110 protein-coding genes, 1 tRNA gene and 2 pseudogenes (1 of these 113 only partly in view) are annotated in these 110,523 nt (G+C 64.9%); 56 read left to right on the top strand and 57 right to left on the bottom strand.

Annotated features, from left to right (window positions below):
- Positions 1 to 309 precede the first annotated feature (309 nt).
- Together ACNSN7_RS01075 and ACNSN7_RS01070 are read right to left on the bottom strand one after the other, a co-directional pair.
- Complete coding sequence (locus ACNSN7_RS01075; protein WP_418280006.1) at positions 310 to 795, bottom strand: hypothetical protein; 486 nt, start codon at positions 793 to 795, stop codon at positions 310 to 312.
- Positions 788 to 1,561: a UPF0175 family protein gene (locus ACNSN7_RS01070; protein WP_418280005.1), complete on the bottom strand. Its 774-nt coding sequence runs from the start codon at positions 1,559 to 1,561 to the stop codon at positions 788 to 790. Before ACNSN7_RS01070 ends, ACNSN7_RS01075 begins: the two co-directional genes overlap by 8 nt.
- Before the next feature lie 277 nt (positions 1,562 to 1,838).
- Here ACNSN7_RS01070 and ACNSN7_RS01065 point away from each other — a divergent pair.
- Positions 1,839 to 6,103 (top strand): annotated as a pseudogene (locus ACNSN7_RS01065) (Eco57I restriction-modification methylase domain-containing protein).
- A 57-nt stretch (positions 6,104 to 6,160) separates the two neighbouring features.
- Here ACNSN7_RS01065 and ACNSN7_RS01060 read toward each other — a convergent pair.
- Entirely contained in the window at positions 6,161 to 6,709 is a 549-nt protein-coding gene (locus ACNSN7_RS01060) for a hypothetical protein (protein WP_418280004.1), read from the bottom strand.
- A 709-nt stretch (positions 6,710 to 7,418) separates the two neighbouring features.
- Here ACNSN7_RS01060 and ACNSN7_RS01055 point away from each other — a divergent pair.
- Together ACNSN7_RS01055 and ACNSN7_RS01050 are read left to right on the top strand one after the other, a co-directional pair.
- On the top strand, positions 7,419 to 9,062 hold the full coding sequence (locus ACNSN7_RS01055) for a reverse transcriptase domain-containing protein (RefSeq protein WP_418280003.1): 1,644 nt from the start codon (positions 7,419 to 7,421) through the stop codon (positions 9,060 to 9,062).
- 986 nt (positions 9,063 to 10,048) lie between these two features.
- A complete protein-coding gene (locus ACNSN7_RS01050; RefSeq protein ID WP_418280001.1) occupies positions 10,049 to 10,624 on the top strand; it encodes a hypothetical protein in 576 nt (191 codons plus the stop codon).
- Here ACNSN7_RS01050 and ACNSN7_RS01045 read toward each other — a convergent pair.
- From ACNSN7_RS01045 to ACNSN7_RS01020, 6 genes are all read right to left on the bottom strand, one after another.
- Positions 10,596 to 10,886 carry a hypothetical protein gene (locus tag ACNSN7_RS01045; RefSeq protein WP_418279999.1) on the bottom strand — a complete coding sequence of 97 codons (291 nt, stop codon included), beginning with the start codon at positions 10,884 to 10,886 and terminating at the stop codon, positions 10,596 to 10,598. The genes ACNSN7_RS01050 and ACNSN7_RS01045 overlap by 29 nt on opposite strands.
- A 923-nt stretch (positions 10,887 to 11,809) precedes the next feature.
- Positions 11,810 to 12,142 carry an AzlD domain-containing protein gene (locus ACNSN7_RS01040; protein WP_418280206.1) on the bottom strand — a complete coding sequence of 111 codons (333 nt, stop codon included), beginning with the start codon at positions 12,140 to 12,142 and terminating at the stop codon, positions 11,810 to 11,812.
- A gap of 38 nt (positions 12,143 to 12,180) precedes the next feature.
- The gene (locus ACNSN7_RS01035; protein ID WP_418279998.1) at positions 12,181 to 12,855 is read right to left on the bottom strand and encodes an AzlC family ABC transporter permease; all 675 of its coding nucleotides are present in this window, start codon (positions 12,853 to 12,855) and stop codon (positions 12,181 to 12,183) included.
- A 114-nt stretch (positions 12,856 to 12,969) separates the two neighbouring features.
- A complete protein-coding gene (locus ACNSN7_RS01030) occupies positions 12,970 to 13,794 on the bottom strand; it encodes an RNA methyltransferase (protein ID WP_418280203.1) in 825 nt (274 codons plus the stop codon).
- 38 nt (positions 13,795 to 13,832) lie between these two features.
- Positions 13,833 to 14,426 (bottom strand): DUF8114 family protein, encoded by a 594-nt coding sequence (locus ACNSN7_RS01025; protein WP_418279996.1) that lies wholly within the window; start codon positions 14,424 to 14,426, stop codon positions 13,833 to 13,835.
- Positions 14,427 to 14,491: 65 nt separating this feature from the next.
- Positions 14,492 to 15,265 carry an SDR family NAD(P)-dependent oxidoreductase gene (locus ACNSN7_RS01020; RefSeq protein WP_418279995.1) on the bottom strand — a complete coding sequence of 258 codons (774 nt, stop codon included), beginning with the start codon at positions 15,263 to 15,265 and terminating at the stop codon, positions 14,492 to 14,494.
- A gap of 123 nt (positions 15,266 to 15,388) precedes the next feature.
- Here ACNSN7_RS01020 and ACNSN7_RS01015 point away from each other — a divergent pair, with 123 nt between their 5' ends.
- The 4 genes from ACNSN7_RS01015 (at position 15,389) to ACNSN7_RS01000 (ending at position 20,355) form a co-directional block, all read left to right on the top strand.
- Positions 15,389 to 16,600: a dihydropteroate synthase gene (locus ACNSN7_RS01015; protein ID WP_418279993.1), complete on the top strand. Its 1,212-nt coding sequence runs from the start codon at positions 15,389 to 15,391 to the stop codon at positions 16,598 to 16,600.
- 183 nt (positions 16,601 to 16,783) lie between these two features.
- Positions 16,784 to 17,494 carry a 6-hydroxymethylpterin diphosphokinase MptE-like protein gene (locus tag ACNSN7_RS01010; RefSeq protein WP_418279991.1) on the top strand — a complete coding sequence of 237 codons (711 nt, stop codon included), beginning with the start codon at positions 16,784 to 16,786 and terminating at the stop codon, positions 17,492 to 17,494.
- Between the two features lie 151 nt (positions 17,495 to 17,645).
- The gene (locus ACNSN7_RS01005; RefSeq protein ID WP_418279989.1) at positions 17,646 to 18,965 is read left to right on the top strand and encodes an MFS transporter; all 1,320 of its coding nucleotides are present in this window, start codon (positions 17,646 to 17,648) and stop codon (positions 18,963 to 18,965) included.
- A 124-nt stretch (positions 18,966 to 19,089) separates the two neighbouring features.
- On the top strand, positions 19,090 to 20,355 hold the full coding sequence (locus ACNSN7_RS01000; RefSeq protein ID WP_418279988.1) for a geranylgeranylglyceryl/heptaprenylglyceryl phosphate synthase: 1,266 nt from the start codon (positions 19,090 to 19,092) through the stop codon (positions 20,353 to 20,355).
- A 53-nt stretch (positions 20,356 to 20,408) separates the two neighbouring features.
- On the opposite strand, the gene ACNSN7_RS00995 is transcribed toward ACNSN7_RS01000, so the two are convergent.
- Entirely contained in the window at positions 20,409 to 21,647 is a 1,239-nt protein-coding gene (locus ACNSN7_RS00995) for a hypothetical protein (RefSeq protein WP_418279987.1), read from the bottom strand.
- Between the two features lie 397 nt (positions 21,648 to 22,044).
- Between ACNSN7_RS00995 and ACNSN7_RS00990 the strand changes: the two genes are divergently transcribed.
- The gene (locus ACNSN7_RS00990) at positions 22,045 to 22,656 is read left to right on the top strand and encodes a helix-turn-helix domain-containing protein (protein WP_418279986.1); all 612 of its coding nucleotides are present in this window, start codon (positions 22,045 to 22,047) and stop codon (positions 22,654 to 22,656) included.
- 66 nt (positions 22,657 to 22,722) lie between these two features.
- Positions 22,723 to 22,995 (top strand): hypothetical protein, encoded by a 273-nt coding sequence (locus ACNSN7_RS00985; protein WP_418279985.1) that lies wholly within the window; start codon positions 22,723 to 22,725, stop codon positions 22,993 to 22,995.
- A gap of 48 nt (positions 22,996 to 23,043) precedes the next feature.
- Here the strand turns inward: ACNSN7_RS00985 and ACNSN7_RS00980 are convergent, their stop codons facing one another.
- The 3 genes from ACNSN7_RS00980 to ACNSN7_RS00970 form a co-directional block, all read right to left on the bottom strand.
- The gene (locus ACNSN7_RS00980; RefSeq protein ID WP_418279984.1) at positions 23,044 to 23,688 is read right to left on the bottom strand and encodes a helix-turn-helix domain-containing protein; all 645 of its coding nucleotides are present in this window, start codon (positions 23,686 to 23,688) and stop codon (positions 23,044 to 23,046) included.
- 120 nt (positions 23,689 to 23,808) lie between these two features.
- Positions 23,809 to 25,005, bottom strand: coding sequence for a TIGR04347 family pseudo-SAM/SPASM protein (locus ACNSN7_RS00975; RefSeq protein WP_418279983.1), 1,197 nt, complete (start codon positions 25,003 to 25,005; stop codon positions 23,809 to 23,811).
- Positions 25,002 to 25,418, bottom strand: coding sequence for an Htur_1727 family rSAM-partnered candidate RiPP (locus ACNSN7_RS00970; protein ID WP_418279982.1), 417 nt, complete (start codon positions 25,416 to 25,418; stop codon positions 25,002 to 25,004). The genes ACNSN7_RS00975 and ACNSN7_RS00970 overlap by 4 nt, the downstream gene beginning before the upstream one ends.
- A 114-nt stretch (positions 25,419 to 25,532) precedes the next feature.
- Between ACNSN7_RS00970 and ACNSN7_RS00965 the strand changes: the two genes are divergently transcribed.
- The 11 genes from ACNSN7_RS00965 to ACNSN7_RS00915 all read left to right on the top strand — a co-directional run bounded on the left by ACNSN7_RS00965 (position 25,533) and on the right by ACNSN7_RS00915 (position 36,706).
- Positions 25,533 to 26,597: a radical SAM protein gene (locus tag ACNSN7_RS00965; RefSeq protein ID WP_418279981.1), complete on the top strand. Its 1,065-nt coding sequence runs from the start codon at positions 25,533 to 25,535 to the stop codon at positions 26,595 to 26,597.
- Positions 26,598 to 26,921: 324 nt separating this feature from the next.
- Positions 26,922 to 28,106, top strand: a complete 1,185-nt coding sequence (locus ACNSN7_RS00960) for a LeuA family protein (protein WP_496923302.1) — start codon at positions 26,922 to 26,924, stop codon at positions 28,104 to 28,106.
- A gap of 430 nt (positions 28,107 to 28,536) precedes the next feature.
- Positions 28,537 to 30,357 carry a biosynthetic-type acetolactate synthase large subunit gene (ilvB, locus tag ACNSN7_RS00955; RefSeq protein WP_418279980.1) on the top strand — a complete coding sequence of 607 codons (1,821 nt, stop codon included), beginning with the start codon at positions 28,537 to 28,539 and terminating at the stop codon, positions 30,355 to 30,357.
- Positions 30,354 to 31,055: an acetolactate synthase small subunit gene (gene ilvN, locus ACNSN7_RS00950; protein ID WP_418279979.1), complete on the top strand. Its 702-nt coding sequence runs from the start codon at positions 30,354 to 30,356 to the stop codon at positions 31,053 to 31,055. The genes ilvB and ilvN overlap by 4 nt, the downstream gene beginning before the upstream one ends.
- 7 nt (positions 31,056 to 31,062) lie before the next feature.
- Positions 31,063 to 32,127, top strand: coding sequence for a ketol-acid reductoisomerase (gene ilvC / locus ACNSN7_RS00945; RefSeq protein WP_418279978.1), 1,065 nt, complete (start codon positions 31,063 to 31,065; stop codon positions 32,125 to 32,127).
- Positions 32,127 to 32,456, top strand: coding sequence for a DUF7989 family protein (locus ACNSN7_RS00940; RefSeq protein WP_418279977.1), 330 nt, complete (start codon positions 32,127 to 32,129; stop codon positions 32,454 to 32,456). Before ilvC ends, ACNSN7_RS00940 begins: the two co-directional genes overlap by 1 nt.
- Positions 32,453 to 33,874 carry a 3-isopropylmalate dehydratase large subunit gene (gene leuC / locus ACNSN7_RS00935; RefSeq protein ID WP_418279976.1) on the top strand — a complete coding sequence of 474 codons (1,422 nt, stop codon included), beginning with the start codon at positions 32,453 to 32,455 and terminating at the stop codon, positions 33,872 to 33,874. Before ACNSN7_RS00940 ends, leuC begins: the two co-directional genes overlap by 4 nt.
- Positions 33,871 to 34,590, top strand: a complete 720-nt coding sequence (gene leuD, locus ACNSN7_RS00930; protein ID WP_418279975.1) for a 3-isopropylmalate dehydratase small subunit — start codon at positions 33,871 to 33,873, stop codon at positions 34,588 to 34,590. Before leuC ends, leuD begins: the two co-directional genes overlap by 4 nt.
- A complete protein-coding gene (locus ACNSN7_RS00925) occupies positions 34,591 to 35,601 on the top strand; it encodes an isocitrate/isopropylmalate family dehydrogenase (protein ID WP_418279974.1) in 1,011 nt (336 codons plus the stop codon). It abuts the gene before it with no gap.
- Positions 35,602 to 35,684: 83 nt separating this feature from the next.
- Positions 35,685 to 36,050: a DUF555 domain-containing protein gene (locus tag ACNSN7_RS00920; RefSeq protein WP_418279973.1), complete on the top strand. Its 366-nt coding sequence runs from the start codon at positions 35,685 to 35,687 to the stop codon at positions 36,048 to 36,050.
- Between the two features lie 116 nt (positions 36,051 to 36,166).
- Positions 36,167 to 36,706, top strand: a complete 540-nt coding sequence (locus ACNSN7_RS00915) for a CBS domain-containing protein (RefSeq protein ID WP_418279972.1) — start codon at positions 36,167 to 36,169, stop codon at positions 36,704 to 36,706.
- A gap of 173 nt (positions 36,707 to 36,879) precedes the next feature.
- On the opposite strand, the gene purM is transcribed toward ACNSN7_RS00915, so the two are convergent.
- From purM to ACNSN7_RS00900, 3 genes are all read right to left on the bottom strand, one after another.
- A complete protein-coding gene (purM, locus tag ACNSN7_RS00910; RefSeq protein WP_418279971.1) occupies positions 36,880 to 37,857 on the bottom strand; it encodes a phosphoribosylformylglycinamidine cyclo-ligase in 978 nt (325 codons plus the stop codon).
- A 66-nt stretch (positions 37,858 to 37,923) separates the two neighbouring features.
- Positions 37,924 to 38,592, bottom strand: coding sequence for a zinc metalloprotease (locus ACNSN7_RS00905; protein ID WP_418279969.1), 669 nt, complete (start codon positions 38,590 to 38,592; stop codon positions 37,924 to 37,926).
- Positions 38,589 to 40,361 (bottom strand): TraB/GumN family protein, encoded by a 1,773-nt coding sequence (locus tag ACNSN7_RS00900; protein WP_418279968.1) that lies wholly within the window; start codon positions 40,359 to 40,361, stop codon positions 38,589 to 38,591. Before ACNSN7_RS00900 ends, ACNSN7_RS00905 begins: the two co-directional genes overlap by 4 nt.
- A gap of 105 nt (positions 40,362 to 40,466) precedes the next feature.
- Here ACNSN7_RS00900 and ACNSN7_RS00895 point away from each other — a divergent pair, with 105 nt between their 5' ends.
- The 3 genes from ACNSN7_RS00895 (at position 40,467) to ACNSN7_RS00885 (ending at position 42,317) form a co-directional block, all read left to right on the top strand.
- Positions 40,467 to 41,234 carry an ArsR/SmtB family transcription factor gene (locus ACNSN7_RS00895; protein WP_418279967.1) on the top strand — a complete coding sequence of 256 codons (768 nt, stop codon included), beginning with the start codon at positions 40,467 to 40,469 and terminating at the stop codon, positions 41,232 to 41,234.
- 73 nt (positions 41,235 to 41,307) lie between these two features.
- The gene (locus ACNSN7_RS00890; RefSeq protein WP_418279966.1) at positions 41,308 to 41,787 is read left to right on the top strand and encodes a bifunctional nuclease family protein; all 480 of its coding nucleotides are present in this window, start codon (positions 41,308 to 41,310) and stop codon (positions 41,785 to 41,787) included.
- A gap of 47 nt (positions 41,788 to 41,834) precedes the next feature.
- Positions 41,835 to 42,317: an acyl-CoA thioesterase gene (locus ACNSN7_RS00885; protein WP_418279965.1), complete on the top strand. Its 483-nt coding sequence runs from the start codon at positions 41,835 to 41,837 to the stop codon at positions 42,315 to 42,317.
- A gap of 69 nt (positions 42,318 to 42,386) precedes the next feature.
- Here the strand turns inward: ACNSN7_RS00885 and ACNSN7_RS00880 are convergent, their stop codons facing one another.
- The 7 genes from ACNSN7_RS00880 to ACNSN7_RS00850 all read right to left on the bottom strand — a co-directional run bounded on the left by ACNSN7_RS00880 (position 42,387) and on the right by ACNSN7_RS00850 (position 48,456).
- Entirely contained in the window at positions 42,387 to 42,833 is a 447-nt protein-coding gene (locus ACNSN7_RS00880; protein ID WP_418279964.1) for a GIY-YIG nuclease family protein, read from the bottom strand.
- Positions 42,830 to 43,264: a thiol-disulfide oxidoreductase DCC family protein gene (locus ACNSN7_RS00875; RefSeq protein ID WP_418279963.1), complete on the bottom strand. Its 435-nt coding sequence runs from the start codon at positions 43,262 to 43,264 to the stop codon at positions 42,830 to 42,832. The genes ACNSN7_RS00880 and ACNSN7_RS00875 overlap by 4 nt, the downstream gene beginning before the upstream one ends.
- An 89-nt stretch (positions 43,265 to 43,353) precedes the next feature.
- Entirely contained in the window at positions 43,354 to 43,638 is a 285-nt protein-coding gene (locus ACNSN7_RS00870) for a DUF7545 family protein (RefSeq protein WP_418279962.1), read from the bottom strand.
- Positions 43,639 to 43,701: 63 nt separating this feature from the next.
- Entirely contained in the window at positions 43,702 to 44,808 is a 1,107-nt protein-coding gene (locus ACNSN7_RS00865; RefSeq protein WP_418279961.1) for a metal ABC transporter permease, read from the bottom strand.
- On the bottom strand, positions 44,808 to 45,530 hold the full coding sequence (locus tag ACNSN7_RS00860; protein ID WP_418280198.1) for a metal ABC transporter ATP-binding protein: 723 nt from the start codon (positions 45,528 to 45,530) through the stop codon (positions 44,808 to 44,810). The genes ACNSN7_RS00865 and ACNSN7_RS00860 overlap by 1 nt, the downstream gene beginning before the upstream one ends.
- A gap of 94 nt (positions 45,531 to 45,624) precedes the next feature.
- Positions 45,625 to 47,130, bottom strand: coding sequence for a metal ABC transporter solute-binding protein, Zn/Mn family (locus ACNSN7_RS00855; protein ID WP_418279960.1), 1,506 nt, complete (start codon positions 47,128 to 47,130; stop codon positions 45,625 to 45,627).
- A 258-nt stretch (positions 47,131 to 47,388) separates the two neighbouring features.
- A complete protein-coding gene (locus ACNSN7_RS00850) occupies positions 47,389 to 48,456 on the bottom strand; it encodes a type II glyceraldehyde-3-phosphate dehydrogenase (protein ID WP_418279958.1) in 1,068 nt (355 codons plus the stop codon).
- Positions 48,457 to 48,648: 192 nt separating this feature from the next.
- On the opposite strand from ACNSN7_RS00850, the gene ACNSN7_RS00845 reads away from it, so the two are divergent.
- From ACNSN7_RS00845 to ACNSN7_RS00830, 4 genes are all read left to right on the top strand, one after another.
- Positions 48,649 to 49,599, top strand: a complete 951-nt coding sequence (locus tag ACNSN7_RS00845; protein ID WP_418279957.1) for an aminopeptidase — start codon at positions 48,649 to 48,651, stop codon at positions 49,597 to 49,599.
- Positions 49,600 to 49,952: 353 nt separating this feature from the next.
- Positions 49,953 to 50,825, top strand: a complete 873-nt coding sequence (locus ACNSN7_RS00840; protein ID WP_418279956.1) for a hypothetical protein — start codon at positions 49,953 to 49,955, stop codon at positions 50,823 to 50,825.
- Positions 50,826 to 51,005: 180 nt separating this feature from the next.
- On the top strand, positions 51,006 to 51,974 hold the full coding sequence (locus tag ACNSN7_RS00835) for an SHOCT domain-containing protein (RefSeq protein WP_418279955.1): 969 nt from the start codon (positions 51,006 to 51,008) through the stop codon (positions 51,972 to 51,974).
- Positions 51,975 to 52,204: 230 nt separating this feature from the next.
- On the top strand, positions 52,205 to 53,443 hold the full coding sequence (locus ACNSN7_RS00830; protein ID WP_418279954.1) for a helix-turn-helix transcriptional regulator: 1,239 nt from the start codon (positions 52,205 to 52,207) through the stop codon (positions 53,441 to 53,443).
- Positions 53,444 to 53,465: 22 nt separating this feature from the next.
- Here the strand turns inward: ACNSN7_RS00830 and ACNSN7_RS00825 are convergent, their stop codons facing one another.
- Complete coding sequence (locus tag ACNSN7_RS00825) at positions 53,466 to 54,587, bottom strand: pyridoxal phosphate-dependent aminotransferase (protein ID WP_418279953.1); 1,122 nt, start codon at positions 54,585 to 54,587, stop codon at positions 53,466 to 53,468.
- A gap of 102 nt (positions 54,588 to 54,689) precedes the next feature.
- On the opposite strand from ACNSN7_RS00825, the gene ACNSN7_RS00820 reads away from it, so the two are divergent.
- A complete protein-coding gene (locus ACNSN7_RS00820) occupies positions 54,690 to 54,959 on the top strand; it encodes a hypothetical protein (protein WP_418279952.1) in 270 nt (89 codons plus the stop codon).
- Here the strand turns inward: ACNSN7_RS00820 and ACNSN7_RS00815 are convergent.
- Genes ACNSN7_RS00815 through ACNSN7_RS00785 form a run of 7 tightly spaced genes read right to left on the bottom strand, consistent with a single transcriptional unit; the run spans position 54,956 to position 61,078 of the window.
- Positions 54,956 to 55,438 (bottom strand): arsenate-mycothiol transferase ArsC, encoded by a 483-nt coding sequence (locus tag ACNSN7_RS00815; RefSeq protein ID WP_418279951.1) that lies wholly within the window; start codon positions 55,436 to 55,438, stop codon positions 54,956 to 54,958. The genes ACNSN7_RS00820 and ACNSN7_RS00815 overlap by 4 nt on opposite strands.
- The gene (locus tag ACNSN7_RS00810; protein WP_418279950.1) at positions 55,435 to 56,559 is read right to left on the bottom strand and encodes a PhoU domain-containing protein; all 1,125 of its coding nucleotides are present in this window, start codon (positions 56,557 to 56,559) and stop codon (positions 55,435 to 55,437) included. Before ACNSN7_RS00810 ends, ACNSN7_RS00815 begins: the two co-directional genes overlap by 4 nt.
- Position 56,560: 1 nt before the next feature.
- A complete protein-coding gene (gene phoU, locus ACNSN7_RS00805) occupies positions 56,561 to 57,256 on the bottom strand; it encodes a phosphate signaling complex protein PhoU (RefSeq protein ID WP_418279949.1) in 696 nt (231 codons plus the stop codon).
- A complete protein-coding gene (gene pstB / locus ACNSN7_RS00800) occupies positions 57,256 to 58,083 on the bottom strand; it encodes a phosphate ABC transporter ATP-binding protein PstB (RefSeq protein ID WP_418279948.1) in 828 nt (275 codons plus the stop codon). Before pstB ends, phoU begins: the two co-directional genes overlap by 1 nt.
- Before the next feature lie 2 nt (positions 58,084 to 58,085).
- Positions 58,086 to 59,027, bottom strand: coding sequence for a phosphate ABC transporter permease PstA (gene pstA / locus ACNSN7_RS00795; RefSeq protein ID WP_418279947.1), 942 nt, complete (start codon positions 59,025 to 59,027; stop codon positions 58,086 to 58,088).
- Positions 59,024 to 60,037, bottom strand: a complete 1,014-nt coding sequence (gene pstC / locus ACNSN7_RS00790; protein WP_418279945.1) for a phosphate ABC transporter permease subunit PstC — start codon at positions 60,035 to 60,037, stop codon at positions 59,024 to 59,026. Before pstC ends, pstA begins: the two co-directional genes overlap by 4 nt.
- 15 nt (positions 60,038 to 60,052) lie before the next feature.
- Complete coding sequence (locus tag ACNSN7_RS00785) at positions 60,053 to 61,078, bottom strand: PstS family phosphate ABC transporter substrate-binding protein (RefSeq protein WP_418279944.1); 1,026 nt, start codon at positions 61,076 to 61,078, stop codon at positions 60,053 to 60,055.
- A gap of 488 nt (positions 61,079 to 61,566) precedes the next feature.
- Between ACNSN7_RS00785 and chrA the strand changes: the two genes are divergently transcribed.
- A complete protein-coding gene (gene chrA, locus ACNSN7_RS00780; RefSeq protein WP_418280196.1) occupies positions 61,567 to 62,952 on the top strand; it encodes a chromate efflux transporter in 1,386 nt (461 codons plus the stop codon).
- Between the two features lie 38 nt (positions 62,953 to 62,990).
- On the opposite strand, the gene ACNSN7_RS00775 is transcribed toward chrA, so the two are convergent.
- Positions 62,991 to 63,599 (bottom strand): TetR/AcrR family transcriptional regulator, encoded by a 609-nt coding sequence (locus ACNSN7_RS00775; RefSeq protein ID WP_418279943.1) that lies wholly within the window; start codon positions 63,597 to 63,599, stop codon positions 62,991 to 62,993.
- Positions 63,600 to 63,754: 155 nt separating this feature from the next.
- Here ACNSN7_RS00775 and ACNSN7_RS00770 point away from each other — a divergent pair, with 155 nt between their 5' ends.
- Together ACNSN7_RS00770 and ACNSN7_RS00765 are read left to right on the top strand one after the other, a co-directional pair.
- Positions 63,755 to 65,365: a COG1361 S-layer family protein gene (locus ACNSN7_RS00770; protein WP_418279942.1), complete on the top strand. Its 1,611-nt coding sequence runs from the start codon at positions 63,755 to 63,757 to the stop codon at positions 65,363 to 65,365.
- Positions 65,366 to 67,858, top strand: coding sequence for an efflux RND transporter permease subunit (locus tag ACNSN7_RS00765; protein WP_418279941.1), 2,493 nt, complete (start codon positions 65,366 to 65,368; stop codon positions 67,856 to 67,858).
- 12 nt (positions 67,859 to 67,870) lie between these two features.
- Here the strand turns inward: ACNSN7_RS00765 and ACNSN7_RS00760 are convergent, their stop codons facing one another.
- The 3 genes from ACNSN7_RS00760 to ACNSN7_RS00750 form a co-directional block, all read right to left on the bottom strand.
- Positions 67,871 to 68,758 (bottom strand): transcriptional regulator TbsP domain-containing protein, encoded by an 888-nt coding sequence (locus tag ACNSN7_RS00760; protein WP_418279940.1) that lies wholly within the window; start codon positions 68,756 to 68,758, stop codon positions 67,871 to 67,873.
- Positions 68,759 to 68,892: 134 nt separating this feature from the next.
- Positions 68,893 to 69,633 (bottom strand): tRNA (adenine-N1)-methyltransferase, encoded by a 741-nt coding sequence (locus ACNSN7_RS00755; protein ID WP_418279939.1) that lies wholly within the window; start codon positions 69,631 to 69,633, stop codon positions 68,893 to 68,895.
- Positions 69,630 to 70,013 (bottom strand): nascent polypeptide-associated complex protein, encoded by a 384-nt coding sequence (locus ACNSN7_RS00750; protein WP_418279937.1) that lies wholly within the window; start codon positions 70,011 to 70,013, stop codon positions 69,630 to 69,632. The genes ACNSN7_RS00755 and ACNSN7_RS00750 overlap by 4 nt, the downstream gene beginning before the upstream one ends.
- A gap of 281 nt (positions 70,014 to 70,294) precedes the next feature.
- Between ACNSN7_RS00750 and ACNSN7_RS00745 the strand changes: the two genes are divergently transcribed.
- Positions 70,295 to 70,420 carry a hypothetical protein gene (locus tag ACNSN7_RS00745; protein ID WP_418279936.1) on the top strand — a complete coding sequence of 42 codons (126 nt, stop codon included), beginning with the start codon at positions 70,295 to 70,297 and terminating at the stop codon, positions 70,418 to 70,420.
- A 54-nt stretch (positions 70,421 to 70,474) separates the two neighbouring features.
- Here the strand turns inward: ACNSN7_RS00745 and ACNSN7_RS00740 are convergent, their stop codons facing one another.
- A complete protein-coding gene (locus ACNSN7_RS00740) occupies positions 70,475 to 71,161 on the bottom strand; it encodes a hypothetical protein (RefSeq protein ID WP_418279935.1) in 687 nt (228 codons plus the stop codon).
- Positions 71,162 to 71,317: 156 nt separating this feature from the next.
- On the opposite strand from ACNSN7_RS00740, the gene ACNSN7_RS00735 reads away from it, so the two are divergent.
- The 3 genes from ACNSN7_RS00735 (at position 71,318) to ACNSN7_RS00725 (ending at position 72,918) form a co-directional block, all read left to right on the top strand.
- Positions 71,318 to 72,145 carry a creatininase family protein gene (locus ACNSN7_RS00735; RefSeq protein WP_418279934.1) on the top strand — a complete coding sequence of 276 codons (828 nt, stop codon included), beginning with the start codon at positions 71,318 to 71,320 and terminating at the stop codon, positions 72,143 to 72,145.
- Between the two features lie 121 nt (positions 72,146 to 72,266).
- Positions 72,267 to 72,467: an HVO_0649 family zinc finger protein gene (locus tag ACNSN7_RS00730; protein WP_418279933.1), complete on the top strand. Its 201-nt coding sequence runs from the start codon at positions 72,267 to 72,269 to the stop codon at positions 72,465 to 72,467.
- 22 nt (positions 72,468 to 72,489) lie between these two features.
- Entirely contained in the window at positions 72,490 to 72,918 is a 429-nt protein-coding gene (locus ACNSN7_RS00725; RefSeq protein ID WP_418279932.1) for a universal stress protein, read from the top strand.
- Positions 72,919 to 72,942: 24 nt separating this feature from the next.
- Here the strand turns inward: ACNSN7_RS00725 and ACNSN7_RS00720 are convergent, their stop codons facing one another.
- A complete protein-coding gene (locus ACNSN7_RS00720) occupies positions 72,943 to 73,602 on the bottom strand; it encodes an HAD family hydrolase (RefSeq protein ID WP_418279931.1) in 660 nt (219 codons plus the stop codon).
- A gap of 252 nt (positions 73,603 to 73,854) precedes the next feature.
- Here ACNSN7_RS00720 and ACNSN7_RS00715 point away from each other — a divergent pair, with 252 nt between their 5' ends.
- Entirely contained in the window at positions 73,855 to 74,922 is a 1,068-nt protein-coding gene (locus ACNSN7_RS00715) for a transcription initiation factor IIB (RefSeq protein WP_418279930.1), read from the top strand.
- A 308-nt stretch (positions 74,923 to 75,230) separates the two neighbouring features.
- Here ACNSN7_RS00715 and ACNSN7_RS00710 read toward each other — a convergent pair whose 3' ends face one another.
- On the bottom strand, positions 75,231 to 75,593 hold the full coding sequence (locus ACNSN7_RS00710) for a DUF7344 domain-containing protein (protein WP_418279929.1): 363 nt from the start codon (positions 75,591 to 75,593) through the stop codon (positions 75,231 to 75,233).
- Positions 75,594 to 75,766: 173 nt separating this feature from the next.
- Entirely contained in the window at positions 75,767 to 75,937 is a 171-nt protein-coding gene (locus tag ACNSN7_RS00705; RefSeq protein ID WP_418280194.1) for an ATP-binding protein, read from the bottom strand.
- 125 nt (positions 75,938 to 76,062) lie between these two features.
- Between ACNSN7_RS00705 and ACNSN7_RS00700 the strand changes: the two genes are divergently transcribed.
- Entirely contained in the window at positions 76,063 to 77,739 is a 1,677-nt protein-coding gene (locus ACNSN7_RS00700; protein ID WP_418279928.1) for an acyl-CoA mutase large subunit family protein, read from the top strand.
- A 108-nt stretch (positions 77,740 to 77,847) separates the two neighbouring features.
- Here ACNSN7_RS00700 and ACNSN7_RS00695 read toward each other — a convergent pair whose 3' ends face one another.
- The 3 genes from ACNSN7_RS00695 to ACNSN7_RS00685 all read right to left on the bottom strand — a co-directional run bounded on the left by ACNSN7_RS00695 (position 77,848) and on the right by ACNSN7_RS00685 (position 81,558).
- Positions 77,848 to 78,741 (bottom strand): mechanosensitive ion channel family protein, encoded by an 894-nt coding sequence (locus ACNSN7_RS00695; RefSeq protein WP_418279927.1) that lies wholly within the window; start codon positions 78,739 to 78,741, stop codon positions 77,848 to 77,850.
- Positions 78,741 to 78,986 (bottom strand): YhbY family RNA-binding protein, encoded by a 246-nt coding sequence (locus ACNSN7_RS00690; protein WP_418279926.1) that lies wholly within the window; start codon positions 78,984 to 78,986, stop codon positions 78,741 to 78,743. The genes ACNSN7_RS00695 and ACNSN7_RS00690 overlap by 1 nt, the downstream gene beginning before the upstream one ends.
- 94 nt (positions 78,987 to 79,080) lie before the next feature.
- Entirely contained in the window at positions 79,081 to 81,558 is a 2,478-nt protein-coding gene (locus tag ACNSN7_RS00685) for a DUF2298 domain-containing protein (protein ID WP_418279925.1), read from the bottom strand.
- 224 nt (positions 81,559 to 81,782) lie between these two features.
- Here ACNSN7_RS00685 and ACNSN7_RS00680 point away from each other — a divergent pair, with 224 nt between their 5' ends.
- The 6 genes from ACNSN7_RS00680 to ACNSN7_RS00655 all read left to right on the top strand — a co-directional run bounded on the left by ACNSN7_RS00680 (position 81,783) and on the right by ACNSN7_RS00655 (position 87,556).
- Positions 81,783 to 82,565 carry a glycosyltransferase gene (locus ACNSN7_RS00680; protein ID WP_418279924.1) on the top strand — a complete coding sequence of 261 codons (783 nt, stop codon included), beginning with the start codon at positions 81,783 to 81,785 and terminating at the stop codon, positions 82,563 to 82,565.
- 22 nt (positions 82,566 to 82,587) lie between these two features.
- Complete coding sequence (locus ACNSN7_RS00675) at positions 82,588 to 83,043, top strand: GtrA family protein (RefSeq protein ID WP_418279923.1); 456 nt, start codon at positions 82,588 to 82,590, stop codon at positions 83,041 to 83,043.
- Between the two features lie 98 nt (positions 83,044 to 83,141).
- Positions 83,142 to 83,216, top strand: a tRNA-Met gene (locus ACNSN7_RS00670).
- A gap of 220 nt (positions 83,217 to 83,436) precedes the next feature.
- Positions 83,437 to 86,577 carry an isoleucine--tRNA ligase gene (ileS, locus tag ACNSN7_RS00665; RefSeq protein WP_418279922.1) on the top strand — a complete coding sequence of 1,047 codons (3,141 nt, stop codon included), beginning with the start codon at positions 83,437 to 83,439 and terminating at the stop codon, positions 86,575 to 86,577.
- Between the two features lie 109 nt (positions 86,578 to 86,686).
- Entirely contained in the window at positions 86,687 to 87,157 is a 471-nt protein-coding gene (locus tag ACNSN7_RS00660) for a GNAT family N-acetyltransferase (protein WP_418279921.1), read from the top strand.
- A gap of 69 nt (positions 87,158 to 87,226) precedes the next feature.
- Positions 87,227 to 87,556, top strand: a complete 330-nt coding sequence (locus tag ACNSN7_RS00655) for a 4Fe-4S dicluster domain-containing protein (RefSeq protein WP_418279920.1) — start codon at positions 87,227 to 87,229, stop codon at positions 87,554 to 87,556.
- Positions 87,557 to 87,595: 39 nt separating this feature from the next.
- Here ACNSN7_RS00655 and ACNSN7_RS00650 read toward each other — a convergent pair whose 3' ends face one another.
- Both ACNSN7_RS00650 and ACNSN7_RS00645 read right to left on the bottom strand, forming a co-directional pair.
- Positions 87,596 to 88,387, bottom strand: coding sequence for an SDR family oxidoreductase (locus ACNSN7_RS00650; protein WP_418279919.1), 792 nt, complete (start codon positions 88,385 to 88,387; stop codon positions 87,596 to 87,598).
- Positions 88,388 to 88,411: 24 nt separating this feature from the next.
- Positions 88,412 to 88,567, bottom strand: coding sequence for a hypothetical protein (locus ACNSN7_RS00645; protein ID WP_418279918.1), 156 nt, complete (start codon positions 88,565 to 88,567; stop codon positions 88,412 to 88,414).
- 33 nt (positions 88,568 to 88,600) lie between these two features.
- Here ACNSN7_RS00645 and ACNSN7_RS00640 point away from each other — a divergent pair, with 33 nt between their 5' ends.
- Positions 88,601 to 89,581: an A24 family peptidase gene (locus tag ACNSN7_RS00640; protein WP_418279917.1), complete on the top strand. Its 981-nt coding sequence runs from the start codon at positions 88,601 to 88,603 to the stop codon at positions 89,579 to 89,581.
- A gap of 3 nt (positions 89,582 to 89,584) precedes the next feature.
- Here ACNSN7_RS00640 and ACNSN7_RS00635 read toward each other — a convergent pair whose 3' ends face one another.
- A complete protein-coding gene (locus ACNSN7_RS00635; protein WP_418279916.1) occupies positions 89,585 to 90,922 on the bottom strand; it encodes a M20 family metallopeptidase in 1,338 nt (445 codons plus the stop codon).
- Between the two features lie 313 nt (positions 90,923 to 91,235).
- Between ACNSN7_RS00635 and trxA the strand changes: the two genes are divergently transcribed.
- On the top strand, positions 91,236 to 91,580 hold the full coding sequence (gene trxA, locus ACNSN7_RS00630; RefSeq protein ID WP_418279915.1) for a thioredoxin: 345 nt from the start codon (positions 91,236 to 91,238) through the stop codon (positions 91,578 to 91,580).
- A complete protein-coding gene (locus ACNSN7_RS00625) occupies positions 91,581 to 92,591 on the top strand; it encodes an NAD(P)/FAD-dependent oxidoreductase (protein ID WP_418279914.1) in 1,011 nt (336 codons plus the stop codon).
- Positions 92,592 to 92,632: 41 nt separating this feature from the next.
- On the opposite strand, the gene ACNSN7_RS00620 is transcribed toward ACNSN7_RS00625, so the two are convergent.
- Positions 92,633 to 94,213, bottom strand: a complete 1,581-nt coding sequence (locus ACNSN7_RS00620; protein WP_418279913.1) for an HTTM domain-containing protein — start codon at positions 94,211 to 94,213, stop codon at positions 92,633 to 92,635.
- Positions 94,214 to 94,324: 111 nt separating this feature from the next.
- Complete coding sequence (locus ACNSN7_RS00615) at positions 94,325 to 94,804, bottom strand: DUF7979 domain-containing protein (RefSeq protein ID WP_418279912.1); 480 nt, start codon at positions 94,802 to 94,804, stop codon at positions 94,325 to 94,327.
- 77 nt (positions 94,805 to 94,881) lie between these two features.
- On the opposite strand from ACNSN7_RS00615, the gene ACNSN7_RS00610 reads away from it, so the two are divergent.
- Complete coding sequence (locus ACNSN7_RS00610) at positions 94,882 to 95,586, top strand: SDR family oxidoreductase (RefSeq protein ID WP_418279911.1); 705 nt, start codon at positions 94,882 to 94,884, stop codon at positions 95,584 to 95,586.
- A gap of 33 nt (positions 95,587 to 95,619) precedes the next feature.
- Here ACNSN7_RS00610 and ACNSN7_RS00605 read toward each other — a convergent pair whose 3' ends face one another.
- On the bottom strand, positions 95,620 to 95,772 hold the full coding sequence (locus ACNSN7_RS00605; RefSeq protein ID WP_418279910.1) for a hypothetical protein: 153 nt from the start codon (positions 95,770 to 95,772) through the stop codon (positions 95,620 to 95,622).
- A 223-nt stretch (positions 95,773 to 95,995) separates the two neighbouring features.
- Between ACNSN7_RS00605 and ACNSN7_RS00600 the strand changes: the two genes are divergently transcribed.
- The 4 genes from ACNSN7_RS00600 (at position 95,996) to ACNSN7_RS00585 (ending at position 99,200) form a co-directional block, all read left to right on the top strand.
- Positions 95,996 to 96,376, top strand: coding sequence for a DUF5518 domain-containing protein (locus tag ACNSN7_RS00600; RefSeq protein ID WP_418279909.1), 381 nt, complete (start codon positions 95,996 to 95,998; stop codon positions 96,374 to 96,376).
- Positions 96,377 to 96,463: 87 nt separating this feature from the next.
- Positions 96,464 to 97,513 carry a succinylglutamate desuccinylase/aspartoacylase family protein gene (locus tag ACNSN7_RS00595; protein ID WP_418279908.1) on the top strand — a complete coding sequence of 350 codons (1,050 nt, stop codon included), beginning with the start codon at positions 96,464 to 96,466 and terminating at the stop codon, positions 97,511 to 97,513.
- 423 nt (positions 97,514 to 97,936) lie between these two features.
- Positions 97,937 to 98,197 (top strand): HalOD1 output domain-containing protein, encoded by a 261-nt coding sequence (locus ACNSN7_RS00590; RefSeq protein ID WP_418279907.1) that lies wholly within the window; start codon positions 97,937 to 97,939, stop codon positions 98,195 to 98,197.
- 82 nt (positions 98,198 to 98,279) lie between these two features.
- A complete protein-coding gene (locus ACNSN7_RS00585) occupies positions 98,280 to 99,200 on the top strand; it encodes an HFX_2341 family transcriptional regulator (protein WP_418279906.1) in 921 nt (306 codons plus the stop codon).
- Between the two features lie 21 nt (positions 99,201 to 99,221).
- Here ACNSN7_RS00585 and ACNSN7_RS00580 read toward each other — a convergent pair whose 3' ends face one another.
- The gene (locus tag ACNSN7_RS00580) at positions 99,222 to 100,547 is read right to left on the bottom strand and encodes a 5'-deoxyadenosine deaminase (protein WP_418279905.1); all 1,326 of its coding nucleotides are present in this window, start codon (positions 100,545 to 100,547) and stop codon (positions 99,222 to 99,224) included.
- A 132-nt stretch (positions 100,548 to 100,679) separates the two neighbouring features.
- On the opposite strand from ACNSN7_RS00580, the gene ACNSN7_RS00575 reads away from it, so the two are divergent.
- A complete protein-coding gene (locus ACNSN7_RS00575; RefSeq protein WP_418280193.1) occupies positions 100,680 to 101,339 on the top strand; it encodes a non-canonical purine NTP pyrophosphatase in 660 nt (219 codons plus the stop codon).
- A gap of 211 nt (positions 101,340 to 101,550) precedes the next feature.
- Here the strand turns inward: ACNSN7_RS00575 and ACNSN7_RS00570 are convergent.
- The 3 genes and pseudogenes from ACNSN7_RS00570 to ACNSN7_RS00560 all read right to left on the bottom strand — a co-directional run.
- Positions 101,551 to 102,024, bottom strand: a pseudogene (locus tag ACNSN7_RS00570) (DUF7384 family protein); the annotation flags it as partial.
- An 11-nt stretch (positions 102,025 to 102,035) separates the two neighbouring features.
- Complete coding sequence (locus tag ACNSN7_RS00565; protein ID WP_418279904.1) at positions 102,036 to 103,247, bottom strand: putative sulfate/molybdate transporter; 1,212 nt, start codon at positions 103,245 to 103,247, stop codon at positions 102,036 to 102,038.
- A gap of 112 nt (positions 103,248 to 103,359) precedes the next feature.
- Positions 103,360 to 104,046: a helix-turn-helix domain-containing protein gene (locus ACNSN7_RS00560; RefSeq protein ID WP_418279903.1), complete on the bottom strand. Its 687-nt coding sequence runs from the start codon at positions 104,044 to 104,046 to the stop codon at positions 103,360 to 103,362.
- A gap of 133 nt (positions 104,047 to 104,179) precedes the next feature.
- On the opposite strand from ACNSN7_RS00560, the gene ACNSN7_RS00555 reads away from it, so the two are divergent.
- Positions 104,180 to 104,704 (top strand): hypothetical protein, encoded by a 525-nt coding sequence (locus tag ACNSN7_RS00555; protein ID WP_418280190.1) that lies wholly within the window; start codon positions 104,180 to 104,182, stop codon positions 104,702 to 104,704.
- Between the two features lie 86 nt (positions 104,705 to 104,790).
- Here ACNSN7_RS00555 and ACNSN7_RS00550 read toward each other — a convergent pair whose 3' ends face one another.
- Positions 104,791 to 105,075, bottom strand: coding sequence for a translation initiation factor eIF-1A (locus ACNSN7_RS00550; protein ID WP_418279902.1), 285 nt, complete (start codon positions 105,073 to 105,075; stop codon positions 104,791 to 104,793).
- 338 nt (positions 105,076 to 105,413) lie between these two features.
- On the opposite strand from ACNSN7_RS00550, the gene ACNSN7_RS00545 reads away from it, so the two are divergent.
- Complete coding sequence (locus tag ACNSN7_RS00545; RefSeq protein WP_418279901.1) at positions 105,414 to 105,539, top strand: hypothetical protein; 126 nt, start codon at positions 105,414 to 105,416, stop codon at positions 105,537 to 105,539.
- A 30-nt stretch (positions 105,540 to 105,569) separates the two neighbouring features.
- Here the strand turns inward: ACNSN7_RS00545 and ACNSN7_RS00540 are convergent, their stop codons facing one another.
- Both ACNSN7_RS00540 and ACNSN7_RS00535 read right to left on the bottom strand, forming a co-directional pair.
- On the bottom strand, positions 105,570 to 106,388 hold the full coding sequence (locus tag ACNSN7_RS00540) for a fumarylacetoacetate hydrolase family protein (RefSeq protein WP_418280188.1): 819 nt from the start codon (positions 106,386 to 106,388) through the stop codon (positions 105,570 to 105,572).
- An 8-nt stretch (positions 106,389 to 106,396) separates the two neighbouring features.
- Positions 106,397 to 107,191 carry an SDR family oxidoreductase gene (locus tag ACNSN7_RS00535; protein WP_418279900.1) on the bottom strand — a complete coding sequence of 265 codons (795 nt, stop codon included), beginning with the start codon at positions 107,189 to 107,191 and terminating at the stop codon, positions 106,397 to 106,399.
- Between the two features lie 167 nt (positions 107,192 to 107,358).
- On the opposite strand from ACNSN7_RS00535, the gene ACNSN7_RS00530 reads away from it, so the two are divergent.
- A complete protein-coding gene (locus ACNSN7_RS00530) occupies positions 107,359 to 108,603 on the top strand; it encodes a CaiB/BaiF CoA transferase family protein (RefSeq protein ID WP_418279899.1) in 1,245 nt (414 codons plus the stop codon).
- 150 nt (positions 108,604 to 108,753) lie between these two features.
- Here the strand turns inward: ACNSN7_RS00530 and ACNSN7_RS00525 are convergent, their stop codons facing one another.
- Both ACNSN7_RS00525 and ACNSN7_RS00520 read right to left on the bottom strand, forming a co-directional pair.
- Complete coding sequence (locus ACNSN7_RS00525; RefSeq protein ID WP_418279898.1) at positions 108,754 to 109,332, bottom strand: DUF2150 family protein; 579 nt, start codon at positions 109,330 to 109,332, stop codon at positions 108,754 to 108,756.
- Between the two features lie 113 nt (positions 109,333 to 109,445).
- Positions 109,446 to 110,294 carry a TatD family hydrolase gene (locus ACNSN7_RS00520; RefSeq protein WP_418279897.1) on the bottom strand — a complete coding sequence of 283 codons (849 nt, stop codon included), beginning with the start codon at positions 110,292 to 110,294 and terminating at the stop codon, positions 109,446 to 109,448.
- Positions 110,295 to 110,438: 144 nt separating this feature from the next.
- On the opposite strand from ACNSN7_RS00520, the gene ACNSN7_RS00515 reads away from it, so the two are divergent.
- Positions 110,439 to 110,523, top strand: partial view of a DUF998 domain-containing protein gene (locus ACNSN7_RS00515; protein ID WP_418279896.1) — the 5' portion only. The gene runs 539 nt beyond the window's last position; 85 of the gene's 624 nt are visible here — the first part of the coding sequence; its start codon is at positions 110,439 to 110,441; the stop codon falls past the right edge of the window.

Here is a 110,523-nt window from a genome sequence, read left to right as displayed (position 1 = left end):
TCGCTGAACCCGAAATGTTTGATGAAGATATCCAGACGGGTAGCGTCGTCGAGTTTTCTAGCACTCGTTGAGATATCCTCGACGTCTTCTACGAGGACGACTGGATCTGCTCGTACGAGGACCTGTCGGCGGACTTCGAGGACATGTACATGCCCGATCGAGACGATAAGCGGTTCATCCAAAATGGGAAGCGCGGGTCGTCGAAGGAGGCGACAGAGCGGCTCGTGATGAACTTCGATCCGGAGGAGGTGTGACCACGTCCGCAAATCCATGTGTCTCTTGCATCAGCAATTCCCCTTCTGTCGTCGTTCACAACTTCTCAGCATCACGTAGAACCCGTCTGACCTCAGAATTGATCGGAACGTCTTCGAAGTAGCTTGAAAGACCATCTTGATAACGTTCTCTCGATATCCCGCACTGCTCGAACGTTTCTTTCAGAAACTTTGATCCCCACATGTTGTCGAGGTCGTTTTCCTCCGCTTTTGTTAGGACTCGTTTATCGTTCGTAACGAGGGTACAGTCGGACCGGTCTTCAGTTAGACGGATGAGCGAGTAATCAGCGTCTCCGAGACGAACCGAGCGCTCGGTTACCAATTCATTTAGATTCGCTTCCTCGATCGATAGCCAATCCGGTACCTCCACCCGGTCGTGATGCGGTACGTACTCGTTCTCCCAGACCCGTGCCGACGTCACGAGTTCGTGCGTATCACTCCAGAACGCGATGTTCTCGAACCATCCGGAGCCGGTAAACGCGGAGAGGACGGAATTATCCAGTACGAACGCGCTTTCACTCATCAATCAACCTATCTTCAGATAGCAACTCCTCAGCTGATTCCGGGCCGTATTGGATCTCGACGTCGGATACTTTCAAAACCTTCTGGAACTCGTTTTGAGTGAGCCCTGCCAATTCGGCACCCCGATCAATGGAGATCTCGTCTCTATCGTATACTAGTACAGCCCCCGATCGGCGTTGAGCCTCGACTGACTGATAGGCCGACGTGTTGGACGGGTCAGGGTATGCCTCCGAGGGAGGAAGTAGTTCACCGAGTAACGCATCCCGAGCCCACACGAGATCGTGCGCCAGCGGCCGCAGATCAACTTCGGATTTCTCTTTCTCGATCTGCCAAGCACGGTATATTCGTGCGTATACCGCGATGAACGATGACGCTAGAATCTTCCGTTCGCTCTCATCGAGAGCTTCGCGCCGGCTGAATATTAAACAAGAGCTGAGAAACTCGAAAGCGGACAACAGAATGAGGTACCCGGTCGGATTGTCCGCGTGGAGCGCATCCTTGACGAGGTCGTCCATCGCCATGTCCAGCATACTCTCTACGAACTGTATCGCGTTCTCGTTGTCAACCGGGAGAATCGACGCGAACGCTTCGATAGTACCGAATTCCTCAGTCACGTGTTCCTCAAAAACCTCGATCGAGTCGATGAATCGGGATTCCAACGGTTGGGCCAAGATGTCATCAACGACGGCTTCCAAGAACGCCTCCGGGTCATCGATGGATATCGAGGTAGCGGCCTCAATCTGCCGAACGACGGACGCGAGGGGCATACTAAGGTCTATCTGACCTGGATGTCCACTCCCCGCGTCATCCTTTATCCCACCAAATCGACCCATCGTTTACGACCGAACTTCGGAGCGGCGGAAAGGTATATCTATCGCAGAGAAGTTCTACAGTCCATCGGTCTGATCTGGATGAGGTGAAATTGGGTTCTGGGTATTCATAGTCACCCACTCACCGTCCTGATTTTCCCTAGCTCGACAAACTGTCACGCTGCCCAATCTCCGGCACCTATTTGGTGATTCTCTAATGTGTTTCTATATCTCAATGAGTCAGGCAACGCTGGGGTCCGAGCCCTACCGGAACTCCAACCTCTTCTCGGGGTACTACCTCGACGAGCGCGTCGACGACTTGGACGATTGGGACGCCGACGAAGACGCCGAGGCCGCCTTCGAGATCCTCCGAGAGTTGTGGGATCTCGAAAGCGGGCTCGTCGAATCGTACGGTGAGGACGAGCTCCTCGATCAGTGGATAAGCGAAGTCCTCGGCGTCCTCGGCTTCGACACGATCTCCGAAGGGACGCTTCCCGACGGCGGGGGATACGTCGATCGACTTCTCTACGAATCCGAAGCGGAACGACGCGGAGCGGCGGAGCGAAAGCTCCAGCACGACCAAGAAGGGATGTTCTCGCGGGCCGCCGCACTGCTCGAAGCCAAACAGTGGGGCCACGACTTCGAGCGGCGGTTCAGCGAGGAACGGTCGTATCGCGACGCCTCCCACCAGGTGAAGTACTACCTCGAACGGACGCCAAGCGATCTCATGTGGGGCATCCTCACCGACGGCAAGAAGTGGCGACTCTACGGCACCAAAGATTACGAGACACAGACGTACTACGAGGTCGACCTTCCGGAACTCCTCGAATCGGGCGACGTAGAGCAGTTCAAGTACTTCTACTGTTTCTTCCGGCCGGAAGCGTTCGTCGAGGTCGCCGGCACGTCGTTCCTCGAAACCGTGTGGTCCGAGTCGGAGACCGCCGCACAGGAACTCGGCGAGGACCTCCAGGACAACGTGTTCACCGCGCTCCGGATACTCGGAAAGGGGTTCGTCGAGAACAACGACCTCGACATCGATCCGGAGGACGAGGCCGCCCGAGCCGATCTGAAAGAGCAGTCGCTCGTGTTGCTCTACCGGTTGATGTTCGTCCTCTACGCCGAGTCGCGCGGGCTGATCGATCCGGACGATCCCACGGCGAACGTTGAGTACCACGAGAACTTCAGCCTCGAGGAGGTTCGCGGCGAGATCATCGATGCGGTCGAGGGCGGCGATGTCGAGTCCGGTGCCGCGTTCCACGGGGAGTACAGCGAGTTCTCGACCACGATCTGGAACCGGCTCTCACGGCTGTTCGAGCTGATCGACGAGGGCGAGGAGGGACTCGACATCCCGCCGTACAACGGGGGGCTGTTCGACCACGACGACCACGCGTTCCTCGCCGACAACGACGTCTCAGATCCGGTGATCGCGGAGGTGATCTTCCGGCTGTCGACGACGGAGAACGACGCCGGCGAGCACGTGCCGGCGGACTACGCGGACCTCGACACGCGGCACCTCGGCTCCATTTACGAGGGGCTGCTCGAACACGAGTTTCGAATCGCTCCCGAGGAGGGGATGGCTGCGGTCGCGGCGGACGGCGGGCAGGTGTGGAAGCCCGCGGACGAGGTGTCGGTCGCGGACGCGGTCGAGACGGTCGAGAGCGGCGGCCTGTACGTCGTCAACGACGAGGGCGAGCGCAAGGCGACTGGGGCGTACTACACGCCGGACTACGTCGTCACGTACATCGTCGAGGAGACGGTGGATCCGCTGATCGCGGAGATCCACGAGGACTTGGAGGCGGACGGGCTCGATCGGAGCGACGGCGAGTACTTCCGGCGCTTCTACGACCGAGTGACGGATCTGACGGTGCTCGATCCCGCGATGGGGTCGGGCCACTTCCTGACGAAGGCCACCGGATACCTCACGGAGCAGGTGATGGAGGTCGTTCGCGAACAGGAGATCCAGTCGTACGACGAACAGGAGATCCGGCGGGAGATCTCCAAGGAGGCGATCTACGGCGTCGACCTGAACGGGATGGCGGTCGAACTCGCGAAGCTGTCGATGTGGCTCGAAACGCTCGCGGCCGACCAACCGCTCGCCTTCCTCGACCACCACTTAAAAGCGGGCAACTCGCTCGTCGGGAGCGACATCACGGAGGTGTTGAGCGAGGACGGTCCGGGCGACGACGACGGGCAGATCACCCTGACGCAGGCGTTCGCTCGGGTGCGGCAGGACACGCTCGAACACGTAATGGAGTTGATGGCGGACCTGCTCGCGTACGACAACGAGACGCTGGCGGACGTGAAGTCGATGGAGGAGCTGTACGACGAGATCCGCGACGACCCACTTTATAAACGCCTGTTCGAGTTGGCGAACGTTCACACCGCCGCGGAGTTCGGCGTCGACGTTCCCGAGGGCTCCTACGAGGAGATGGCGGGCGCGATCGAGGACGCGGACGATTGGGAGGGTATAAAAAGGGGGGGGGAGAATGGTTCAGAAAAGCACAGGCAACTGCTGAGGAGCACAATTTCTTCCACTGGGAATTAGAGTTCCCTGAGGTGTTCTTCGACCCCGAGGGGGAGACAATGTCTGCGGCGGGGTTCGATGCGGTTGTTGGGAATCCGCCGTACATTCGCATACAGAATATCGAAAATGAATCACTGGTCGATTATCTCGGAGACATCTATCAATCAACTCATCAAAATTACGACCTAGCTGTTCCATTTACTGAAAAAGGATACCAATTGCTCTCCGATGGTGGTTTATTCGGCTATATTGAGACAAAGAAGTGGATACAGGGCGAGTACGGCGAAAAACTCCGAGAACATATTACGGAACGATCAGCGGTATCCAAACTGGTCGATTTTGGTGATCAACAAATCTTCGATGGTGTCAGCACATACACTGTCTTGCTATTCTTAGAAAAATCAACTAAATCTGACTTTAGGTATCTCAATGTATCTGATCTGGAAGGAGCGATCACACAGCTTAACCAAGGAGACGGGGAGGGGCAAGTCCGTACAGAGAGAATGTATGCATATGACGAGGAGATTGGGAATATGGGGAGCGATCCATGGGTGTTTGCACTCCCGGGGGAACGAGAAATTCTTGATAAGATAGAGTCTCACCCAGACTTAGGGTCGATCACTGACGAGATATTTCAAGGGATCATTACAGGTGCAGACCCAATCTACATACTAGAAGTTTGTGAGGACAAAGGTGACACGGTTAGATTGTTTTCAAAAGATCAGGAAGAGATTGTTGAGCTTGAAAAAGACATATTGAATCCTCTTCTGAGAGGAAAAGATATGTCAAAATGGACTGTGTCTAGATGTGATCAAAGAGTAATATTCCCGTACATTACGAACCCATCAGAGGGCCAGTATTCGCTAATTTCTGAAGAGGTTATGAGGAAGAGCTACCCAAAAACATGGGAATACTTGACACAAAACCGTCAGAGACTCATTAATCGTTCGGGAGTGAATGGAGAGGGCTGGTGGCAGTACGGGAGGCCGCAGAATCTCGATAAGTTTGAAGCTGATAAATTAATGACCCAAGTATTAGCAGCCGAATCATCATTTGCCCTTGATGAGCAAGGAGAGTACGTATTTGTGGGAGGAGGGAATGCTGGCGGTTACGGGGTAGTTCTATCGCCAGATGTGAATCTCGAACATAAATCATTACTTCCTGTTTTAAATAGTAACTTGCTCGAATGGACATTACAGAAAGAGAGTTCACAGTTCCAAGGGGGCTACTATTCGTACGCTCGCCGATTCATAGAAAAGTTGCCAGTTTGCGTAAAGCAACTACAGCAGGATACCAACAAGGGTACTGAATCAGTGAGTGATGTCCTAATCGGGCATACAGAAGATCTACTAGATAATGTGGATCAGCGTCGGAGGCTCAATACGGACTTGTTAGACTACATAAATAGTGATGTGATCTCAGAGTCTATCACCAATATAGGGCTTCTTCAGCCGGCATCACAAAGCAGTCAAAAATTGGAGAAAGACACTGGTGATTTCCCTAGTCTCCGCATCGGTTCCGCTCACATTAACCGCGAGTCTCCCAACACGGTCCTGATAAAGGCTACCGCTCGCTACAAGCCCGACGACGAGGATGCGCACGAGACCGACCAGTGGGGCTACACGGAGACGGAGTACCTGCCCGCGTTCCGGATCACGGACCTCACGGAGCGGGAGGCGGACCTGATCGAGCACTTCGTCCCGGTCGCCGTCGACGAGGCCGGCGGCTTCGCGAACTTCCGCGAGACGGCGACGAAGACGAACTCGCTCATCGACCGCTTAAAAGCGATCGAACTGCCCGACGTCGACGACGTCGCCGACGACTTGGAGAACTACCTCCGGACGAAGGAGCGCGCGGAGGAGTTGGACGAGCAGATCGAGCACACGGACCAGCTCATCGACGAGATCGTCTACGAACTGTACGGACTGACCGAAGAGGAGATCGAGATCGTGGAGGAGGTGGTTGACGACGACTAAATCGCTGCTTCTGATCCGTTGAATCTCGACTGAGATGCCCGCGAGAGAGCCAGCTGGTCAGGCCTCTTCAGTGAAGATCTCCAGTTCGGCCGTGTCGTACCCGTACTTCTCCATCACCTGTTCGATCTTCCGAACGCAATCGTTCGCGGAGAAGTTGGTCTCGAGGTACAATCGGGTGTCCGGTATCTTTCGAGGTTTGACGAGGTCTGCCTGCTGGCCTTCCTCCACGAAGTAGCTTCGCGTACGGCCCTCGATCTCGGTAATCCGCTCGTGATCGTCGACGTCGCGAAGGATCCGTGCGACCGCCGTCGTGAGGGCGTCCGCCCAGCTGTCGACGTCGTAGGTCTCGTCGAGGATCTTGAGTACGGAGGGCGTCATACCGGTGTAGTCGTCGATCTCCGTGGGTTCTCTCGACGTCGGTTCCTCGGAGAGTTCCTCCCGGCTGGCGTTTCGGAGAAGCTTGTTGATTGTCTCCGCGAACTCCTGGTACGCGCCCTGGAGGAAGACGAACTTCTCGCTCTGCTTGTCGTACGCGTATCGTTCAGCGACGTCGTGGACGCCGCGTTCGGCCGTGGACAGGTTCTTGTCGGGATTCGGTGTCCACATATCGAGCAGCTCAATGTCCCTGTTCCTCTGCTGTACTGCCTGAGGGTGTTGTCGATGTCCGTGGACTTGCCGATCTTGATGTCCATGATCTTCAGGCCCGAATACTCCAAGTTAGAGATCTTGATCGCGTAGACGACTTCGTTCATAGACCGGTCTTGTGTGAGTAGTCTCTTGAGGGTTTCCCGGGAGTATGAGTAGAGGCGAGGCAGGTCGTATTTCGAATTTCGTGCGATCGGAACATCGTCCATGTTGGCGACACTCTGAGCCTAGGAAACGGTGCATACCGCGCTGGTGATGACAGCCGGCCTTCCCGGGGCTCCGTGGACACTCATGAAACCCCTGTACTCGAATATAGTTGAGAACTTGAATCTCTCGCATGAGGGCAGAGCTGACTGGCGGTTCGACGCGCAAATCGTCGACGGGCCACTCTCGATATTCTCGCTATCTTCTATGAGGACAATAGCGTCGACGAGGACGACGTGCCGGAGTGGGCCGCGCGTTGACAGCGTCGTCGGTGAGCGGTTTGAGGGCAGTCGGTGATAACAGACGCTGTCTTTTGATATCTCAGCGAGGAGAGTCGATTCAAATTGAGGATCCTCGATCAGATGTCGGAACATATCTGCTTCGTAGGTTACTGGCGATTTACTCAGTTTAATTTATCTGATAATGAATGAGTAAATATAATAGCATACCAATGCTTCGTGGCACCATGGAACTAGAGGTTAGCAGCGATCTCAATCTTGAATTAGCATGGCGCAAATCGAAACGAGATTTGAATCATTATATGAACTCCTTTGCAAGGATACCACATATAATAGAGATCTTGGACAGCAAAGAAGATGAGTGGTTAGAGGACCTTTCTCTTCGTCTTGATGGTTCTGAAGACCGAGTATATACGCCTCGGTCTCCTAGAATTATAGATGTACCAAAATCTGATTATCATCTCCGGCCTGCACATATACTTACTGTTGAAGATTTGGTAGTATATTCAGCACTCATGCTTGAACTCTATGATGATATCCAAGATGAGATTTCATGGTCTGCAGGTAACCGCCGGTTTTCTCATATCCTTTACGAGAATGTCTCAAAAGACAATAGGTGGCAAGATTTTGAGAGAGAATACTGGCGTGAAATGCAAGAAGAAAAAATTGAATTATCTGGCGAATATAAATACGTAGTAGAAACTGACATCTCCGGATTTTATGAAAACATAGATATAGAGCGGTCAATATCTGTGATAAGACAAATAACTGAGGAAGAATCAGTAGCACACAACCTTTGGGAACTACTAGACTTTTGGTCACAGCCACGGAAGCGGGGACTTCCTCAAGGCTACGGTGCATCTGACATTATTGCAGAAGTATATTTAGACAGTATAGACCAGAGACTATCAAACCATGGTATCGACCATGTCCGATTTAATGATGACTTTACGATATTTACGAATAACCGGGACGAGGCTATAGATACGCAAAATCTACTTGAGAAATGGTTTCGGGCGAAGGGCTTGAATATGAAAACTGGAAAGACCGCGATTAGAGAAGCAAACGAAGCAAAAGAGGACTACAATGAACCCGAATCTGTCTTTCAGGATATCAGAGATGATCTACAGACCGCCCCAAAGAAAAAAGCCGAGGAAATACCAGTATCTGCGACGCCATATGGGAGTGGAGAATCAGAGGCAGTTGTCCAGACTGATAACACAGGCAATGATAACCTAGAAAGTGAAGTAGAAGGCCAAGAATTTGAGGAGGATGTATTAAAAAGAGCATACAGAGAATACATACAGGAATATGAATTTGACCAGCTAGAAAATCATTTATTTAGATATATAATCAACCGTCTTGGAAATAATGATAGTAGTATTGCAGTTGACTACTGCCGGCAGTATATTAGAGAGGGTAGATCAGATGTTCGCCGGATTATTTATAATTACTATGATGATTTGTCTAACAAAGATGAAATCGCAAACGATCTGGCTCAAGACATCACAGAGAACAATTTACGATACCCATATCATGAATACATATTAATACGGTGGTTCTTCGAATCTAATTTTGAATCAGATGCGATCCTCCATGCTGCTAGACAAATTCTTAACGAGCATGAAAGTTCTTTGCTGGAAACACGTGACTATGCAATAGCAATTTTAGGAGAACATGGTGACTATTCTGATTGGGAACAAATAGAATTAATATACGACGGTGAATTTCGCCCGTCTAGTAAATCTATTTTAATATACTCTCTTAGGAAATTTGAACCAGTGCACAGGAGCAATTTCTACGATCGTGTTGACATTTCTGATAAAATTACAGAATTATCTATTGGAGCTGCTAAAAGTAAGTCTGATTGAGGACAGAATTGTGGCTCAGCCATCTCATAGGCCGATTTACAATATACTCTCTATATAAAAAGCAGACTTCATCGGATATCTTGACTGTTTATACGACCGCCATCTCATTCTGGCAGTACCACCTTCCTCGCGTCAATCTGCTTCCTCACACCGGCGACCCTTCAAGAACAGCTTGCCCTCAGACCGAGTGATTCACAGTGGTACAGGGTATTCGCAGCTGTGTACGTCTACGCGGGAGTCCACCACCTTCGCAAGAATGTCGTCGGTTAGCTTCTCGCCGTGAGCTACGCGTATTGGCTCTGTTTCCACACCGATCGGTGGCAATGGTTCCGACGGAAGACTCTCGGATTGCTCGTCGTGACGTCGATCGTGGTCAATGGGATCGATCTGCTTCTTTGGATCACGCTTGTCCTGCTGCAGTTGATCGAAGTGTTGTATGCTGGAACGGTATGGCCACTGATCACCGGGATCGTCACGTTCGGAATCTTCATATAGATCATCGAGTCCTCTACGAACACGGCTGGGAAATTTTGACGAACAAGATTTCATTGGGAACTCTCGTGCTTCGGGTTACTTCCGGAGCAATCTCGTGGGTTTGCTGGCGATCTTGGTGCTTCAAATGTTTCTGCGTCTCTGGTAGAAAGTGGGACGTTTGTGAATGTGTTCTTTCATGGAACTGAACTGATTGGAGGGGAAATTGTTGCTATTGCAACTGCTGTAAGATAGTTACGATAATAACTACGACAATAAGTCCAAAGATAAAAGGAGGGAGAAATTCTGTTGCTAGTGCGATTATCCAACTCGGATCTCCACCTCGGACTGAAACCCACACAACAACGAGAATAAATCCCGAAAATAGGAGAGAAATGAGAGCAAGAGCGTCTTCTACAGGATTACTCATTATCGGATAATTAAGAACCGATCGTGAATAATCTACCGTCTAATTTTGGATATAGCTTTTGTACCTGGACGCGGAAATCTAGAATATGTACGATGAAGATATTGAATCAATCTCTTTCGGATATCTTCAAGAGGCTTCTTATGGGACCTCTATACTGCTGATATTTTTGTTGATTTGCGCATTGCCCATGCTTTTCGCGACCATCGCGGATGGCCAAATTTTGTCGTACGTTCTTTTTGGGGTCCTAGGTTGGTCTTTCTATTATGGCCAGCGTTATGCAAAAATACGCTTAGAAAATCCAGATACAGAGCTGAACGATGAAGAGACAACGATGAGTGAGGCAATTGGTTCCGTGTTGTATTTTAATTCTATTCTATTCATCGGAGTCATTCTAGCGACAGCATCTGCGGAGGTTTGGAATCCTTTTGCTGGTCTTCTGATAGCCCTCGTTTATCCCGTGTACGACACCGAAATCGCGACATACAAACTACCCTTGAGTATTGGTGGCATCTGCGCAATCGTTTTCGGAGTCTTCGTGTGGATTACCGGACGTATTTCCAACTTTGCTGAATCGTTAGACACACCAGAAATGAAATTTGGTGACTATCTTACCAACTTTCCGATTTCCTATCTTAGTCGCTTGCGTGCACGACCTCGGTGAGTTCGTTTAGGGGGACAATCGAACAGAAGGTTACCTTGATACAAGCTATAAAAACGAACAGAAAGACTCCAATTGCACCTTCAAGAGGGTCATACGGAATGACCTGCGGCCAAGCGAGAAATCCACCAATTACTGCACCAACGCCAGCCCAAATTGCAAATAGGGACCCTTCAACAACGATCTTTGCGGAGTAAGCGAGGCTACGGCCTATCACATGACCCGAATTCCATCTCTGTTCAATCCATTCTAGCGTCTCTCCCATTCTTATCCACAATAAATCATATCTGGGTTATATATCTGGGGCTCTATTGAAACCCTCAGCAAATGACATAGCGGACTCGGTCGCGGTCAATACAGAGAACCTCTGTTAAATTGGCCACAGAGTTAAGCTCTAGTTGGAAGAATCGATGGTTGATGAAAGCAGAACTTTTGAGTGCCCCGAATGGGGGACACAGGTAGAGGTACAAGTGGATCCCGAACCACCTAATGAAATCACCAGATGTGGGGTGTGTTGGGAAAAATTCAAGATACAGTATCTTTCTCGCTGTCACATATCTACTCGTCAATAAATGGTATTTTATTCAAAAACACCTGAAGAATGGTATCTCAATAGAGCCTCTCATATCTCATGCACTCACACGCTATCCCTCGTCGATATCTTCCAAGTCGTCGGCATTAAACTCACCGCGAGGTAGGCGTGTCCGCGGTCGGTGATTCGATAATAGCGGCCCTCAACTTGTTCCACGAGTCTGGCTTGATCTAGCTTGCTGACCCGGCGAGACATCCAGCTTCGCGTATTGTCTAAGTTCATCACTAGTACCGCGAGGTTAGAATGAGGCGCGACTTATCAAGAAGTTCAAGCACCCGGTCACCGGTCTGGTTCATTCGTTCCACCCACGGGCGCATAGTCCCATATCATTCTTTGGCTTACAACTACTATCAGTCGGCTTTCGTCTAATGTAGTACACGACTTCCTGAGTTAGTTTAAGTCCTTCAAAAACCACGTACTCCCACCCTCACGGACTTATTCACTCTCTTCGACGACGATCCTCGCCCCCGCCGTCACCGACGGGAACGTCGGGCACGGGAGCGGACCCCTGACAGGGAGCTTATAAACTCCAGAACGTAAACGAGTGTATCAGGGCATATCTCCTTCGGATCCCGAAAGAACTGCCACACCGGCTCTCACGCCAACACGACGAACCGGAACAGCCACAGCGCCGCCATCCCCGCTCCGATCGTCGCGAAGACGTTCTCGGTCCGCCAGGCGACGACGCCGGCGACGATCCCGGCGATCAGCCGGTCGTCGACGAGCGTCGCGGCGACGGTCGGCCGGATCGTCAGCAGGTCGGGGACGACGAGCGCAGCGAGGACGGCCGGCGGAACGAACCGGAGGACGCGACCGACGCGGTCGGGGACCTCGTCGATGCGCCCGAACAGGTGGATGAAGGAGAGACGGAACCCGTACGTCGCGAGGCCGATGGCCAGGATCGCGAGCCAGAGACGGGCCGGACCCATCGACGTCGCGGAGAGCGGCGTCGCCGCGACCGTGGCGATCACAGCGACACCTCCTCGGCGATCAGTCCGGCGACGACGCCGACGCTCGCACCGATCGGCAGCGCGAGGTTGTAGGGCAGCCCCGCGACGGCGACGGTGACGGCTCCACCGACGGCCGCGGCGGCGGTCGTCGGTCGGTCCTTCATCGCGGGCACGAGCAGGGCGAGGAACACGAGCGGGATCGCGAACGTGAGCCCCAGCGACTCCGGGACTCCCGTCCCGACCACGACGCCGACGACGGTGCCGACCACCCACACGGCCCAGATCGCGCCGCCGGCACCGACGTAGTACCACCGACGGTCTCGGCGCTCGTCGTCCGCGAACTCGGCGACGGAGAGCGCGTACGCCTGATCGGTGAGCAGGTACGCGAGCGCGGCTCGCGTTCGGCGGCGGTAGCGTGCGAAATGCGTGGCGATCGACGCGGAGTACATGAGCATCCGGAGGTTGATCACGACGGCGGTCCCGACGACGACCGCGAGCGGCGCGTTCCCGCCGATCAGGTCGAGCGCGGCGAGCTGTGACGCGCCCGCGAACACGATCACCGACATCCCGACCGCCTGCGTGAGCGTGAGCCCCGCCTCGACGGACGCGATACCGGCCACGAGCGCGAACGGAGCGATCCCGAGGAGGAGCGGGCTCGCGTCGCGAACGCCGGCACGGAAGTCCTCGTGCATACCTCTCGACGAGCGCGCCCGCCGGGGAAATCGGTGTCGGATTCGCGAGCGGTTCGCGCCCCCCGGGTCGGGGTCTCGACGGGGGGCTCCCTCGTCGGTGGCTCCGCCGGCCGACTACTCGCGCGGGTACGGCGGTTCGTCGTGTTTCGCCGCGAGGTAATCGGCGTGCTCGAGTTTGGTGTTCGCCTTTCGGAACGTTCCCAGAAGCGAGTGGATCTCGCGTTCCGTCGGGTGGGCGCGACCGAGTAGCCGGCGCATCTGCAGTTCGTTCTTCTCGCACCGGTGCGGCTGCTGCCCGGTCGCGGTGAGGAACTCCCCGAAGTAGTCGTGGAAGCGCTCGACGTCGGGCTCGGCCGCACGGGTGACTTCGGTGTCCGGAAGCTGCGTCTCGTCGACGGTCAACTCGCGGAGCTCGTACAGGAGAACCGTCGCCGCCTGCCCGAGGTTCAACACGGGGTAGTCGTCGTCCGCGGGGATCGAGCACACCTCGTCGATCCGGCGGAGCTCGTCGTTGTTGAGCCCGCGTCCCTCCCGACCGAAGACGATGGCGGTGGGCGCGGAGACCGTCTTCAGCGACTCGCGGAGCTCCGCAGGCGTCTTGAACGGGAACCGCTCGTGGCTCCGGTCGTCCTCGCCGGTGATCGCCGTGGTGCCGACCGTGTGGTAGTTCTCGACGATCTCCTCGAAGGTGACCTCGTCGGCGTTCGGCAACACGTCCTCGCGGGCGTGGCCGGCGAACCCGTACGCCTCGCCGTCCTCCCGCAGCTCCGGCGGGTCGACGAGCTTGAGGTCCGACAGCCCGAAGTTCTTCATCGCCCGCGCGATGGTACCGACGTTGCCCGGCGTCTCCGGTTCGACCACGACGACGACCGGCTCCGGTCGGTCCGAGTCCGGCCGGTCCGAGTCCGGCCGGTCCGAGTCCGCTGCGTCGGGTTTCATCGTCGTCTCGGTCCGTTCGTCGGCCGCCTCCTCCTCCCTCATCGGTTCGAGGGGTAGTCGGTCGAGAGGTCGACGTCGGCGTCGGCGAGGTCCTCCTCGCTCAGACGCTGCTCGTCGTCCGGTTCGTCGACGCCGGCCAGCTCGCGGATGTCGATCCGGTCGCCGTCGAACCCCTCCTCGAGTCGTTCCTGTATCTCCCGTTGGTCCGGCGGATCCGGAAGCTCGTCGGGGTTCTCGTCGACGTGCTCGACGGAGCCGTAGCCGTCCGGAGCGCTGTTGCCGGCGGCGATCCACTCGTGGAACCGGTCGCCGAACTCCACGGTCCCTTTGTGCTCGCTGCCGCCCGCCTCGCGGAACCAGTAGACGAACTCCGGCTCGTGGGTCGCACAGAGGAGCACCTCGCCGCGGGGCTCGCCGTACACGATCTCCGCCTGGGCACAGCGGTGGATCTCGGCTTCGCCGTGATCGAGGTAGCAGACGTCGCACGGCTCCTCGACGAGCTTGACGAGCCTGACGAGTCGCTCGCGCGGGTCCTCGGGTATCTCGTCGAGCGGCTTCAACTCGCCGTCGTCCGTAAATATCTCCCCTTCGTCGAACCGCCAGCCACGGAGTCCGACGCTCACTTTCGCCATGGGCGAGGTTGGATCGGCGCGGATAAAAGCGCGTCCTTCCGGGAAGGAGCGGTCCGTCCCCGTCGTTATCTGCTTAAGTATCCGCCATCGACGTCGAGCGTTTCACCGGTAACGAACGACGCGGCGTCCGACGCGAGCCACGTGACGGCACCCGCGATCTCCTCGACGTTACCCAATCGTTTCATCGGGTGGAGCGCTTTCGTCTGCTCGAGCAGGTCCTCGTCCCTCGTCACGCCGGCGTCGTCGAGCATTTGCGTCTCGATGTACCCCGGACACACCGCGTTGACCCGGATGTCGTCCGTCGCGTGGTCGAGGGCCGCGACCTTCGTGAGGCCGACGACGCCGTGCTTCGACGCCGTGTACGCCGGCGTTCCCGCTTCTCCGACCCTGCCCAGAATGGAGGCGGTGTTGATGATCGCGCCGCCGCCATCCTCGAGCATGACCGGAATCTCCTCGCGTAGACACCGCCAGACGCCAGTGAGGTTGACGTCGATGATCTGCGACCAGTCCGCCTCGGATATCTCCTCGGTGGCATCGAACGTGCCACCGATCCCCGCGTTGTTGAACGCCACGTCGAGCCCGTCGTACTGCGTTGTGGCCGTCTCGATCAGCCGCTCGACGTCGTCGTCGTCGGTGACGTTCACCTCGACGAACGTCCCGTGCCCGTCCGTCCGTTCGGTTATGGTCTCGACGGTTTCCTCGCCGCCCGCGACGTCGAGGTCTCCGACGACGACGTTCGCGCCGCCCTCGGCGAACGCGACGGCGGTTTCGCGACCGATCCCCGACCCGCCACCGGTGACGACGACCGTCTTTTCGCTGAAGTCACTATCGTATGACATACATAGACATTCATTATAATGTATCTTAACTCTGGCGCGGGTTCCTGTGGATCGAGAACGTGCGCGCCGACTCATCGCCGTCCGTTCCGGACCCGATTTAAGCCTCGCGGCCCTCGTACGGCTATGCGAAACGTGGACGCCGCGGGGCTCGGGATCGGCGACGACCACCCGCCCCGGATCATGGGCGTGCTCAACGTCTCCGAGGAGTCGCCGTACGACCCGAGCGTCTACGACGATCCGGGCGAGGCGGCGGCGTACGTCGACGAGGCGCTCATCGACGAGGGGGCTGACATCGTCGACGTCGGACTCGAATCGGCGAACAAGAAGTTCGAGGTGCTCTCGGCCGACGAGGAGCTCGCACGACTCGATACGGCGGTCGAGACCATGGCGTCCGTCTCCGGCGACGCGGTCTGGTCGATCGAGACCCGGTACCACGAGGTCGCCGACGAGGCGCTCTCCCGCGGCTTCGACATGGTCAACGACATCTGCGGGTTCGCGGACCCACAGATGCCCCGCGTGTGTGCCGACCACGACGCCGCCGTCTCGAAGATGGCGTCGCCGCCGGACCTGGAACGGCCGGGCGCGATCGAGGAGGTCGACGACATCTACGACGCCCTCTCCCGGAACGGGTTCACCGAGAAGACGCTCCTCGACCCGGCGTTCGGCGGCTGGTCGGAGGCGAAGACGCTCGCCGACGACCGCGAGACGTTCCGTCGGCTCCGGGAGTTCCGCGGCTACGGTCGTCCGTTGCTCGTCTCGATCAACCGCAAGAACTTCCTTCGTGACGTCGCCGACCGGAGCACCGAGGATGCGCTCCCCGTCTCGCTGGCGGCGACCTCGCTGGCGGTCGAACGGGGCGCACACGTTATCCGTACGCACGACGTGGCCGAGACGCGCGACGCGGCGCTGATCGGCGCGGAGTTCGCCCGCGATCGAACCAGTCACGACGGCGAGGTCGGCGTCGAGGAGCTCGACGTGACGACGACGCGGGAGGCGAGCCGCCATCTCGACCGTCTCGACGTCGACGACCACGCGATCGCGGCCCGGTCGGTCGTCCGGAGCTACGAACTCGAGGGAGTGAGTCCCGAGGCGGTCGGTGCGCTTCGGGCGGCGGCCGCCGACGTCGACGCGGCGTTTGTCACGGCCGGCGCGACCGACCGGTCGGCGGGGACGTCAAGCGCGACTGATGGCGGCGACGGAGACGGACGAGCACACGGGGTCCGCGGTCTCCTCGTCGGCACGCCGGCGTCGATCTCGTCGGTGAAAACGGAGGTATCCGGCGTCACAAACGCTCTCGACCGGGCCTTTGATGCGATCGCGGCCACCCTCAAGTAAGAGAAAGTTTATGCCAATGTGTGGACAACGATTCGACCGGACGCCGGAGGGGCACGCGGGTAGGGGTACTCTGTGCCACTCCGGCCCATACCGTATTTTTCGCCACCAGCGACCGCATCGCTCCGACGACCCCCCGCGAGCGTCGACGCGTCGACGCCGACGGCCGAGCGCGAGGCGTCACCCGTGAACTTCGAGACGTTCGAGCCGGTGTACGAGGCGATCCTCGCCGACTTCGGCTTCGATCGGGTCGCCGACGAGCGTGCTCGGGACGTGGCCGCCGGGTACGCGACCCCGTTCCCGCTCGAGCGACTCGACGGCTGGCGCGGTCGAACCGTCGCGGTCGCGGGTGCAGCCCCGCGTCTCAGCGAGGACCTCGACGTCGCGCGCGAGGCGGACGTCGTCGTCGCGGCCTCGACCGCCGCGGACGTCCTCCTCGACGCGGGCATCGACGTCGACTGCATGGTGACCGATCTCGACAAGAACCCGGAGACGGCGCTCGAACTCACCGATCGGGGGGTCCCGGTGGCGGCGCACGCACACGGCGACAACGTTCCGGCCGTCCGCGAGTGGCTTCCCCGGTTCGATCCGGAGTGGACGCTCGTGACGACACAGGCCGCTCCGACCGGGGCCGTCCGCAACACGGGTGGGTTCACCGACGGCGACCGGGCCGCCTTTCTCGCGGACCACGTCGGGGCGGGTCGTCTCGTCTTTGCGGGATGGGAGTTCGACGACCCCGACGTCGGGGCGATGAAGGCGAAGAAGCTCTACTGGGCCGCTCGACTCCTTCGCTGGCTGGAGCGACGACGCGGCGAGCGCTTCGACGTGCTCGACGACCGGCGCGAACGTCTCAGCGAGGAGTCCGGACCGGCCGCCGACCGGTGGTCGAGGCGCTAGCGGTCGACGAGGGCCCGTCGGGGAGACGGGTGTTCAGGTACAACGGGCCGCTTGCACAACGGTATTGTTCGTCCGCCACGTCGATCGATGTATGTGCCGACCGGGAGGTATCGACGCGGATGACTGAGCGCGTTCGGCGACGGCGCGAGCGATGAAACGGCTGTTCGGCGTCAACCCGCAGGTGCTGGCGCTCGCGCTCGCACGGATGTCCGAGTCGGTCGGGAACTCCTTTCTCGTCGTCGTGCTCCCGCTTTTCATCGCGACCGACTTCGTCACCGGCGCGACGTTCGGGCTGACTGAGGTGTTCATCACCGGCGTCATCCTCTCCATCTTCGGGTTCGTCAACAGCCCGCTTCAGCCGTTCACCGGACGTCTCTCGGACAGCACCGGAAAGCGGAAGGTGTTCGTGCTGTTCGGCCTCGTGCTCATCGCGGCAGCGAGCTTCGCGTACTCGCTCGCGACGTCGTACTGGCACCTCGTCGGGCTCCGGGTCCTGCAGGGCGTCGCCGGCGCGTTCATCATCCCGACGACGGTCGCGCTGGTCAACGACCTCGCCACGGAGGACAACCGCGGCGGGAACATGGGGACGTACAACACGTTCCGGTTGGTCGGGTTCGGCGTCGGTCCCATCGCCGCCGGCGGCGTCGTCGCCGCCGGTCCCTACTCGGTCCCCGTTGCCGCCGGGACGGTGACGATCACGGGGTTCGACGCCGCGTTCTACTTCGCTGCCGCCACCGCCACGCTCGCGTTCTTCCTCGTGGTGTTTCTCATCCGCGATCCGGACATCGAGCCGAAAGCGGACGACGACGAATCCGTCCTCGACGGGATCGCGATCCGCGATCCGTCCGGCGAGAACCTGCTCGATCCCGTGTTCGCGCTCGGGGTCGTCTCGTTTTTCATGGCGGTCGGGATCGCGGTGTTCGCCACGCTCGGCGACATCGTGAACACGCGGCTCGATCAGGGGCCGGAGATGTTCGGTCTCCAGTTCGCGGCGTTCGTGCTCGCACAGATCCTCCTGCAAGCGCCGATCGGTCGCGCGACCGACTTCTACGGCCGGAAGGCGTTCATCGTCGTGGGGACGGTGCTGCTGGTGCCGACGACGTTCGTACAGGGGATCATCCCGGACGCCACGCTCCTCTCGGGCGTGATGTCCGACTCGTGGCTGATGTTCCTCGCCCGGTTCCTGCAGGGCGTCGCCGGGGCGATGGTGTTCGCGCCGGCGCTCGCGCTCGCGGGGGACCTCGCACCGGCCAACGAGTCCGGATCGACGCTGTCAGTACTCACGATGGCGTTCGGCTTCGGCGTCGCCGTCGGACCGCTCCTCTCCGGGTTCCTCGTCGCGTGGGGGTTCGCGGTTCCCTTCGCGTTCGCGGCCGCGCTCGCGGCCGTCGGCGTCGGGATCGTTCTCACGCAGATCGACGAGGTGGTGACGCCCAAGCGGGCGATCCCGTTCGTCGGCTACGTGACGTGAGCGTCGTCGGCTACGTGACGTGAGCGTCGTCGCCTACGTGACGTGAGCGAGGGAACGAAACGTACGCCCGCCGGGATGGGAAGGCTTAATCCTTGAGCCGTTCGTCTCCGGATCGTTTCCGTCCATGAGTTCACTCGACGCGCTCGCCGGCCGGGTCGGTCGCCTCCTCGGCGCGGGCCGCGCGGTCGTTCGGCACGGGCTACGGCTCGACACGAACCCTGTTCCGGGGTCGTGGGCACACGTGACGAAGGTCGATCCGGAGGAGCGAAAGAAGCTCCCGATCGCCTTTCCGCGCTACCTCCGTCACACCGACGCCGTCTCGGTCGGCGGTTCAGCCGACGTCACCGACGAGAACACGGCGCGGACGTTCGCGCTGCTCGACCCGCTCGACACGCCGGCGTTCCACGAACCGAGCGGGGCGAGCCACGTCACGCGCGAGACGCTGTCGACGGCGACGTTCCTCGCCGTCCCGCAGGTGCTCAACGGCGACGACGAGGCGTTCATTGGCACGTTCGGGGCGGGCGTCGAACACGTCCGCGAGGAGATGACGCCCGCGGTGCTCGGGCGGCTCTCGTGGATACCGGGGGTCGGCGAACGACTCGCGGCGACGCTGACGGATCTGCTGATCTCGAACGCCGTCGTCGAGGCGTACATCGTGCAGAACCCGGACAGCGCGGCCGCCCGCGAAAGCGGCGTGACGGCGGACGACACGCTCGACGCGCTCGAGGCGAAGCGGCGTGCGATGGCCGCGGAGTACGTGCTCGGCGCGGAGGTGCTGTATCTGGAATACTCCGGGACGTACGGTGGGGAAGCGGGTGCGGCGGCGCTGGAAGCGATCGACGACGGCGTGGACTGGACGCGCGTCTGGTACGGCGGTGGGATAAACTCCCGGGAGAAGGCGACCGCGATGCTCGACGCCGGGGCGGACGCCGTCGTCGTCGGCGACGCGTTCCACCGGATCGCCACGGAGGAGGCCGGACTCGCGGCGGCGTATCTCGACGAGGCGGACGATCCCGCCGAACCGACCGTCGGTGCGGCCGACTGGCTCGCCGACGCCTGCGACGTCGCGGACACCGAGGCGGCCGGCTATCTCTCCACGATCCCATCGGTCGCCGATCCCGTCGCGGAGGCTCGGCGCTGTCTGGCGGCGGGAATCCGCGCACATCGGTCGATCGCTCTGGCGTCCGGATCCTCGTCGTCGGACGGGCGACTCCGTATCGACGCCGAGATCGTCGAGGACGTCGCCCGTGCGGTCTGCGTCGACGTCGACGACCCCGAATCGTTCGCGACCCGACTCGTTGCGGCGGCCGTCCACGACGGCCAGACGGCGTTCCCGTCGTGGAAGCTGGTGGATTCCTCGGAGTCGTCGGACCCGTCTGCGTCGCCGTAGCCGGTCGTTCGTCGGGCTCGTCCGCGTCGTCGCCGTCCGGCCACCCGAACCGATCACTCGTGACCGGGAAGCACGCTCGGGGTCCCGCTGTGGAACACGTAGTTCGTCCCGATCCCGGCCAGCGGCGAGTCGGTCGCGGCCGCGTACCGTTCGGCGGCTTCGAGGTAGTCGTTCGTCGCGTCGACGACGTTGCGGTACGCCTCGCGGTCGGAGTCGGCGAGGAGGTACTCGGCGGTCACGGGCGTCAACTGCGTCTCCGCGAGGTCGGCGTCGTAGTCGTCGATGTCGTCGAGCCAGATCTGCGCACCGATGATCGTGAACACGATCGAGCGTTTGAACGTGTCCTCGATCTCGATCCCGGCCGCGCGGTACATCTCGATCATCCCGTCGTAGATGACGCCGACGCGACCGTACTGCGTCTTGAGGTACGGGAAGGTGAGCTCGGCGTCGACGAACAGCTCCTCGGGACGAATGCGGGGCTCGGCGTCGTGGTCGGGGGCGTCGAACGACCCGTACTTGTACTCGTCGCGGATCGCCTCGACTGCGTCCGGATCGCCAGCCTGTGCGTCCGCCATCAGGTCACGGAAGTACGGGTCCCGGTCCTGGTGAGCCTCGGAGCGATCGACCGCTTCACGATAGGCGTCCCGGACGGCGTCGGGGAAGCGCTCGAACAGCTCGTCGACCTGTGCCCGGAGCGCCTCCTGTGCGAGTTCGGCGGCACGAGCCCGGTCGACCCCGTCCGCTCCCTGGACCAGGAAGTCGTCGTACTCGGCGTCGTTGATCGCGTCTCGCATGTCCCCGTCGAGCAGCGCGACGACGACGAGTTCCGTCACGTCCTCCGCGCGGTCGATCACGGTCGACTCCGATGTACTCGACGTACCCGATGTACTCGACGTACCCGATGTACTCGACGTACCCGATGTACTCGACGTACCCGACGTACCCGACGTGCGTGCCCGCTGGTACACGTGTCCCAGCGTCAGCTCCGCGGGCATCGTGAGCTTCGTGTCGTACGCGAACGAGACGTCGGCCGGCCCCACGCCCGCCTCCTCGGCGATCGATCGTTCGACGTCGACGAACGCGTCGGCGATCACGCCGTCGACGTAGGCGTCGACGCGGCGCTGGATCCGGACGACGTCGAGCGCGAGGTTCCCGGTCGTCGCGTAGTAGTCGAGCACCGCACGGAGCGACGTCGGGAGCGCGGCGACGCCCGCGAGCGACCGCGCGAGACGTGCCGCGAGTCCGGCATCGCTCTTGAGGGCGTCCTCGCCGGCTGGCTGGTCGCCCGTCATCGACGGCGACCCGTGACCTTTGGACGGCGATCGTGGTGCCACGACGGCAAGCGGTTCATTGTCTCGGGGTCGAACGCGTCCACGATTAAACCATGTGGTCTCGGTCGGTGACGTCGTCCACGCGGCGGAACGCTGATCGCCGAGGCGGACGTCGTCGCCGAGGGGGAACGCTGTCACCGAGGGGGGACGGTACCATCGAGGGGAAACGGCGTCGCCAAGTCGGATCACCGCATCCAGCGTGGTTCCCGTACCCAGCGTGGAACCTACAGCGATGGCGACGTGTCACATCCGGGACTGCCGGAGATACTGATAAATTCAGGAACTTGTTCGCCGATCTGTATAAAAACGGATCGGCGGGATGGCAAACCATATACCGCTCAGCCCGGTACGATCAGGTATGTCTGACGCTGCGGATGTCGCTTCTCGTCGCCGTCTTCGAGTCGATCTCGATATCGAGCCCGGGCGGGACTGGGACTGTCCGATCGTCGACGAGTCCGACAGCGTCGCCGACGTGAACGTCAACGCGGTCGGCGAGGAGTGCAACGTCGACCTCCAACCTCCGGGCGAGGACGGGATGATCAGGGCGACCGGCGAGGTCGGCGACGACTGTCTCTGCCGCGCGTTCCAGCAGTTCGGCTGCGTTCCCCACATCCAGCGCGTCGAGGATCGGTCGATGCTCGTCACGACGTACGTCGACGACCGCGCGGTCATCCGCGAACTCATCGAGGTGCTCCAGGAGATGCTCGGTCACGTTCGGCTCGTTCGGCTCGCGGTCGTCGAGGGGCCGGACGCGACCGAACAGGTCACCTTCGATCTCTCCTCGCTCACGCCGAAACAGCGACAGGGCCTCGAACTCGCGGTCGTGCGCGGGTACTTCGACGACGACCGTGAGGTCGACCTCGGCGCGCTCGCCGACGAACTCGACATCAGCAAGTCCGCGCTCTCCCAACGACTCCGCACCGCACAAGCGAAGCTCGTCAAGAACGTGTTCGACGAATCGGACACCTGACGACGATTTAAAAAGGTAAACGTGTAAAGGGAGAAAGCGATGGGGGCGCGTGTCATTTACACACTCATGAGCGATCCGACCATCCCGAACGATCGGCGATCCGACGACGAATCGGTGGATGACCGGCCGGACGAGGAGCCACTCACCGGCTATCCGTCCGGTGTGGCCGACGGTGGACTGCCCGTTCCGGAGCCGGTGGACGACGAGGTTACCGTCGAACTCGTCCGGGACGCGATCGGTGTCGCTCGCGGCGAGCTGTCCGACGAACGCTTCTCCCGGAAGTACGGAACGACGAGCGAATTGCGAACGCCGACGGAATCGAAGTCGTTGGAGGAGTGAGGGTCGCGGAGTCGTTGGAGGAGTGAGGGTCGCGGAGTCGTTGGAGGCCTACCTGGACGTTCCGACGATCTCGTCCACGAGTAACGACTTGACGACCGCTTCCTCCGCCCGGTGGAGCGTTTCGCTGACGGTCGATTTCGCACGATCGATCTCGTCGGCCAACTCCGTAAGCGAGCACTCGCGGGGCGTGTCGTAGTAGCCGTTCTCGACCGCCGCGAGCACCGTCTCCCGCTGCCGGTCGGTGAGCATTGTACCCGATGACTCGACCCGAGTCACGGGCTCTCTCCGATACGCGATCCCGAGTTCCTCGAGGCGGTCGCCGAGCTCCGGGACCCGTTCGGGCGCGCCGATCACCGAGAGCCTCGCCTCGCCCGCCTCGATATGAACGGGCATCCGAATCGGAACCCCCGCACGCTTCGCGGCGCGAAGGAGCATCGGCTCGCTCGTCTCGAACTGCACGGTCGCGTCACGCTCGGACCGCGCCAGGACCGAGATATCGGTCAGCGTCGGATGATCGTGCATCTCGTCGAGGACGGCACCCACGTCCGGAGCGGTGACGTTCACGAGCGCGTAGCCGGGACCGTCGTCCGGCATCGCCGCCAGCACTCTGAACGAGGCGTCCGTGTGCCTCCGAGAGACGTCCGCAACCCACGGCCCGTCGGGGAGCTCGGCGACGAGGTGCGCGTGTGTCATCGACGATCCGATCGGCCCGGCGAGCACAAAGACCACTAGGAAGGTTCCGACGGGACGACATCGGGCCCGAACGTGTTCGGGGCGTCTCGGCTCGATGGGGCGCTCAGGAGTCGACGACGCTCAGGAGTCGACGGCGCTCACGGCCCGTTCTCCCTCCTCGAGGTAACACTTCGGATCGGGCGCGAACGGGTCGTCGTGAGCGGCCAGCGCCCGGAGCCGCGAGCCGCCGCGGCAGACGTCCTGATACGCACAGTCGCGACATTTGCCTTTCAGGTGGTCCTCGCGGTTCCGGAGCGCGGAGACGAGCGGGTTCGACTCGTCGGACCAGATCGAACCGAACGACCGGTCCCGGACGTTTCCGAGCGCGTACCCCTGCCAGAACTGCGTGAGATGGACGTTGCCGACCGGGTCGACGTCGGCGACGCGTTCTCCGGCGGGATCGCCCCCGTTCCGCCGCAGGTACTCCCGGATCCGGCGGGCCTGATCGGTTCCGACCGCTCGATCGGCGTACTCCACGAGGTAGCCGGCGTCGGCGTAGTTGCCGACGAGGAGCGTCTCGATCTCCTCGCCGTCCGCGTGGTACTCGCGAGTGAGGTCACACAGGCGCGTCACCGCCTCACGGGTCGCCGCCGGGCTCAGGTCGACGTCGGAGATGTCGGCCCCCCTGCCGCCGTAGTCGAGGTGATAAAAACAGAACCGGTCGACGCCGACGTCGACGAGCAGGTCGACGACTCCCTCCAGATCGACGACGTTGTGTTCCGTGATCGTGTACCGCAGTCCGGTCTTGAGCCCGACGTCGAGGCAGGCCTCGATCCCGCGAACCGCGGCGTCGAACGCGCCCTCTTCGCCGCGGATCCGGTCGTTGCGCTCGCTGAGACCGTCGACGGAGATGCCCGCGTACTGGAGCCCCGCGTCCTGAAGCTCTCGTGCCCGGTCGCGGGTGAGCAGCGTCCCGTTCGTCGAGAGCACCGGACGGAGCCCCCGGTCCGCGGCGTACGAGACGAGTTCGGTCAGATCCTCGCGAACGAGGGGCTCGCCGCCCGAAAACAGCAGCACGGGGACGTCGAACTCGGCGAGGTCGTCGATCAGCGCCCTTCCCTCCGCGGTCGACAGCTCGCCGGGCGCGCCCTCCGCGTCGGCGGCGGCGTAGCAGTGCTCACACCGGAGGTTGCATCGCTTCGTCGTGTTCCAGACGACGACCGGCCTGCGTTGACGGTCATCCGTGATCTGCGGTTTCTTCGAGTCGTCGGCCGCGTCGTACCGGAGCCCGTCACTTTCGGCGTCGAGCCCACACAACAGCTTGCTGACGGAGATCATCGGTTTCCTTCGCGTTCTCCCGCTTCGCGTTCTCCCGCCTCGTCGATCGGTGCACGTCCGCAGGCGACCGTCGGCGTCCCCTCCGTCTCCTCGTACACGCGCGGTTCGGCAGCGTCGTCGTCCTCGGCGGCGTGTTCGTCGCCGGAACCGACGGTCGACGAGTCGTCTTCGCCGGCGAACTCCTCGGCGGAGTACCGGTACGTCTCCGCCGCGGGACAGATCCACACGTCGCGGGCGTACCACCCGAACAGTTTGCTCGCCTCCTCGTGGGCGGCGTCCGGCGTGGGAGCGGCGATCGTTCCGACGTGTCGAAGCGGATCGGGCTCCTCGTCGCGGATGAACACCTCGAACCGTCTCCCGTCGGCCGATCGTGGTCCGCTTTTACCGCCGGTTCGCTCCGTCTTTTCGACCATGCGGACGCGTTCGCGACGTCCACGCAATCCTGTTTCGCGTGTTCTCACGCGGTAAGACCTTACGGGAAGATGTTCGGGACTTTCTTAAAGGGGACGTGGATCGTACGCGCGTGCATGTTCGCCGATTTGGACGTCGACGATCGGCCGCTCGTTCTGATCTGGGAGGTGACGCAGGCGTGTGGACTCGCCTGTCGGCACTGTCGGGCGAACGCGGTGCCCACGCGTCATCCCGACGAACTGACGACGGCCGAGGGGAAACGACTCCTCGACGACGCGGCCGACTTCGGGGACGGACAGCTCGTCGTGCTCTCCGGCGGCGACCCGCTGGCGCGGGACGACCTGACGGAGCTGATCGCGTACGGCGACGACAACGGGCTCCGGATGACGATCACGCCGAGCGGCACCGCGTCGCTGACGCCGGATCGGGTCCACGATCTGGCGGACGCCGGGATCGCTCGGATGGCGGTCAGCCTCGACGGCGCGACGGAGGCGTCACACGACGCGTTCCGCGGCGAGGAGAGCTTCGCGGATACGGTCGCCGCCGCCGAGGCCGCCCGCGACGCCGGAGTCCCGATCCAGATCAACACCACGGTGTGTGCGGACACGGTCGAGGAGCTCCCGGCTATCCGGGACCGGGTTCGTTCGCTCGGGGCCGTCCTCTGGAGCGTGTTCTTCCTCGTCCGGGTCGGACGCGGCGGCATACTCGATCCCGTTTCCCCGGAACGCGCCGAGTCGATCATGGGGTGGCTTCACGACGTCGACGCCGCGGAGCCGTTCGGGATCAAGACGACCGAAGCCCCGTTTTACCGTCGCGTCGGACTCCAGCGCGAGGACGGCGGGCGGGACGGCTCCCGTCGCCGGGCAGGGATCACCGCCGGCTGCGGGTTCGCGTTCGTGAGCCACCGCGGGGAGGTGTACCCCTCCGGGTTCCTGCCGCAGTCGGCCGGCAACGTCCGGGAGGAGTCCGTCGTCGACGTGTACCGGAACTCCGACCTCTTCGAGTCGCTCCGGGAACCCGACGAGTTCTCGGGGAAATGTGGGGCCTGCGAGTACAGACACGTCTGTGGGGGAAGCCGGTCGCGTGCGTACGCTGAAACCGGCGATCCGACCGGGAGCGACCCGCTGTGTCCGTACGTCCCCGAGGAGTACGAGGGACCGCTTCCGGCTCGAGCGGATTGACCGGCGGATCGACGATGGATCGACCGACGGATCGATCGACGATCGATCGGAACCGCGCGCGAGGACCACGCGAGGACGAACGAACGTCCATCGGATATATGAATCGGCGTGAGAACCGTGATCGCCGAGTCGGATATCCGTGTGTATATATGATATAAGGATACGCTCCCCCCGTCACGTCAGTCGATTTTCCGCGATCGCATCGTCGTGACGAACCGATCGATCGGACGCCGATCACCCCGGCTACGGAACCTTTAAGTGTACGACAGCACTGGTGAGAGTCGATGACAGACATCACGGAGGCTTCGTCGGACACCCCGGCGGATCGAGTTCTTCCAGGGCACGATAGCTTCTAACATCGATATCGGTCCTGTACGGATCTTCGACACGACGTTACGAGACGGAGAACAGTCACCACGGACGTCGTTCAGCTACGACGAGAAACGCCGCATAGCGGCGACGCTGGACGACATGGGTACCCACGTCATCGAGGCGGGGTTCCCGGTGAACTCGGACGCGGAGTTCGAGGCCGTGAGCGATATCGCCGCCGCGACGGACACCACCGTCTGCGGGCTCGCGCGCGTCGTCGAAGGCGACATCGACGCGGCGATCGACGCCGGCGTGGAGATGGTACACGTGTTCGTCTCCACGAGCGACGTCCAGCTGGAGGACTCCATGCACGCGACCCGCCAGGAGGCGAAAGAGCGTGCGGTCGCCGCCGTCGAGCAGGTGAAAGACGCCGGCGTGGAGTGCATGTTCTCGCCGATGGACGCGACCCGGACGGACCCGGAGTACCTGACGGAGATCGTCGAGGCGGTCAGCGACGCCGACACGGACTGGATCAATATCCCGGACACCTGTGGCGTCGGCATGCCGACGAGCTTCGGGAAGACCGTGAAGGCGGTCGTCGCGGCGACGGACGCACGCGTCGACGTCCACACCCACGACGACTTCGGCATGGCCGCGGCCAACGCGGTGATGGGCTTCGAAAACGGCGCGGAGCAGGCGCAAGTGTCGGTCAACGGGATCGGCGAGCGCGCCGGGAACGCAGCCTACGAGGAGGTCGTGATGGCGGTCGAGTCGGTGTACGGCGTCGACACCGGTATCGACACGACCCAGATCACGGAGCTGGCCCGGATCGTCGAGAACGCCTCGGACATCCCGGTGCCGGCCAACAAGCCCGTCACGGGGCGGAACGCGTTCGCCCACGAGTCGGGGATCCACGCCGCCGGCGTCATCGAGAACGCGGATACGTTCGAGCCCGGCGTCATGACCCCGGAGATGGTCGGTGCCGAACGCGAGTTCGTACTCGGCAAACACACCGGTACCCACAGCGTGCGCAAACACCTCGTGGAGGCCGGCTTCGACCCGACGGAAAGCGAGGTCCGCGGCATCACCAAGCGGGTCAAAGAGTACGGCTCGGGCAAGCGGCAGGTGACCGCTGGCGACGTCGAGCGGTTCGCGCGCGAAGCGGGCATCAAGCGTGAAGAGGAGGAGGTCCGGATCTGATGGTCGTTTCAGCGGTCGCCGCCGACGATCAGCAACTGCGTTCGGGCTCACCCCCGGATCCGGCTGACGGATCGTCGACGAACACCCCGGTCACGTCGACGGATCGGTGCGACGATCGCGTATCCCGACAGGGATTTATAGGTGGCGCTCGTTCGGCCGAACGAGATGCGACGGCAACCCACGATCAGGACGACCGGTCCCGAGACGGGAGCCGCCGCCGCGATCATTGTAGGGGTATAATCCCCTACCCCACTCCTTCCTCACCGACGCGACGTACCGACGAACGCCAGCGGACGGGCCGGGCCCGTTCCGCGACCGACGAGACGGAACCCGCGGCCGACGCGGCCGCGCTCCCGATCACGACATCGGCGTTCGGACCGAGCCACACGCGTGCACGAACGATGCACACACACTACACGCCACCACGAACATGAGCGACACAGCAGCACAGCAACGAGACGACGACTCCGAGGAGCCGATCGATCGAGACGACTCCGCCGAGACGGGGACGACCGATCCCGAGCGGACGGACGACGGTACCGACACCGGAACGGTATCGACCGGTGCGGAGTCGGTCGTCGCGGCGCTGGAGGCGGCGGGCGTGGAGACCGCCTTCGGCGTGCAGGGCGGCGCGATCATGCCCGTCTACGACGCGCTGTACGACTCGTCGGTCCGTCACATCACGATGGCCCACGAACAGGGTGCCGCCCACGCCGCCGACGCGTACGGCGTCGTCACGGGCGAGCCCGGTTTGTGTCTCGCCACGTCGGGACCGGGTGCGACGAACCTCGTCACGGGAATCGCCGACGCCGACATGGACTCGGACGCAATGCTCGCGTTGACCGGACAGGTGCCGACCGAGTTCGTCGGCAACGACGCGTTTCAGGAGACCGACACGGTCGGCGTCACGCGCCCGATCACGAAACACAACTACTTCGCCGGCGAGGCCGACTCCGTCGGCGACGTCGTCGGCGAGGCGTTCGAGCTGGCGCGGGTCGGCCGCCCGGGGCCGACGCTCGTCGACCTGCCGAAGGACGTGACGCTCGACGAGACGACGGAGTCGCCGGGACCGGCGAAAGCACCCGCCGGAACCGACCCGGACCCGAACGCGGATCCCGCCGCGGTGACGGAGGCCGCACGTGCGATCGAAAACGCGGAGCGACCCCTCTGTCTGTTCGGCGGGGGCGTGATCAAAGCCGAGGCGAGCGACGCCGCACGCACGTTCGCACGGACCTACGAGATCCCCGTGACGACGACGATGCCGGGGATCGGTACGTTCCCGGAGGACGACGACCTGTCGCTGTCGTGGGCAGGGATGCACGGGACGGGGTACGCCAACATGGCGATCACGCACACCGACTGCCTGATCGCGGTCGGCACCCGGTTCGACGACCGACTAACCGGCGGAATCGACACGTTCGCGCCGGAGGCAGAGGTCGTCCACGTCGATATCGACCCGGCCGAGATATCGAAGAACGTGTACGCCGACTACCCGCTGATCGGTGACGCCGGTGCGGTGCTCGATCAGCTCACGGCGGCCGTTCGGACCGCACCCGACGTCGACGAGTGGCGCGAGCAGTGTGCCGACTGGAAGGAGACGTATCCGATGACCTACGCGACGCCGGAGGACGAGCCGCTCAAACCGCAGTTCGTCGTCGAGGCGTTCGACGAGGCGACCGACGACGATACCATCGTCACGACCGGGGTCGGCCAACACCAGATGTGGGCCTCACAGTTCTGGACGTACACCGACCCCCGGACGTGGGTCTCCTCGCACGGGCTCGGAACCATGGGATACGGCGTGCCGGCAGCGATCGGCGCGCGCGTCGCCGCGGACGCGATGGGCGACCCGGAGCGCGACGTGATCTGTTTCGACGGCGACGGCTCCTTTTTGATGACGATGCAGGAGCTGTCCGTCGCCGTTCGGGAGGAGTTGAACCTCACTATCGCCGTGCTCAACAACGAGTACATCGGGATGGTCCGCCAGTGGCAGGACGCGTTCTTCGAGGGGCGGCACATGGCCTCGGAGTACAACTGGATGCCGGAGTTCGACAAGCTCGCCGAGGCGTTCGGCGCGCTCGGGATCCGCGTCGACGGCTACGACGACGTCGCACCCGCCGTCGAGGAAGCGCTCGCATACGACGGCCCCGCGGTGATCGATTTCCACGTCGACCCCGAGGAGGACGTGTTGCCGATGGTGCCGAGCGGCGGGGCAAACGGGCGGTTCGCGCTCTCGGAGGACCAGCTATGAGCGGCGAGGACCCGAACCCGGACCGACCCGACGGCCGAGAACGGACCGACGGCGGGCACACGACGGCCATGCCCGGCCCCGCTCCCGAGGAGCGGCCGCATCCCGAGGGGCGACGGAACCTCGAGGGCCACCGGATCGATCCCGTCGTCGAGGCGGAACATCACCCTCGACGCGCGGTTATCTCCGCACTCGTGGAGGACGAACCGGGCGTGCTCGCTCGCGTCTCCGGGCTCGTCTCCCGCCGCCAGTTCAACATCGAGAGCCTGACGGTCGGACCCACGACCGTCGACGGCCACTCCCGGATCACGATGGTCGTCGAGGAGACCGACCCCGGCATCGACCAGATAGAAAAGCAGATGGCGAAGCTGAAGCCCGTCATCTCGGTCGGCGAGGTGTCCGGCGACGCCGTCACCGCGGAGCTCGTCCTGTTGAAGGTTCGCGGCGAGAGGCCGGACGAGGTCCACGCGGTCACCGAGATGTACGACGGACGAACGCTCGACGCCGGGCCGCGGACGATCACGGTCCAGCTCACGGGCGACGAATCGAAGATCGACGACGCACTCGACGCGTTCGACCAGTTCGGGATCATCGAGATCGCACGCACGGGCCAGACCGCCCTCGCGCGCGGTGACATCCCGACCGCACCAGGAGAGAAACCCGGAACGGCCGGCGAACCGACGACCCCAACCGACAACTAACACTCACATGACCGAAGACGACACGCAGACGTTCGACTCGACAGTATACTACGACGACGACGCGAACAGCGAGCACATCGCACAGAAGACCGTGGCCGTGCTCGGCTACGGCTCGCAGGGACACGCACACGCACAGAACCTCGCGGACAGCGGGGTCGACGTCGTTGTCGGCCTGCGGGAGAGCAGCTCCTCGTGGGAGGCAGCCGAAAACGACGGGTTACGGGTCGCGACGCCGGACGAGGCGGCCGCCGAGGCCGACATCGTCAGCGTGCTCGTCCCGGACACCGTCCAGCCCGACGTGTACGAGTCGGCGATCAAGCCGAACCTGGAGGCGGGCGACACCCTCCAGTTCGCACACGGGTTCAACATCCACTACAACCAGATCCAACCGCCCGAGGACGTCGACGTGACGATGGTCGCACCGAAGTCGCCCGGTCACCTCGTCCGCCGGAACTACGAGCACGACGAGGGGACGCCCGGCCTGCTGGCGGTGTATCAGGACGCGAGCGGCGAGGCGCGCGAGGAGGGACTCGCGTACGCGGCCGCGATCGGCTGTACGCGAGCCGGCGTCGTCGAGACGTCGTTCCGCGAGGAGACCGAGACCGACCTGTTCGGCGAGCAGGCCGTCCTCTGTGGCGGCGTCACCTCGCTGGTGAAGCAGGGCTACGAGACGCTCGTCGACGCCGGCTACTCGCCCGAGATGGCGTACTTCGAGTGTCTCAACGAGCTCAAACTCATCGTCGACCTGATGTACGAGGACGGACTGGGCGGAATGTGGGACTCGGTGTCCGACACCGCCGAGTACGGCGGGTTGACGCAGGGCGACGTCGTCGTCGACGAGCACGCCCGCGAGAACATGGAAGCGGTGTTAGAGAAGGTCCAGAACGGTCAGTTCGCACGCGAGTGGATCGCCGAGAACCAGGCCGGTCGGCCCTCCTACACCCAGCTCCGCAACGCGGAGAAGAACCACGAGATCGAGGCCGTCGGCGAGGAGCTTCGCGGACTGTTCTCGTGGCAGGAGGAGCGCGACGGAACCGAGGACGAAGAGGAGAAGGCCGAGGTGCAGGCCTGATGCGGACACGGACGACTGACGATCGGACCGAGACCGGGGGCGCGACGGCGGACGATCGAGACGCGATGGCCGACGTCTCCCACGCGAACCCGTACACGGGCTCGACGCTGGGCGACGTGTTCGCTCGCGGTCCCGCGGTCGCCGACGGTGGAACCGACGGGTCGGGGGTCGACGAACGCGTCACAGCCAGTGACGACGGGTCGGGGGTCGACGGGACAGCCACGATGGACGAGGTCGATCACACGCCACGAAACGGACACGTGAACGACGTCTGGGTTCGCGGGGGGCGCGGCTCCGGCGTAGCAGATGAAACCGGTGACGAGGAATGAGTGAAGGAACGCTGTACGACAAGGTGTGGAACGAGCACAAGGTGACCGAACTGCCGACGGGACAGGACCAGCTGTTCGTCGGCCTCCATCTCGTCCACGAGGTAACGAGCCCGCAGGCGTTCGGCATGCTGAAAGAGCGCGGTCAGGAGGTCGCGTTCCCGAAGCGGACGCACGCGACCGTGGACCACATCGTCCCGACGGGGAACCGGGATCGGCCCTACGGCGACGACGCCGCGGAGAACATGATGGCGGAGTTAGAGGAGAACGTCCGCGGATCCGGGATCGAGTTCTCTGACCCCGACTCCGGGAACCAGGGGATCGTCCACGTCATCGGCCCGGAGCAGGGGCTCACCCAGCCCGGCATGACGATCGTCTGTGGGGACTCTCACACGTCGACGCACGGCGCGTTCGGCGCACTGGCGTTCGGGATCGGGACCTCACAGATCCGCGACGTGCTCGCGACGGGCTGTGTCGCCATGGAGAAACAGAAGGTCCGAAAGATCGAGGTGACCGGCCAGCTCGGCGACCGCGTCACGGCCAAGGACGTGATCTTAACCATCATCAGGGAGCTCGGCACCGACGGCGGCGTGGGCCACGTGTACGAGTACGCCGGCGAGGCCATCGAGAGCCTCGGCATGGAGGGTCGAATGTCGATCTGTAACATGTCGATCGAGGGGGGTGCCCGCGCGGGGTACGTCAACCCCGACGAGACGACGTTCGAGTGGCTGAAGGGGACGGACGCCTTCGAGAACGACCCCGAGCGGTTCGAACGGCTCAAACCGTACTGGGAGTCGATCGCCAGCGACGACGACGCGGAGTACGACGACGTCGTCACCATCGACGGCTCCGCGATCGAACCGACCGTCACGTGGGGAACCACCCCCGGCCAAGGGATCGGCATCTCCGAGCCGATCCCGCGTCCGGAGGAACTGCCCGCGGACAAACGGGACACCGCTCGCCGTGCGCAAGAACACATGGGGGTCGAACCCGGCGACACGATGGAGGGGTACGCCATCGACGTCGCGTTCCTCGGCTCGTGCACGAACGCTCGCTTAAAAGACCTGCGAGAGGCGGCCGCGTTCGTGAAGGGTCGAACCGTCGACGACGACGTACGTGCGATGGTGGTTCCGGGCAGCCAGCGCGTCCAGAAAGCGGCCAAGGCGGAGGGCCTCGACGAGGTGTTCACCGAGGCCGGCTTCGACTGGCGTGAACCCGGCTGTTCGATGTGTCTCGGCATGAACGACGATCAGCTACAGGGATCGGAGGCGAGCGCCTCCTCCTCGAACCGGAACTTCGTCGGCCGACAGGGCTCGAAGGACGGTCGAACCGTGCTGATGAGTCCGATCATGGTCGTGGCGGCGGCGGTGGCCGGCGAGGTCACCGACGTTCGCGAGATGACGGAGGTGACCGTCGCATGAGCGGGAACGACGCGAACTCGACCGGTGTCGATCACTCGCAGTTCTCGGACGGGGAGGCACCGGCCGAGAAGGTGACTGACGTCTCGGGGACGGCGATCCCCGTTCGGGGGAACGACATCGACACGGACCAGATCATTCCGGCCCGGTTCATGAAGGTCGTCACCTTCGACGGACTCGGGCAGTTCTCCTTTTTCGACCAGCGCTTCGACGACGAGGATACGGAGAAGGACCATCCGTTCAACGAGGAACGGTTCCAGGGGGCGAACGTCTTGGTCGTCAACGCCAACTTCGGCTGCGGCTCCTCGCGGGAGCACGCGCCGCAGGCGCTGATGCGGTGGGGGATAGACGCGATCGTCGGCGAGTCGTTCGCGGAGATCTTCGCGGGCAACTGTCTCGCCCTCGGAATCCCGACGATCACGGCGAACGCCGAGGAGATCGAGGACCTGCAGGACTACGTCGAGAACGATCCGGACGTGGAGGTCGACGTCGACGTCGAGGCAGAGACCGTGACGTACGACGGCACGACGATCGACGCCGACGTCAGCGAGGCCCAGCGGAAAGCGCTCGTCGAGGGCATCTGGGACACGACGGCGCTGATGGGCGCAAACGGCGATGCCGTGAAAGCGACCGCACGGTCGCTGCCGTACGTTCCCGACGATCACGTTCCCGGAGACACGGGTACCGAGGATGCGACCGGCGCGACGGGGGACGACTGAATGACCGAGCGGATCGCCGTCATCGAGGGCGACGGGATCGGGAGAGAGGTCGTTCCGGCCGCAGTCGACGTGCTCGACGCGCTCGCTGACACCAGCGACGAGATCGACGGGTTCGAGTACACGTACGCGGAGGCGGGCGACGCGGTCGAGGCGGAGACGGGCGAGGCGCTGCCGGCGGCAGCGTACGAGACGGCTGCGAACGCGGACGCGACGCTGTTCGGGGCGGCCGGGGAGAGCGCCGCGGACGTGATCCTCCCGCTTCGGGACGCGGTCGGATCGTTCGTCAACGTTCGACCGGCGAAGGCGTATCCCGGCGTCGACGCCGTTCGACCGGAGACGGACGTCGTCTTCCTCCGGGAGAACACGGAGGGCGTTTACGCGGGCCACGAGGACCGGCTCTCGGAGGACCTCTCGACGCTGACGCGGGTCGTTACGTCGTCCGCGTCGCGCGAGCTGGCGGAGTTCGCGTGCGAGTTCGTCGCGGACGGCCGCGGACCTGACGGATCGGACGGCTTCACCGTCGCACACAAAGCGAACGTGATGCGCGAGACGGACGGGCGCTTCCGCGAGGAGGTGCTCGGGGTCGCCGAGGAGCACGGCATCGACGCGGACGAGGAGTTGATGGACGCGTTCGCGACGAAGCTCCCGCTGGACCCGACCCAGTACGACGTGGTCGTCTGTGGGAACCTCGCCGGCGACGTGCTCTCGGATCTCGCGGCCGGCCTCGTCGGCGGGCTCGGGCTGTTGCCGTCGGCGAACATCGGCCACGACAACGCGCTGTTCGAGCCGGTGCACGGGACCGCACCCGACATCGCCGGTGAGGGGATCGCGAATCCCTCGGCGGCGATCCTCTCGGCAGCGATGCTCGTCGAATATCTCGGCTACGTCGACGACGGACACCGCGTCCGTGACGCGGTCGAGAGCGTGTTGAGCGACGGCCCGCGGACGGGCGATCTGGGTGGCTCCGCGACGACCGACGAGGTCACCGCGGCGATCGTCGATCGGCTGTAGACTCTTCAGCTCCGTCCGTCTCCCCGTTCGTTTGCCGCCGACAAACCACAAGACACGAAACCCTGCGGTCCGTCCGTCGGTGTATGAGCAACTACTTGGTCGCGATGGAGGCCGCCTGGTTGGTTCGTGACGTCGAGGAGACCGACGACGCCATCGGCGTTGCGGTCAGCGAGGCCGGAAAGCGACTCAACGAGACGGACAAGCAGTACGTCGAGGTCGAACCCGGCGTCACCGGCTGTCCAGCCTGCGGAGAGCCGTTCGACGCCGCGTTCCTCGCCGCGAACACCGCCCTCGTCGGACTCCTCTTGGAGATCGAGATATTCAACGCCGACGGCGAGGAGCACGCCGAGCGGATCGCGAAAAGCGAGGTCGGCGGCTCGCTCCGCGACGTCCCCCTCGAAGTGATCGAGATCGTCGAGACCGAGGCGGACGACGAGGACGACCAGTAGATCGGCGACGGTCGCTGATCCGTCACGTGGGAAGTGGCCGAGGACCGTTCGGGGAACCGTCCGGCGAGGTCGGCCGCCGCCGAAAGCTTTTCTAATAACCTATAGTTATTAGCCGTATGGAACTCCCGACGCCGCAGGACCTACGCGAGCGGCGAACGACCCTCGAACTGACCCAGAGTGCACTTGCGGACGCCGCTGGCGTCTCACAGCCGCTCATCGCTCGGATCGAGGGCGGCGACGTCGACCCCCGCCTCTCGACGCTCCGGCGCATCGTCAACGCCTTAGACGAGGCGGAAGGAGAGGTCGTTCGCGCGACCGATCTGATGAACGAGACGGTGATCAGCGTCGCACCCGACGACGCCGTGATCGACGCCATCGGCCAGATGGAAGCGGAGGCGTACTCGCAGCTTCCGGTGCTCCAGAACGCCGTTCCGGTCGGCTCGATCAGCCAAGGTGACGTTATTCACGCGGGCGAGAACGTCGGAGAACTCCCCGTGAGCGAGGTGATGAGCGAGTCGTTCCCGACCGTCGCACCGGACGCGACGGTCGACGAGATCCGCAACCTGCTCGATCACTACAAGGCCGTCATGGTCACCGACGGCGGCGAAACCATCGGTATCATCACCGAGGCCGACATCGCGGCCCACCTGTCGTAGCTGGCCGAGCCGTCGAGAAACGAGACGCCGCTCGCCCGACCGTTTATAATTCATTACGAGCCAGACGCCGTGTGGTCTGAACACCGACCGCGACGGTCGAGGCGGGAGCGTGGCGCGCCGTCGCGGAACGAGACACGCGCCGCCTGTTCGCTACTTCGCGATACGACTCGGGCTTATAAACTCAGTCCTCGGATCGAGACGCCGTCTCCCTCTTCGACGTACCCGATGACGCGTCCGTCGGTCGCCTCCGCGAGCGCCTCGGCCGCCTCGGGCTCGAGCGCGGCGACGAATCCCGTCCCCATGTTGAACGTCCGATGCATCTCCTCGTCGGAGACGTTCCCCTCGGACCGGACGAACTCGAACACCGGCTGTGCGTCGAACGGGTCGTCGACGACGTAGCGGCGCTCGCCCAAGCGTTCGAGGTTCGTCCAGCCCCCACCGGTGACGTGGGCCGCGCCGCGCACGCCGTGTGCCCGCATCGGGTCGAGCAGGTCGGTGTAGATCCGGGTCGGCTCCAGTAGGGCCTCGCCGATCGTGTCGTACCCCTCGAACGGACAGTCGTCGGTGTACGCGTGGTTTCGGGTCGTCGCCTCGCGTGCGAGCGTCAGTCCGTTCGAGTGGATCCCCGACGATTGCCACCCCACGAGCGCGTCGCCCGGCTCGGCACTTCCCTCGAACACCGCCTCCTTCGCGGCGAGTCCGGCGCACGTGCCGGCCAGGTCGAGTCCCTTCACGACTTCCGGCATCACCGCGGTTTCACCGCCGACGAGTTCCATGTTCGAGAGCTCCGCACCGCGAGAGAGGCCCTCGCCGATCTGCTCGGCGAACCGTTCGTCGGGCTCGTCGACCGCGAGGTAGTCGACGAACGCGACCGGCCGGACACCGGCCGCGACGAGGTCGTTGACGTTCATCGCGATACAGTCGATCCCGACCGTCGAGTAGTCGGCGAGCGCCTCCGCGATCAGTAATTTCGTCCCGACGCCGTCCGTCGCGAGCGCGAGGTATCGGTCGCCGATGTCAAGGAGGCCGGCGTAGTCGCCCTCGCTCTCTCCGACCGCCCCGATCAGCGCGGCGGTCGCAGCCTCGCTGGCGTCGATATCGACGCCAGCGTCCGCGTACGTGAGTTCGTCACCGTCGTCGCCCTCGGTCATACGTTAGCAGGGACGCCCGCGGAGCAAAAGCGCACCGTTTGCCGCGACGGAGAGCCGAGCCCCTCCTCAGAACGGCCCGCCGAATCCGACTCCGATACCGAAGACGAGGCCGACCACGAGGAGGACCGAGGGAACGAACGTCACGGCCCACACAGTCTTGCTCCATCCCAGTACGGTCTTCCCGTCGAGCGGTCCGTACGGGATCAGGTTGAACGCCGCGAGGAACACGTTGATGGCGATTCCGCGTTCCCCGACTAACACGAGGAGATCGCTCCCGAGAGCGGCTCCGACGAGTAACGCCGGAACGAACGCGACCATCAACAGGAGGTTCACGATCGGCCCCGCGAGCGCGATGTGGCCGTGTTCGCGTACGGTGAGTCGCCCCCGATGATGCACGGCTCCGGGTGCGGCAAAGATGAACCCGAGCAGCGCGCTCATCACCGCGAGGAACAGCATTCCGTTGTCCGCGCGGAACTCCGCGACCTGGTCGTAGTGGACGGCGACGACCTTGTGAGCCACCTCGTGAAGCAGGAACCCGATCCCGGCCGTCACCAGACTGACGACGAGGGGGAGTAGGATGCCGGCCGCGAGCAGTCGGTCGAACCCGGCCGTTCCACCGACGAAAAACAGCATAAAGGCGACGCCGAGCGCGAGCCACGCGACGAGCAGGTCGCGAAGCTCCCTCCCGCTGAAGTAGAGGCCGCCGATCCGACGGCCGCGTACGAGCGTGCTCATGAGGCGGTCGTCAGGAAGCCGTAGATCAGTTCCGCGCCGCTGCGGGCCCCGTCCACCATGAGGCGTCCGACCTCGTCGACGCTCCCGACCTCCGCGCCGAACATCGCCGGAAGCACGTACACCGCAAAAAGGAAGCTGGCGACGATGCTCCCGACGTTGGTCATCGCGACGATCATGATGAGCTTAAACAGGGGAACGTCGAGCATCGCGGAGACGAGTTCCGAAGGCGACCGCGTCTCGTCCGAGAGGAGCTCGTTGAGCGCTCCGATGTCGCCGACGTTCACCGTGAGGTTTCGGAGCTCGACGTAGCCGGCGAACCAGCCCGGCGCGAGCATCGGGTTGATCGACGTCATCCACGCGACCGCGCCGCCGACGCTCGCGGACGACCAGCGGGCACCGGCGAGCTTCGCGAACGAGAACGCGAACACCGCGTTGATGAGGAACCACGCACCGAACAGTCGGAACAGGAAGCCGTCCTCGACGCCGGCGAGCGCCAGCAGAACGAAGAAGCTCACGAACGCGATGGCAACGGCGTAGCCGAGCGCTTTCCCCCACGGGAACCGGCGACCGCTCTCCGTGCCGACCAGGTTCTCGACCGGTGGAAGCGTCTCGGGGGCCGCGAGATACCGCTCGATCCCCTTGCGGTGGCCCGCACCCACGACGGCGACGACGTCGTGTCCGGCGTTCCGCAACGCGATCAGCCGATGTGCGATGAACGCGTCACGCTCGTCGATGAGCGCCTCCGCACCGCCGGGCGAGAACTGACGGAACTCCTCCATCATCATCGTCACCACGTCGGCGTCGGTGAGGTCCTCCATGTCGAGGCCCTCGATACCTCCGTGTTCTTCGGATTCGCGACCGCCGAGCGCACCTATCAGGCCGGCGGCAGCGATCCCGACGACCAACCCGAGCCCGATCCCGAGTCCGAGACTACCGATCGCTCGGACCGCGAAACTTCCGAGATACGTCGTCACGAGCCCGTTCGCCACGCCCAGTACGGCGACGGCGACGCCCGTTCCCGCGCCGAGTCCGGCGGCGGCGTACAGCCTCGCGTCGGGAGAGAGGCCGATCTTTCCGACCTGATCGATCGCGAGCGCGACGGCGAGTGCGACGAGAACCCCTGCCGTAACGCTCGTCAAGAGTGCGTCGGTGACGCCGATCGCGCCGCCGAACAGCCCGATCACGGGGCCGACGAGGATACCGACGATCAGTCCGGCCATGATCCCGGCGACCCGGGAGTCCGTGACCCCGAACGCGAGCCCGCCGACCATGCGGAGCTTCTCGATCACCGTCATTCGAGCCCAGAAGCGCTGTATCGTCGTCTGGATGTCCCGGTCGACCAGTGCGACGTCGATCCCGAGTCCCTCGGCGACGTCGATGGCCGCCTTCATGTCCGCTCCGGGCTCGATGTCGAAGCGCTCCCCGAGCTGGGTCTGGACGTACGACAGCATCCAGTAGGCCAGAAACTGGAAGACGGTGTTGCCCTTCAGGAGGTCGCCAGCGTCGAGGTCGTCCGGCGTTTCCCCCTGCATCTGACGGTAGCGTCCCTCGTCGAGTTCGACCGCGACGACGTCCGGTCGCTCGCGCTCGATCGTCTCTTCGACCTCCTCGACGGACCGCTCGGAAATGTGAGCGGTCCCGACGACGGTCACCGATCCGGGATCACGGCGGTCGACCGGTTCCGTATCGGGGCGATCCGGCTCGCCCGAGGATGCGTTCGCGGAGGATCGCGACGGCGCGTCGCCGGACCCTCCGGGCGTCTCGCTCATTGGAGTCCCGTACTCTCCGGTCGCGTTTAGGGTTTGTGAGTCGATCGCCGGGTCGGGGTCCCGACACCCAACAGGTTTGTATCCGTGGGTGTTCCACTGACCGGTATGTCCCGGCTGTTGCCCTCGCTGCCGGATACGTCGCCGGATGACCGGGAGCCACGGATCGTCGGTGTCGACGACGACGAGGCCGACGAACTCCTCGCGGCGCTCGGCTCCGAGACCGCCCGAACCGTCCTCTCCACGCTCCACGAGGAGCCTGCAACGACCTCCGAGATCGCCGACGAGATCGACACGTCCCTTCAGAACGTCCAGTATCACCTCGGGAGGCTCTCCGAGGCCGAGCTCGTCGACGTGGTCGACACCGCGTACTCCGAGAAGGGACGCGAGATGAACGTGTACGCACCGACCGACGAACCGCTCGTGCTGTTTGCCGGCCCACCGACGGACTCAACCGGGATCAAAGCCGCTCTCAAGCGGCTCCTCGGTGGATACGGGATCCTCGGGCTCGCCGGCCTCGCGGCACAGCAACTGTACTCCGTCGGGACGCCCGGAGCGACCGACGACGCAGCGCCGGCGGCGGACGACGGGGACGCGGAACCGGGAATGGCTGCCGACGACGATGCCGCGGAGGCCGACAGCATGGACGCGGAAGCAGACGCGGAACCGACGCCGGAGCCCGAGGTCGAGGACGCCGAGGTCGCCGAGGACGGGATCGGTCGCTTCGTCGAGACCCTCGTCGACGGAATTGAGGCACTCGCCGATCACGCGGTGACGGTTCTCGAACCCGGAGTCGTCCTCTTTCTCGTGGCGGCGATCGTGTTCACGGTCGCGTGGGCCTATCGGTATCGAGACGAACTGCGTCGCTTGCGGTAGCGCCGGGACGGGTGGCGTCGATCGCAGTCGACCGGGGGGACAGCTATTCATGCCGGCACGTCGATCAACGCGTATGGAGCACCAAGCCGAGGTCGTCGGAGTCGGTGCCGGCTCCGCGCCCGGCGGCGACGTCCCGGCGATCGTTCTCTCCGTCCGCGACGAGTACGTCCCCATCTTCGTCAGCGGGGATCAAGCTCGATCGATCGGGATGGTTCTCGAGGGTGAGCCCTTCGACCGACCGCTCACGCACGACCTACTCGTCGAGATCCTCACGGAGTTCGGCGGCGCGATCGACCGTGTCCGGATCGACGACCTCTCCGACGGGACGTTCTACGCCAAAGTCGACGCCGAACGATACGAGGACGGTCGACCGGAGCGGTTCGTGTTCGACGCTCGTCCGTCCGACGCGCTCGCCCTCGCCGTCCGTCTCGACTGTCCGATCGTCGTCACGGACGCCGTCATCGACGAAGCGGGGCGACCGCCGGATTCGATCCGGTTCGGCGAGGGAGATAGGGGAGGCAAGGGAGATAGGGGAGGCGAGGGGAGCACGTAGTCGAGTCGCACCTGTAGCTTCAAGTCGAGCGGACTCGGAGCCGTCGTATGAGCGAAACCGCGACCCTCGCGGAGTCGTACACCGAGATGACCGAGATCCTGCTTCCGAACGACACGAACAACCTCGGCAGGGCGCTCGGCGGAACCGTGTTACACTGGATGGACGTCTGTGGCGCGATCGCAGGGATGCGATTCGCCAGTCGGCAGGTCGTCACGGCGTCGATGGATCACGTCGACTTCATCGCCCCGATCGAGATGGGCGAGGTAGTCGTGATCGAGGGATACGTGTTCAACACGGGACGAACGAGCATCGACGTCAAAGTCGACGTTCGTGCGGAGAACCCGAAAACCGGGTCGGAGCGTCGGACGACGACGTCGTACTTCACGTTCGTCGCGCTCGACGACGACGGGATACCGACCGAGGTCCCGGATCTCGCGTGGCCGACCGACGAGGAGGCGGCGCTCCGTGATGAGGCACTCCAAGGGCGCAGAGAACAGCTTCGAGACGTCGTCGACAGGTACGACCTGTAGCCGTGCTCGCCGTGGATAGCTGCAGCCGTGCTCGCCGTGGAGTCGAGACGGGACGGAACGACGAGCGATTCACCGGCGAGCGTCTCGATCGGCTCCGAATCCGGGGGTGGCTGCGGCGTGGACCTTCTTCACGCGCTCGCGTAACGTCTCGACGTCGTCGACTCTCGAGAGATGGGACCGACAGCCGCAGTCGGACGAGCCGAATCCGGCGATCGGACCCTCCGGGAGTCGCCCTGCCACCGCACACTCGACGTCGGCGCGTTCGCTTCGGACGACGCCGTCGATCCGGGCGTCTCGGTGGCCGAGCAGGTAGTCGATGTGCCAGTGACGCACGTCGTGTTCGCCCCGCGCGATCCGCCGGTGGCGGTCCACCCGAGAGAACCCGCCGCTTCCGAGTGCACTTCCGGTGTAGGCGTACGCACCGGCGGGCAACCGGTGGTCACCGAGGGCACCGACCGACAGGGTCGTCTCCGTCGGCAGTTCGACGACGAGGGTGTACGTTCCGCCCGCGCTCACGACGACGCCTCCGGCGGGTCGCTCGCGGCCGGTCTGAGGTCGTCGACCAGCTCGCTCGCCTCGTCGGTCAGGTCGTATTCGTCGTGGTAGTCCGACGGGTCGCGACCGCGACCGGAGAGGGACCCGACGACGTCGGCGATCCGGTCGTAGTTATCCCGGACGAGTCCGCCGACGATTCCGGGCGTTCCCGCCCGCGTCGCGAGCTCCTCCGCCGCTGCTCGCCCGGCGTACACCCGGCCCTCTCGGGGGTCAATAAGCACCATCGCGAACGGCCGCGCACCGAACTGAGCGTCGAGGAACGGCCCGACCGGGTCCGCCTCCCACGGAACCGCGACGACGCCCTCGAGCCGACGTAACGCGACGGCGGCGACCGAGCAGTACGGACAGTCGCCGTCGAAGATCAACACCGGTGCGTCCGGGTCCTCGTTCATACGGTCGATTGGAGTCGGTGGTCCTTAAGCGGTCGCTCCCTCGACGAGTCGAGGTTAAGAGCGAGAGCGCGGATCGGCGGGAGTGTGAACTAGTGGGAGTGTCCGAGCGCCTCCTGCAGCGACTGTCCGAAGCGGTCCTCGAACAGCTCCTCGGCCGTGTCGTTCATCTGCTGGAGATCGTCCGGAACGTCGCCCTGGCTGTGATGTACGATCGCGTGTGCCTGCTGGGCCATCGCCTGCACGACGACGTCGGCCACGACGGTCGTGGGGTTCTCGCCCTGCTCGCTCAGCACGTCGACCAGTCCGGCGGGAAGTTCGAACGACTCCTCGTCGCCCTCGGGTCCGGTTACGGTGTACGTCTCGGTATCGGACATACGCGTTCCTCGTGGTCACGACATAAGGGTCTGTGGAAACGGTGCGGTGAACGTGACCTCGACTCACCCGTGCGTCGAGATCGCTTTGACGGAAAACCCGGACGCGGCGATGGCGGCGAGATAGATGGCGATGGCGGCGACGACGATCGAGCCGCCCGACGGGAGGCCCTGACTGATCGAGAACGCGAAGCCGACGATCACCGAGAGCTGTCCGAAGATCACCGAGAGGTACATCGTCTCCCGGAAGCTCCGTGCGATCTGTGAGGCGGCGGCGACGGGAACGACCAGCATGGCGGCGACGAGGATCACGCCGAGCACCTGCATCGCGCCGACGACGACGACCGCGGTCAACACGACGAGAAGCGTGTTGTAGCCGGTCACGTTCAGCTGCGCGACCCGCGCGGCCTGCTCGTCGAAGGTGATGAAGAGGAGCTGTTTGTACGTCAACGCGACCGCGGCGACGACGATCACGGATAGCGCGCCCATCAGCCGTGCGCCATCGACGGTGACCACCGCGAGGCTCCCGAACAGGTAGCCTTCGATGTTGATCCCCGTGAGCCCCCGTCCGTAACTGATGATCAGCGTTCCGATCGCGAAGCTCCCGCTGAGCATGATCGCGATGGGGACGTCGCCGTACGTGTTCGTCCGCTCCGTGAGCCACTGGACGGCCAGTGCACCCACGACTCCGACCGCCAGCGCGACGAGGAGCAGCGAGCCGCTCCAGCCGGTGGTCGCGCTGAGCAGCAGCCCGATCGCGACGCCCGCGAACGCGGTGTGTGCCAGCGTCTCGCCGATGAGCGCCATCTCGCGGTGGACGAGAAACGATCCGACGAGCGGTGCGACGACGCCGATCAACACGCCGGTCGCCATCGACTGCCACATGAACGGGTGCTGGAACACGTTGGTCCCGAGATAGAAGTCCATCACGAGCCCGGCGGTCCGGAACGTCGCGTAGAGGTCCTCGGCGATCGGGAGGCCCCGCGCCCAGTAGAGCACGATGAATCCGAGCATCACGAGCGCGAGCAGTGCCGTTACGCCGACGCCCGCGAGCTCGATCAGCCGCCGGGTGTCGCGTTCGTCACCGACCGATGCGGTCGACCCGTGAGCGCGCGGCTCGACGTCGTCGGTACCGGTCGTGTCGCCGCCGGTCTCGATCGTGTCGTCGGTCATCAGTGGTGGTGGTGGACGACCTGCCCGGTCGCGCCGTACGCCTCGGAGAGCGCCTCGCTCTCGACGAACGATTCCGTGTCCCCGTGGTGGAACAGCTCGGTGTTGATACAGGCGACGTGATCGGCCCGGTCCGTGACCACGCCGATGTCGTGCTCGATGAGGATGATCGTGATCCCGTCGTCGTTCAGCTCGTCGAGCAGGCTGTAGAACGCGTCTCTCGACTCGGCGTCGACGCCGACCGTCGGCTCATCGAGCGCGAGGAGGTCGGCCTCGCTCGCGAGCGCCCGAGCGATGTACGCGCGCTGTTTCTGGCCGCCGGAGAGCTCGTTCACGAGCCGGTCGGCCAGGTCCGAGACGCCGACGGTCTCGATAGCGTCCTCGACGATCCGCCTGTCGGTCTCCGAGAGACGACCGTGTCCCGCGTGTGCGAACCGCCCCATGGTGACGCACTCGCGAACCGTAACGGGCATCGTGCCGCCGCGGTTCGTCGCCTGCTGGGAAACGTAGCCGATCCGTCCGCCGTCGTCGAACGCCGACACCGGCTGGCCGAACAGCTCGATCGTTCCCTCGTCGGGGGTGTGAAGCCCCAGCATGAGGTGGAGAAGCGTCGTCTTTCCGGACCCGTTCGGACCGACGAGTCCGAGGAACTCGCCGGATTCGACCGTTATAGAGACGTCTCTCACGGCGACGGTGTCGCCGTACGCGAACGTCACGTCGTCCATCGCTACTACCGAAGTCACTGTCGTTGTGGTTCGTACATCGTCTGACGGTTTAGCTCTTGTAGTTCGATGCCGTCGGATCGAAGCCGATCAGCGATCAGTCGGCTCCGAGCGCGCGCCGGAACGCCGGAACGTTGACCTCGAGCATCTGGTCGACGTAGTCGTACCCCCGCTCGTTCCACTCCTCGGTCGTCCCCTCGGCCGGCGAGACGCTCATGATCTCCGTCGCGTCGCTGTTCTCGACTATCGTCTCGGCGAGGTTGGGCGATCCGAAGTGGTCATAGAGGATCACGTCGACGTCGTTGTCGTTGACGAACTCGATCGTGTCGGCGATGTCGTTCTGGCTCGGCTCGTCCTGCGGTGACACACCGACGGGCGAGTGGAGCTCGAAGCCGTACCGGACCTCCAGGTACTGATAGGAGTCGTGACCGGCGAGCACCGCGGTGTCGCGGTCGGCGTCCGCCATCATCACCTCGAACGCGTCGTCGACCTCGTCGAGCTCCGACTTGTACGCGTCGGCGTTCTCGAAGTACTCTTCGGCGTTGTCCGGGTCGGCAGTCGCGAGCCCGTCGGCGATGTTGTCGACGACGTCCTGTGCGATCACCGGATCGACCCAGACGTGCGGATCGTAGAAGCCGTGTCCGTCGTCCTCGCCTTCGTGAACGACGGAGAGCGCGAGCGGCGGTGACTCCCAATCGGCGTGATCGCCGTGGTACAGTTGGACCACGAGGTCGGTCCGACCCGTCTCCTCGCCGCCGATGTCGATGTGGTCTCCGTGAGGCTCGATCGAAACGATCCCGTCGGTATCGTCAGTGGTCCGCGCGTTCAGTTGGTACTCCTCGTCCTCGCCGATCGGTACGGCCTCACCGTTGGAATCCGAGACGTTCGCACCGATCGAGAGCGACCCGCCCTCCTCGATGTCAGGGAGGCCACCGTCCCAATGGTCACCGTGAACGTACGCGACCACCTCGTCGTGCTCGCGGTCAACCAGTTCGAACTCGCCGATCTGGATCTCGTCGTCGTGGTCGTCGTCGTGAGCGTCGTTGTGAGCGTCGTCGTCGTCGTGGTCGTCGTCGTGGTCGTCGTCGTGAGCGTCGTCGTGGTCGTCGTCGTGGTCGTCGTCGTGAGCGTCGTCGTGGTCGTCGTCGTGAGCGTCGTCGTGGTCGTCGTCGTGAGCGTCGTCGTGGTCGTCGTCGTGAGCGTGGTCCCAGTCAAGCATCTCGTCTTCGAGACCGACTAGCCCGTCGATAACGGCGATTCCGTCGTAGTCGGACTCCAGTCCTCGGGCCAGATCCTGTGCCCAAGAGAACTCCGGTGTGTTGAGGTAGACGAACGCGTCGGTGGAGGCGACGTCTGCAGTCAGGTCTCCCGTGGGCTCCCAGCCGTGTCCCATCTGCCCGACGTCCACCGGATTCTCGAACTCGACGTGATCGCCGGCGATGTTATTCGTCCAGTCTTCGAGCGCGAAGAACGCCGCATACCCCGAATCGAACTCGCTTTCGGCCTGTTCGACGGCGTCCGAGCACCCTGCGAGCGCGGCGGCGGTACCCGCACCGAGGAGACCGGCACCGCGCTTCAGGAGCACTCTCCGCGATTGACTCATACGACGATCCAACGCCCCCGATCACTAAATAGTTGTTATCCTAAAATGGGATTTTAATAATAATGGCTTTTTAGGAACGTTGTGTTATTAATTCCTTCACGGCTTCCGAGCTCGTAGCTATCGGGGGCGTGTGGACGAACCGCTCCGCGAAAATCGATACGTGGGCGCTACGGATCTGAGAGGTGAGCTCGCTGTCCGGCCAGTCGGTTCGCCGACGGTATCGCGTGCGATAACTCACCGACGAGCCGGGTTCGTCGGTCAGTCGTCGGCGGTAACCGGCTTCCAGTCGCCCTCGTCGGTGTCGAACCGACTCTCCAATCCGATGCCGAGCGTCTCGTTCGTCCGTGCGATCGATTCCGCGGGCGACAGATCGGTGCACATCGATCGGATCGCGTCGACGTTCTCGGGGACGACGTCCGCCTCCTGGTGGACGTTCTGGAACAGGTACAGATCCCGACCCGTGACGTTGATCGACTCCGCCCAGATGCAGTTCTCCCAGACGTCGCCGCGTGGGCGACCGATGTCCCGCGCGAACTCCTTCAGCTTGCCTGCGCCGTCGATGGCCGCGATCTCCGGGATCAGGAACGTTCGATCCTGGTCGGCGAGGAGGGCACGAACCTCCTCGGTGTCCGGTTCCGATTCGAGCGTCACGTTCAGGCTGTGGGTGTGCATCTGCGTCGTCGGGACGGTGAGTCCGAGCGTGTCCACGGCGACGTCGGGCAGAACGGTGTTCACGTCCGGACCGTGGTGAGAGGGGATCGTCACCGGATCCGGAAGCACGTCGTTGATCGGGCCACGGCCGGTCTGTGCCGGGTCTCCACCGCGCCGGACGAGGGTCGCGCGCACCTTCTCGATCCCGTACTGCTCTTGAAGGGGAGCGATCACTCTGGAGAGTCCGGTGGTGTTACAGGAGACGACACGGACGAACTCCGCGTCCCGTGACGCCTCGAAGTTCGCGCGCGAGTTGAACGACGCGTCGGCGACCGAGGCCCCCTCGCCGCCCTGAAAGACGGCACGCACGTCGTGTTCGGCGTACGTCTCACGGTTCTCCGCGCCCACGCCGGAGGGACAACAGTCGACCACGACGTCGATCTCCTCGAGCATGTCGGGCAGCGTCCCGGCGATCTCGATGCCGGCATCGGTGAAGTCGCCCGCTCGGTCGGCGATCGCGGCGTACAACGAGTAGCCGCGCCGGAGGGCCGCGTCGGCCTCGTAGTTTGGACGGGTCTTCGCGATGCCGACGAGTTCCATGTCGGGTTGGGCCTCGACCGCGTCCGCAACACGTTTTCCGATCGTGCCGTACCCGTTGACGCCCACGCGTATCATGTGCCTATCACTCCTCCGCCAACCGGCATAATTGTTACGAGTAAAGAGACAAGAAATTAACTACGGCACGAGTAACCGATGGGTTAATTCGCCAGCAGACGGCGTGTAACTCGAATACGTAACATGATTAAAAGTAACGTTCGAGGCGTATCGGATGAGAAGGACTAACGGGACGGCCGACCGAGGAGACGTATGACCGAGGAGATCGCGGGGGCGGCACGAACCGCCGTCGAACAGTGTTTGAACGTCGGTGCCGACGAGTCGGTGATCGTTGTCACCGACGACGAGCGACGGCCGATCGGCGAGGCGTTATACGAGGCGGCGCTACGAGTCACCGATGACGCCTCGATCATCCGGTACCCGCCCGGCCAGCAGCACGGGACCGAGCCGCCGGCCCCCGTCGCGGCGGCGATGGCGGACAGCGACGTGTTCCTCGCGCCGACGACGAAGAGCCTGAGCCACACGCGTGCCAGAGGTGCGGCCTGCGAGGCCGGGTCCCGAGGCGCGACGCTTCCGGGGATCACGGCGGACGTGTTCGTCGTCGGACTCGACGCCGACTACGCGGCGATCGCCGACCACAGCGCGGCGATGCTCGACGCCGTCGGCGACGCCGACGAGATCAGGGTGACGTCACCGCAGGGAACCGACATCACGTTCGGGATCGGCGACCGCGAGTGGCTCGCGGACACGGGAATGGTCCACGAGCCGGGCGAGTTCTCGAACCTTCCGGCCGGCGAGGTGTTCGTCGCACCCGAAACCGCAACCGGGACGTACGTCGTCGACGGGACGATGCGCCCACACGGGCTGCTCGCCGAGGGACAGCACCTGACGTTCGAGGTCGACGACGGGCAGGTCACGTCGGTTTCTGACGACGCGATCCGAGCCGACCTCGAGACGGCCGCCGAGTCGGTCGGCGACGCCGCGTACAACCTCGCGGAGCTCGGAATCGGGACCAACGTCGGCGTCGCCGAACTGGTCGGATCGGTGCTTTTAGACGAGAAGGCCGCGGGCACCGTTCACATCGCTATCGGCGACAACGCGGGGATCGGCGGCGACACCGGAGCACCCGTCCACCTCGACGGGATCCTCCGGGAGCCGACGGTGTACGCGGACGGAGTGGAACTCGAGCTTCCGAGCGCCTGAATTGGGTCGATCACGATCCCTCCCCGAACCCGTCACGAACTCGCCCCGAGCCCGTCACGAACTCGCCCCGAGCCCGTCACGATCCCGCCCCGAGCCCGTCATGATCCCGCCCCGAACCCGTCACGAACCCGTCACGAACCCGTCACGAACCCGTCACGAACCGATCGTGATCGCTGGTGATCCGTTGATCGCTCGGCTCGATCCGCCGACGACGAGTGCGAAGATCCGAGCGCACGCCCAGAACGGCAGCGATCCAAACCGGACGTGGATGGACGGGTATACATGTTTGGAGCCCGAACATCGGGTATGTCTCATATGAATACACGTAACCGGCGGTTTCTACGAGGTGAACGATGAATCCGAATCGGGTCGATTTCATCGTCGATCTGATGTATGGTCTCATGATCTTCGTCTCGATCGTACTCATCGTCGCGGTCGGAACCGGTATCGGGATCGCGTTCGGACTGGGCGTCCTGGTTTCGTACGTCGTCCACGTCGGATGGAAGATGGCCCGGTTCGACCCCGACTGGATGACGACCGAAGTGGTTAGACAGGTCGAGGAGACCGTCACCGAAGAGGTCGAGAAGAGCGTCGGCAACACCGTCAGCGAGGAAGTGGAGAAGACGGTCGGTGAGACCGTCGGAAAGGAAGTCGAGAAGAGCGTCGGCGACACGGTCAAGCAGGTGGAGAAGACGGTCGGTGAGACGGTGAGCAAGGAAGTCGAGAAGACGGTCGGTGAGACGGTGAGCAAGGAAGTCGAGAAGACGGTCGGTGAGACGGTGAGCAAGGAGGTGGAGAAGACGGTCGGCGAGACGGTAAGCGAGAAAGTCGACGAGACGGTGAGCGAGGAAGTGGAGAAGACGGTCGATGAGAAGGTCGATGAGACGGTGAGCGAGGAAGTGGAGAAGACGGTCGATGAGAAGGTCGATGAGACGGTGAGCGAGGAAGTGGAGAAGACGGTCGATGAGAAGGTCGATGAGACGGTCGACGAGAAAGTGAAGAAGACGGTCGACGAGAAGGTCGATGAGACGGTCGACGAGAAAGTGGAGAAGACGGTCGACGAGAAGGTCGATGAGACGGTCGACGAGAAAGTGGAGAAGACGGTCGACGAAAAGGTCGATGAGACGGTCGACGAGAAAGTGGAGAAGACGGTCGACGAAAAGGTCGACGAGACGGTCGACGAGAAAGTGGATGAGATAGCGGGGAAGACGGCAGACGGATCCTAACACTCCGTTTCTTGTGCGCGAGGGCTGTGTGTGTCGTCGATCGTCCCGAGATGGGTTGTACCGCCTTTTGGGAGTCGTGCTGGCGGTAGCGAGGGGCGTTCGATACTCCGGTTGATCCGGGACAAACCGGCGTAACGGTCATTGATTTATATACGGTGACGGGATCAAGGAGAGTGTACGATGAAACCGGGTATTGCGGTACTGGTGGCTGGGTTGATGGTCGTCGGCGTCGTGGCGGCCGTCCCGGCTGCCGCGGCGGTCGGCGGGATCGCCGGTGGGACCGACGTGCACGCCGTTGGAGCGAGCATCGACGGACAGACCGATGCGAGCGACGTCGAGTCCGACGACGTGAACGAATCGAACGCGACTCGGCCGGGAGAGCGACTCGGGGGCGTGATCGGCGTCCAAGCGTCCGAAATCACAGAGGAGGTCGAGTCCCGTTCGTTCGAACGCCGGGTCGCGGCCGACAGGAGCGACGACGAGCGTGCGGACGCCGTTAGCGATCGCTTACGTGACAACGAAGCGCGCCTCGACGAGATCGAGGCTCGGCACGCGCAACTCCGAGAACGGCGTGATGCAGGCGAGATCACTGACGGAGAGTACCGAGCCCGAACGGCACGCCTCGCAGCGGAAACGGCGGCGATCGAGCGCTCTACGGAGCGGAGCGCAACGGTTTCCGAGGAGTTCCCGGCCGAAATGCGCCGGTCACACGGTATCGACGACGAATCGATCCGAACGATCCGGAACCGGACGGCCGACCTCTCCGGCCCCGAGATCGCCGAGATCGCCCGCGGGATCGCCGGGCCGAACGTCGGTGGTCCGATGAGCGCCGGTGAACGCCCCGACCACGTCGGTCCGCCCGACGCGAACGAGACGCGCGGGGGTGGCCCGCCGGACGCGAACCGAACGGAAAGGGAGACCCCGAGAATGAACGGGACACACGGCGGCGGACCGTCGGACGGGACACACGGCGGCGGACCGTCGGACGGGACCGCCGGACCGTCGGACGGGACCGCCGGACCGTCGGGCGAGACCAACCGATCGTCGGGCGAGACCGGATCGAACACGACTGTGGACGGGAGCAGAGCCGATGACTCGGAGACACCGCCCGGAAGGGATACCGCTGAACGCGAGAGTGAGCGTCCGTGAAACGGGAGGATCCGTGGACTGCGGTACGTGGACATCGAAAGCGACGTCTGAGACCACCGCAACGGGATCCGAAAGTGAGTTCGGCCAGCACGGCGACGGCGGGGCAGGACGCGGATCGGTCGGCGGACTGGTCGCGTGAATAGAGGCTAACGTGACGCTGTGATAGCGATATCTGACTTCGACGAAGCGTTGTAATAAGGGTTTTAATGGGTCGAATCATTCCTGTCTGTGTGACTCACCGCCCGCCGTTCGGCGTCGTTGTGCTGGCCGTGTTGGTGGTCGCCATTGCCATCGTGAGCGGCGGCTTCGCCGCGTCGGCGGCCGGGGACGCCGGCGAGACCATCGGGATCGAGCAGGTGGAAAACGAGATCGATCCGGACGACGTTCTCCTCGCGATCGATCTCGAGGACGACGGGGACGCGGTCTGGACGATCGAGTATCGAGCGCGGCTGGAAACCGACGACGAGGAGGCCGCGTTCGACGACCTCCAGGCGGATATCGAGTCGGAGCCGGAGGCGTACACCGCGACGTTCCACGACCGGATGAACGCGACGGCCGACGACGCCGCGAACGCGACCGGGCGAGAGATGTCGATCACGGAGATGTCGATTCGAGCCGAGCGGACCGATCTCCCCCGTGAGTACGGGGTCGTCACGTACTCGTTCCGCTGGTCGAACTTCGCCGAGGTGGACGCGGACGGTCGCATGGTCGCCGGGGACGCCGTTGACGGCCTGTTCCTCGACGACACCTCCGCGCTCCGAATGAGTTGGCCCGACGGCTGGGAGCGCGCCGACGCCGCCCCACCGCCGACGGAACTTCGAGATAGCTCGGTCGTCTGGCAGGGGCCGACGAGCTTCTCCGGCGGGGAGCCGCGCCTGACGCTCGTTTCGGCCGATGACGCGGGAAGTGACGGAACAACCGGTGACGGAACCGGCGGGAACGGAGTCGCGAGCGACGGCAACGTCTCCGCGACCACGCTCGGACTACTTATCGTCCTCCTCGCGTTCGGACTCGTCGCCTTCGCGGTCCGGCGGGGGTGGGCCGGTCCGATCGGTCGATTCGGCTCCGAGGAAGCGGCGCGCTCCGACGCCGAAGCCGTCTCCGAGAGAGCGGTTGGGAACCATCCGGACGCTGCTAGTACTGATGCTGACGGCGAAGGCGACGGGGCGGCGGATGGTGACGCCGGAGTCGACGAGTCCGCTGACGGCGAGGACGGCGACGCCGACGACGACGCGGGACCGTTCGGTGCCGGCGTGGATCCGGACCTGTTGAGCAACGAGGAGAAGGTCCTCCGACTCATCGAAGCGAACGGCGGCCGGATGAAACAGAAGCGAGTCGCCGAGGAACTCGACTGGACGGCCGCGAAGACGAGCCAAGTGACGAAGGGGCTCCGGGAAGACGGCGACCTGAAGGGGTTCAGACTCGGTCGCGAGAACGTCCTCGCGCTTCCCGAGGAGGACCCTCGGTGAGGATCTCACCCCGCAGTTCGGGCTACTGAACCGCGTCGTATGCGTCGGCCATCACGTCGATCGCCTCCCTGAGTTCGTCCTCGCCCGTCGCGTACGAGATACGGGCGTACCCGGCCCCGTGCTCGCCGAACGCGTCACCGGGGACGACGATCACGCCTCGGTCGAGACACGCTTCGACGAACCCGTCCGGCACCTTCGGCATTGCGTAAAAGGCACCGCGGGGTGTTGGACACTCGATACCCGCGTCCGCGAGCCCGTCGAGGAGGAGGTCGCGCCGCCGCTCGAACGAGTCGGTCATCTCCTCGACGACGTCGCGATCGCCACGCAGGGCCGCCTCCGCGGCGTACTGTGACGGTGCGGACGCACACGCCTGCGCGTACTGGTGAACCCGGACCATGCGATCGATCCGGTCCGCGGAGCCGTACGCCCACCCGAGTCGCCAGCCCGTCATCGAGAACAGCTTCGAGGCGGAGTTGACGACGACGACGTTGTCCGTCTCCGCGAACTCCATCGGCGAGTAGTGGGCACCCTCGAACACCGTGTACTCGTACACCTCGTCGGAGACGCACAACACGTCGTGTTCGTCCGCGATCCGGGCGAACTCGCGGACGTCCGACTCGGAGGAGACCGCACCCGTGGGGTTGCCGGGAGAGTTGACGATGAACGCCGCGGTGTCGTCGGTGATCGCCGCCTCGATCGCCGCGGGGTCGATCGTGAGGTCATCGCGAAGCGGAACCGGGACGGGTTCCCCTCCAGCGAGTTTGGTGAGCGCGTCGTAGGAGACGAAGCCGGGATCCGGAACGATCACGTCCTCGCCCGCACTGACGTGCGCCTCGATCGCGATGTGGAGCGCCTCGCTGCCGCCCGCGGTGGCGACGACGTTCGCGGGGTCGACGTCGACGCCCTGATCCTGCCGGTGTTTCTCGGCGATCGCCTCCCGGAGCGACCGGATTCCCTTGTTCTCGGTGTACGCGTCCGCCTTCCCGGTCCGGATCGCGTCGACGGCCGCCTCGCGAGCGTGTTCCGGCGTCGGGAAGTCGGGCTGACCCAGCCCGAGGTTGATCGCGTCCTCGCCCGCGGCCTCGAACACCTGGCGGATCCCGCTGATGGAGATCCGCTCGACTCTGTCGGAGAACTTCGGCATGTCGGAGGGAGGGTGCCGCCGCGAGTTAGTTCTTGTTACGTCGGGACGGACGTGGCGACGTGCCGTACGATCTTATAAGTTCCACGCGATCCGACGTGTCACATGGACCAGAACCCGGACGAACACACGATCGATCTGGATCGAACGGCGCTCGCGGCCGTCGGGGCGACCCGCGGCGAACGGGAGGTCGAGATCGGCCCGCCGAGCGATCAACCGGACCACGCGGAACTGACCGTGCGACGCGGGGACGACGGAATCGTCTGTAGCGTGGACGTGACCGCTGGCGATCTCGGCACCGGGCACGCGGACGTGACGCTGACCGACGGAGAGGCACGGTCACTCCGGGTCGCGCTGGAGGAACTACTCGACTAGCGCGACTCGTCCGAGTCCCCGTCCGCCGGCTCCGCGACGTTCGACGCTTCGATCCGGTCGAAGACGTCGATCACCAACTTCTCGATCCGGTCCCGGATCTCGCGGACCTCCTCGATCGGCCGCTCGCCGGGATCGGTCAGCGCCCAGTCCTCGGTCGTCACCCCGTCGAGAGTCAGCGTCGAACAGCCCATGGTCGCCACGAAGTCGGCGTCGGCGAGCGTCGCCTCCGAGACGTGTCTCGGCGTCCGACCGTTCACGTCGAGACCGACCTCGTCGAGCGCGTCGACGACGACGTCGTGGACCGCGTCGGCGGGATCCGTCCCACCGGTGACGACCGAGACCTCGTCGTGCAGTCCGCGACGGTCGCGCTCGCGCTCCGCGAACGCAGTCGCCATCTGACTTCGTCCCGCGTTTCGGACGCACATGAACACGAGCGTGGTCGTTTCTCCCGTCGTATCGATAGTGTCGTTGGCTGTCATCTGTGGTCGGTCGGTGTCAGTCGTCGGTCGGTGTCAGTCGTCGGTCGTCGGTGCTGATGACTCATCCGTTCGTCCGTGGGCCCGCATGTGAGACCGCGTTGGTCCCGGGACCGCGAAGCGTCGTCTGGATCCCCGCCTCCGCGACGTTGACCCCGTACTCGGCGGTCCGAGTGACGCTGTCGAGGAGTGACGCTGTCGAGGACGGTCGCGAGCGCGTATCCGGTGGGAAGCGCTCGTTCGTATAGCCGCCGATCGAGCGATTCGGCGTCGTCCACGACGCGGTCGGCGTCGGCGAGAACCCCACAGAGCGTCTCGGCGTTCCCGTCGTTCAGCATCGCCGAGAGCGCGTTCCGGACGAGATTCCGGGACTCCGTCCCGAGGCGAGTGACGTCGTCGACGACGTCGTCGGGGGGCGGCGTCTCGATCTGGTCGGCGGTCCCGGCGATCTTCACGGCGTGGTCGGCGACCCGCTCGATCTGACGCGCCGCGGTGTAGTAGTCGAAGGTCGTGAGATCGCTTCCGGCTCCGTCGACGCGAACGTCGACGAGCGAGCGCTGGAACTCGCGGGCGATCAGTCCGAAGAGGCGATCGACCGTGTCGTCCTGCACCCGGACCCGCCGACCGCGCTCGGCGTCGCCGTTGAGCGCCGCGGAGATCGCCTCTTCGTGCATCCGGAGCGCCGTACTCTCCATCTGCGCGAGGGTCTGTTTCGGGGAGAGGTCGTCGACGTCGAGCATCGCCCGAGCGACGATCGCGTCGTCGGTCTCCTCGGAGACCTCGATACCGACGAGCCCGGCGACCGCCTTCCTGACGGCGTCTCGGACCTCTCGGTCCGGCTGCCCCTCGATCCGGACGACCTCCGCGCCGGCGACGTACGCCGCGGTGAGGACCCGTTCGATCGCTGCGGGAGCGTGACGCACCGCCGACGCGGTCACCGTCCGACGGCTTCCGTCGTCGTCCGGCTGGGTCACGAGCAGACGGTCCCCGCGGTCGTACAGGCGGACTCGATCCCCGTTCTCCACCGACTGCGCGATCGCCCACTGCTTCGGGAGCGACACCGTGTACGTCGTCCCGCCGGTCAGCTGGATCTTGCGGTCGTAGGGGCCGTCGGGGGTGTCCATCTCAGTAGATCAACTCGTCGTCGTTCTCGATCATGTAGAGCGTGCGTGCGGCGACGTTGACGGCGTGATCGCCGACGCGTTCGAGATCGCGGACCGTCAGCAGCGCGCGCGAGACGTCGTCGAGTTCGACCTCCAGCGCTCCGCTGTCGGGGGACGGGTCGGTCGTCCGCCGCGCCGTCTCCGCGGCGAGGAGCTCCCGAACGACGCTCTCGCTCGCGATCCGGCACCGTTCATCCAGCGTCTCGTCGCGCTCGGCGACCGCGCGACACGCCTCCGGGTCGGCGGACTCGTACGCCGCGACTGCGTCGGCGACCATCTCGCCGGCCGCCGTTCCGATCTCCCGAAGGTCGACGGCGGGGTGAACGCCGCCGGTCTCCGACGTACCGTATCCCGCGAGGTTCGTCGCGAGGTCCGCCACGCGTTCGAGGTCCGTGATGATCTTGAACGACGCCGTGATCAGTCGGAGATCCCCCGCGACGGGCTGTTGGAGCGCCAGCAGCTCCGTGCAGTCGTCCTCCAGTTCGAGGTACCGGTCGTTCACCTCGTGGTCGCCCCGTATCACCTCCCGTGCGAGGTCGGCGTCCCCGGTCTCGGCCGCGTCGAGCGCGGCGTCGTAGCGGTCCAAGACGAGATCGCCCATCGACACGACGTCCCGACGGAGGTCGTCGAGCCGACGCTGGTAGTTCTCTCGGGGCATTATCCGAACTTCCCCGTGATGTAATCCTCGACGCGTTGGTCGTCGGGGTTCTCGAAGATCCGATTTGTGTCGCCGAACTCGACCAGCTGTCCGCCGGTGAGGAAGACGGCGGTCTTGTCGGATATCCGGGCGGCCTGCTGCATGTTGTGCGTGACGATGATCACCGTGTACTCCTCGACGAGCTCGTCGATCAGGTCCTCGATCTTCGAGGCGGCGACCGGATCGAGCGCGGACGTCGGCTCGTCCATGAGGATGACTTCGGGGTCGGGGGCGATGGCGCGGGCGATACAGAGCCGCTGTTGCTGGCCGCCCGAGAGGTCAAGCCCGGAGGAGTCGAGTTGGTCTTTCACCTCGTCCCACAGCGCGGCCCCCCGGAGCGCCTCCTCGACGCGAGCGTCCATGTCGCCGTCGTACCCCTGGATCTCCAGTCCGTAGGCCACGTTGTCGTAGATCGATTTGGGGAACGGGTTCGGCTTCTGGAACACCATACCGATCTTCCGGCGGAGGGCGACCGGGTCGACGTCGTCGTCGTACACGTTCTTGCCGTGAAACGAGAGGTCACCGTCGATCCGACAGACGTCGATCTGGTCGTTCATCCGGTTGACGCTTCGGAGGAACGTCGACTTCCCGCAGCCCGACGGACCGATGATCGCCGTCACTTTGTGTTCGGGGATCTCGATGTCGACCGCGTCGAGTGCCTGGTCGTTCCCGTAGTACACGTCCAGTCCGGTCGCCGAGACGACCGTCTCGTCCGGTCGATCCGCCCGACCGGTGTTCCCGCTCGATACGTCCGTCGTGATCAGAGTGTCGGATTTCTGTGTAGACATGGTTACACTTCCGTCTCGTACTTGTTCCGCATGAGAACTGCGACCGCGTTCATCGACAGCAGGACGGCCAAGAGCACGACGATCCCGACCGCAGCGAGGTGGATGAAGTGTTGGCTCGGCTCGGCCGCCCACGCGTAGATCTGGGTCGGCATCCCGCTGAAACGGTCGAACGGGCCGCCCGGTGTGCGGTTGACGAAGATCGCACCGACCATCAACAGCGGTGCGGTCTCGCCGATCGCGCGAGCGAGCGCGAGGATCGTCCCGGTGAGGATCCCCGGCATCGCAGCCGGAAGCACGACCTGTCGGATCGTCTGCCACTTCGTCGCTCCGGTCGCGTACGATCCGTTTCGTACGCCGTCGGGGACCGCACGTAGCGCCTCCTGTGACGAGACGATGATGATCGGCATCACGAGCAGCGCGAGCGCGACCGATCCCGCCAACAGGATCGGTCCCATGCCGATCCCGTTGACGAGTGCCGCGAGCGCCAGCAGTCCGTACACGATCGAGGGGACGCCGGCGAGGTTCGCGAGGTTCGCCTCGATGAGCCGAGTGATACGGGTGTTGGGTGCGTACTCCTCTAAGTAGATCGCGGACCCGACGCCGATGAAAAAGGACAGTATCGCCGTTAACGCCATCAACATCACCGAAGCGACGATCGCACCCCTGAATCCGGCCCGTTCCGGGCGTCGCGAGCCATCGGCGGTGAAGAACTGGACGAGACCGATCTCGAACTCCGCGATCCCGACGTAGAAGTCCGTTATCACGTCGAGCAGCAGTAGTCCGAGCGCGACGACGCCGAACATCGAGGCGGCGAAGATGATCGCGAGGAAGACGCGGTTCTTCAGATGTTCGCGACCCAGGTCGACGTCGTCGAACAGCGATCCGTCGTAGCCGTCGCGGGACCCGCTGACTTCGCCGCCGTCCGTCTTCGCGTCCCCGTTCATCGATACTCCTCCTGGAAGCGGCGTTTGAACCAGTCGTTCAGCAGGTTCATCGTAAGCGTCATCAGGAACAACAGCAGACCGACCGCGAACAGGCTCTGGTACTCGACGGTTCCGACCGCGGAGGTTCCCCGTGCCATCGATACCATGTACGCCGTCATCGTCATGATCTCCGAGAACGGGTTCGCCGTGACGTTGGCGTTGAACCCGGCAGCGAGCGTGACGGCCATCGTCTCGCCGATCGCTCGCGACACCGCGAGGATGTAGGAGGCGAAGATCCCCGACAGCGCCGCCGGGGTGACGACGTTCAGGGAGACGTCGTACTTCGTCGCACCGAGCGCGTACGCTCCGTTTCGGAGGTCGTCGGGAACCGCCTGCATCGCGTCCTCGCTTATCGACGATACCATCGGGATCGTCATGATCCCGACGACCAACATGCCGGAGAGCATGCTGTATCGACCGATGTTGATGCCGAACAGCTCCGCGATCGGGCCGAGTACGACGGGATTGATGAAGGCGATCGCGAAGTAGCCATACACGATCGTCGGGATGCCCGCGAGCACCTCGAGCGTCGGCTTGAGCTTCGATCGAACGTTCTCGGAGGCGTACTCCGAGATGTAAAGCGCCGTGGCGGTACCGACCGGGATCGAGACGAACGCCGCACCGACCGTGATCGCCAGCGTCCCGAAGATGATGGGCCACGCGTTGTGTCCGGGCGTCGCGTGGTCGGGAGCCCACCGGGCCTCCCCGGCCAGCAGTTCGCTCACGCTCAGGAACTCCCCGACGGTGACCGTCCGTTCCGTCCCCACACCGAGAAGGATCTCCGTGGCGCGTGCACCGAAGAAGTAGCTCACGGCGTTGTCGATCAGCACGAAAAAGATCGCGAGCGTCGTGAGGACCGTGATGGTCGCACAGCCGAAGAGAACGCGTCGCATCCGACGGTTGTTCTCCTTGGCATCGCTTGCGGCCGCGTCGCCCGTGATCCCCGGTCCCGGGTTCGTATCAGTGCTCATCCTGTCGATTCCTCGTTACTCTCGTTGGACGGTGAGGTCGTCCGGCGACGCGTCGACCTCCTCGAGCCAGGCGTCGATCTTCTCGTGGTTCTCGTCGGTCACGTCGTCGGGCGCGGCGTAGAACCCCTCATCGCGGGCGAACTCCTGTGCGCCGTTGGTGTAGAAGCGCGCGAACGAGCCGATGAGATCCGTCCGCTCCGCGAGGCTCGCGATGTTAACGAACGCGAACAGCGGGCGCGCCAGCGGGGAGTAGAGACCGTCCTCGATGTTCTGCTCCGTCGGGAGATAGAAGCCTTCGTCGGCGTCGCTCTCGACGGGCACCGCCTCGATCGGTTGATCGCCTTCGATGTCTCGGAGGTAGCCGAGGCCGCCGAAGCCGAAGCCGTGTTCGTTGTCGGCCACCGCGCCCATGATCTCGTTGGTCTGGCTCGTCGCCGAGTAGTCGTCTCGGACGTTACCTATCTCGCCGGTGATCTCCCGGGTGAAATAGTCGAACGTCCCGGAGGCGGAGTCACGGCCGTGTAAGGCGATCTCCTCGTCGGGCCACTCGTCGCGGACGTCGCTCCACGTCTCGACGTCGGACTCGAACCGCCAGATCCGGTCGAGTTCCTCCAGCGTGATGTTGTCGACCCAATCGTTTGCGGAGTTCTTGACGACCGCGAGCCCGTCGAGTCCGACCTCGATGAAGCCGTAGTTGACGTCGTTTTCCCCGCACAGATCGATCTCCTCTTCGGTGATCTGTCGGCTCGCGCTCTGTACGTCGGAGTTCGCCCGGCAGAACTCCTGAAAGCCTGCACCCGTCCCCTCCGGGGCGACGTCGACGAGCACGTCCGGGAACTGCTCCTCGAAGTTCTCGCCGGCCCACGAGGTGATCGGCGCGACCGTGTTCGAGCCGGAGGCGTCGATCGTTCCGGAGATCCCGTCACCGTCTCCGTCGCCACCGAGACATCCCGCGACTGCAACCGCGCCGACGCCCGCGAGCGCCGCGAGGGATTTCCGTCGAGTGATACCGGATGCGGTGCCGTGTTGGCTGGGTGCCATCACTGCAACGTGAACGGGGTCGACATAAGTAGTATGCTATGTGATATATAATTCGGCGTGTAGAGAGGGATAGCCCTACCGAGCGGTAAGAGGCGAATGTACGCCAATATAGGACTATATAGGAAGGGTAATGTATCCATCACGAACGGCAGGACGGTTGCCGATCTGCGTCCGGTCTCTCAGGACCGCTCCGTGAGGTCTCCCGTATCAGCGACCGTTGCCGACGACGACGACCGGGTGGCCGACCTGCGGCTATCGATCGAACGCGAGACGACCCACCGACGGTGGCGATTCCCGCTCGATCACCGGCGGCCACATGGAGGGCTGCCCATCGTGGGTGGAGATATTTAGCCGTCCTCGACGAAGTCGACCCATGAGCCGAGCCCGCGACGTGAGGGGTCGCCGGCATGACTGACCCGACCGAAAGCGGCCGAACCGGCAGTTCTGACGGCTACGACGGGGGGAACTCCGCGACGGCAGACGAGTCCGTGTCGAACAGTAACTCCCCGACCGACGTCTCCTCGTACCGAGGGGAGGCGACTCCCGAAACGCTCCGGGAGATCGCCCGCTACTTCATCTACATCGGGATCGTCGGCTTCGGCGGCCCGCTCGTCCACATCGCGATGATGGAGGACGACCTCGTTGCCGACGACCCCGACGACCCGGCTGCCGACGGCTGGACCGACCAGTCGACGTTCATGGAGGGACTTGCGGTCTGTAACACGCTCCCCGGGCCCGCCTCGACGCAGCTCGGGATCGTCATGGGGTGGGTACGCGGCGGTCCCCTCGGCGCGCTCGTCGCCGGCGGCGCGTTCATGCTCCCGACGTTCCTGCTCGTCGTGTGCTTCTCGTGGATATACTTCGCGTATCGGACGGTCCCCTCAGTGGAGGCGTTCTTCTACGGGATCACCCCCGTCGTTATCGGACTCATCGTCGGGGCGGCGTGGTCGATGGGTCGCTCCGCACTGGCGGAGGGTCGGACCGACACGTCGGTCGAGCTCCGCGGCGAGACGTGGGAGATCGACTACCTCCTCGCCGTCCTGCTCGTCGCAACCGTTCTCGTGACGGTACTGATAAACCCGAATCCGGTCGTCGCGTTCGTGGTCGCCGGACTCGTCGCCGTCGTGCTGTATCGCTCGGCGTGGGTTCGGGCGAACCTTCGAACAGGGGTCGTGTGGGTGATCGTCGGTGCGGCGCTGGGCGTCCTGTACACGTTCCGTGATCGACTCCTCGATCGCCTCGGACCGAGTGCCCATGGGGCCGTGGAGGCGTCGCCGGTGTGGGGGATCCTCCTCGTCCTCTGGTCGAACACGTGGGTGATGCTGTTCGTCTTCATGTTGTATACGGGTTCGTTCATCTACGGTGGCGGACTCGTGCTCGTTCCCTTCATCGAGAAGTACGTCGTCAACGAGTTCGGGTGGCTGACCGCCCGAGAATTCGTCGACGGCGTCGCGATCGGTCAGCTCTCGCCCGGTCCTGTCGTGATGACGACCGCGTTCGTCGGCTACAAGGTCCTGCTGGACGCCTCCGGCGGACTGATCGCCGTCGCGGTCCTCGGCGCGCTCGTCGCGACGATCGGCGCATTCGGCCCGTCGTTCGTGTTCATCATGGGCCTGTTCCCGTACTTCGCGAAGGTGCGCGAGAACGACGTGATCCAGACTGCCCTTAAGGGAGTAAACGCCGCCGTCGTCGGCGCGATCCTCGGCGCGACGGTGACGCTCGCACGTGAGTCGTTCGTCGTGGACGGCGTTCTCGACCCGCTGACCGTCGTGCTCGCTGCCGCCACGTTCGCACTGTTTGTAAAAGGCATCGACGCGGTGTACCTGATATTCGGTGGCGGGGCGGTGGGAATCGCCGCCTTCTTCCTGTTTTGAGGGGACCGTTCGAGCGACGACGTCGATACGCCGTTTCCTCACTCGATGAAAAGCCCGTCGACGAGCGTCTCGATCAGTCGCTCCTCGACTTCCTCGTACTCCTCGACGCGGACGGCTCCGATGAGCGCGTCCTGTGAGCGAGTGACGAACACCAGCGATCGGACCATTCCGCGGATCAGTTCGGGGTCGTCGTAGCGGAACTCGTCCATCCGTGCCCACCGTTCGGCCGGCGTGAGTCGATCGTCCGAACGGGCCGCGGCGATCGACTGCCGCTCCGACTCGGACAGCTGTTCTTGTAGTTCGCGGAGCTCCCCTTCCACGATCAGTCGCGAGGCGAGCGGGCTCGATCGGACCTCGGCGAACATCGTCCGAAGCAGCGCTCGAACCTCGTCTCTCGGCGTGTCGGCCGCGTCGACGGCGTCCTCGAGCCGCGACTCCAGGCGGTCACGTTCGCGACGGAGCACCGCGACGTACAGCGCCTCCTTGGAGTCGAAGAACCCGTAGAACGTGCTCGTCCCGATCCCGACGGCCTCGGTCACGTCCGAGATCCGCGTCCGTTCGAATCCGAACCGGGCGAACAGCTCGCGGCCCGCCTCGACGAGCTCCGCTCGGATCCGATCGCGGTCCGCCTCCGAGAACCGACTCATCGCGTCACGTCCCGTGAGAGCGCGTCGACCCGTTTCGGCGTTCCCATACACGCTGAACGAATCCACGAACGAAAACGTTATTGATTCGTGAACGAAGGATCCGTTGTGAATCGCACGTATCGTCGTTTCCGTGATCTCGTCTCTGCTCGTGTCTCATGAACGGGAGAACCCTCCCGGCACTTCTCGTCGTGGCCGCCCTCCTCGCGACCGGAACCGCCATCGCCGCGACGGGCGCGGTCGACGGACAGACGAACCAGGTCGGGATCAGCGGCTCGCCCGATCTCGACATCCACGTCCCTGACCCGAAGATCAACCCCGGAGAGACCAACGAGGTGACGATCCAGATCTCGAACACCGGCGACGTGCGCTACGGGCCGTCGGACGCCAGAGAGGTGGTCACGACCGCACGGAACGTCCGCGTCGAGGCCGACGCCGACGGAACGCCGTTGACCGTCGAAACGGGACAGTCCGCGATCGGGTCGGTCACGGAGAACCGGCCCGGAGAAGTGCCGATCGCCGTGAGCGTCCCCGCCGACGTCGAGGCCGGGACCTACGAGCTCGACGTCGAAATCCGGTACGGCTACACGCACCTGCAGGACGGCGGCGTCACGCAGGACCGAACTCGTCGGATGACCGAATCCGTCGAGGTCGAGGTCGACGACGACGCACGCTTCGAGATCACCAACGCGACCACCGACGCACAGGTCGGCGATCGCGGGACGCTCGAAGCCGACGTCGAGAACGTCGGTGCCGACGCGGCCCGCGACGTCGACGTGATCCTGGAGTCGTCGAGCGCCGGACTCGGGTTCGGCGAGGCGCGGCAGGACGCGGCCCGGATCGCGGAGCTGGCTCCGGGTGAGACGGCGACCGTGCGCTACGACGTCGCGTTCGCGTCGGACGCGCCCGTTCGAGAGTACACGCTCGACGGCACGGTTCGGTTCGACACGAGCGACGGGCTCGAACGCGCCGACGAGAGCCCCTCCGTCGGTGTCACCCCGGTGGGGAAACAGCGCTTCACCGTCGGTGACGTCGAGTCCGACCTGTACGTCGGCGAGGACGGCGACGTGTACGGCACCGTGAGGAACGACGGCCCCGCCGAGGCGCGAAACGTCGTCGTCCGATACACCGACGACTCGCCGAACGTGATACCGATCGAGAACGCCGTCTCGGTCGGAACGCTGGCGGCGGGCGAGTCGGCGTCGTTCCGGCTCCCGCTGGAGATCGGCGGCGAGGCCGAGGCGGTCGACAGGAACGTCGACATCGCGGTGCAGTACCGAAACGCGGAGCTCGAATCGCGACTGTACGAGGACGTGGCGCTCTCCATCGACGTCGAGCCGAAGCGCGACGGGTTCCTCGTCGACGTCGCGGGGCGCGAGATCCGATCCGGCGAGACCGTCACGGTCGACGTCGAGGTGACGAACAACCTCGATGAGACGGTCAGAGACGTCGAGGCCCGCCTGTTCGCGAACAGCCCGCTCGACAGCGACGACGACGAGGCGTTCGCTTCGGAGCTGGCTCCGGGCGAGTCGACCACGCTCACGTTCGAGCTCTCGGCCGACTCCTCCGCGACCGCCAAGACGTATCCGGTGTCGTTCGACTTCCGGTACGACGACGAGCGCGGAAACAGCCAGCTGTCGGACACCACGCGCGTTCCGATAACCGTCGTCGACGCGGAGGAGAGCTTCCCGTGGCTCCTCGTGGTCGGCGTCCTCGTCGTGATCGGAGCCGCGGGCGGTGGCTACTACCTCTACGCGCGGGACGCGTAGATGAGCCGAGTCGGCGAGCGGATCGAGGAGCTGACGAACCGGGTCAACGACCTGATCGTCTCGCGTCCGAGGACGGTCGTCGTCGCGTTCCTCGTGGTGACGGCCGTCTTCGCCGGGGGAATGACCGCCGTCGAGACGGAGACGGACGCGACCGGCGGGTTCACCGAGGACCTCCCCGAACAGGAGGCGCTCGACGCGATCAACGACGAGTTCGACGACCCGTTCGAGGCCGGCGAGGAGACGACCCAGCTCATCCACGACGGGAACGACGTCCTGGCCCGCGGGGAGCTCCTCCACATGCTTCGGTTACTGGAGCGCATCGACGCGCGCGACGACCTCCGGATGGCGTCCGCGAACGGACCGGCCACGATCGTCGCACAGTCGCTGGACCCGACCGCGACGACGCCGGCCGAACAGCGCCGCGCCGTCGAGCGGGCGACCGACTCCGAGATCAGACGAGCGGTCCGTGCGCTCGCGGCGGACCCGGGGTTCACGGCGGTCGTCTCGGACGATTTCAACGAGAACCACGCGTCGGCGTCGACCTCGATAACCGTCGTGACTCACGACGTTCCGCGCGGGTTCGACAGCGACGACCTCCAGGACGCCCAGATCAGTATCGACGGCCTCGCGGACGACGAACCCGCCGACATCCGCGCGTTCGGAGAGGGGATCATCAACGAGGAGTTCGCGAACATCATCGGCGACTCGCTGGCCATCGTCATGCCGATCGTCGTCGTGTTGCTGCTCGGGTTCCTGGTCGTCGCGTACCGCGATCCGATCGACCTCGCGCTCGGGCTGTTCGCGCTCCTGATGACGATCGTCTGGACGTTCGGGTTCTTGGGGTTCTCCGGGATCCCCTTCGACCAACAGCAGATCGCCGTTCCCGTGTTGCTTCTGGCGGTCGGCGTCGACTTCGGGATCCACATCATCAATCGCTATCGCGAGGAGACCGTCACGGGAATCGAGTCGGTGCCCGCGATGCGGATCGCGGCCAATCAGCTCGCGATCGCGTTCGTCATCGTCACCGTCACGGCCGTGTTCGGCTTCGGGGCGAACGTGATATCGGATCTCGACCCCATCCGGAACCTCGGACTCGTCTCGGCGGTCGGGATCGTGTTCACGTTCCTCATCTTCGGGCTGTTCCTCCCGGCCGCGAAACTCGAGTCGGACCGCCTCCGGGAGGCGTACGGAGTCCCGGAGTTCAACTCGTCACCGATCGCGTCCGAGGAGTCCGCGCTCGGTCGACTGCTCTCCGTCTCCGCCACGGTCGGCGAGCGTGCGCCCGCACTGTTCGTCGTCGCACTGATTCTCGTCGGCGGTGGCATGGGCGCGTACGGCGCGGGCGTCGACACCACGTTCGAGCAGGAGGACTTCCTCCCGCCCGAGGAGGAGGCGTGGTACGTCGAGCACATCCCCGAGCCGTTCGCCCCCGACGAGTACACCGTCACCGAGACGATCAATCTCCTCGACGACCGCTTCGAGGCGAACCAGGACGAGTCGATCACGGTGTTCGTCGAGGGGCCGTTCGAGGAGGACCACGCCCTCGAAGCGCTGGCAGCCCCCGACGACGACCCACCGAGCAGCCTCGCGGTCGGTCCCGGCGGCAGCGCGGAGTCGACCAGCATCGTCACCGTGATCCGATCGCACGCCGAGCGCGACGAGGAGTTCGCCGCCCTGGTCGCCCGCAACGACCGCAGCGGAAACGGGATTCCCGACCGCAACCTCGACCGGATCTACGACGAGCTGTTGGACTCGCCCGCGGGCCCGCGGGCCGAGCGATACCTGACCGACGACCGCCGCGGCGCACAGATCGAATACACGGTGGCGGCCGGCGCGACGCAGCGTGAGGTGTCGGTCGACGGGGCCGAACACGCGACCGCGTTTCGGTACGACGCGACGGCGACCGGACAGATCGTCATCTTCGATGCGATCACGCAGATCATCTTCGAGTCCGCGATCCAGGGGCTCGTACTCGCGCTCGTGTTGACGACGGTGTTCCTCGTCGTCTCGTACGGCGTGTTGGAGGGGAAACCGACGCTCGGAATCGTGAACGTGTTCCCGATCGCGATCGCGGTCGCCTCGCTGATCGGGACGATGCGGTTCTTGGGGATGCCGCTGAACGCCCTTACCGGGACGATCCTCTCTATCGCCATCGGGATCGGGATCGCCTACTCGGTCCACATCACCGCGCGGTTCGTCGACGAGTACGACGCGAGCGGCGACACGCTCGCGGCGCTGACGACGACGCTCACCGGCACGGGCGGCGCGCTCACCGGAAGCATGCTCACGACGGCGCTCGGCACCGGTGCGCTTTCGCTCGCGATCACGCCCGTCCTCGGTGACTTCGGCCTGCTGATGGCGATGAGCGTCGTCTACTCCTTCGTCGCGTCGATCGTCGCGCTCCCGCCGGCGCTGTTCTTATGGGACCGGTTCGCGACGTCGGGCGGGCCTCCCAGGCGCTCCGACGCGGGGGCGGACGGGCCGATGCACTGACGCCCGCCTCACCTACCGACGCCGTTCCCAGATCGGCGTGCCGTCAGCGCCTCGACCGGCCGTCCCGGTCGCGTTCCCGGAATCGCGGTCGCCGTCGAGTCGGTCATCGTCGAGACGGGTACGGAGAAGCGGAACCAGCTTCGCTGGCGGCGCGTGGATCAGGTCGTCGTCGACGGCTCGCAGCCGGTAGTTCGGATGGCCGACGCCCATCGGGACCTTCACGCTCTCGATGAGCCCCCGGTCGACGAGGTGCCGTCGGTCCTCCGTGAACCGCTGGCGGGCCGCGATCCCGACCTCGTCGGCCCACGTCCGGACGTCCGAGAACAGGTGATCGTGGCGCGCACCCAGCGCGACGAGCAGCGTCAGGTCGGTCACGCGGCCCGAGCGGTCGAGATCCCCGATCTCGGCCGACGCCAGCACCGTGGCGAGGTCGTCGGCGAACCGGTCGTCCAGTTCCGTCCGCGCCGAGCCGATCAGTCGGCTCCGACTCGGCATCCCGACCGTCGCCGGATCGCCCCCCTCGAACCACGACGTCGCCGCCGCGCGGAGCCCCTCGATCACCTCGGGGTCGGATTCCGAAACGACCGCTCGGTCGCCCGCCGGACCGGTCAGCGCGTGGACGGCGTCGGCGACGACGAACAGCCCGCGGGGCGTGATCGACGGGTCCGCGGTTCGAAGCGCGAGCGTTCCGGCGGACAGCGCCTCGGCCACCGCGGTCCCGAGGACGAGCGATCGATCGAGACCGTCGACGACGCGCGGGGGACACACGAGTCGCCACGTCCCGCCGTCGGTTCGTCTCCGGGCCTCGATCACGGCGGGAAGGAGTTCGTCGTCGACGCCGACCCCGAGGAGGCTCTCTCGGCCGGCGAGCGCAGTCTCGACGTCCTCGACCGCACGCATACAGTCGATCGATGGCGGAGCGTCAATGAACGTTCCGCTCGGTGAGCGTTGCTCGAGACGGCGCGTTGAGGGAACCTGTAGGGAGCGTGCGAACGAAACGAGTCAGTGAACTACGGGACCCGCACGACAGTGAACTACGGGACCCGCGCGAACACGAGATATCCCGTGTGACCGACGCCCGCGGTAGCGGGTCGCGAGCCGCGATCGGAGAAGTCCATCTCCCGGGAGATCGTTTCGAGGGCCTCGACGTCCGCGAGCCCCGCCTCGCGAGCGGCGAGGACGACGTCTCGAGTCCCCTCGACGAACGGGGAGTACACGGCGAGGAACCCCCCGGGAACGAGCAGATCGGGGGCGCGAGCAACGACGTCGGCGGCGTCGCCCGTGTCGAGCGTGAGGAGGTCGAACGGCTCGGCGTCCGTCAGCTGGTCGAGCGCCTCGACGATATCGCCGGTCCTGACGTCGACGTCGGCCGCGACGCCGGCCGTCTCCATGTTCCTGCGGGCCACGTCGGCGAAGTCGGGATCGATCTCGTAGGTCGTCACTGACGCGCCAGCGCGGGCGAGGTACGTCGAGAGGATCCCGCTCCCGGTGCCCGCGTCGAGAACGCGGTCGCCCGCGGCGACCCCGGTATGTCCCATCACGAGGCCGATGTCGCGGGGCATCATCGGCGCGCCGGTGCGTTCGAGGTGATCGAAGAGATCGGGGCCGCGGAGGGCTCTCACCTCGAAGACGGTGCCGAGATGCGTCTCGACGGTGTCGCCGTGTTCGACGTCCTCCGGGACCTCGATCACGCCGAGGTCGGTCCCGAACTCCTCGCCCGGCTCCAACAGGTACTCCCGATCGTCGTGAACCAGGAGGTACGCCGCGTCGGTCACTCGAGGTTCGCGATCGCGGCCGCGAGGTCACCGTCGGTCGCCTCCAGCGCCTCGCGTGCCTCCGACTCCGGTACGCCGGCGCGCTCGGCGACGATCGCCACGTCGTCGGCCGGGATCGCTCCAGCCGCATCCGAATCGTCGTCGGCCTCGTCGCCGCTCCCCCCGACGCCTGCGTCGTCGACCTCCTCCGGATCGCCGACGATCTGGTAGGTCTGCTGGCCCTGTGCGTCCATCCGGGTGACCTGCGGCCCCTCGAACACGAGGTCGCCGTCGGCCGTCTCGATGACGACGCGTTCGGCGTCGAGCTCGTCGACGTCGATACCCATCTGCTTCATCATCTGTTTCATCTTGCGCGGGTTCATCCCGCCGCCTCCAAACATGCTCCCCGATTCGGCCGCGCGGTACAAAAAGAGTGGCGAAGCGTCACGGACGTCGAGGAGACGGATCGCATGGCCCTGTTGAAACGCCCACTATCTGAGATATGTGTCCCGATCGCGGTGAGTACAGGGACTCACGTACCGATATTTAACGCCGATTTCTCCACAATATGTCAGTAGTGGTGTGCGAGATACGGAGGATGAGACCAACACAGATTGGCTCTCTATCAGAGTTCTTTGAATCTCTCGATACAACCTTATTGATACGTTTCCAATAAACTCACATGGCCGACCGGCTCGACGACGACGCGAGTTCAGCTGAGATTGCGCGCTGGATGGAAGAAGACTTCTGGGAAGCAGTCACTGACGATATCGAGGAGATAAACGAAGACGTTAGCACTGACGAGTAAGACCGGTAAAATCGGCAGGCAAAACGATCACAACAGGTGTTTGCGATAAACTTCCTAATCGGATTCAAATATCTCGTTTATATCGATTAATGCGTACCTCGATCTTTCATACGTCTCGGAGAGTGCCTTCTCTTGAGCCTTCATTTTCTGATCAATTTTCTCTATTGGAGTTGGAGCATCCTTTGGTGGTAAATTCCCGATGAACCTCCCAAACATAAACAGTGCTCGCTCATAGTCCTCGGCCTTATTCTCTGGACAAGTCTGACTGAATCGTCGACAGAACGCACCGTACTGAGACACACTATTGCTCGCTTTACTGTACAACTGCTCTTCATCCCCTCGGATTCTCCAGAGGTAAACGTATGCGTTCCAAACCCGTCGGTCGTAAATCGGGAATTTCACGGAATATTGACCGGATTCACTTGCCATCAGATGGAGAAGGAATGCTGACGTGACAAGACTTTTTGAGTTTACTATCCCACGGTCCTGCAACTCATTTGACAGGGATTTAATTGCTTTTTCGGGGTCCAGAGTAGTGTAACTCTCTTGATCCAGTTGTTTGAGGAACTGATCTATCTGATCAAATTCGATACTTCGGTTCAACCCCTTCCAGTTCCAGAGACTCTCAACCCGATCTACCAAACTGGAGTGTTCCATCCCCCTCTCGTACTCTTCGGCGTAGTCCGTATAGACGGGGTATAATGAGGACCAATACTCAATATTCAAGGGAGGCTGTGTCATGACGCAGAATATTGCTTGGTCCCGGCAAATATATTTGGATCTCCCCATTCAGAGGTTCCCAAGAGACCGATCGCATCACAGAGACCGATCACCGTCGTCGGTCGTCGCCGTCGGCGTAGCGCAGGGATTGATGGGTCGGGCCGCCGACGGAAACGTATGGACGTGGCAGACCACACGTGGCCGGAGGTTGGCGAGTACGTCGGCGAGGAGTCCGTCGCGATCGTTCCGCTCGGCTCGACCGAACAGCACGGCCCGCACCTTCCGCTGTCGACCGATCACCTGATCGCCGAGGCGCTCGCGACCGCCGCCGCCGACCGCACCGGGTTCCTCCGGACCCCGACGATCGACGTCGGGGTGAGTCCGCACCACCGACAGTTCCACGGCACGCTCTGGGTCGATCCGCCCGCGTTCCGCGACTACGTCGAGAGCCTCACGCGGAACCTCGCGTACCACGGGATCGATCGGGTCGTGTACGTCAACGCTCACGGCGGCAACGTCTCGCACCTTCGCGAGGTGGGTCGCCGGCTTCACGAGGACGGGGTACTGTACGCGATCGAATGGATGTGGGACGAGTCGATCCCGGAGCTCGTCGACGAGCTGTTCGCGTACAACGGCCCCCACGCGGGACCGAAGGAGACGGCCATGATCACCCACATCGCGCCCGAACTGGTCCGGGGATCAGAGCTCGAGAACGCTCGTGACGGCGGGCTCGTCGACATCGAGCGCTCCGACGCGGTCGTTCACGGCGCACGGACGTACTACGACGCGATCGATAACTCGGCAAACGGCGCGTTCGGCGATCCGACAGACGTCACCCCGGAGAAGGCCGAGCGACTGTTCGAGGCGGCGGTCGATCAGCTCGTCGAACTGTTGGCGTGGCTCGATACACGGCGGTTCGAGGACCTGATGCCGGAGCCGCACGTGGACCGGGATCCCGATCTCGACTCGACCGCTGGTTCGGTTCCGTCCCGCCGGTCGAACTGATGGTCCCGCCGGTCGAACTGATGGTCCCGCCGGCCGATCGGATCACGCCGATCTGAGTACACCGCCAGAATCACTCCGTTCGTCGGTATCTATTTGACTATGCTGTGTGTACACATGTTACATGTCATCGGTGAACATGGGAACGAGCGCGTTCGACCGGTACCGCGAGCGCCTCAACGGGAAGCCGTACGTCTGTGATGCGTGCGGTCGCGTCGACAAAGACGGAACGTGGAGCGCGGTGACGAGCGGCGGACAGGTCGTGTACCGGCGACAGTGTCCCAGCTGCGGCGTCGAGTCGGTTCGGGACTACCGGCTACAGTGACGTCTTCGAGATGGTCGAACACATGTACGACGATATCCTGCTGCCGACCGACGGAAGCGACGGTATCGCGGCCGCCGTCGAGAACGCCTGTTACGTCGCTGATCTCGCCGATGCGCGGCTGCACGCGCTGTTCGTCGTCGACGCTCGGATCGCGGGTGCCACCGAGTGGGACATGGTGGTCGAACGCGAGGAGGAACGCGGCGAGGACGCCGTTGAAGCGATCGAGGCCGCCGGCGAACAGCGGGGGATACCGGTCGAGAAGCATCTCCGTCGCGGAGCGCCCCACGAGGAGATACTCGACGCGATCGACGACTACGGTGCCGACGTGATCGTGATGGGAACCCACGGGCGGACGGGGCTTGGGCGGTTCATGACCGCCGGCTCCGTCGCCGAGCGTGTCGTTCGCCACAGTGAGATCCCGGTGATGACCGCACGGGCTCGAAGCGATTGACGGAACGAACCGGTGGCACGCCGCCTACGGCGAACAGATGTCGTGGAGGTCCGCCAGTTCGTCGATCTCCCAGGTGGGCCAGACGTTCAGCTCCCAGTCGTCGCGGTGCGGGCGGCGGATGAACGCGGAGTCGATACCGGCGTTGTGGGCGGCCTCGACGTCGGACTCGTTGTCGCCCACGAACAGCGCGTTCTCGCCGCTCAGATCGGAGAGCGCCTGCTCGATGTAGTGGGGGTTCGGCTTGCGGAGTTGGAGGCTGTGGATCGTCGGCTCGCGACCGTACGCGGCACCGAAGCCGTCAAAGCCGTCGAAGTGGTCGACGAGGAAGTCGACGGTCTCCTGCTGGTTCGAGGAGACGATACCCATCTCGACGTCGAGGTCCGACAGCTCGTCGAGGTCGTCGTACGGCGTTTTACGCCCCTCGCGGGCCTCCTCCTGTTGGGCCTTCGAGACGGTGCTGTCGCGGGTGCGCCAGAACGTACCGGGGTCGAGATCGTACGTCTGACAGACGGTACCGACGCTACCGGGGGTCGCACCGATGGTCATCCGCTCTACGTCGTTCGGGTCCGGGTCGGTCACGCCGAGGTCCTCGAACGTTTTCCGGGTCGCGTCCCGGAGCACGTCGAATCGTGTGCGGCCGACGAGGACACCGTCGTTGTCGAACACGACGGTATCGTAGCTCATACACCGCGTTCGATCCCCGTATTTAAAAGTGTTTCACCGCCGGCGTCGTGGACGCGAGTCGCTTCCGAGCGGATCCGGAACGACCCCGCGTTAAACCCCACATATCGTCCGTTTCGAGTCGTATGCCCTCGATACCCGTGGTACCAAATGTCGCGAAGATTTATATGTCTTGGATGCCTAACTGTTAGTGAAGGAAACACGGCTGCGACGATACCGTTTTCACCCTCCTCGTCGCCGTCGCTTCAGTTCATCATGAGTTCACCACGATTCCGTGCTCACCAGCACACCGACACGCACGAACAGCACACCGACGCCGACGATCGGGATCGGACCACCGGCCGAACCGACGCCGCGACCCGAACGAGCGAACGCGCCGGAGAAGCGACGGAGGAGGAAGTCGTCTGTCCGGAGTGTGACGGCGACCTCCTGAACGAGGGTGCCGAAACCGTCTGTGCGGACTGCGGACTCGTCGTCGACGCCGACGAGATCGATCGCGGCCCCGAGTGGCGCGCGTTCGACAGCGCCGAGCGCGACGAGAAGAGCCGCGTGGGCGCGCCGACGACGAACACGATGCACGATAAGGGCCTCTCGACGAACATCGGCTGGCAGGACCGCGACGGCTACGGCAACGCGCTCTCGAGCAGCCAGCGCCAGAAGATGCAGCGGCTTCGCACGTGGAACGAGCGGTTCCGCACGCGCGACTCCAAGGAGCGCAATCTCAAGCAGGCGCTCGGCGAGATCGACCGCATGGCCAGCGCCCTCGGCCTCCCGAAGAACGTCCGCGAGACGGCCTCCGTCATCTACCGGCAGGCGCTCGACAACGACATGCTCCCCGGTCGCTCGATCGAGGGGATCGCGACCGCGAGCCTCCACGCCGCCGCACGCATGGAGGGTGTCCCGCGCTCGATAGACGAGGTCGCGCACGTCTCACGCGTCGACGACGAGGAGTTCAAGCGAGCGTACCGATACATCAACCGGGAGCTCAAGCTGGAGATCCAGCCCGCGGATCCCGAGAGCTACCTGCCGCGGTTCGCGAGCGACCTCGGCGTCCCGGACGAGACGGAGCGGCTCGCCCGCGAACTGCTCGCGGAGGCGAAGCGCCGGAACGTCCACAGCGGGAAATCGCCGGTCGGGCTCGCCGCCGCCGCGCTGTACGCCGCCGGCCAGCTCACCAACATCGATCTCACGCAGAGCGAGGTCAGCGAGGTGACCGAGATGAGCGAGGTCACCATCCGGAACCGGTATCAGGAGCTGCTCGAAGCCCAGGGGTCGACGTTCCCCGGCGGACCTGGCGAGAACGAGACGGAAGCGGCAGTGTGATCGGCTGATACGGAGGTGTGAGGCGACCTCCGTGACAGCGTAACGGCCCGACACGACGCTGCGTGTCGGTTGCAGGCGGCAGCTCGGTTCCGTGTATTTGGATCTGTGTACGTCCTCAATAGTCGATGCATTCGTCCCGAACCGCGATCAGTACGGATGGCTCGCGTGCCGACCAGCCCGATGACCTTCTCAATAGCTGTCGAGAGCACCGTGGGAGATACAGAGGATGCAGTCAGCACAAGAACCGCGTTGTTTCCTCCGGATGAATCCCGGGTCAGCCGTTAGAACGTGCCTGCGAACTGAACGAATCAGGGGCCGTCTCCAAGAGCGATGTCTTCGGAGCTTGTTGGTTGATCGATAGCCTTTGCAACTGATAGCAGAACACCGCTCTCAGAAGAGAGACCTGAAATACAGATCTGCTGGTTTTCACGCTGAAATTCGATGTGGGTCGCATCTTCGATTTTTGGAAGATGGTTATGTTCCAAGGAGATAATTATGTCCTCGTACTCGTCAGGTGGGACTGAATCGTGGGAAGATTGCGTTTCCCACTCGTGTATTTGTTTTACAAGCTCATCGATCGATACCTTTCCGTCTACTTGTTCGAGATAGTACAGTACGTATCGGCGACGTTCCTCGCTGAATAGGCTGAATACCTCATCTAACGATTCCATCCATGATCAAACGCGGAGCAGATTAATAGTTATTTGGTTGAAATTCTTCTTTCCATTCTAGTACCTCGTTTATCTATATTTATCACGCAACGACCTGTACAGAAGCGAGCAGAAGTACGACTGCAAGATATCGAGGTTCATTCAGCAGCGGCCTCTATCCCAGTGATCTCGAATTATGCCCCGCCCGCGATACCTTCGGTGACTCGGAGTTCCCAGTCATGGGCTTCGACTATCTGTTTGACGATGCTCAGTCCGAGGCCGGTGCCATCCTCACTTGTCGAATAGCCGGCTTCGAGGACGTCATCACGCTCGGTTGCCGAGGTTCCAAGGCCACCATCCTCGATGCAGATTCCAAGGCCACCATCCTCGACGTGAAATCCATGGTCTAGCGCTCCGACCGTTGGTGATTTTCACACCAGCACGTCGTCGACCTCCGGATTTAAGTTCCGCTCGGGCGATCTATCGAGTAATGTTCGACCCCGAGGAGCTCGCGGAGATCCGGGAGGCGAAGGCGGCGTGGGAGGAGGGAACCTACGGCGCGACCGTCGACCGGTTCGGGGAGCGTCTCGAGGAGTTCACGACTGACACGGGCGGGCAGCCCGTCGATCCCTTATATACGCCCGCCGACCTCGGCGACCACGACTACCGCGAGGACGCCGGCTTCCCCGGCGAGGAGCCGTACACGCGTGGCGTCTACTCGACGATGCACCGGGGCCGCCTGTGGACGATGCGCCAGTACGCGGGGATGGGCACGGCGGCCGAGACGAACGAGCGATTCAACTACCTGATCGAGGCGGGGTCCTCCGGGCTCTCGATGGCGTTCGACCTCCCGACACAGATGGGGTACGACTCCGACGCCGGGATGGCCGAGGGTGAAGTGGGCCGATCCGGCGTCGCGATCGATACGCTCGACGACTTCGAGACGGTTTTCGACGGGATCCCGCTCGATTCGGTGTCGACGTCGATGACGATCAACGCCCCCGCGGCCGTCCTCCTCGCGATGTACGTCGCGATGGGCGACGAGCAGGGCGTCCCGCGCGAGGAGCTCCGCGGGACGATCCAGAACGACGTCATGAAGGAGTACGTCGCTCGCAACCTCTACATCTACCCGCCGGAGCCGTCGATGCGGCTGGTCACGGACATCTTCGAGTTCTGTGCCGCGGAGACACCGAGCTTCAACACGATATCCATCTCGGGATACCACATCCGGGAGGCGGGGTCGACGGCGGCCCAGGAGGTCGCATTCACCCTCGCGAACGGGATCGAGTACGTGGAGGCCGCGGTCGATGCGGGACTCGACGTCGACGAGTTCGCCCCACAGCTCTCCTTTTTCTTCAACGCTCACAACAACGTGTTCGAGGAGGCCGCGAAATTCCGCGCCGCCCGCCGGATGTGGGCGACGATCATGGACGAACGGTTCGGTGCGGAGTCCGACGCCGCAAAACAGCTCAAGTTCCACACCCAGACCGGGGGCTCCACGCTCACGGCCCAGCAGATCGAAAACAACGTCGTCAGGGTCGCGTATCAGGCGCTCGCGGCGGTACTCGGTGGCACCCAGAGCCTCCACACGAACGGGAAAGACGAGGCGCTCGCGCTCCCGACCGAGAAGTCGGTCAGAACCGCGCTCCGGACCCAACAGATCCTCGCACATGAGTCCGGCGCGGCGGACACGATCGACCCGCTCGCGGGGTCGTACTACGTCGAGAGCCTCACGGACGGTATCGAGGCGGACGCGTTCGAGATCCTCGACGAGATCGACCGACGAGGCGGAGCGCTGGCCGCCGTGGAGAGCCAGTGGGTCCAGCGACAGATACAGGACGTCGCGTTCGAGCGACAGCGCGAGATCGAGGCCGGCGAGCGTGTCGTCGTCGGCGTCAACGAGTACGAGATCGACGAGGAGCCGGAGATGAACCTCGAGGAGGTCGATCCGGAACGGGAGGCCGCACAGCGCGAGCGACTCGCGGAGGTCAAAGCCGACCGCGACGACGAGGCGGTCGAGAACGCGCTCGCGTCGGTTCGCGAGGCCGCGCGCGGCACGGAGAACCTCATGCCCCCGATCGTCGCCGCCGTGAAGGCGTACGCGACGGTACAGGAGATAAGCGACGTGCTCCGCGAGGAGTTCGGGGAGTACAGGCCGAATCGATGACAGCCTCCCGTGGGACGCACTCGTCCGCCGGAACCCCGGCGCTCGGCAGCGCGTTCCCGTGAGCCGGGGTGCTCGGCAGCGCGTTCCCGTGGTTCGGGCTGCGACCGACTACGGTTCGCCGCCGAACGCGGTCGGCTCCTGCCACGCGTCCCGACCGGCGACGGTCCGCTGCGGGAAGGGGATCGTGATGTCCTCCTCGTCGAACCGCTCCTTGACGCGTTTCACGTAGTCGGCGCGGATCTTCACGAAGTCCGACCGCGAGGGATCGTCGATCCAGATCCGCGACTGGAGCCCGACGTACGAGTCCGCCAGCTCGTTCAGCCGGACCGAGGGACCGGGGTCCGCGAGGATCTCCTCGTGGTTCTCGGCCTCCTCGATGATTATGTCCGTGGCCGTATCGATGTCGTCGTCGTAGTCGATCCCGAACACGAACTTGAGACGGAGCCGCCCCTTCGCGACCGGATTCTTCACGACGCCGCTCGTGAGCGCGTGGTTCGGCACCGTGAGCAGTTCGTTGTCGAACGTCCGAACGCGAGTCACACGGAACGAGATGTCCTCGACGATCCCGGAGTTATCGTCCCACTCGACCCAGTCGCCGATCTTGAACGGCTTGTCCGTGTAGATGAACACGCCCGCGACGAAGTTGCGGATCACGTCCTGGAGTGCGAAGCCGATGGCGAGCGTCGCCGCCGCGGCGATCGTCGCCAGCGACCGGAGGAAGTCGTCGTAGCCGGCCGCGCCGAACGCAACGGTGAGACCCGCGAACAGCACCAGGAACGTCGCGATCTTGTTCAGAGGCCGTCGGGCGTGCGGTTCCAGTCCCTGTCGGTCGAGCACCCGCTCGACGAGCGGGTTGATGAGGGTCTTGTTGAGCAGGTACACCGCGAACAGGACGGCGACGAAGATCGCCGCGGAGACGACGAGCCCGGCCGCGGGACCCAGGAACGGCTCCAGGAACTCCTCTGCTGGAGCTACCTGCAGGCTCGACCGCGACGCCGACATCAGTGTAGTACCGCCGTGTTGCCGCGAGTCTCGATCAGGTCGGCGCCGACCGCCGTCGCCAGTTCCTCGGCGAGTTCGTCGGTCGAGGTCCCGCCGCGGGCGGCGCGGAGGAACTTCACCTTCACGAGCTTTCGGTCGTCCAGCTGATCGGACAGTTCGTCGACGACGGCGTCGATACCGCTTTTCCCGACCCAGACGGTGACGTCGAGGTCGTGAGCCTCCTTGCGAAGCTGCTGATCGCTCATACTCGGTTCACACGCTCGCTCGCATTGAAGCTTGAGATCTCAACTCGCGGACGGATCGCGGTCGGGACGGCGTCGTCAGGACGAACACACCGGCTCAGCCGTCGATTCGATAGACTCGAACCGCGTCGTTCTCGAAGGCGACCTCGCCGTGGTCGGCGAACGTGACGTCGCCGTACCGGGCCTCCTCCGTGGGTCCGACCCAGACGTACGCGACGTCGTACGCGTGGAGGACGGCTCGACGCTCCTCGGTGGTGCCCGCGTACGCGCGGTCGACGTCGGCGACGCGGTCGTAGTAGACCTCCTCGCCGCGGTAGCCGACCTGGTGGGCCCAGCCGGCGACCGTCGGAACGCCCGTCAGGCTGGAGGCGGGGTTCGCCCGCCAGGAGTACGTTCCGGGCACGGTCGAGTCCGCGGCGAGTCCCTCGGGTGAGCGGCTCGTTCCCGGAGCCTCCAGCAGCGTGTCCTCGTGGGTCGCGGTCGCGTCGAGCCACGCGATGGCCTCGGCCTCCGCCGGACGCTCGTCCGCCGCGAACGCCGTCGCGTGCAGCGTCCCCGCGTCGTGGCGATCGAAGTGCTCCGCGAGCGCGAATCCGGCGTACGGGGCCGAAAGAACCACGAGCGCGACGACGACGAGTTTGGCTGCCGTCGTCCCGTCGGGGAGCCGAGCGACCGCCGACCCAAGGGGGAGTCGATCGAGTCGACCCCGGACCGCGTGCCCGGTGGCGCTCCCGACCCCGCCGAACCCGCCTCCGAACAGTTCCGCGAGGACGACGCCGAGCGCGACGCCCCAGATCGCCCACACCTGGAAGTACACCTTGAAGACGGTGTTGAGACGACCGGGGCCGGCGGCTTCGACGACGTAGACGAGTTCGACGAGCCCGACGAGCCCGGCCCCGCCGACGACGAGCGCCGTCTCGAAGCCGACGTCGCGGCCGAGCCGGAGCGCGACCCAGCCGAGCGCCACCAGGGGGACGACGATCGCGACCGCGTGGAACCCGGAGAGCACGGCGACGGCGACGAGCGCAGCGATCGCCACGAGGATCGGACCCGTTCCGTCGGTGCTGGCGGGGCCACCGCGTCCGTCCCCGGGGCCGTCGGTTCCGTCCCCGGGGCCGTCGGTTCCACCCCTCGAGTCGACGGTCCGACCGACGAGGTACGCGCCGAAGCCGGCGACGAACACGCCGTGTACGAGGAGGAGTTCGGTCAGCCCCGATCGGTCCGCGGCGGCGAGCAGCGCGGGCTCCTGCCCGGTCGACGCGCCGAGGAAGAACGGCGATCCGATCAGGAACCCGAGCGTACCGGCAACCCCGGTCACGGCGAGCGCGCCGCCGGTGCGTTCGAGTTCGGTCGCGAGCGTCCTCGATCGGAGCCGCGAGCGGATCGACGACCATGCCTCGGGGCCGCGGGGGAGCAGTGACACGGGGGTCGCAGGTGCGAACGCGAGCGCGAGCCAGACGATCCCGAACACCGTCGGGAAGTCCCACGTGTGGATGACGATCTGCGTCCCGCCGAGCAGCGGGACGACCCCGAACACGAGGACGCGCCGTCGCCGGAGCTCCGTGGCGGGCGTCAGCCAGTACGCGTACGCGACGGCGGCGGCGAGCAGGAGGAACGGTGCGCCCATCATGTGAGCGTGGAGGTCGCCGTTGAGGAACGCGAAGAAGGGGAACTCGTTTATCGTCCCGTCGATCACGCGGCTCGCGTCCCAGTAGGAGAAGCCGCCGACGCCGGACCGGAGGTCCGCCGCCGATACCCGGCCCGCCGCGGCGGCCTCGGCGAACCGATCGCCTGAATCCCCCGGTAGTATGCCCGCGACCGCCTGGATCGCGGTGACGAGGTTCCCGGCGAGCCCGACGAGGAACGCGGCGGCGACGCCGGCTCGGAACCCGTTCGTCCCGGGTGGGGTCCCGCGATCGCCCCGCGTACGGCTCCGATCGGTCGCGATGGCCCGAGCGAGCTCGAACGCGGCGGCGACGAGACAGGCATAGAAGCCGGCGAGCGCGAGGTTGTACGCGAACGCCGGACCGGTTCCGGTCAACAGCGCCAGCAGGCCGGCGGCGAGGTGACCGCCGTAGTAGTAGTTCAGCGTCTCGCCGGCGAACCAGACGTCGTAGATCGGCACGGCGTCGGCTCGAAGCACCGATCGGAGGAGCCCGTAGTCGAGGAACTTCTCGCCGCCGGCCGCGTTGATCGCGGGGTCGGCGCTCCGGACGAGCGCCACGAGGAGGAACGCTCCCACGAACACGATCCCGGAGGCGACGACCGCACGCCGGTCGACCGGCCCGATCCCCTCGGCGAGGCGAAGCTCGCGCCGACGGAGCGCCTCGCGGTCGAGGCCGACGGCGGCGGAGACGCCGGCGAGCGTGGCGAGCGCGAGCCAGAGCGTCGGTCGGCCGAACCCGACTCGGCCGGCCCAGTAGCCGACGACGACGAACGCGAACAGCGCGATCGTCGGGGCGAACCCCGCGCCCCGACCGGGGAACGACCGGAAGAGGCGGGCGCAGAGCGGAAACGCCAGCGCGGAGAGGGCGGCGAACGCGAGGAGCCACCACGCGACCAACACGTACTCCATGCGTGTGGGACACGACCCCGCGACTATACCGCTTCGGGTTCGTGCTCGACGGGCGGACGTGGATCGGAGCGGACGTGGATCGGAGCGGACGTGGATCGGGGCGGGCGTGGATCGGAGCGGACGTGGATCGGGGCGGAATCGGACGCCATGACTTCGTCGACGGGCCGCACTCGCCCGTCGACGAAGTCAAACCGCTTTTCACCCGGCGAGACGCACCCCCATCCATGTCTCTCGGGATCGTCGTCCCCGCGTTCCGTCCGGACGTCGACGCGCTGGGCTCGTACGTCCGCGAACTCGACGACCGGCTCTCGCCGGAGACGATCCGGATCGAGCTCGACGATCCCGCCGCCGGAGCCGTCGACGCGCTCGCCCACCTACCCGCGACGGTCAACGCCGTGCCGGCACGACGCGGGAAGGGCGCGGCGGTCACGGCCGGGTTCGAGGCGCTCGACACCGACACGCTTGCGTTCGTCGACGCCGACGGCGCGACGCCCATCGAGTCGGTGTCGGCGGTCGTCGACCCGGTTCTGGGCGGCGACGTTGCTCTCGCGGTCGGCTCACGCAGGCATCCCGGCTCCGACGTGACCCACCATCAGGGCAACCTTCGCCGGCTGCTCGGCGACGGGTTCGCGTGGCTCGCGCGTCGGCTCGTCGGCGGGTTCGGTGCCCGACTGTACGACTATCAGTGCGGTGCGAAGGCGCTGTCCGCGGACGTCTGGCGGGTCGTCCGCGACCATCTCCGTGAACCGGGATTCGCGTGGGACCTGGAGCTGCTCGCGGTCGCCGGCGCGAGCGGGTTCCGGATCCGAGAGGTGCCGGTCACCTGGGAGGACAAGCCGGGATCGACGGTCGCGCCGGTTCGGGACGCGCTGTCGATGTTCGCCGGGCTCGTCCGTGCCCGCCACCGTGCCGGCGTCGTCGCCGGGAGCCGGCTCCACCGGTCGATCGCGCGCGATCCCGGACCGTCGCTCGTCGACCGGGCGGCGGACCCGCGGAGGCAACGGTGATCGACCGGTCCGGGGTGATCGGATGAACGGGATACTCGACGAGCTGACGACCCGACGGCGGTTCGGCAAGTTCGTGTCGGTGGGACTGGTCGGTGCCGCCGTCGACCTGTCTCTCTCGGCGACGCTGACGCTCGGCACCGCGATCTCGCCGGTGATCGCGAAAGCCATCGGCGCGGAGGCGGCGATCGTGGCGATGTTCCTCATCAACGACCGCTGGACGTTCCCGGCCCACGGAATCGACGGGACCCGTGCCAAGCTCCGACGACTGGTGCGATCGAACCTCGTTCGGTCCGGCGGGCTCGGCGTACAGCTGCTCATCGTCTTCGTGTTGACCCGGCAGGACGTCGTCGTCGTCGTCGCCGGCACGAACGTCTGGAACGCGCTCACGATGCCGATCGCGATCGGCTCCGCGTTCCTGATAAACTACGTCGCCGAGAGCCTCTTCACGTGGCGGGTCGCGTCCGGCGACGGTTTATAAATGGTCGGTCGAAAACGATTTATAAGTAAACGCGCGAGGAACCCGCATACGTGGGTCGGATCAGAACCCTTATCAGTCGCACGGGATTCTGATACGATAGCGGGATGGGATAGCCAGGAGATTCCGCCGGGCTCATAACCCGGAGATCGGTAGTTCAAATCTACCTCCCGCTACTTCTCCACCGACGCGACGTCACTCTCCGAGCGTCGTTTCGCTACCCTCCGAGCGTCGCTTCGTCATCGCTCGGAGCGTCGCTTCGTCATCGCTCGGAGCGTCGCTTCGTCATCGTCCCGATAGCCGGCGTCGACCCGGAGTTGCCGGCCGCGTTGATTTATAAACTACGGGCGTCGTCAACTCCGCCGTATTCAAATACGCGGGCGCGAACTGACGTGTATGGAGCAGATCGACGACCAGTACACGCCCGCGGACGTCGAGTCCACGGTCGAGGCGTACTGGGACGATCACGACGCCTACGAGTCGGCCAAGGAGGCGCACGCCGACGACCCGCCGTTCTTCTTCGTCGACGGGCCGCCGTACACCTCCGGACAGATGCACCTCGGGACCGCGTGGAACAAGACGCTGAAAGACGCCGTTATCCGACATAAACGGATGACCGGACACCGCGTCACGGACCGCCCGGGCTACGACATGCACGGGCTTCCCATCGAGGTGAAAGTCGAGGAGGAGCTCGGCTTCGAGAACAAACGCGACATCGAGGAGTACGGCATGGAGCCGTTCATCGAGGAGTGCAAGTCGTTCGCGGAGGAGAACCGCGAGGCGATGGACGACGACTTCCAGTCGATCGGCGTCTGGATGGACTGGGACGACCCGTACAAGACCGTCTCGCCGGAGTACATGGAGTCCGCGTGGTGGGCGTTCGCGCAGGTCGCCGACAACGGACTCGTCGAGCAGGGGAAACGGTCGATATCGCAGTGTCCACGCTGTGAGACCGGGCTCGCGAACAACGAGGTCGAGTACGAACACGTCGACGACCCGTCGATCTACGTGAAGTTCCCGCTCGCGGACCGCGAGGGCAGCCTCGTGATCTGGACGACGACGCCGTGGACGGTCCCGGCGAACACGTTCGTCGCCGTCGACGAGGAGCTCACGTACAACGCGGTCCGCGCCGAGAAGGACGGCGAGTCGGAGCTGATCTACGTCGCGGCGGCGTGCGTCGAGGACGTGCTGACCGAGGGGCGCTACGAGGACTACGAGATCGAAGCGGAGCTGACCGGCGCGGAGCTGCTCGGCTGGGCGTACGACCACCCGCTCGCCGACCACGTCGCCGACTATCCCGACTTCGAGGGGGCCGGCGAGGTGTACGCGGCCGACTACGTCGAGGCCGATCGGACGGGCCTCGTCCACTCCGCGCCCGGCCACGGTGAGGAGGACTTCCGCCGCGGGACGGAGCTGGGCCTGGAGATATTCTGTCCGGTCGCACCGAACGGTGAGTTCACCGACGCGGCCGGGGAGTACGCCGGGGAGTTCGTTCGCGACGCCAACGACCGGATCATCGACGACCTGGTCGCAGACGGGTACATGCTCGCACACGACACGGTCCACCACAGCTACGGTCACTGCTGGCGGTGTGATACGGGGATCATCCAGCTGGTCACCGACCAGTGGTTCATCTCGATCACGGACGTCAAAGCGGACCTCCTCTCGAACATGGAGGAGTCGGAGTGGCACCCGCAGTGGGCCCGCGACAATCGGTTCCGCGACTTCATCGAGGACGCGCCGGACTGGAACGTCTCCCGGCAGCGCTACTGGGGGATCCCGATCCCGATCTGGGTCCCGGAGGACGCCGAGGACGGGAGCCTCGACGACGACATGATCGTGATCGGCACCCGCGAGGAGCTCGCCGAGCGGGTCGACCAGGACGTCGACCCCGAATCGATCGACCTCCATCGACCCAGCGTGGACGACCTGACGATCACCGACGGCGACACCACCTACCGCCGAATCGAGGACGTGTTCGACGTCTGGCTCGACTCCTCGGTCGCCAGCTGGGGCACGCTCGACTATCCCGGCGAGACCGAGGCGCACGACGAGCTGTGGCCCGCCGACCTCATCATCGAGGCGCACGACCAGACCCGCGGGTGGTTCTGGTCACAGCTCGGGATGGGGACCGCGGCGGTGGGCGAGATCCCGTACGAGGAGGTACTGATGCACGGGTTCGCCAACGACAGCGACGGCCGCAAGATGTCGAAGTCGGTCGGGAACATCGTCACGCCGGAGGAAGCGATCGATCGGGCCGGACGTGATCCGCTTCGGACGTACCTGCTCAGCCACGACCAGCAGGGCGTCGATCTGGCGTTCGAGTGGGACGGGCTCGGCGAGATCCAGGGCAAGCTCAACATCTTCTGGAACGTGTTCCGGTTCCCGCTCGAGTACATGCACCTGGACGGCTACGATCCGGCCGAGGCGAGCCTCGACGACGGCGAGCTGGCGGTCGTCGACGAGTGGGTGCTCTCCCGGCTCCAGTCGGTCGAGCGGGAGGTCGCCGACGCGTGGGCCGACTACCGCGTCAGCGACGCCGTCAACGCCCTGATCGAGTTCGTCACGCAGGACGTCTCCCGCTTCTACGTGAAGGCGGTCCGCGACCGCATGTGGGAGGAGTCCGACTCCGACTCCAAGCGCGCCGCGTACGCGACGCTCGCGACCGTCCTCGACGAGACGATCCGCATGTTCGCGCCGGTCGCACCGTACCTCACGGAGCGGATGTACCGGACGCTCGACGGCTCCGCGACGACCGTCCACGAGCTGTCGTACCCCGAGGCCGACGAGGCGTTACACGACCCCGAGCTCGAACGGGACGTGGCGGTCCTTCGCGACGTCGAGGAGACGGCCGCGAACGCTCGACAGCAGGCGGGCCGCAAGCTCCGTTGGCCCGTTCCGCGGGTCGTCGTCGAGACGGACGACGAGGCGGTCGCCGAGGCGGTCCGGAACCTGGAAGACCTGATCCTCGACCGCGTGAACGCGCGGGAGCTGTCGGTCACCGACGCGTTCGACGAGCTCGTCGAGCACGCGGAGCCGCGGATGTCGGAGATCGGTCCCGCCTTCGGTGGCGACGCACAGAAGGTGATGGCCGCGGTCCAGGGAGCGACCCGCGATGCGATCGAGCGCGGCGGTCTCACGGTCGACGGCGATCCGATCGAGGTGACCGACTCGATGATCGAGTACGTCGCCGAGCCGCCCGAGCACGTCACGGCGGCCGACTTCGACGACGGCACCGTCTACGTCGACACCTCGCTGACGCCGGCGATCGAATCGGAGGGATACGCCCGAGACGTGATCCGGCGGATCCAGGAGATGCGCAAGGAACTCGACCTCGACGTCGAGGCGCGTATCCGCGTCGGAGTCGCCGTCGACGACGACCGAGTCGGCGAGTTCGTCGACGAGCACGCCGACCTCATCGCGGGCGAGGTTCGCGCCGACGCGTGGCTCGACGACCCGGCCGACGCCGACGGACTCGTCGAGGAGTGGGACGTCGAGGACGTGGTCGTCACGATCGGGATCGAGCCGGTCGCGTGATCGCTTCGACCCTCGGCAGTTAACTCGATTACGAGTTTCAGTCTTCGCCTCACGTCGGCCGGATTGCCAGCCCGAAAGGTATACCACGCTGGTGGTCTACAGTCAGATTATGCGAGTCCGACCGGCGCGTCCCGGCGACGCCGAGGCGCTACGGGCGGCGGTCTCACGGGCGCGAGAGGCCACCGTGTTCGACGATATCGGAGCACCGTTGCTCGACGTGTCCGCCGCAGGCGTCCGCGAGGCCGCCTCGGCGGCCGACTGCTGTTACCTCGTCGAGGAGGACCACACGCCGGTCGGCCTGGCGATCGCACATCCCGACGCCGACGGAGCCGAAGCGGAACTGCTCGCGCTGTGGGTCCACCCCGAGTACACCGGCGGTGACATCGAGAACCGGTTGCTGACGCGGGTCGCGTCGTCGCTCTCCGAGCGTGGCGTCAGTCGGATCCGAGCGACCGTCGACCGGGATCAGCCGAGCGCACGCGAGTTCTACCGCGCGCACGGGTTCAGCCATCGCGAAAACCACACCGGACGGGGCGGAGCTGAGCAGGTCGTCGTCGCCGCCGTAGAGTCGTTTCTGTGATCGGCGTTCCCGTGGCGCTCCGATCCCGCCGCCGTATTTATATACTGAGAAAAGAGTGATACCGTACCGATGGCCATCGATCCGAACTTCGAGGAGAACAGCGAACAGGTCGACGAAGAACACGGTGTCGCGGTGTGGGGGCCGGTCGATCCGCCCGAGAAACTCGGCATCCGGGGGACGCACGTCGCCGTCGACTTCGACATCTGTCTCGCCGACGGTGCGTGTCTCGAGGACTGTCCCGTGGACGTGTTCGAGTGGGTCGACACGCCGGGACATCCCGAATCCGAGATCAAGGCGAATCCGACGAACGAGGACCAGTGTATCGACTGCATGCTCTGTGTGGACGTCTGTCCCGTCGACGCGATCGACGTCGATCCCGGCCGAGCGGGACGGATCTGACCGCGCCGAGATCGATTCGAACCGGACGGTGGCCGCTTCTCAAAACGCCGTCTCCATCCGTCCGCCGTCGATCACGATCGCTTGACCGGTGACGTATCCGGACCGCGGCGAGGAGAGGTATGCGATCAGGTCGCCGGTCTCTATCGGGGCCCCCAAACGCCCCATCGGGATCGATTCGGTCGTCTCCGCGAGCGCCTCGTCCATGTCGTCGTAGGTCCCCTCCGCGACCGATCGCTTCAGCGGTCCCGTCACTCGTTCGGTGTCGTGAGACCCCGGGAGCACCGCATTGACGCGGACGTCGGGTGCGAGTTCCGCCGCGAGCGACTTCTCGAAACCGATCACGGCCATGCGGACCGAACTCGACAGGACGTTGCCCGGGTTGATGCGCTTCACGCTCCGGGAGGTGACGTTGGTTATCGTCCCGCCGCCGTCCGCGATGAGGTGCGGCTGTGCCTCTCGAACCAGGCGAACGACGCTCATCACCAACAGGTCGAACGCGTCGTACCAGTCGGCGTCGTCGGCCGCCAAGGGTCGGAGTCGCGGCGGGCCGCCGGCACTCGTCACGAGGTGATCGAGTCGGCCGAACTCGGAGACGGTCCGCTCGACCAGTCGCTCGACGTCCGCCGGCTTCGTCAGATCGCCGGGCTGGCCGACCACGCGACCGGTGGCGTGTTCCTCGATCGACACGACCGCCTCGGCGAGTCGCTCCTCGTCTCGACCGTTGACCACGACGTCGACTCCCTCGCGTGCGAGCGCCGTCGCCGCCGCCTTCCCCAGTCCGCTGCTCGATGCGGTCACCAGTGCCGCGTTCCCGTCGATGTGGAGATCCATACGGGCCGGACTCCCAGGAGGTTGTTAAGCGTACGCCTCACGGCACGGCCGAAGCGTGAGGATCGACCGGGCGACGGCGACGGTGAGGACCGACCGGGCGACGGCGATGGTGAGGACCGACCGGGCGACGGCGATGGTGAGGACCGACCGGGCGTTATCGGATCCGATTCTCGAACCCAAACCCCTAATTCCCCCGCACTCTCGGATGCGAGTATGTTCGCAACGCTTCCGGACCTCCTGCGGCTGTTCGTCGTCCCCGTGTTCGCGTGGGCGGCCCTGCGGGACGTTCGGACGCGCAGGCTCCCGAACAACCTCTGGCCGCCGCTGTACGCGTTCGGCCTCCTCCTGCTGGTCTGGGAGACGGCTCGACTGTGGCCACTGGCGGGGATCGAGGGGCGACTGTTCCTCGTTCAGGCGGCGATCAGCCTGTTGTTCGTCGCGCCGCTCGGCTACGCGTTCTGGTACCTCGGGGCGTTCGGCGGGGCCGACGCGAAGGCGCTGATCGCACTCGCCCTCGTCTTTCCCACGTTCCCGACGTACGTCGTCGGGACGACGGTGTACCCCCTCGTGGTGACGGATCTGGGCGTGTTCTCGCTCACGATCCTCACGAACACGGTGCTCATCGGCATGGCGTATCCGGTCGCGCTCGGGGCGTACAACCTCGCACGGGGCGAACGATCGCTGATCGCCCCGCTCGCCCGTCCGGTGTCAACGTCGTCGATCACCGCGCGGCACGGTCGGCTGTTCGAGGACACCGAGGGAACCACCCGAAACGGGCTGGATCTGGACGCCCTCCGGATGTATCTGCGGTGGCGGGGGATCACGCTCGCCGACCTCCGAGCACGACCCGGCGATCTCCGGGACCCCGCCAGCGTCACGGAGACGTTCGACCCGACCGACGGCGGCACACACGTCGGTCCCGCGACCGACGGAGGCGAGGTCGTCGCCGAGAGCGTGGGCGACGTCGACGACCCGTGGGCCGCCGAGCGCTTCCTCGACGAGATAGACGGGACCGCGTACGGCACCGACCCCGAGACGCTCCGGGAGGGACTGGCGGTCGTCGCCGAGCGGGACCGCGTGTGGGTGTCGCCCGGGCTCCCGTTCGTCGTCCCGATGTTCCTCGGGCTCGTCGCCTCGATCACCTACGGCGACGCGCTGTTCGCGCTTCTCGGAGCCGTCGGGCTCGTCGCGTAGGAGCTACGTTCCGGAGTCGCCGCGACCGTCGGCGTCCGCATCGTCGGCATCGTCGGCATTCCTCGCAGCGGTCGCACCTCCCTCGTCGGCCTCGACCGCACGCAGCCAGATCTCCGGCAGCCGGGCGTACACCTCGGCGTTCATCGCGAGCGCGTCCGCGGTGGTGTACTCGTCGACGGCGTGGACCGTGTCCGTCCCGAACGCGAACTCCACGGTCGGGACGCCCGCGTTCCGGAACTTCTTCGCGTCGCCGCCGCCGGTCGCGCTCCGTCGGTAGATCCGGTCGTCGACGACGTCGCTCGCCGTCGTCGTGACCGCCTCGACGAGGGGGCTCCCGATCGGTTCGTACGTCCCGGTCGACCAGCTGACGTCGGCGATCGAGACGGCGTCGTAGTCGTCGAGACAGTCGCGGACGTCCGCGAGGACCCCGCTCGTGTCGACGCTCGCGGTCAGCCGGACGTCCAGTCGTGCGACCGCGGAACTCGGAACCGTGTTGACGCCGTCCCCGCCCTCGATGGTGCCGAGGTTGACCGTTGGTCGCTCGAACAGCGCTCGGGCCGTCTCCGCACCCATCGTCGGCTCGTAATAGGCGGCCGACTCCGCGAGTATCCTCTCGACGTCGGCGTCGACCGGGAGCCGACGGGCGGAGAGCCGTCGCCGGATCGTCGAAACGGCCTCCCAGAGCCGATCGATGGCGTTGTCGCCGAGCATCGGGCGGGAGCCGTGTGCGGCGACCCCCTCCGCTCGGAGCGTCACCCAGATGCTCCCGCGGTCGGCGACCGTCACCGAGTGGCGGCCGCCCGAACAGGTCGTCTCACCGATGACGCACGCGTCCGGATCGATATCGTCGATCGCGTCCCGTTCGAGCAGCGCTGAGACGCCGGCCGAACCGCCGGTCTCCTCGTCGCTCACGACCGCGAAGGCGAGCGAGACCGGCGGCTCGACGTCGCGGTCGAGGAACGTCTCCGCCGCGTGGAGCATCGACGCCAGCGGTCCCTTCATATCGGTCGCACCGCGTCCGTACAGGCGATCCCCGTCGCGCTCGCCGAGCGGGTCCCGAGACCACCCCACGGCGTCGAACGGGACCGTATCGAGGTGGCCGTTGTACAGCAGCGTTCGATCGCGCTCGCCCGGCAGCGTCGCGAGCACGTTCGGCTTCGCCGGGTCCGTCGCGACCCGTTCGGTGTCGAGCCCCAGTTCGGCGAAGAACTCCTCGATCCGATCGGCGAGCACACGGGTGTCCCCCGGTGGGTTCCGCGTGTCGACCGCGACGAGTTCGTGTGCGAGTTCGATCGCACGCTCGCCCGACAGCGCCGAAACCACGGAGTCGATCCGGGTCATCTGGCTGGTGGCGGACGTCGTTCGGTTCCCCGCCGTCCACGGGCGCGCCACGATCGTTCCGATCTCATGGACGAACGTAGTCGCGCCCTCGACTTAACGATTCGTACGATAGTTCCGATTACACACAATACATCCTCGCGAAGAACCAACTTCTCTCGAGAGTATTCTCCACCAAACATGGACCACGACTAGGATTCAGACGTGTAGACCGATTTTTTCTGTGGATGCCTCCGAGGTACAATATCTGTATCATATAGTATATTGTGCAAGTCTTACAAAACTATTATACGTACCCAACCCATAGGAGACGATGATGAGTTCCCAAGAAGCGTCCGTTCCGACGGACCCGATCCACCTGAACGCCGAAACCGAACTCGAAGAGATAGTGTCGTCGTACGACGTCGTGCTCGTCGACTTCTACGCGGACTGGTGCGGTCCGTGCCAGATGATGGAGCCGACGATCGAAGCGCTGGCGGCCGAAAGCGACGCCGCCGTGGTGAAAGTCGACGTCGACGAGTTCCAGGGGCTCGCCGCCCAGTACGGGGTCCAGGGGATCCCGACGCTGATCCTCTTTTCGGACGGTGAGCTGGCCGAACGCCTCGTCGGCGCACAGTCGGAGGAGGCGCTGTCGACCGCCATCGCGGCCCACGCGGAGTAGATGTCCGAGACGGTCCACGACGTCGTGATCGTCGGGTCGGGCGTCGCCGGACAGTCCGCGGCCGTGTACGCGGCCCGCGCCGACCTCTCGCCCCTCGTCTTGACGGGCGACGAGCCCGGCGGACAGCTCACGCTCACGACCGACGTCGAGAACTACCTCGGGTTTCCCGACGGGGTCGGCGGCCACGAACTCGTCCAACGAGGACGCGAACAGGCCGAACGGTTCGGCGCGTCGTTCCGGCAGGCGTCCGTCGCGAGCGCCGACCTCGACGACCGGCCGTTCGAGCTGTCGCTCTCCACCGGGGAGACGCTGTCCGCGCGCTCGCTCGTCCTCGCGACCGGCGCGAGCGCGCGAACCCTCGGCGTCCCGGGCGAGGACGAGCTGATGGGATACGGGCTGTCGACGTGTGCGACGTGTGACGGCGCGTTTCACCGAGGACACGACGTGATCGTCGTCGGCGGTGGCGACGCCGCGATGGAGGAGGCGCTGTTCCTCACGAAATTCGCCGACTCCGTAACCATCGTTCACCGCCGCGAGGAGCTTCGCGCCTCGGAGATCCTCGCGCGGCGGGCCCGCGAACACGACGCCATCGAGTTCCGCTGGAACGCCGAGCTCGCGGCGATCCACGGCGCTCGCGAGGAGGGCGTCACGGGCGCGACGATCGTTTCCCACCCGGACGGACACCCGACGCGTCGACGCGCGGACGGCGAATCCGTCGAGACGGAGCGACTCGACGTACAGGGCGTGTTCTACGGGATCGGCCACGAGCCGAACACGGCGTTCCTCGCGGAGACCGGGATCGCGGTCGACGACCGCGGCTACGTCGTCACCGACTCCGAGACGACCGAGACGACGGTCGACGGCGTGTTCGCGGCCGGCGACGTCGCTGACGACCGCTATCAGCAGGCGATCACGGCGGCCGGGACCGGGGCGCAGGCCGCACTCGACGCCGAACGGCGGCTCGACGAGCGGAGCGTCGCGGCCGAAGACGACCGCCGGATCGTCGCGTAATCCGACTCACCGCTCCGTCACTCTTCGGGTGGGTCGATCCGTCACTCTTCGGGTGGGTCGATCGCCGTCGGGGCGGCGTCGCCACAGCCGTGCATCGAGATCCGGGAGACGCTCCGCTCGCGTCCCGCGTGATCGTCGATCGTCTCCCGCGTTATCTGCTCGGTGACGGCGTACATATTGACGTGCGTCAGTGACGCGCCCTCGTCCGTTTCGTAGGTCTCACAGACGTGTTCGGCGAGGCGGTCCGCGACGTCGCCGTCGACGCGCCGAAGCGAGCCCATGTAGAACCGCTCTCGGTACGTCGCGTGCTGCGTCTGCAGCCGGTCGGCGGGTCTGTCGTACGTGAGTTCACGGTCGTTGCGCACGTCGATCAGGTCGCCGTCGGTCGTCCGTGCGGAGAACACGTAGTACCGGTCGGTCGTCCGCGGGTGCGGCGCGAAGATGGACCAGTCCGTCTGGAACTCGACGAGCGCCGTCGCACCGGTCGACAGTTCCGACTGCGGCGAGTCCTCGTCGACGACGCCGAGCGCGGACAGGGACGCCACCGCCCCGAGGCCGACGAGCGCGACGACGCCCACCGCGACGGCGACGTTCCGGCGAGTGAGATCGACGGAGCGGTGACGCCGAACCGACGGTGTCGGACGCGGGGCCCGCTCGGCGACCGCGACCGCACCAGCCCGGAGCCGAGCGAGTCGCGACCCGCCGACCGGCATCAGTGTGAGCCGCCTCCGGAGCGAGCGAGCGTCCCGCCACGCCGACGGCTGGACGAACAACGTCAGTCCCGCGAGACAGACGTACGCGAACGCGCCGATACGAACGGTGAGCGCCATCGACAGGTGGGCCACCGCGAACGACGCGACGAGCAGGTGACGGGGACGGTCACGGAGCGCAACGAGGAGCCACGAACCCAGAAGCATACCGAACCACACGAGCCCGCCGACCTGTAGGAGGGTCGGCGACGCCCGCAACGCGTCGCCGAGCGGGAGGGTCATCTCGTCGATCCCGAGGATCAACACGGCCGCCTCGCCGCTCCACCATCGCTCCGAGGCGGTCTTGTGATAGCCGTTGACGAGGTACATCGTCACCATCTGTGCCAGCACGAGCGCGGTCGCGACCCCCGCCACGGAGTCCCGTCGGGGGCGATCGGACGCGACCGCGTCGACGGACCAGCGCTCGCCCAGCGGCAGAAACACGGCGAGAAACAGCAGCGCCGCGAACAACGTGTCGGCGAAGCTGAGCACGAACGGGTTCCGGAGATCGAGGGAGACGACGAGCAGAAACGCGAGCGGCGTCACCAGTCGGGTGTAGTAGCCGATCGCGAGCGCGCCGCCGACGAGCGCGGTCGCTCCGAACAGGGCGGCGGTCGCGGCGGGCGTGGCCGCGAGCGTGTGTATCGAGTACGCGGCCGCCGGCTCCGCGGCGATCGCCAGCGAGGTCGGGACGACGCCGTCGTCGGTGTAAAAGAAGACGAGGTTTCGGGAGCGCAACAGGACGTCCGCGACGATCAGCGCGCCGGCGAGGACCCGGAACAGCGCAAGCGAGCGGGCGTCGATCCGAACGCGCTCACGCGCGGCTCCGAGCAGGCGCGCGGCCGTCGTCCGCCCGGTCGATGGAAGACTCATCGGGTGTCGATGTCGTACACGACTCGCCGGGGACGGTATATGCGTTGTGTCCGAAGGGTGTCGATGCGGACCGATCGGACGACGTCTCTGGACGGCCGATCGGACGGCGTCTCAGGACAGTCGCTCGCGCAACGCGAGGACGACCGCTCCGAGCACCGAAAAGAAGCCGACGAGGAACGCGACCGGCTGGAGAACGGCGCGCTGGGCGACGACGACGCCGGGTTCGCGCTCGACGGTTCGGGTCCAGAACTCGTAGCGGTCCCCGTCGTGGGCCACCACGACGAGGCCATCACCGATCGTCGGATCGGTCGGATACGACAGCGACACGACTCGATCGGACGGGTCCTCGACGACGAACCCGCCGTCGGCCGACTCGAGCGCCCGCTCGAACGACTCGCGGGCGTCGTCATCGAGGTCGGCGCTGTCTATCACGTCGCCGTCGGCGTGTTCGGGCGTGTCCGGACCCACCGGCTGGACGACGTGTGTGTACGCCGGTGTCGGCTCGCCGACCGCGACCGGCAGGTACAACGGGTTCACCATCAGCGCGATGCCGACGACGAGGAGGGCGGCGACGAGGCCCGGACGGTGCATGCCCCGGATTCGACTGGCGTCGGCAAGAGGGTTTCCGACGATGTGGGATTTATGGGCGTGGCGCGGTAACATGCACCATGAACGTACGGTTCGACTTCGACGGCGACGTGGCGTTGGTGACCGGCGCGTCCGGTGCGTTGGGAAGCGCGACGGTCGAGGCGTTTCGAGCGGCGGACGCGACGGTCGCGGCGGTCGACGTGCGCCCGCCGGACCACGACGACGCGCTGCTCGATCCGGACGACGGAACGACCTTCCATCGGGCCGACCTCACGGACGAGGCCGACGCCGAGCGCGTCGTCGACGAGGTCGTCGAGCAACACGGTCGCCTCGATCACCTGCTGAACGTCGCGGGAACGTGGCGTGGTGGCGATCCGCTCCACGAGACCGACGTCGACCAGTTCGACTTCCTGTTCGACGTGAACCTGAAGACGACCTTCCTGACGAGCAAGCACGCCGTCCCGCACCTGCGGGAGGCGGCGGGAACGATCGTCTCCGTCTCCGCGCGCTCGTCGCTTTCCGGCGGTACCGGCGACGGGATCTATCGCGCGAGCAAGGCGGGCGTCCGGCTGCTGACGGAGACGCTCGCCGAGGAGAACAAGGGGTCGGTCCGTGCGAACGCCGTGATGCCCAGCGTGCTCGATACGCCGATGAACCGCGAGAACATGACTCCGAGCGACGACTGGGTCGACCCGAGCGACGTCGCCGACACGATCCTACTGCTCTGTTCGGACGCGGCGAGCGTGACGAGCGGGGCGGCCGTCCCGGTGTACGGCGAGGCGTGATCGACCTCGGGACGTCGCCCCGAGTCGAACGCCTTACCGTCTCGTCCCCTCGTCATCGTCCGGCCGGTCCGGATCGAACGTACACGCTCCGTTCTCACACCCTCGTCCCTCCATGCTTCGGTTGAGGAGCCACCGATGTAGTCGGGTCAGCGGCCCGTCGCCCTGAGTATTGGGTGTTTTGTCCATTACTTCACAGTACGTTCGGAGGTGTATAACTCGTTCGGTGATCGCCGTCTCACGCTCCGCTCGCCAGCCGACCGGTCGACGTGGACTCCAGTCACCGAGCAGGCCGACGGCGCGAGTCGTCGGCCTCCGCCCGGCTGCTCTGTGCACCGCGGACGCGGATCCACCACGGGGGGCGTGCCGAGCGGCCGCCGATTTTATACGTGATCGTGGAGTCAGGGAGAGCATGAACACCGAGAACACCCTCCTGAACGCGGTGATCGGTGCGGTCGCGACGGTCGTCCTCTCGTTTATCCCGTTCTCGCCGGTGTTGGGCGGTGCGATCGCCGGCTATCTCGAGGGCGTCGATACCGGGGACGGGCTGCGGGTCGGCGCGATCTCGGGTGCGATCGCGTCGCTCCCGGCGGTCGGACTGCTGCTCCTGTTCCTCGTGTTCGTTCCGTTCGCACCCGATCTGGGGATCGCGGTCGGCGGGCTGGTGCTTCTGTCCGTCGTCATCGCGATCGCGATCGGCTACTTCGCCGCGCTCAGCGCGCTCGGTGGGATACTCGGCGCGTTCATCCGAGCGGAGTCCGAGCCGTCGTCGACGCCCGACGATCGCGTGTAGCATCGAAACCGTTCCTGTTTCCCCGTCCGCGTCGCGCGACGACGTATCGTCGGCAACGGTTATCCGGCGTCCCTCCGAGACGACGGTATGAGCTCCGACCAGATCGACGGATCGGCCGCCGAACCGTTCCGCTTCGAGAGCGAAGTCGCTCCGGGCGAGACGCGTCACCTCCGTTATGAGGTGTCCGAGACGTACCTCGGCGATCCCGTCAAGATCCCCGTCACGGTCGTTAACGGCGAGGGAAGCGGGCCGACCGTCTGTATGACCGCCGCGATCCACGGTGACGAGCTCAACGGGGTGAAGGTGCTTCAGGAGGTGGCCGACCGTTACGACCCCGCCGAGATCCACGGGACGCTCGTGTTGATCCACGTCGCCAACGTCCCGGGGTACCTCGCACAGCAGCGCGACATCCCGATCTACGACCAGGACCTCAACCGATCGTTTCCCGGGAAGCCGAAGTCGAACACCGCAGAGCGCATGGCGAACGTCATCTACGAGCGGTTCGTCGCGCCCAGCGACTACGGGCTCGACTTCCACACGTCGACGCGTAACCGAACGACGATGTACCACGTTCGCGCCGACATGACCAACCCGGAGGTGAACCGGATCTCGCGGGCGTTCGGTGCCAACCTGATCCTCTCGGGCGAGGCCGATCCCGGGAGCCTTCGCGCGGTCGCCACGACGAGCGGGACGCCGACCATCACGATCGAGATGGGGAAGGCCCACCGCTTCCAGCAGCCGCTCATCGACCGCGCGCTGGCGGGGACGGAGTCGGTGCTCGCCGAACTCGACGTCCTTCCCGGCGAGGCGGTCGACTGGCCCGGCTGGCGGCGGATCATCGACTCCGCGAACGACAAGACGTGGCTCCGCTCCGACGAGGGCGGGCTCGTCGACCTGCTGTACGACCACCCGCTGGTGTATCACGGCGATCCGGTCTGTCGGGTCTCCGACCACTTCAGCACGGAGGAGACGATCGTTCGAGCGCCGTTCACCGGACTCCTCGTCGGCGTGCTCCAGAACCCCGTCGCCGCACCGGGCCACCCGGTCGCCCACCTCGTCAGCGTCGGCGGGGAGACGTTAGCGGAGATCGAACGCGAGATCGAAAGCGGCGAGTTCTCCGAACGACCGTGGGCGTGAGCGACGTGGCGGCGCGGAGCCCAGAACGAGCCCGCGGGACGTTCGGGACGCTGACCGTTTCCATTACTTCGGTACCGGATCGGTAATACGTAATTCGTCGTAGTTCCGATACTCTTCTTCGATCCGTCATGGCTTGTATTTCTTTCACACCGAGAGTCATAATCTAAAAATGAAATGCGACTCACCGAACCGAGTTTATTTTCAATTATTTTATATCTGTATATTGATAATACTACGTCGAGAATAAAATTAATGGTTTATATCTTTTAAAATGAGACTACAAAAGAGATGTGGCCTGATAAGCGAAGGGCTAACTTATAAATCTCTATGAATGTCAATGAAAATTAAAGAGGAACGTTCGCAAACATGTTGATATATTTAAATTACTCAGGGTTTATAATCTAATACTCCAAAGCCAATATTATGGACCTGACACACACGATTATTCGTGAAGTGGCAGATCTGGAGGGGATAAGCCCCGAAGAGTTACCATCTATTTACAATGCATTAGATCCCGAATCCCTCGAAGAGTTGATTAAATCGGCTAATAATACAGATCTCAAGATACAATTTACTTATGTTGGATATGATATCTATATCGATGAGAGTTGGGAAGTAATGGTTGGACAAAACGATGTCGACGTGGGAGAAAATGGGGAAGCTGATGAGAAATTAGAGTTCTGACTATCGCTTTTCATGCGCTTTTGGTGTGATTGAGCGGTACGAAAACTGCCGATTTTTATAAGCGCCGCCCCACCGATCACGTATGCAGACGCACATCGTGCCGGTCGGCTTCGACTACGACCGGCTGATCGCCCCGCTCATCCGGGACCAGTTCGACGTCGACCGGGTGATTCTCCTCGAGGGATCGGTCGGGAGCGAGGCGAACGTCGAGTACTCCCGGAACATCGCTCGGAAGCTCGAGCAGGACTTCCGGAACCTCCTCGGCGCGGAGACGGTCCGCGAGCGGCTCCCGGACGTGTACGACTACGACGCCGCCTTCGAGCGCGCGTTCGAACTCATCAACGACGAGCTCGACGCGGGCGACGACGACCGCGAAGTGTGGGTAAATGTCTGTTCGATGCCGCGTCCGGTGTCGTTCGCGTTCGCGACCGCCGCCCACTCGATCATGGTCGAACGACAGGCCGACCGCGACCGGATACACACCTACTACACCGCCCCGGAGAAGTACCTCGAAACGGAACTCGCCGAGGAGCTGCGGTCGAACCGGGACCTCCTGCGGGAACTACAGGCGACCGGCGACGTCGACGACGACCGCGTCGACGACCGCCTCGCGACGACGACGGAGCTGTTGGCGGAGTTCGACGAGCGCGGAACGACAATCGGCGCAAAGCGGATCGGCGACAGCCACATCGTCGAACTCCCCGTCGCGTCCTTCCAGAACGTCAAACCGTTCGAGGAGCTGGTGTTGTTCACGCTCGGGGAGCACGGGGAGTTCGAGTCCGTCTCCGAACTGGCGGAGACGCTCGCGTCCGAACTCAACGAGGAGTACACGGACTCGTTCCGCTCGAAGGTGATCTACAACGTCGACCGACTGGGCCCCGGCGGAAAGGGATACATCGAACAGGAGTCACACGGGAAGTCCCACCGCACGACCCTCTCTCGGATCGGAGAGCTGTGGGTGCGCGCACACGGCGGCGACGAGATCGATCTCGTGTGGCAGTAGCCGACCAGGACGGAGCGCACCTCACCGATTCGGCGTGTCGATTCCGGCCGCCTCGACCACGCGCTCGGCGTGTCGAGTGGCCCGCGATCGGACCGCCTCGACGTCGACGCCGACGTGCTCTCCGTCGTCGTATCTCACCGTTCCGTCGACCATCGCGAAGACGACGTCGTCGCCGTGTGCGGCGTACACGAGATGCGAGAGCGGATCGTGGATCGGCGTCGCGCGCGTCCGGTCGGTCGTCAGCCCGATCACGTCCGCTCGGTATCCCGGCTCCAGTCTCCCGATCCGGTCGAACCCCGCCGCACGAGCCCCGTTCGCCGTCGCCATCTCCAGGACGGTGGCGGCGGGCAGCCGAGTCGGGTCGAGCGCGTCGACCTTCCCGAGCAGGCTCGCCTGTCGCATCTCCGTGAACGGGTCCAGCGTATTGTTACACGGCGGACCGTCGTTGCCGAGCGCGACCGTGATTCCCCGGTCGAGGTAGTCGTGGATCGGGGCGATCCCGGACGCGAGCTTCATGTTCGAGGACGGACAGTGGGTCACGACGGTGTCCGTCTCCGCGAGGAGCTCCCGCTCCCGCTCGTCGGTGTGGACGCAGTGGGCGAGGGTGACGTCAGGCCCGGTCAGCCCGACCTCGTCGAGCCAGCACACGTTCCGCATGCCAGTCTCCTCCTCGACGGTCTCGATCTCGTCGACGTTCTCGCTCGCGTGCGTGTGGATCGTGACGCCGTCGTACGAGTCCGCCAGCTCGCGACAGCCGCGCAAACAGGCCTCGCTGCAGGTGACGGCGAACCGGGGCGTCACCGCGTACCGAACCCGACGGTCGGCAGCACCGTGATACTCCCGGATCAGCGCCTCGCTCTCGGCGAGCCCCGTCTCGGCGCGCTCCTCCAGCCCCTCCGGCGATCGCCGGTCCATCAACACCTTGCCGAGGCGAGCGCGGATCCCCGTCTCGATCGCCGCCTCGAACGCCTCCGACGCGTGGTTCACGGAGAGGTGATCGACCACCGTCGTCGTTCCCGACTCCAGACACTCGAGATATCCGAGCTCCGCGGCCGCCCGCGTCGCCTCGGCGTCCATCGCCGCCTCCATCGGCAACACGGCGTCGAACAGCCAGTCGAGCAGGGGTTTGTCGTCGGCGATGCCGCGCCCGAGCGACTGGACGGAGTGTACGTGTCCGCCGACGAGACCGGGGGCGACGAGGTCGAACTCGCGTCGGTCGTGGTCGGGGTACTCCTCGCGGAGGTCGTCCGCGCCGCCGACCGCGACGATCCGCGCTCCGTCAACGACGACCGCGCCGTCGTCGATGACCGTGTCGGGGTCGGCGATGACGGTTCCGGCGATCAACATGTCCGTCCGTTCCAGACGGTCGACTCTTAAGAACGTGTCCGTTCGACGATCTTACGGTCCGGCGGAGATCGGGATCCGGGCAATCGAGACCCGTATCGACGCCTATTCGTGACGTCCACGCCGACGACGACCGTGCTCAACTACGTGACGACGAATCCGGGAAAGGTCAGGGAGGCGGAGAGCTATCTCCGAGACGGCACCGTCGCCCAGCTCGATTTCGATTACACTGAGATCCAAGCCGCCGAGCTCGCACCGATCGCCGCTCGCGGCGCTCGGGAGGCGTATCGAGCGGCGGACGGACCCGTCCTCGTCGACGATGCGGGACTGTTCATCGAGGCGCTCGACGGGTTCCCCGGCCCGTACTCCTCGTACGTCGAGGACACGCTCGGCGTCGAGCGGGTGTGGGACATTTCGCGCGACCTCGATGACCGTCGGTCCGCGTTCCGGTGTACCCTCGCGTACTGTGACGGCGAGGCGTTCGCTGCCAGCCCCGATCCGGTCGATCGCGGTGACCGTGTCGCCGCCGCGGCCACGGGGCCGAGCGATCGGAACGCCGCCGACACGGACGCCGAAGAGGAGGCGGACGCCGATGCCACGCTTCCGGTCAAACTGTTCGAGGGATACGTTCCGGGCCGGATCGTCGCACCCCGCGGCGATGGCGGGTTCGGCTACGATCCCATATTCGAACACGGTGACGAGACGTTCGCGGAGATGGACACCGAGCGGAAGAACGCGGTCTCACACCGGGGTCGAGCGCTGGAGAAGTTCGCCGAGTGGTACGCGGACCGATAGCGACTACCGCTCCGGGGTGCGACGTCGAGCGAGTGCGGCCTCCCCCGCGACTGTTTATAAGTGATACCGAGCCACCTCCGTTCGTGCTCTCTCGACTCGTCCCGGAGCGGTCCGCGGGTGCGCGACACGTCGCTTCGGGATCCGCGGTTGGACCTTCGGGACCTGCGAACGTGTCGCCTGCTCGATCCCGGACCGCCCGGACGCGCCGTCCTCAAAAGCGGGGATCCCTGTCGGGTCCCGGATACTCGCCGCCGACGACGGTCGGATAGAGTCGCTCCGCGGAGAACACGGTGGCGAACGCGCGCGGTTCGCGGACGCTCACGGGCATCCGGTCCCGGAGTCCGGCGGCAGCGACGGGCCCTGTGAGCGAGTCGTCGAGGCTGATCACCTGCATCGCCCCACCGCGATACGCGGACGCCAGCGCGGGGTGATCGCCCTCGGGGTGATCGACCGGATCCCGCCACGTCTCCAGTTTCTCGCGCCAGTCCGCCGCGAGCGACGGGTCGGACAGCGACGCGATCACGGCCTCGGCATCGTCCAAGAGCGCGTCGCTCGCGACGAGCGTCGTCCACGAGTGACGACGAAGCTCGTCGAGCGCGTCGCGTGCCGCGCCCCCGACCAGCAGGTCCGCCGCGAGCACGTCGGCGTCGGCGACGACGCGGGCCGGACTCGGCTCGGGCGGATCGCTATCGTCCGTCATCGGTCGTCACCACGTTCGGATCGTCGCTCGTCGAGCGCCTCGCGGACGGTCTCCTCGTCGACGGTGTACTCGACCGCCCGGTCGAACAGCTCCGCGAAGGTCATACGCGGATCTCCTCGGGACCGTACATCGGCCTTACGGAGGAGTCCGCCGACGACTGCGCCGACGACGAACGCGATCCCGACGTTCGCCGCCACGCCGAGGACGCCGACGCCGACCGTGAGGAGTCGGTCGTCGCTCTCCATCGACACCCGAGCCAGTTCGACCGCGACGAGAACGAGGAGAACTCCGAGGACGGCCATCGGGAACGCGACGACGACGACGGCGATCAACGCCAGTGCGAGGTACCCGACGCCGAGGATCACGTTCGCGCCACCGGTTCGTGCTCCGAACGCGTGTTTCCCCGCGAGTCCGCCGCTTCCGTGACACATCGGGAGCCCGCCCATCGGAAGGGCGGCGAGGGTCATCACACCCATGCTCTCGGCGAGGCGGTCGGCCGACACCTCCTCGTCGAACAGGTCCGAGCAGAGCAGCGCCGTCGCGACGGCGGCGTTCCCGACCGTCATGGCCAGCTGTGCGGCCGCCCCCTCGAGTGCACCCACGGTGAACGACGGTCCACCGCTGGCGAACACCGTGATATCCGGAAGCGTCGGCGTCGGAACGCCACCGAGGAACACGGCGACCGCTCCGCCGATCCCCAAGACGACCAACGCGCTCGCGTCTCGGTAGCCCGCGAGCGCGACGAGCAGGACGACCGCGGTCGCCGCCGCGGCGACCGGCGGGTTCCCCGCGGCGAGTTGCAGCCCCGTGACTCCTAACAGGAGCGCGACCGCGAGCTGGATCCCGCGAACGACGGGAAGCCCGACGACCCGTTCGATCGCACCGACGACCCCGTATCGCCCGGCAACGAGCAACACGACGCCCGCGATCAGCCCCGCGGCGACGAGTTCGCCGAGCGAGATCGCTCCCGCGATCGCCAGCCCGGCGAGCGCCTTCATCGGCTCGACCGACAGCGGGATCCCGTAGACGATCCCCCAGACGATCTGGAAAACGCCGAACGCGACAAGCGTGTGCGCGAGCGACAGCGGCGTCAACAGCGCGAGCGACACGACGATCGGGAGGACCGTAATCGAATCTCCTAACGCTCCTGTGAGCTCGTTGAGATCGATCCGGACCCCGGCCCCCGTCGTTTCTCCCGCAGTACCCATGTAAACAGTGGTTTTCTCCGCATACTAATCCGTTTCCAGTAACGAGAATACGTCTCTCTGCATCAAATTGATAACGGTTATCAGTCACACCGTCTTCGAGGGACGTTTCGGCTCAGCCGTCAAACTGATCGATCAGTCCGCCCATGACCTTCGCCTCCGCACGGGAGAGGTGTTCCCAGACGGTCGTCGAGCCGAGCCCCACCGCCTCGGCGACGTCCTCGATGCCGACACCGCTCTGGTGTTCGTAGTAGCCCATCTCGATGGCGGTCGCGAGCACCTCTCGCTGCCGCCGCGTGAGGTCCTCGAGGAATCTGGTCATCTCGAGCTGTGGCGGGCGGTCCACGTCGGACAGTGCCACGTTCCTGACGAGTTCGACCTCGTTCCCGCCGCGTTCCAGCTCGCGCATCACCGCCGAGAGGTCGTCGTCGTCCGCTAGATACAGCGTCCATCGTTCGATCCCCGCCTTGATCGTCGTTCCCGTCCGATAGTGGATCCCCATGTCCGAGAGCCGCTCGGAGATGCTGTCCCACTTCTCGACGTCGATGACCAGCGCGACGTACACGCGCTCGCCCTCCAGCGGCGAGAGCGGCTCCGCCTCGATCACCGAGTCGGCCTCGCGAAACTCGGCGAGGAATCCCTCGATCTCCTCGCTCGGACCGCGGAGCTCGTTGATCCGCTTCCGCTCGGACATGCGTCCCGTCATCGACGACACGGAACGGAACGTGACGTTCGGATACCGAGCGCTCACGTCTGACTCCGGCTCGCCGTGATGGCGGATCCGTAGCGACACCTCGCGCATACCGCTGGTAGGCGGCCACGAGGCAAAGCGATTTCGCCCGAACCGCGGTCGAGGCGAGCGTGGCTTCGACGAACGTATCCCGGAGGGACGGTGTGCCGTGCGTTTATCAGACGGCATCGCGTACGTCTCCAGAATGGCCGATCGGGCCTCCCGTGAACAGCGACCGACCGACGAGCGAAGCGTGGTCGACGACGGCCTCAAGCGCCGGTTGATGGAGGCGTACTTGAACGACGAGGAGGACGCGCTCGTCGTCACTGCGGTTCGGGCGGAGGCGGACGGGGCGGACGTCGTCGTGGAGATGCGCCCACCGCACGGCGATACGACGCACACGGAACGGTTCGCCGGACCGAAACACGGCTCCTTGGACGAGTGCGAAGATCTCTTGGCGTTTCTGGAGGCTGCGGGCGTCTCACCGCTCGAGATCGACGACGTCGTCGGCACGCGCATCCCGGCGACGTTCGACGCCGAGACGGGATGGCAGGTCGACGAGGCGTACGTCCCGCGAGATGACGGGGAGTCGTCCGGTGCGTCCCGAGTCGGATCGAGCGGTGGGGACGTGGTCGAGTGGCTCCGAACGTACCGCAACTGGCTGCTTGTGGTCCTGATCGTTGGAGTCGAACTGCTGTTCGTGGTCGTGTTGATCCTGCTGTTCGCGTGACCGGCCGGGGTCGGACTTGGGGTGAGGCCGCCCGGTCCACGGAGCCGGCGCTCACCGTCGTCGCGGTTCGGATAGGATAGGTGGTGTTACTCGATGTGGCCTTCGCGCCGGAGCTGGTCCGCGTCCTCGTCGCTGTAGCGCCACTCGACGTTCGCTTTCTCGTCCTGCCAGGACCACGGTTCGGCGACGACGACGTCGCCCTCGTTGATCCACGTGCGGTACTTCATGCGACCGGGGATTCGGCCGAGTCGTTCCTTCCCGTCCACACAGCGGAGGCGGACGTGATTGCCGCCGAGGTGCTCTGTGACGACGGCGAACACTTCGTCGCTCGAGGGCATACGGAGGTTCCGTCGCCCGGATTCTTCGCTCACAGGCGTTGTAGTACCCACACCCTGATAAGTCATTGGAGACGCGTGCTATCGACGCTCGCTGTCGTCGCTCACCATCGTCGATGCGACGGCAACGCGAGCGCCCCGTCCGTGTGAACGCCGCGTTGACCTGCACGAACGTGGCCGACTCGTCACCGAACTCGTCGACGACGTGGTCGGTTTCGATCCCGTCGAACCGTTCGCCGCGCGTCAGCCATCCGCACGGATCCACTAGGGAGCGGGACAGCCCCGTTCTCTCTCGGAACTGTCCGTTCGAACTTCGCCGACACGGAGGACCGCCGAGCGAAGCCTTCAAAACGTGCCGAGGCGTCGGTGACGACATGGAAGAGATGATCCTCGACGAGGACGACGAGATGCTCGCGCCAGCCGTCGTCGTCGCGACGATCGCGCTGATCGGCGTGTTCGTCGTCGGTGCGCTCTATCAGATCGTCGGGCTCGCACTCTGAATCCGGTCGGGAGAACGACGGTCGGGAGGTTCAGTCGGCGCGGACGACGTCGGCTTCGAGGACGCCGACACCGTCGACTTCGGCCCGCACGGTGTCGCCGTCCTCGATCACGCCGGCACCGGGCGTTCCCGTCGAGATCACGTCGCCGGGTTCCAGCGTCATCACTCGAGAGTGGAACGCGACGAGTTCGGGCGGCGAGAACAGCATCCGGTCCAGCGTCTTCTCCGAGACGGTCTCGTCGTTGATCACGGTCCGCACCGTGACGTCGTCGAGCCGATCGATCGTCGCCGGTGCCGAGAGCCACGGACCGACGACGAGGAACGTGTCGTAGCTCTTCGATCGCGTGAGGAAGCGCGGGTTCCGCTGAAGGACGTCCTCCGCGGTCATATCGATGATCGGGACGAAGCCGGCGACGACGTCACCGAACGCCGCGGCGTCGACGTCGCGACAGGTTCGTCCGATCACGACGCCGAGTTCGGCCTCCGCGGTGACTCGCGACGACTCCTCGGTGGGCGGGAGTCGAATCGGACCACCCGGCGCGGTCAGCGTGGTCCGCGGCTTCATGAAGCTCGCCGGTTCCTCGGGACGGGCCTCGTCGAGGTCCGCCGCGTGGTCGGCGTAATTGAGCCCGATCCCCCACAGCTTCCCGGGATCGAACGGCGTCGAGAACCGGAGGTCCTCGGTCGGCGTTCGCGACGCCGGGAGGTCGTCGATCGTGGGGAGGTCGGCTCCGAGCGCGTCGTTCGTCGTTTCGTACCCCGCGGTCGCCAGCGGGACGAAGCCACCGTCGTCGCCGACGAGCGGTCGTCCCTCGACCGTTCGTGCCAGGCGATAGTTCTCCGAGGTCATGCGCTCGCTCACAGGTTCGCGTTGCCCGCACCGCCGTCGATGACGATCGACTGGCCGTTGATGAATCCGGACTTCGGCGAGGAGAGGAACGCGACCGTGTTGCCGAGTTCGATCGGGTCACCGACGCGCCCGAGCGGGTTCTTCGCCCAGTCCTGGATCCCCTCGTCGTAGGAGTCGTACTCGCCGCGCTCGATCGCCTGCTCGACGAGATCGGTGATCCGGCTCGTCTCGTGGGGGCCCGGGAGGACCGCGTTCGCCCGGACGTCGGGCGCGAGCTCGCTCGACAGAGTCTTCTCCAGCCCGATGACGCTCATTCTGACGGCGTTCGACAACACGAGCCCGTCGATCGCTTCCTTCACGGAGCGCGAGGCGACGTTGACGATCGTCCCGCCGTCGCCCTCCTGGAGCGGATCCGCACACTTCCGCGTCAGTCGGACGACGCTCATCACGAGCAGCTCGTAGGCGTGTTCCCAGTCGTCGTCGTCGGTGTCCAGGAACGCGCCGGACGGCGGTCCGCCCGCCGACGTGACGAGGTGGTCGAGCCGTCCGAACTCGTCGAGCGTCGTGTCGACGAGCTCGTCGATGTCCTCTTCGACGGTGAGATCGCCCTGTACGGCGACGACGCGAGCGTCACCTGCGGCCTCCGCTTCCAGTTCGTCTTTCGCGTCCGCGAGTCGGTCGGCGTCCCGACCGTTGATCACGACGTTTGCTCCCTCCCGAACGAGCGCGGTCGCGGCGGCGAATCCGAGTCCACTGCTCGATGCGGTCGTCAACGCGACGTTGCCCTCGATATCAAGGTCCATACGATCCGACTCACTCCGAGACGGTTTAACCGTTGCCGACTCGGCGCGCCCCGCCGAGGTCACTGCGTTTAAAAGGTTCGACGGTGGCTGTCGGGACGCTCATTACCCCGCCGATACACTCGCACGTATGGACGAACGACACGCGTTCGACGACGGAGGGACGTCGGATGGTCGGTGAGGCCCGCGACCCATCGGGCGAGACGGGACCGCTCGACGGCGTCACGGTGCTCGACGCCTCGCGGGTGCTCGTCGGCCCGTTCTGTACCATGCAACTCGGCGACCTCGGCGCGGACGTGATCAAGATCGAGCGCCCCGGCGCGGGCGATCAGACCCGGACCTGGCGGCCGCCCGTCTTCGGCGACGGCGACGACGGCGAGAGCGCCTACTACGTCAGCGTCAACCGTAACAAGCGCTCGCTCGAGTTGAACCTCGCGAGCGACGCCGGACGGGCGGTGTTCCGCGATCTGGCACGGGAGGCGGACGTGCTCGTGGAGAACTTCCGCGTCGGAAAGATGGCCGACTGGGGGCTCGACTACGCCGACCTCGTCGACGACAACCCCGGACTCGTGTACTGTGGGATCTCCGGCTACGGCGAGTGGGGTCCCGACCGCGATAAGCCGGCGTACGACATCATGATGCAGGCTCGCGGCGGGTTCATGTCGATCACCGGGATGGAGGACGGAGCGCCGGTCCGGATCGGCGTCGCGCTCGCGGACATCGGTGCGGGGATGTACGCGACGCAGGCGATCCTCGCGGCGCTGCTCGACCGCGAACTCGGCGACGGTGAGGGACAGAAGATCGACGTGAGCCTGCTCGACGGACAGGCCGCGTGGACCAGCTACATGGCGACCAACTACTTCGCGAGCGGCGAACCGCCGGGACGGATGGGGAGCAAGCATCCGAACATCGCCCCGTATCAGGCGTTCGAAACCGTCGACGGCTACGTCGTCGTCGCCTGTTCGTCGGACGCGTTCTGGCCCCGCCTCTGCGAGGCGTTGGACCGCCCGGACCTGCTCGCCGACGAGCGGTTCGAAACCAACGAGAAGCGGGTCAGACACCGCGACGTGCTCGATGCCGAACTCGATGCCGTGTTCGCCGAACTGACGACCCGGGAGGCGGTCGACCTGCTGGAGGCCAACGACGTCCCCGCCAGCCACGTTCGCGACATGGCGGAGCTGTTCGACGACCCGCAGATCGAGGCGCGCGACATGCGCGTCGACGTCGACCATCCGACGGCCGGGACGGTCACGATGCCCGGGTCCCCGATGAAGTTCTCGCGGACGCCGACGACGGTCCGCCAGCACCCGCCGACGCTCGGCGAGCACACGGAGACGATCCTCCGCGAGTACGGCTACGGGGACGACGACCTCGCACGACTGCGGACGGAGGGAGCGATCCCCGACGGTGCGTAGTCGAACAGAAACGGACGGAGCGGACGAAAGGGACGGAGCGGACGAAAGGGACGGAGCGGACGAAAGGGACGGAGCGGACGAAAGGGACGGAGCGGACGAAAGGGACGGAGCGGACGAAAGGGACGGAGCGGACGAAAGGGCCGAGGCCGCTCAGTCCTCTTCGACGACTTCGGGGTCCTCGAGGGCGGTCTGAAGCGAGTCGAGGCCGTTGACCCACTCGGAGACGAGGCCGTACTCCAGCTCCTCGACCAGATCGATGTCGAGCGGTTCGCCGTCGATCACGCGCGTCCCGGCCTGTACGACGTAGCCGAGCGCGGCGTCGAGGTCTTCTTCCGCTTCCGCGGCCGCGGCCGCGCGAACGAACTCCTCGACGTCGCCGTCGACGACGCCGCCGACCACGTACTCCTCGGTCGCATAAAAGACGGGGACGAGCGAGGTCTGGACGCCGTCGATGAGCATCACCTTGTCCTCGTCGTCGAACGAGACCTCCGCGAGAACGATGTCCCGGACGGTGTGGATCTCCTCGACGGCACGGTCCTCGTCGATGCGTCCGTCGTCGAGCGCCGCGAGGATCTTCGCGATCGCGATCGCGGCGTCGTCCTGAAGGTTCAACAGGAGTCGAGCGGAGTCCTCGTTTTCGGGGTCCAGTTCCTCCTCCTCGACGCGGGTAAGCCAGTTCTGCCAGCGTTCGTCGGAGTAGAACGTCTCCACGGCCTCGTCGTCGGTCATACACCATACGTCTCCCGGACCACTCAAATGCCTTTCCTATCAGCGTCCCCGAGAGAGCGCGTCACACCCTCGAAGACGCCGAGTGGATACGTCGCGGAGTGGACACGTGGCGGTCACGATCGCGTCGATTCCGTGTCGATCCCGTACACCGCGGCCGGCGTCTCGACGTGCGCGCGCCACATGGCGTCGTCGTACCCCTCCGCCAGTAACCATCGGACGCGCCGGGGAACGGTTTTCGGACCCAGCACCGCACCGGGCTTGTCCGGATCATCGACGAAGTCCGTCTCCATCAGGAACGGCTCGCCCGATTCCGCGGCCCGGATCAGCCGGTCCGTCTCGCTCATCACGCTCGGGATCGGTCCCGCAAGGCGACCGGCCGCGTAGTGTTTCACGACTCGTCCCGGATCGAGGCCGGCGTCGACGGCCGCTTCAGCGACGTCGGTCAGGTCCTCGCTGGCCTCCGTGTGCAACTGGACCGCGCAGTCGAGGTCCGTCGCGCGCGCGAACGCGTGCGCCATGACCTCGTTCGAGGCGTCCCACACGGCGTCGGTCACCTCGTAGTGCGGCCGCCCGGACTTCAACGCGAGCGCGCGCCCGGCCGAGACGAACTCGGCCGCGACGTCGAGTCCGCCACACATCAGGGCCCGCGCCTCGTCCGGTTCGAACCCCCGCTCGTCGACGAGTCGGGTGATCAGTCCGGGATGAACGCCGAGGACCGGCCACGCGCGACCCGGAAGGACCTCGTTGGCCGCCTCGACGGCCGCGATCGTCTCCTCGAAGACGGCGCGGAACTCCGCCGGGTCGTCCGCCTCGACGCCGAGGTGCCACGACGGTTTGTTGACGACGAGCAGATGGGTGCCGCCGAGGTGGACAAACTCCTCGACGGCGTCGATCCCTCTCCCGTGCCGCGGATCGAGGTGGAGATGGTTGTCGAGTACCGGCTGGTCGAGGTCGTCGATCATACCCCATCATGGGCGACCGCGCCGCATAGGGGTTGTGTGTCGATTCCGACCGAACGAGTCCGCGTCGATTTCGGCCGATCGAGTCCGACGTGTGTACACCCCCGATCGTTTATATACGGAGCGGCAGCGAGTGAACACGTACCGATGGAGGAGAGTCACCGCAGTGACGGTTCGAGCACCGTGGCGGAGCCGTTTCGTCTCCTCGGAGCGCTCGCGACCGTCGTCGCGC

It is taken from the genome of Halorubrum rarum, from assembly GCF_048380895.1.
Lineage (GTDB): Archaea > Halobacteriota > Halobacteria > Halobacteriales > Haloferacaceae > Halorubrum.
This window is presented reverse-complemented; position numbering and strand designations above follow the sequence as displayed.

What these genes read in the sequence shown, in the direction of transcription:
- ACNSN7_RS01075 (WP_418280006.1), bottom strand. Translation starts at nt 795, where the DNA reads ATGAGTGAAAGCGCGTTCGTACTGGATAATTCCGTCCTCTCCGCGTTT.
- ACNSN7_RS01070 (WP_418280005.1), bottom strand. Translation starts at nt 1,561, where the DNA reads ATGCCCCTCGCGTCCGTCGTTCGGCAGATTGAGGCCGCTACCTCGATA.
- ACNSN7_RS01060 (WP_418280004.1), bottom strand. Translation starts at nt 6,709, where the DNA reads ATGTGGACACCGAATCCCGACAAGAACCTGTCCACGGCCGAACGCGGC.
- ACNSN7_RS01055 (WP_418280003.1), top strand. Translation starts at nt 7,419, where the DNA reads ATGGAACTAGAGGTTAGCAGCGATCTCAATCTTGAATTAGCATGGCGC.
- ACNSN7_RS01050 (WP_418280001.1), top strand. Translation starts at nt 10,049, where the DNA reads ATGTACGATGAAGATATTGAATCAATCTCTTTCGGATATCTTCAAGAG.
- ACNSN7_RS01045 (WP_418279999.1), bottom strand. Translation starts at nt 10,886, where the DNA reads ATGGGAGAGACGCTAGAATGGATTGAACAGAGATGGAATTCGGGTCAT.
- ACNSN7_RS01040 (WP_418280206.1), bottom strand. Translation starts at nt 12,142, where the DNA reads ATGGGTCCGGCCCGTCTCTGGCTCGCGATCCTGGCCATCGGCCTCGCG.
- ACNSN7_RS01035 (WP_418279998.1), bottom strand. Translation starts at nt 12,855, where the DNA reads ATGCACGAGGACTTCCGTGCCGGCGTTCGCGACGCGAGCCCGCTCCTC.
- ACNSN7_RS01030 (WP_418280203.1), bottom strand. Translation starts at nt 13,794, where the DNA reads ATGAAACCCGACGCAGCGGACTCGGACCGGCCGGACTCGGACCGGCCG.
- ACNSN7_RS01025 (WP_418279996.1), bottom strand. Translation starts at nt 14,426, where the DNA reads ATGGCGAAAGTGAGCGTCGGACTCCGTGGCTGGCGGTTCGACGAAGGG.
- ACNSN7_RS01020 (WP_418279995.1), bottom strand. Translation starts at nt 15,265, where the DNA reads ATGTCATACGATAGTGACTTCAGCGAAAAGACGGTCGTCGTCACCGGT.
- ACNSN7_RS01015 (WP_418279993.1), top strand. Translation starts at nt 15,389, where the DNA reads ATGCGAAACGTGGACGCCGCGGGGCTCGGGATCGGCGACGACCACCCG.
- ACNSN7_RS01005 (WP_418279989.1), top strand. Translation starts at nt 17,646, where the DNA reads ATGAAACGGCTGTTCGGCGTCAACCCGCAGGTGCTGGCGCTCGCGCTC.
- ACNSN7_RS01000 (WP_418279988.1), top strand. Translation starts at nt 19,090, where the DNA reads ATGAGTTCACTCGACGCGCTCGCCGGCCGGGTCGGTCGCCTCCTCGGC.
- ACNSN7_RS00995 (WP_418279987.1), bottom strand. Translation starts at nt 21,647, where the DNA reads ATGACGGGCGACCAGCCAGCCGGCGAGGACGCCCTCAAGAGCGATGCC.
- ACNSN7_RS00990 (WP_418279986.1), top strand. Translation starts at nt 22,045, where the DNA reads ATGTCTGACGCTGCGGATGTCGCTTCTCGTCGCCGTCTTCGAGTCGAT.
- ACNSN7_RS00985 (WP_418279985.1), top strand. Translation starts at nt 22,723, where the DNA reads ATGAGCGATCCGACCATCCCGAACGATCGGCGATCCGACGACGAATCG.
- ACNSN7_RS00980 (WP_418279984.1), bottom strand. Translation starts at nt 23,688, where the DNA reads ATGACACACGCGCACCTCGTCGCCGAGCTCCCCGACGGGCCGTGGGTT.
- ACNSN7_RS00975 (WP_418279983.1), bottom strand. Translation starts at nt 25,005, where the DNA reads ATGATCTCCGTCAGCAAGCTGTTGTGTGGGCTCGACGCCGAAAGTGAC.
- ACNSN7_RS00970 (WP_418279982.1), bottom strand. Translation starts at nt 25,418, where the DNA reads ATGGTCGAAAAGACGGAGCGAACCGGCGGTAAAAGCGGACCACGATCG.
- ACNSN7_RS00965 (WP_418279981.1), top strand. Translation starts at nt 25,533, where the DNA reads ATGTTCGCCGATTTGGACGTCGACGATCGGCCGCTCGTTCTGATCTGG.
- ilvB (WP_418279980.1), top strand. Translation starts at nt 28,537, where the DNA reads ATGAGCGACACAGCAGCACAGCAACGAGACGACGACTCCGAGGAGCCG.
- ilvN (WP_418279979.1), top strand. Translation starts at nt 30,354, where the DNA reads ATGAGCGGCGAGGACCCGAACCCGGACCGACCCGACGGCCGAGAACGG.
- ilvC (WP_418279978.1), top strand. Translation starts at nt 31,063, where the DNA reads ATGACCGAAGACGACACGCAGACGTTCGACTCGACAGTATACTACGAC.
- ACNSN7_RS00940 (WP_418279977.1), top strand. Translation starts at nt 32,127, where the DNA reads ATGCGGACACGGACGACTGACGATCGGACCGAGACCGGGGGCGCGACG.
- leuC (WP_418279976.1), top strand. Translation starts at nt 32,453, where the DNA reads ATGAGTGAAGGAACGCTGTACGACAAGGTGTGGAACGAGCACAAGGTG.
- leuD (WP_418279975.1), top strand. Translation starts at nt 33,871, where the DNA reads ATGAGCGGGAACGACGCGAACTCGACCGGTGTCGATCACTCGCAGTTC.
- ACNSN7_RS00925 (WP_418279974.1), top strand. Translation starts at nt 34,591, where the DNA reads ATGACCGAGCGGATCGCCGTCATCGAGGGCGACGGGATCGGGAGAGAG.
- ACNSN7_RS00920 (WP_418279973.1), top strand. Translation starts at nt 35,685, where the DNA reads ATGAGCAACTACTTGGTCGCGATGGAGGCCGCCTGGTTGGTTCGTGAC.
- ACNSN7_RS00915 (WP_418279972.1), top strand. Translation starts at nt 36,167, where the DNA reads ATGGAACTCCCGACGCCGCAGGACCTACGCGAGCGGCGAACGACCCTC.
- purM (WP_418279971.1), bottom strand. Translation starts at nt 37,857, where the DNA reads ATGACCGAGGGCGACGACGGTGACGAACTCACGTACGCGGACGCTGGC.
- ACNSN7_RS00905 (WP_418279969.1), bottom strand. Translation starts at nt 38,592, where the DNA reads ATGAGCACGCTCGTACGCGGCCGTCGGATCGGCGGCCTCTACTTCAGC.
- ACNSN7_RS00900 (WP_418279968.1), bottom strand. Translation starts at nt 40,361, where the DNA reads ATGAGCGAGACGCCCGGAGGGTCCGGCGACGCGCCGTCGCGATCCTCC.
- ACNSN7_RS00895 (WP_418279967.1), top strand. Translation starts at nt 40,467, where the DNA reads ATGTCCCGGCTGTTGCCCTCGCTGCCGGATACGTCGCCGGATGACCGG.
- ACNSN7_RS00890 (WP_418279966.1), top strand. Translation starts at nt 41,308, where the DNA reads ATGGAGCACCAAGCCGAGGTCGTCGGAGTCGGTGCCGGCTCCGCGCCC.
- ACNSN7_RS00885 (WP_418279965.1), top strand. Translation starts at nt 41,835, where the DNA reads ATGAGCGAAACCGCGACCCTCGCGGAGTCGTACACCGAGATGACCGAG.
- ACNSN7_RS00875 (WP_418279963.1), bottom strand. Translation starts at nt 43,264, where the DNA reads ATGAACGAGGACCCGGACGCACCGGTGTTGATCTTCGACGGCGACTGT.
- ACNSN7_RS00870 (WP_418279962.1), bottom strand. Translation starts at nt 43,638, where the DNA reads ATGTCCGATACCGAGACGTACACCGTAACCGGACCCGAGGGCGACGAG.
- ACNSN7_RS00865 (WP_418279961.1), bottom strand. Translation starts at nt 44,808, where the DNA reads ATGACCGACGACACGATCGAGACCGGCGGCGACACGACCGGTACCGAC.
- ACNSN7_RS00860 (WP_418280198.1), bottom strand. Translation starts at nt 45,530, where the DNA reads ATGGACGACGTGACGTTCGCGTACGGCGACACCGTCGCCGTGAGAGAC.
- ACNSN7_RS00855 (WP_418279960.1), bottom strand. Translation starts at nt 47,130, where the DNA reads ATGAGTCAATCGCGGAGAGTGCTCCTGAAGCGCGGTGCCGGTCTCCTC.
- ACNSN7_RS00850 (WP_418279958.1), bottom strand. Translation starts at nt 48,456, where the DNA reads ATGATACGCGTGGGCGTCAACGGGTACGGCACGATCGGAAAACGTGTT.
- ACNSN7_RS00845 (WP_418279957.1), top strand. Translation starts at nt 48,649, where the DNA reads ATGACCGAGGAGATCGCGGGGGCGGCACGAACCGCCGTCGAACAGTGT.
- ACNSN7_RS00840 (WP_418279956.1), top strand. Translation starts at nt 49,953, where the DNA reads ATGAATCCGAATCGGGTCGATTTCATCGTCGATCTGATGTATGGTCTC.
- ACNSN7_RS00835 (WP_418279955.1), top strand. Translation starts at nt 51,006, where the DNA reads ATGAAACCGGGTATTGCGGTACTGGTGGCTGGGTTGATGGTCGTCGGC.
- ACNSN7_RS00825 (WP_418279953.1), bottom strand. Translation starts at nt 54,587, where the DNA reads ATGCCGAAGTTCTCCGACAGAGTCGAGCGGATCTCCATCAGCGGGATC.
- ACNSN7_RS00820 (WP_418279952.1), top strand. Translation starts at nt 54,690, where the DNA reads ATGGACCAGAACCCGGACGAACACACGATCGATCTGGATCGAACGGCG.
- ACNSN7_RS00815 (WP_418279951.1), bottom strand. Translation starts at nt 55,438, where the DNA reads ATGACAGCCAACGACACTATCGATACGACGGGAGAAACGACCACGCTC.
- ACNSN7_RS00810 (WP_418279950.1), bottom strand. Translation starts at nt 56,559, where the DNA reads ATGGACACCCCCGACGGCCCCTACGACCGCAAGATCCAGCTGACCGGC.
- phoU (WP_418279949.1), bottom strand. Translation starts at nt 57,256, where the DNA reads ATGCCCCGAGAGAACTACCAGCGTCGGCTCGACGACCTCCGTCGGGAC.
- pstB (WP_418279948.1), bottom strand. Translation starts at nt 58,083, where the DNA reads ATGTCTACACAGAAATCCGACACTCTGATCACGACGGACGTATCGAGC.
- pstA (WP_418279947.1), bottom strand. Translation starts at nt 59,027, where the DNA reads ATGAACGGGGACGCGAAGACGGACGGCGGCGAAGTCAGCGGGTCCCGC.
- pstC (WP_418279945.1), bottom strand. Translation starts at nt 60,037, where the DNA reads ATGAGCACTGATACGAACCCGGGACCGGGGATCACGGGCGACGCGGCC.
- ACNSN7_RS00785 (WP_418279944.1), bottom strand. Translation starts at nt 61,078, where the DNA reads ATGGCACCCAGCCAACACGGCACCGCATCCGGTATCACTCGACGGAAA.
- ACNSN7_RS00775 (WP_418279943.1), bottom strand. Translation starts at nt 63,599, where the DNA reads ATGAGTCGGTTCTCGGAGGCGGACCGCGATCGGATCCGAGCGGAGCTC.
- ACNSN7_RS00770 (WP_418279942.1), top strand. Translation starts at nt 63,755, where the DNA reads ATGAACGGGAGAACCCTCCCGGCACTTCTCGTCGTGGCCGCCCTCCTC.
- ACNSN7_RS00765 (WP_418279941.1), top strand. Translation starts at nt 65,366, where the DNA reads ATGAGCCGAGTCGGCGAGCGGATCGAGGAGCTGACGAACCGGGTCAAC.
- ACNSN7_RS00760 (WP_418279940.1), bottom strand. Translation starts at nt 68,758, where the DNA reads ATGCGTGCGGTCGAGGACGTCGAGACTGCGCTCGCCGGCCGAGAGAGC.
- ACNSN7_RS00750 (WP_418279937.1), bottom strand. Translation starts at nt 70,013, where the DNA reads ATGTTTGGAGGCGGCGGGATGAACCCGCGCAAGATGAAACAGATGATG.
- ACNSN7_RS00745 (WP_418279936.1), top strand. Translation starts at nt 70,295, where the DNA reads ATGGCCGACCGGCTCGACGACGACGCGAGTTCAGCTGAGATTGCGCGC.
- ACNSN7_RS00740 (WP_418279935.1), bottom strand. Translation starts at nt 71,161, where the DNA reads ATGACACAGCCTCCCTTGAATATTGAGTATTGGTCCTCATTATACCCC.
- ACNSN7_RS00735 (WP_418279934.1), top strand. Translation starts at nt 71,318, where the DNA reads ATGGACGTGGCAGACCACACGTGGCCGGAGGTTGGCGAGTACGTCGGC.
- ACNSN7_RS00730 (WP_418279933.1), top strand. Translation starts at nt 72,267, where the DNA reads ATGTCATCGGTGAACATGGGAACGAGCGCGTTCGACCGGTACCGCGAG.
- ACNSN7_RS00725 (WP_418279932.1), top strand. Translation starts at nt 72,490, where the DNA reads ATGTACGACGATATCCTGCTGCCGACCGACGGAAGCGACGGTATCGCG.
- ACNSN7_RS00720 (WP_418279931.1), bottom strand. Translation starts at nt 73,602, where the DNA reads ATGAGCTACGATACCGTCGTGTTCGACAACGACGGTGTCCTCGTCGGC.
- ACNSN7_RS00715 (WP_418279930.1), top strand. Translation starts at nt 73,855, where the DNA reads ATGAGTTCACCACGATTCCGTGCTCACCAGCACACCGACACGCACGAA.
- ACNSN7_RS00710 (WP_418279929.1), bottom strand. Translation starts at nt 75,593, where the DNA reads ATGGAATCGTTAGATGAGGTATTCAGCCTATTCAGCGAGGAACGTCGC.
- ACNSN7_RS00700 (WP_418279928.1), top strand. Translation starts at nt 76,063, where the DNA reads ATGTTCGACCCCGAGGAGCTCGCGGAGATCCGGGAGGCGAAGGCGGCG.
- ACNSN7_RS00695 (WP_418279927.1), bottom strand. Translation starts at nt 78,741, where the DNA reads ATGTCGGCGTCGCGGTCGAGCCTGCAGGTAGCTCCAGCAGAGGAGTTC.
- ACNSN7_RS00690 (WP_418279926.1), bottom strand. Translation starts at nt 78,986, where the DNA reads ATGAGCGATCAGCAGCTTCGCAAGGAGGCTCACGACCTCGACGTCACC.
- ACNSN7_RS00685 (WP_418279925.1), bottom strand. Translation starts at nt 81,558, where the DNA reads ATGGAGTACGTGTTGGTCGCGTGGTGGCTCCTCGCGTTCGCCGCCCTC.
- ACNSN7_RS00680 (WP_418279924.1), top strand. Translation starts at nt 81,783, where the DNA reads ATGTCTCTCGGGATCGTCGTCCCCGCGTTCCGTCCGGACGTCGACGCG.
- ACNSN7_RS00675 (WP_418279923.1), top strand. Translation starts at nt 82,588, where the DNA reads ATGAACGGGATACTCGACGAGCTGACGACCCGACGGCGGTTCGGCAAG.
- ileS (WP_418279922.1), top strand. Translation starts at nt 83,437, where the DNA reads ATGGAGCAGATCGACGACCAGTACACGCCCGCGGACGTCGAGTCCACG.
- ACNSN7_RS00660 (WP_418279921.1), top strand. Translation starts at nt 86,687, where the DNA reads ATGCGAGTCCGACCGGCGCGTCCCGGCGACGCCGAGGCGCTACGGGCG.
- ACNSN7_RS00655 (WP_418279920.1), top strand. Translation starts at nt 87,227, where the DNA reads ATGGCCATCGATCCGAACTTCGAGGAGAACAGCGAACAGGTCGACGAA.
- ACNSN7_RS00650 (WP_418279919.1), bottom strand. Translation starts at nt 88,387, where the DNA reads ATGGATCTCCACATCGACGGGAACGCGGCACTGGTGACCGCATCGAGC.
- ACNSN7_RS00640 (WP_418279917.1), top strand. Translation starts at nt 88,601, where the DNA reads ATGTTCGCAACGCTTCCGGACCTCCTGCGGCTGTTCGTCGTCCCCGTG.
- ACNSN7_RS00635 (WP_418279916.1), bottom strand. Translation starts at nt 90,922, where the DNA reads ATGACCCGGATCGACTCCGTGGTTTCGGCGCTGTCGGGCGAGCGTGCG.
- trxA (WP_418279915.1), top strand. Translation starts at nt 91,236, where the DNA reads ATGAGTTCCCAAGAAGCGTCCGTTCCGACGGACCCGATCCACCTGAAC.
- ACNSN7_RS00625 (WP_418279914.1), top strand. Translation starts at nt 91,581, where the DNA reads ATGTCCGAGACGGTCCACGACGTCGTGATCGTCGGGTCGGGCGTCGCC.
- ACNSN7_RS00620 (WP_418279913.1), bottom strand. Translation starts at nt 94,213, where the DNA reads ATGAGTCTTCCATCGACCGGGCGGACGACGGCCGCGCGCCTGCTCGGA.
- ACNSN7_RS00615 (WP_418279912.1), bottom strand. Translation starts at nt 94,804, where the DNA reads ATGCACCGTCCGGGCCTCGTCGCCGCCCTCCTCGTCGTCGGCATCGCG.
- ACNSN7_RS00610 (WP_418279911.1), top strand. Translation starts at nt 94,882, where the DNA reads ATGAACGTACGGTTCGACTTCGACGGCGACGTGGCGTTGGTGACCGGC.
- ACNSN7_RS00605 (WP_418279910.1), bottom strand. Translation starts at nt 95,772, where the DNA reads ATGGACAAAACACCCAATACTCAGGGCGACGGGCCGCTGACCCGACTA.
- ACNSN7_RS00600 (WP_418279909.1), top strand. Translation starts at nt 95,996, where the DNA reads ATGAACACCGAGAACACCCTCCTGAACGCGGTGATCGGTGCGGTCGCG.
- ACNSN7_RS00595 (WP_418279908.1), top strand. Translation starts at nt 96,464, where the DNA reads ATGAGCTCCGACCAGATCGACGGATCGGCCGCCGAACCGTTCCGCTTC.
- ACNSN7_RS00590 (WP_418279907.1), top strand. Translation starts at nt 97,937, where the DNA reads ATGGACCTGACACACACGATTATTCGTGAAGTGGCAGATCTGGAGGGG.
- ACNSN7_RS00585 (WP_418279906.1), top strand. Translation starts at nt 98,280, where the DNA reads ATGCAGACGCACATCGTGCCGGTCGGCTTCGACTACGACCGGCTGATC.
- ACNSN7_RS00580 (WP_418279905.1), bottom strand. Translation starts at nt 100,547, where the DNA reads ATGTTGATCGCCGGAACCGTCATCGCCGACCCCGACACGGTCATCGAC.
- ACNSN7_RS00565 (WP_418279904.1), bottom strand. Translation starts at nt 103,247, where the DNA reads ATGGGTACTGCGGGAGAAACGACGGGGGCCGGGGTCCGGATCGATCTC.
- ACNSN7_RS00560 (WP_418279903.1), bottom strand. Translation starts at nt 104,046, where the DNA reads ATGCGCGAGGTGTCGCTACGGATCCGCCATCACGGCGAGCCGGAGTCA.
- ACNSN7_RS00555 (WP_418280190.1), top strand. Translation starts at nt 104,180, where the DNA reads ATGGCCGATCGGGCCTCCCGTGAACAGCGACCGACCGACGAGCGAAGC.
- ACNSN7_RS00545 (WP_418279901.1), top strand. Translation starts at nt 105,414, where the DNA reads ATGGAAGAGATGATCCTCGACGAGGACGACGAGATGCTCGCGCCAGCC.
- ACNSN7_RS00540 (WP_418280188.1), bottom strand. Translation starts at nt 106,388, where the DNA reads ATGACCTCGGAGAACTATCGCCTGGCACGAACGGTCGAGGGACGACCG.
- ACNSN7_RS00535 (WP_418279900.1), bottom strand. Translation starts at nt 107,191, where the DNA reads ATGGACCTTGATATCGAGGGCAACGTCGCGTTGACGACCGCATCGAGC.
- ACNSN7_RS00530 (WP_418279899.1), top strand. Translation starts at nt 107,359, where the DNA reads ATGGTCGGTGAGGCCCGCGACCCATCGGGCGAGACGGGACCGCTCGAC.
- ACNSN7_RS00525 (WP_418279898.1), bottom strand. Translation starts at nt 109,332, where the DNA reads ATGACCGACGACGAGGCCGTGGAGACGTTCTACTCCGACGAACGCTGG.
- ACNSN7_RS00520 (WP_418279897.1), bottom strand. Translation starts at nt 110,294, where the DNA reads ATGATCGACGACCTCGACCAGCCGGTACTCGACAACCATCTCCACCTC.